This window comes from Pseudomonas kielensis (genome assembly GCF_030505375.1).
GTDB lineage: Bacteria > Pseudomonadota > Gammaproteobacteria > Pseudomonadales > Pseudomonadaceae > Aquipseudomonas > Aquipseudomonas kielensis.
In genome coordinates this window covers 2519301-2631108 of record NZ_CP130043.1, presented here as the reverse complement: position 1 = coordinate 2631108, position 111808 = coordinate 2519301, and the positions used below count along the sequence as shown (strand labels likewise).

Sequence of the window (111808 nt, the reverse complement as noted above, 5' to 3'; positions counted from 1 at the left end):
GAATTCTTCGATTGCCGCCAGGATCAGGTGCCGCAGGAATGGCGCGCCAGCGTATTTACGGGCGCCGGCCGAAGCCTGGACGATCACCGGGGAGTCAGTCTTGTCAGCGGCTTCCATGATGGCGCGCATCTGCTCAAGGTTGTTGACGTTGAAAGCTGGAACGCCGTAGCCGAATTCGGCCGCGTGGTCCAGCATCTGGCGCATGCTGATAAGTGCCATTGTGTGTGTCTCTCCCGGTTTAGGGTCGTTAATCGTGCAAGCCTGCCGTAGCGGCGGCTGCTATTCAAGTTATTGCAGATCGGGGGTCAAGCCGACCTGCGTGCATTCGCTGTGTATTACTTGGCCTTGCAGCCACGGCCGATCAAATCATTGGTAGCCACCCAGTACACCAGGCCTTCCTCACCCTTGAGGTGAAACGCCAGTTGGTCGTCGCTGTACAACGCACCACTGCCGGCTGGCTCGAGCTTCAAGCGATGCACCTGGTCATCCCCCAGCCGTACTTCCACGGATTCCTGCGTGGTGTCGGTGAAGCGCCAGTGCACCTGGGCCTGGCTATCACAGACCCAGTCGGTCCACGTGCCGGACGCTGCCGGCGCTGATGCAAACGGGTTCAAACTGACGCAACCGGCAAGTACTGCCAGGGACGCCACGGCGATCAAGCCTTTCATCCATCTTCCTCGGCGCTCGGCACATGCCAACCGCACTGGGCGTTAGTGAATCAGACCGGTCAGGGACAACCCTGTTCCTTGGCCGGAGTGTGCGTCTCGTACTTATCCAGACCCTCGGGCCCGGAACGCTTGTTGAGCACCGGGTTGGTTTCCGCCTGCCAGTCGGCCTGGTAACAGCCTTTATCGGGCGCGCCGGTATCCGGGTCCTTGGCGGCCTTGGGATGGCTCCCACAGCCGGCCAGCACCGCCGCGGCGATCAACGTCGCTAACGTCTTGACCATGTGAACACTCCTTTGCCTGGTCAACGGGCGGCCTTAGGCCTTGGCCCGGCTTTCCAGGACTTCTACGGCTGGCAGCACTTTGCCTTCGACGAATTCGAGGAACGCGCCGCCACCGGTAGAAATGTAGGAGATTTGCTCGGCAACGCCATATTTATCGATGGCCGCCAGGGTATCGCCACCGCCCGCGATGGAGAACGCCGAGCTGTCTGCGATGGCCTGGGCCAGCACTTTGGTGCCGTTGCCGAACTGATCGAACTCAAACACGCCGACTGGACCGTTCCACAGAATGGTCTTCGACGACTTCAACAGCTCGGCGAAATGCGCAGCTGTCTGTGGGCCGATGTCCAGGATCATGTCGTCTTCAGCCACATCAGCGATCAGCTTGACGGTGGCCGCGGCGCTTTCAGCGAATTCCTTGGCAACCACCACGTCGACCGGCAATGGCACGCTGACTTTGGCGGCGATGGCGCGCGCGGTGTCCAGCAGGTCCGGCTCGTACAGGGACTTGCCGACCGGGTGTCCGGCCGCGGCGAGGAAGGTGTTGGCGATGCCGCCGCCGACGATCAACTGGTCGCAGATCTGGCTCAGGCTGTTGAGCACGTCCAGCTTGGTCGACACCTTGGAGCCGGCCACGATGGCGGCCATTGGCTGGGCCGGGGCGCCCAGGGCCTTGCCCAGTGCATCCAGCTCGGCAGCCAGCAACGGGCCAGCAGCGGCCACCTTGGCGAACTTGGCCACGCCGTGGGTCGAACCCTCGGCACGGTGTGCGGTGCCGAAGGCGTCCATCACGAACACGTCGCACAGGGCCGCGTACTGCTGGGCCAGTTCGTCGGCGTTCTTTTTCTCGCCCTTGTTGAAGCGCACGTTTTCAAACAGCACGATGTCGCCGGCCTTGACGTCGACGCCACCCAGGTAGTCGGCCACCAGTGGCACTTCACGACCCAGCGCCTTGCTCAGGTACGCAGCAACCGGTGCCAGGCTGTTCTCGGCGGAGAATTCACCTTCGGTCGGACGACCCAGGTGCGAGCAGACCATCACGGCCGCGCCTTTTTCCAGGGCCAGCTTGATGGTCGGCAGCGAAGCCAGGATACGCGCATCGCTGGTGACTACACCGTCCTTGACTGGGACGTTGAGGTCTTCGCGGATCAATACGCGCTTACCTTGCAGATCGAGGTCGGACATCTTCAACACGGTCATGGGTCGCACTTCCTGTTAGCTCAGGTTAGAGAGCAGGTTTCTTGATAGCTGTTTGCAGATAATGTTCTGCAACATCCAGCATTCGGTTGGCAAAACCCCATTCGTTGTCGAACCAGGCCAGGACGTTCACCAGCCGGGGGCCGGAAACGCGAGTCTGACTGGCATCGACAATCGCCGAATGTGGGTCATGGTTAAAATCACAACTGGCGTGAGGCAATTCGGTGTAGGCCAGCAGCCCCTTGAGCGGGCCGCTGGTGGCGGCCTCGCGCAGGAGTCGATTGACCTCGGCCGCATCGGTGTCGGTCACCGTCTGCATGGTGATATCCAGACAGGACACATTCACCGTCGGCACCCGTACCGCTTTGGCCTGAATTCGCCCGGCAAGTTCCGGCAACAGGCGTTCGATGCCACGCGCCAGACCAGTGGACACCGGGATCACCGACTGGAACGCCGAGCGGGTGCGGCGCAGGTCCTCGTGGTGATAGGCATCAATCACTGGCTGGTCGTTCATCGCTGAGTGAATGGTGGTGATCGACACGTAGTCCAGGCCGAATGCCTGATCCAGCAGGCGCAGCAGCGGCACACCGCAGTTGGTGGTGCAGGAGGCGTTGGACACCAGCAGCTCAGCGCCGGTCAGGCAGTCCTGGTTGACGCCAAAGACGATGGTGGCGTCGACATCGGCCTCGCTGGCCATCGGCTGGGAAAACAACACCCGTGGCGCGCCGGCGTCGAGGAACCGCTGGCCGTCGGCGCGGGTGTTGTAGGCACCGGAACATTCGAGCACCAGATCGACGCCCAGGGACGCCCAATCGATGCCTTCGGGGGTGGCACTGCGCAGGACCTTCACGCAGTCGCCATTAATATGCAGACAATCGCCCTCAACCTTCACTTCGCCGGGAAACCGGCCGTGGGTGGAGTCGAAGCGTGTCAGGTATTCAATGCTGGCCATGTCAGCCAGATCGTTGATCGCGACAATTTCAAACCCGGCCGCCGAGCCTCGCTCGAACAACGCCCGCAAGACGCAACGACCAATGCGGCCGTAGCCGTTGAGTGCAACTTTGTAAGGACGCGGTTGAGGCATGGGGTTCTCGATTACCGTGGTGAATCCATTAATGCAGCGTCACCTGACCGACCGCTATCGCGGGCAAGCCCGCTCCCACATGGACGGTGTATATCCCTGTGGGAGCGGGCTTGCCCGCGATGGCGTCGGCTCAGGCAACACCTTTTCTGGATCAGTCTTCCAGCAACTCTTCAGCCTGGCCCAGGATGTTCTCCAGGGTAAAGCCGAACTCTTCGAACAAGGCTGGCGCAGGCGCCGACTCGCCGTAGGTGGTCATGCCGATGACGCGGCCTTCCAGGCCCACGTACTTGTACCAGTAGTCGGCGTGAGCCGCCTCGATGGCGATACGGGCGCTGACCTGCAACGGCAGGACCGATTGCTTGTAGCCGGCGTCCTGGGCTTCGAACACGCTGGTGCAGGGCATGGACACAACGCGCACGTTGCGGCCTTGCTCGGTCAGCTTGTCGTAGGCCTGAACGGTCAGGCCCACCTCGGAACCGGTGGAGATCAGGATCAACTCAGGCTCGCCGATGCAGTCCTTGAGCACGTAGCCGCCACGGCTGATGTCGGCGATCTGTGCGTCGGTGCGCACCTGATGCTGCAGGTTCTGGCGCGAGAAGATCAGCGCCGAAGGGCCGTCCTTGCGCTCGATGGCGTGCTTCCAGGCCACGGCGGATTCGACCGCGTCGGCTGGGCGCCAGCAGTCCAGGTTCGGCGTGGTACGCAGGCTGGTCAGTTGCTCGACCGGCTGGTGCGTCGGGCCGTCTTCGCCCAGACCGATGGAGTCGTGGGTGTAGACATGAATCACACGCTTCTTCATCAGCGCGGCCATGCGCACCGCGTTGCGGGCGTATTCCATGAACATCAGGAAGGTCGCGCCGTAAGGCACCAGGCCGCCGTGCAGGGCAACGCCGTTCATGATGGCGCTCATGCCGAACTCGCGCACGCCGTAGTACATGTAGTTGCCGCTGGCGTCTTCGGCCGAGACACCTTTGCAGCCTTTCCACAGGGTCAGGTTGGAACCGGCCAGGTCGGCCGAACCACCGAGCAGTTCAGGCAGCAGCGGGCCGTAGGCATTCAGAGCATTCTGGCTGGCTTTGCGGCTGGCAATGCTTTCACCCTTGGCGGCCACTTCGGCGATGTACGCGTCGGCCTTGGCCGAGAAGTCCAGCGGCAGGTCGCCGTTGAGGCGGCTCATCAGCTCAATGGCCAATGCCGGGAATTCGGCGGCGTAGGCTTCAAAACGCTGGTCCCACTCGGCTTCTGCGGCACGGCCGGCTTCCTTGGCGTCCCACTCGGCGTAGATATCAGCCGGGATTTCGAACGGGCCGTGGTTCCACTTCAGCGCTGCACGGGTCAGGGCGATTTCCGCGTCACCCAGCGGGGCACCGTGGCAATCTTCCTTGCCTTGCTTGTTTGGCGAACCGAAACCGATGGTGGTCTTGCAGCAGATCAGGGTCGGCTGCTCGCTTTTGCGGGCCGTCTCGATCGCGGTCTTGATCTCTTCTGGGTCGTGACCGTCAACGTTGCGGATCACCTGCCAGTTGTAGGCTTCGAAGCGCTTAGGTGTGTCATCGGTGAACCAGCCTTCGACTTCGCCGTCGATGGAGATGCCGTTGTCATCGTAGAAAGCGATCAGCTTGCCCAGGCCCAGGGTACCGGCCAGGGAAGCGACTTCGTGGGAAATGCCTTCCATCATGCAGCCATCACCCAGGAACACGTAGGTGTGGTGGTCGACAATGTTGTGCCCAGTGCGGTTGAACTGCGCTGCCAGGACTTTTTCCGCCAGGGCGAAGCCCACAGCGTTGGCCAGGCCCTGACCCAGTGGGCCGGTGGTGGTTTCAACGCCTGGGGTGTAACCGAATTCCGGGTGGCCCGGAGTACGGCTGTGCAGTTGACGGAAGCTTTTCAGGTCGTCGATCGACAGGTCGTAGCCAGTCAGGTGCAGCAGCGAGTAGATCAGCATCGAGCCATGGCCGTTGGACAGCACGAAGCGGTCACGGTCGGCGAACGATGGGTTGCTCGGGTTGTGCTTGAGGTAGTCACGCCAAAGCACTTCGGCGATATCCGCCATACCCATAGGGGCACCGGGATGGCCGCTGTTGGCTTTTTGCACGGCATCCATGCTGAGGGCACGAATGGCGTTGGCACGCTCACGACGGCTGGGCATCGCTGTTCTCCTGAGGATTTTGAATCGAGAGTGAATAAAACGGCACGGAAAAAAGGCGAGCATTTTCCCTCAGCGGACAGCCTCGGGGCAATGACAGATAGTCGATCAGGCACGTTTTTCCTGTGGATAAGTGTGCATTCGCCAGGTGAAACCTTTCCGCACTTGGTTTGTAGAGTAAGGTTCGGCGAAAGAAGTGCCATCCATCGAGCAATATCAAAACTTTTTGATATTGAACTTGCGGGGATTTCTAGGCGTGACTAGACTGCCGGCCTTATGAACTTACGCGCGCCTTCCATTCGCCCAGACGATTGTGATGAGCTGGCGGCCCTGTGCAAGGCCGGCGGCGATCCGTTGCGCCTGAATGTATTGCGCGCCCTGGCCAATGACTCGTTTGGTGTACTGGAGCTGGCGCAGATCTTTGCCACCGGCCAATCCGGCATGAGCCACCACCTCAAAGTGCTGGCCCAGGCCGACCTGGTGGCGACTCGCCGCGAAGGCAATGCGATTTTTTACCGGCGCGCCCTGCCCCACACCGAATTGCCAGGCGGCAAGCTGCATGCCGCCCTGCTCGAAGAAGTCGACAACCTGACCCTGCCCGGCGACGTGCAATCGCGTATCGCACAGGTCCACGGACAACGGGCTGCCGCCAGCCAGGACTTTTTCTCACGGGTTGCGGACAAATTTCGCGCCCAGCAAGACTTGATCGCCGGCCTGCCGCAGTACCGCGAAAGCGTGCTGGCGCTGCTCGACAAGCTGACTTTCAGTGAGACGGCCACAGCGATTGAAGTCGGCCCCGGGGATGGCAGTTTTCTCCCGGAACTGGCCCGGCGTTTCAGTCAGGTCACGGCGCTCGACAATAGCCCGGCGATGCTCGAACTGGCGCGCCAGGTGTGTGAACGGGAAATGCTGACTAACGTCAGCCTGCAGTTGGCCGATGCCCTGAATGGCGTGAGCCTGGCAGCCGACTGCGTGGTACTGAATATGGTCCTGCACCATTTCGCCGCCCCGGCCGATGCGCTCAAGCACATGGCCGGCTTGCTACAACCAGGCGGCAGCCTGCTCGTGACAGATTTATGCAGTCACAACCAAAGTTGGGCCAGGGAGGCCTGCGGTGATCTTTGGTTGGGGTTTGAACAGGACGATCTGGCCCGTTGGGCCACCGCTGCGGGACTCGTTCCCGGGGAAAGTCTCTATGTAGGCTTACGTAATGGTTTCCAGATCCAGGTCCGCCATTTTCAGCGACCGGCTGGCAACACTCACCATCGGTAAATTTCAGGAAAACATCGAGATGAGCGAATACTCCCTTTTCACCTCCGAGTCCGTGTCTGAAGGGCATCCGGACAAAATCGCCGACCAGATTTCTGATGCGGTGCTGGACGCAATCATTGCTGAAGACAAGTTCGCCCGCGTGGCGTGCGAGACGCTGGTGAAAACGGGCGTGGCGATCATCGCCGGCGAAGTCACTACTTCCGCCTGGGTTGACCTGGAGCAGATCGTTCGTGATGTCATCACCGACATCGGCTACAACAGCTCCGACGTTGGTTTTGACGGCGCAACCTGCGGCGTGATGAACATCATCGGCAAGCAGTCCCCGGACATCAACCAGGGTGTCGACCGTGCCAAGCCAGAAGACCAGGGCGCCGGCGACCAGGGCCTGATGTTCGGCTACGCCAGCAACGAGACCGACGTGCTGATGCCTGCGCCGATCACCTTCTCGCACCAACTGGTGCAGCGCCAGGCCGAAGCCCGTAAATCCGGCCTGCTGCCGTGGCTGCGCCCGGATGCCAAGTCCCAGGTTACCTGCCGCTACGAAGGCGGCAAGGTCGTCGGTATCGACGCCGTCGTCCTGTCGACCCAGCACAACCCGGACGTGTCGTACAAAGACCTGCGCGAAGGCGTGATGGAGCTGATCGTCAAGCACGTACTGCCGGCCGAACTGCTGAGCAAGGACACCCAGTTCCACATCAACCCGACTGGCCAGTTCATCATCGGTGGCCCGGTTGGCGACTGCGGCCTGACCGGTCGCAAGATCATCGTCGACAGCTATGGCGGCATGGCCCGTCACGGCGGCGGCGCGTTCTCCGGCAAGGATCCATCGAAGGTTGACCGTTCGGCCGCCTACGCCGGTCGCTACGTGGCCAAGAACATCGTGGCCGCCGGCCTGGCCGAGCGTTGCGAGATTCAGGTGTCCTACGCCATCGGCGTCGCTCAGCCTACCTCGATCTCGCTGAACACCTTCGGCACCGGCAAGATCAGCGATGACAAGATCGTCAAGCTGGTACGCGAAGTGTTCGACCTGCGTCCTTACGCCATCACCAAAATGCTCGACCTGCTGCACCCGATGTATCAGGAAACCGCAGCCTACGGCCATTTCGGTCGCACGCCGCAAACCAAGACCGTGGGCGACGACACCTTCACCACGTTCACCTGGGAAAAAACCGACCGCGCCGACGCCTTGCGCGCTGCCGCCGGCCTGTAAGCCCAACGGCCTGCAACACAAGCCCCGCCCGGTTCGCCGCGCGGGGCTTGTGCTTTTTCGGGGGCGCGACACACCCTGCAAAGCACTGTGCAACACCCGCTTCGGTCCTGATCTAGCCTTGAGTTTCTCCCCCTCGGGCAAGGACGCTCACGATGCCGGCTCACTTCCCTCTGTTGCTCGGCTTATGCCTGGGCAGCGCCTGCCTGCTGGCCAATGCCACCACCTGCCCCGATTGGCCCGCCGAGCGCGCGACTGCTGAAATCGAGGCCCTGCAGCAACAGATCCAGCGCTGGGACGAGCGCTATCACCGCCAAGGCCAGTCTCCGGTGGCAGATGAGCTCTATGACCAGTCTCGCGCCCGGCTCAGCACCTGGCGTAGCTGCTTCAATGCGCACGCCAAAGCCGACAATCCGTTACTGACCGCTCGCGGCACCCTGGCCCACCCCACACCCCATACCGGCCTGGACAAGCTCAGCGACGGCCAGGCCGTCAACGACTGGCTCGCCTCGCGCCAGCAGGTCTGGGTGCAGCCCAAGGTCGACGGGGTGGCGGTGACCCTGGTTTACCAGCAGGGCCGACTGGCCCAGGCCATCAGTCGTGGCGACGGCATCCTGGGACAGGACTGGACCGCCCAGGCCCGCAAGCTCAGCGCCGTCCCCCAGCAATTGCCGCAAGCCATTGACCTGCTGGTGCAGGGCGAACTCTATTGGCGCCTGACCGATCACGTACAGGCCACGGCGGGCAGCCGCAGTGCCCGCAGCAACGTGGCCGGGCTGATGGCCCGCAAGACCCTGCAACCCCAGGAGGCCGAGGGGATCGGTCTGTTTGTCTGGGACTGGCCCCGGGGTCCCGTCGAGTTGCCGGCCCGTGCCGCCGCCCTGGCTGCCCTGGGGTTCGGCGACACGCAGCCCTTCAGCCAACCGGTGGAAACCTTTGCCGACGCCGAGCACTGGCGCGAGCACTGGTATCGCACGCCCCTGCCGTTCGCCACGGACGGCATTGTCCTGCGCCAGCAACAACGGCCGCCTGCCGCCCGCTGGCAAGCCCGGTCGCCGTATTGGGCCATCGCCTGGAAATACCCCTTCGCCCAGGCCTTGGCCGAGGTGCGCAAGGTGCACTTCAAGATCGGCCGCACCGGACGCATCACCCCGGTGCTGGAGCTTGCCCCCTTCACCCTCGATGACCGACAGATCAGGCGAGTCAGCGTCAGTTCACTGGAGCGTTGGCAACGCCTGGACATCCGCCCCGGCGATCATGTCGCAATCAGCCTGGCCGGCCTGACGATCCCGCGGCTCGACAGCGTGGTACTGCGCAGCACCGAACGCGCCCAGGTCCTGGTGCCGCGCGCTGAAGACTTCCATCCCCTGAGTTGCTGGCAACCGACCCCCGGCTGTGAAAGCCAGTTCCTGGCCCGCCTGACCTGGCTCAGTGGCAAGCAGGGCCTGGCCTTGGCCCAGGTAGGACCCGGCACCTGGGAGAAGCTGGTCAAGGCCGGCCGTATCAAAGGGTTACTGGATTGGTTGACCCTCGATGCCCAAGAGCTTGCTACCATTGACGGTTTCGGCGAACGCAACAGCGCACGCCTGATGGAGAGTCTGCAGCGTGCCCGCCAGCAACCATTCGCCCGCTGGCTAAAGGCCTTGGGTGTTCCGCCCACGGGCGCGGCAAGGCTGGTAGGCCCATGGCCATTGCTGGCACAGCGAGACACCGCTCAATGGTTAGCCGAAGGTGCCATCGGCCCGGGCCGCGCGGCGCAGTTAAGCGCCTTTTTTCGCGACCCGCACGTGCTGGCCTTGAGCGAACAATTACGGGCTGCCGGTATCGACGGATTTCAGTGACCGGGATACCTGCACCCTTGAACCGAATGAGTATCGATGCGCTCAAACAGACCATCTGCTCGCCGACTTGATTACCTGTTGAACGGAGCTTTCATGAAACGTCTTTCACCGCTCGCCCTGTTAACCCTGTGCAGCGTCCTGGCTGCCCCACTGATGGCGGCCGAACAAGCCCCGGAACTCACCGGCTGCGCCGCCAAGCGCCAGTCCATCAGCACCCAGATCGAGCAGGCCAAGGCCCACGGCAATGCCGAGCAACAGGCTGGCCTGGAAAAAGCCCTGAGCGAAGTCACCGCCCACTGCACCGATGCTTCCCTGAAGAAAGAGCGCGAAAGCAAGGTGCTCGATGCCAAGCACGAAGTCAGCAAGCGTCAGGCCGACCTCGACAAGGCGATGAAAAAGGGCGATCCGGAGAAGATCAACAAACGTAAAGACAAACTCGCCGAGTCCCGCAAGGAATTGCAGGAAGCGCTGGACGAGCTGGACAAGTAAGCACTACACCGAACCCAGGTTGTGCAGGAGCTGGCGGCTAGCCAGCTCCTGCAACAGCCAGTGCACTCAGTGATCGCGAAACTCTTTATGACAGGCACTGCACGCGTCTTCGACTTTCTGCACCGCAGGGCCGAGGTTGCTCGCCTTGTAGGGCTGGACCTGGCTGGCAACCACCAGTTCAGCGGTGGCCGCTTCCAGCGTGCGGGCCATTTCCTGGAAACGAGCCTGCTTCTGCCAGACCTCATCCTTGGCGCTGCTGTGATCCTCCTCGCGAACCTGGGGAAAATGCTTCCACGGCTCCCGGGACAGGGCGTCGAGCTTGACGGCGCCCTCGGCAAAACGCGGACCGTCGAACGGTATGCGCCCACGCAACATGCCGCCCAGGTCTTCGCCGGTCTTGAGCATTTGCTTGAAGATCGCCTTGCGCTGACCCAGCGGCGAGTTCGGATCGACACCGCCGCAGGCAGACAGCGTCAGGCAGGCCAGCAATACAACAGAAATTCTTTTAAGAGTCATGGTGGCTCAAGGTCACGGAAATCGGCGGCCAGTATCCTCGCCTGATCCACAAAGACCAATAGCCCTATTAACAATAAGGGTTGCCAGAGTGCCTGACGGCCTCCGGCAGCCGGTCACAGGAAGTACCGCATGAACAGTCGTTTCAAGGCCTGGCGCAAGCATCTGGGCTGGACCTTTCCGATGATCGCCCTCCTCGCCGGTTGCAACGGTGGCGATAGCACCAAACCGCAAACCCACGCACTCGCCACCTATTCCAGCGCGACCTGGGACGCCTTGCCGGCGGTGTCCGATAGCGACCTACTGGCCGGGTTCGGTTCCTGGCGCAGCGCCTGCACCCGCCTCAAGGCCGATCCCGTCTGGGGCGCGCCCTGCGCCGCGGCGGCCAACGTGCCACAAGACGCCACGGCGATTCGCGCCTTCCTCCAGGAACAGCTTCAGGTCTACGGCCTGCGCTCCTCCGGCGGCAATGCCAACGGCTTGATCACCGGTTACTACGAACCGGTGTACCCCGGCAGCCTGACGCAGACCCCGGCAGCCAACGTGCCGATCTACGGCGTGCCGGAAGACATGATCATCGTCTCCCTGGACAGTCTTTACCCCGAGCTCAAGGGCAAGCGCCTGCGCGGCCGCCTCGAAGGGCGAGTGCTCAAGCCTTACGATGACGCCGCCACCATCGGAACCCAAGGGGTCAAGGCTCCGGTAGTGGCCTGGTTGACAGACCCGATGGACCTGCAATTCCTGCAGATCCAGGGCTCGGGCCGGGTCCAGCTGGCCGATGGCCGGCAACTGCGCATCGCCTATGCCGACCAGAACGGCCACCCGTATCGGCCCATTGGCCGCTGGCTGGTGGAACAGGGCGAACTGAAGAAAGAAGAAGTGACCATGGGCGCCATCAGCGCCTGGGCCAAGGCCAATCCGACCCGCATTCCCGAACTGTTGGCCAGCAACCCGAGCTATGTGTTCTTCACCCGAAACCCCGACAGCAACGAAGGCCCGCGCGGCTCGCTGAACGTGCCGCTGACCTCGGGTTACAGCGTGGCGGTGGACCGCAAGGTGATTCCGCTGGGCAGCTTGCTGTGGCTATCGACCACTCGCCCCGATGGCACCCCACTGGTTCGCCCGGTGGCCGCACAGGACACCGGCGGCGCGATCACGGGCGAAGTGCGCGCCGACCTGTTCTGGGGAACCGGCGATGCCGCCGGGCACTTGGCCGGCGACATGAAGCAGCAGGGGCAGATCTGGATGTTGTGGCCGAAAGGCGCGCCGCTGCCTGAACTGCCACAGGTGCCTGACACCAAGTGACTGGCCGTATCAGATCGAGACGAAAAAGAAGCTGATGATCAGGCCGACGCCGACAAACCACACCAGCGACCGCAGGATCGCCCAGTCGGCCAGGTAGCAGATGATGTACAGCAGCCGGCTGGTGATGAACAACACCGACAACACGTTGATCGTCACCAGCTCGGCGTTGCCGGCCAAATGCGCAACGATGACCGCCGCGGCGAATGCCGGGGTGATCTCGAAACTGTTGAGTTGGGCCGCATGCGCGCGCTTGGCGAAGCCGTCCAGGGTCAACGCAAACGAACGCGGGTCATGGTTGTCCCGCAGCCGGTAGCCGCCGCCGATCTTGGCGACGGCCGTGCACAGGTACGGCAGGAAAATTGCGATCAAGATGCACCACAGAGCCACAGTCATTACCGATTCCTTCTTTTTGGGGTTTTATGAGCCTTGGCTCAGAACTTCATCACGAGCATGCCAATCAGCACCAGCCCACAGGCTAAGAGCCGCGGTCTGCCGAAAGGTTCTTTGAGGTAACGCATACCAAAGAGCACCACCAGGATCACGCTGATCTCGCGCAACGCTGCCGCTTCGGCAATCGACCCCAACTGCATGGCCCAGAGCACCAAAGCGTAACTGAACAACACGCAGAATCCGACCGCCAGCCCCAGCCGCCACTGCTCTCGCCAGAACAGCATGAACGCCGGCCGCTTGCGCACCATGGCCAGCAATGGGAACGGCCAGGCACTGAGCAACGTGACCCAGACCAGGTAATCCAGCGGGTGCGACCAGCGACGAATCGCCTGGCCATCGATGAACGTGTAGCAACCGATGCACAGGCCGATCAACGCCACCACCGGCAGCATCGTCCACGGCAAGCGCTCGCCACCACCGCCCTGCCACAGCAGACAGAGCATGCCGAACGGGATCAGCAGGATGCCGAGGATCTGCTGGGTGCTCAGCACTTCGCCGGCGAAGATCAGGGTCAACACCAACACCACCAGCGGCGACAACCCGCGCATCAACGGATAGACCAGGCCCAGGTCACCCACCCGGTAAGCCTGGATCAGCAGGTAGCGATAGAGCAGCTCAAAGGCCGCCGACGCGAGGATCCACGGCCAGATGTCCAGCGGCGGCAAGCTCACGAACGGCAGCGCCAACGCCACGAACAACAGCGCCACGCTGTCCATGCAGGCCACCACCAGCAAACGTTCGGCGCTGAACTTGATCAGGGTATTCCAGGCCGCATGCAACAGCGCCGCCACCAAAACCAGAACTGTCGCGAGCACGTAGCCTCCTTGCCCTAGTGAATTGATTCGCCATATGTCAGTAGCTGTTTATACTGCAAGCGACCACGCCGCACTCACTTGCGCACATACTTATTCCAATAAATTTCTGCTGCAACCTGACTCTTCAACGACTCGGGAGCCGGCAGGCGTTCGCCTGATCAAAGCGTCAAGACTACCCATAGAGACCTTGCGCATGCCACTGGCCTTGCTTGCTTTGGCCGTTGCCGCTTTTGGCATCGGCACCACCGAATTCGTCATCATGGGCCTGCTGCCCGATGTCGCCCGCGACCTCGCGGTGAGCATCCCCGACGCCGGCCTGCTGATTACCGGCTATGCCCTGGGCGTGGTGTTCGGCGCCCCGATCCTCGCGATCGGCACCGCCAACATGCCCCGCAAGGCCACATTGCTGGGCATGACGCTGATGTTCATCCTCGGCAACATCCTCTGCGCCCTGGCGCCAAACTACGCCACGCTGATGGCGGCCCGGGTGATCACCGCGCTGTGCCATGGTGCCTTTTTTGGCATCGGCTCGGTGGTCGCCGCCGGCCTGGTGGCACCGAACAAACGGGCCCAGGCGATTGCGCTGATGTTCACCGGCCTGACCCTGGCCAATGTGCTGGGCGTGCCCCTGGGCACGGCCTTGGGTCAATACGCCGGCTGGCGCTCGACGTTCTGGGCGGTGTCGGTCATCGGGGTGATTGCGGCCCTCGCCCAATGGCTGTGGCTGCCCAAGGACATCGCCATGGACAAGGCCAACCTGGCCAGTGAGTTCAAGGTGCTGGGCAAGCCCAGTGTCCTGCTGGCACTGGGCATGAGCGTGCTGGCATCCACCAGTCTGTTCAGCGTGTTTACCTACATCGCGCCGATCCTGCAGGACATCACCGGCGTCAGCCCCCACGGCGTGACCCTCATGCTGCTGCTCTTCGGCGTGGGCCTGACGGCGGGCAGCATGCTTGGCGGCAAGCTGGCCGACAGCCGGTTGCTTCCATCACTGGTGGGCATGGCACTGGCGGTCATGGTGGTATTGGCGGCATTCAGCCAGACCAGCCACTCGGTGATCCCGGCAGCCATTACCCTGGTGCTCTGGGGGATATTTGCCTTTGCCCTGTGCCCGATCCTGCAACTGCTGATCATCGACCAGGCCCATGAAGCGCCCAACCTGGGCTCGACCCTGAACCAGAGCGCCTTCAACCTGGGTAACGCTGCCGGCGCCTGGATCGGCGGCCTGGTGGTGGCCAGCGGCGCCGACCTCGCAGACCTGCCCTGGACCGGCGCGCTGGTCAGCGGCCTGACCGTGCTGACCGCGCTGTACTTCATCTACCGGCAACGCCGGGCGAGCGCCCTGGCGCTTAAAGCGACTGCACAATGATCTGGCTTTTCAGGTCATTGGCCGCGGCCTCAGCCATGGCTTTCATCGACTTGAAGTCATCCGGGGTGCACACCGCGCCCGGCTGCTTGAAGTCGAAGCGGCGCTTGACCAACACCGCGTTGCCCTCGCGGGCATAGGTCGAACTGTAGTCAAACCGCTCGTGGTTCAGTGTCACGTTCTTCGGTGCCGCGAGAATGCTGACATCCTGCGGGAACTCAAAACGCGCCTGCTCCTCGGTCACCCCGGAAATACAGGTGAACGCCTGAGTCCGCTCCGGCTCCATGAGCAGGCTGAAGACACTTTGCGCAATCCCGCCGGCAAGGCTGCTCATGGTCAGCACGCCAATCGGACCCGGAAGATTGACCAGGTTTTCCACGCGCCCGGCCATGCTCATTTCATAACCCTGGCCGCTCCCCTCGAACTTCCCGGCATCAAACGTGCCGCTGCCGTTGAGCCCGTAGGACGCGAGGACCTGCTGGATCAGCAGGTCGCGGTCGGCGGGTTTCATCGACTTGACGCCATAGCGATTCACCTCGGCGGCCCAGCCGATCACAGTGGAGGTATGGCTGAAGTCGGCAGCGCCTTTTGACGAAACCTTGAACAGCAAGCTGTTTTCCACCAGGCCCTCTTGTGAGGTCGGCGTGTGCCCAACATCACCGGACTTGCTCAGCACCACCGGCTTGTCCAGCACCGGCACCGGCAGGTAACCCGCGGCAATGCCTTCGGCGGTGGAATCGAGATACAGGTTCAGGCTCGGCACATAGGTGATGGCGTGGTTGAGCAGCCCCAGCGTCGGCACCTTGGGCAACACATAGGCATTGCCCAGGTTGACCAGGGCCGGTGAACTCTCGATCCCCACGGCCGCCAGCATGGCTTCCAGCAGTGCAACGTGGTCCTTACAGTCGCCATAGCGGTTGGCCAGAATCGTGTCCACCGGATGGGGCACCACACCGCCTGGGCCGACGTAGACCGCAACATAACGAATGTGCTTGCGCACCCAGTCGCTCAGCGCAATCGCCTTGGCCCGGGGCGTGTCGAGCCCGGCCGTGAGGCTGTTGGCGAGGTCCTGGATCTGCGGTGTCAGGGTACTGTGGGCTCGTGCATCGTAGGCCTTGGCGAATGTGGCGAAATCGCCGAATGTCGACACGGCCAGGTATTGGCCGTAGTCCAGGTAAGACACCGCCCCCTGCTCGATTCGCGCCTTTTGCGCAGGCACATAGTCCCAGCGATAGACTTTACGTCCCGGCCCGGCGGCCGGTGTGCTCGCGGTAAAGCCCTTGGCATCGGCGTGCAGCGGCATGTCGGCCGGCAAGTCATAGATCAGGGTGAATTGCCGGGTCGGGAAAAACGCCGGGTAGGACAGGTCTTCGAAATGGCCAGGAAACAGCGCCGTGCTGCGCTTTTTCTTGAACTGAACCACCAGCCGGTCGCCCACGGCCACCTCAGGGAAGATCACCACCTTGAGCAGTGTGTCCTGGAACATCGGGGCATCCGCAGACGCTCGCTCCTGCTGCTCCTTGATCTGGTCGGCCTTGACCTGCACTTTGCGTCCGTCAGGCTTTTGCGTATACGCCTGGACCACCTCCAGGGTTTCCAGGGTCCGGTTGTAACTCATCGAACGTTGCGCCCAGGCCTTGATCGCCCGTTCTTCGTTGATCAGGTGCACCGTTTCCAAGGTCGCCACAAAACTGCCGTCGGCATTGACCACATGGGTCTGGATTTCTTTCTCGATGGTGATCGAAAGGTCAGTGCCATCGTCCTTGGCCTGGGCGGTGCCCACAACCAGGACAGACACCAGCAGCGCACTCAGAAGGCGCGCAGGGGAGAAGCCTGAGAACTGCATAAAGATCCGTCTTTTTCATGAATGGGAAGCGTTCGCAATATACAGCAAGCGCTGCCCCATCATTTCGGCATCTTTGAATAATTGTTCAAATTCAGGCTCTTACCCGCGCAGCAGGGTGAACCTGGGGCTCATTTGTCCGGCGTGTGCGGACCGGCCACAGGCGCTTCTGTGTTCTTCGGCGGTCCACTCTCGCTGCGAATTTGCGCATGACTGAGCAGGGCAAAGATGAAGCTGCCGCCAATGATGTTCCCCGCCAGCGTAGGACCTGCAAACACCAGCCAGAAGTCCGCCCACGACAATTGGCCCGCGAACACCAGGTAGGAGACCTCAGCCGAACCGACCACGATGTGGGTGAAGTCCCCCAGTGCCATCAGGTAAGTGATGAGGATGATGATCCACATCTTGGCGCTTTCCATGGAAGGGATCATCCAGACCATGGTGGCGATCATCCAGCCCGAGACGATGCCCTTGGCGAACATCTTGCTGGCGTCGTTCTCCATGACCTTGCGCCCGATATCGAGGAAGGCCAGGTCGGTCCGGGTGTCGAAAATCGGCAGGTGCAACATCACGTAGGCCACCAGCAAGGTCCCACACAGATTGCCAAACAAGACCACCGTCCACAGGCGCAACAGCCGGCCGAAATTGTTCAACGTGGGTTTGGTCATGACCGGCAGCACGGCGGTCAGGGTGTTTTCCGTGAATAACTGCTGGCGGGCGAGGATCACCGCCAGGAACCCGGCGCAGTAGCCAAAACTGGCGATCACCTTGAAGGCTTCGCCCTCCGGCAGTCGCGAGTTCAGCAGCCCCATGGCCATCAGCGACAGGCCCATGGTCAAGCCGGCGGCCAAGGCAGACCACCAGAGCGCGGCGACACTGCGCTCCAGCTCCTGGTCACCCTGGGTGCGGATAATTTCATGCAGCACCGCCGCGCGCGGTGGCTGGTTCTTGTCGACGTCGTGCTGTTCCTGCGCCGAAAGGTTCGGGGTCTTGCCGTCTTTTTCAGTGTTCATGGAGTCCGCAACCTGTGGCGTGTCGTTTAAGTACGACACGCGAGGTGCGGCATACGTTCTGTGTTTTATTCGACGCCGGCGCCATCCTGGAACTGGTCCTTGACGTATCTGATCTCGGTCCGCCCGTGCGCGGCCGGCAGGCCGTCCTCGCCGAGGTTCACAAAGACCATCTTCTCCACCGTGAGGATGCTCTTGCGAGTGATCTTGTTGCGCACTTCGCAGGTCAGGGTGATCGAGGTACGACCGAATTCGGTGGCGGTGATGCCCAGTTCGATGATGTCGCCCTGGCGCGAGGCGCTGACAAAGTTGATTTCGGAAATGTACTTGGTGACTACGCGCTGGTTGCCCAGCTGGACAATGGCATAGATCGCCGCTTCTTCGTCGATCCAGCGCAACAGGCTACCGCCGAACAGCGTGCCGTTGGGGTTGAGGTCTTCGGGTTTTACCCATTTGCGGGTGTGGAAATTCATGCTCACTCCTGACCGTCTTGCCGATTGATGCCGACCATCATGGCAGAGCCCGACGCAGAGCTCTACGCAGCATCGACTATGGTCTCGATCAAGATTATCAACCAGCCGACAGAAACCCTTTGGAAGATCCGCCCGGCCCGCTATAATCGCCCCCGTTTCAAAACGGTCATCTTCAATTGCTACCGTTTTCCCGCCACCTGTCCGAGGGGCGCTGCAGCAGGTTCGACCTGTCAGGCTCGGATGGGGCGTTGCCTGGCCTTGAACCGCCAGACTCTAAACGCACAACGGCGCCCATTCGCCTACTTACGAATGGAGGCTCTTCATGAGCGCTGTCAACACGCCTGCAGATTTCAACGACTACAAAGTCGCCGACATGTCCCTGGCTGCCTGGGGCCGTCGCGAAACCATCATCGCCGAATCGGAAATGCCGGCCCTGATGGGTCTGCGCCGCAAGTACGCCGAAGAGCAACCGCTCAAAGGCGCGAAGATCCTCGGCTGCATCCACATGACCATTCAGACTGCCGTGCTGATCGAAACCCTGGTTGCCCTGGGTGCCGAAGTGCGCTGGTCGTCCTGCAACATTTTCTCGACTCAAGACCAGGCTGCCGCGTCCATCGCCGCTGCCGGCATTCCGGTTTTCGCCTGGAAAGGCGAGACCGAAGAAGAGTACGAGTGGTGCCTGGAGCAAACCATCCTGAAAGATGGCGCGCCTTGGGATGCCAACATGATCCTCGACGACGGCGGCGACCTGACTCAGTTGCTGCACGACAAGTACCCACAGGTTCTGGATCGCGTCCACGGCGTGACCGAAGAAACCACCACCGGCGTGCATCGCCTGCTGGACATGCTGGCCAAGGGCGAGCTGAAAATCCCGGCCATCAACGTCAACGACTCGGTGACCAAGAGCAAGAACGACAACAAGTACGGCTGCCGTCACAGCCTCAACGATGCGATCAAGCGTGGTACCGACCACCTGCTGTCCGGCAAACAAGCGCTGGTCATCGGCTACGGTGACGTGGGCAAGGGTTCGGCCCAGTCCCTGCGTCAGGAAGGCATGATCGTCAAGGTTTCCGAAGTTGACCCGATCTGCGCCATGCAAGCCTGCATGGACGGTTTTGAACTGGTATCGCCGTTCATCGACGGGATCAACACCGGCACCGAAGCAAGCATCGACAAAGCGCTGCTGGGCAAGATCGACCTGATCGTGACCACCACCGGTAACGTCAACGTTTGCGACTCGAACATGCTCAAGGCCCTGAAGAAGCGCGCTGTTGTCTGCAACATCGGCCACTTCGACAACGAAATCGACACCGCTTTCATGCGCAAGAACTGGGCATGGGAAGAAGTGAAGCCACAGGTGCACAAGATCCACCGCACCGGCCCTGGCGATTTCGACGCACAAAACGACGACTACCTGATCCTGCTGGCCGAAGGTCGCCTGGTGAACCTGGGTAACGCCACCGGTCACCCAAGCCGCATCATGGACGGTTCGTTCGCCAACCAGGTCCTGGCACAGATCTTCCTGTTCGGCCAGAAGTACGCCGACCTGTCGCCAGCCCAGAAAGCCGAGCGCCTGACCGTTGAAGTACTGCCGAAGAAACTCGACGAAGAAGTGGCCCTGGAAATGGTCCGCGGTTTCGGCGGCGTTGTGACTCAACTGACCAAGACCCAGGCCGACTACATCGGCGTGACCGTCGAAGGCCCGTTCAAGCCGCACGCTTACCGTTACTAACAGACGCTGACCGTTCGCTCTCCCTGTGAGAGCGAGCTTTTGTGGGAGCCGGGCTTGCCCGCGATGGCATCGCAGGCAAGCCAGCCCCCACAAAAGCCCGCTCCCACCTGGGCAGTGCAGCTTCGAAGGTTCTCGTGTTTCCAAGGATATGACCATGTCCCAAGATCGTCGCTACAGCTTCGAGTTCTTCCCGACCAAGACCGATGCTGGGCATGAAAAGCTGCTCGCCACTGCCCGTCAGCTGGCCACCTACAACCCCGATTTCTTCTCCTGCACCTATGGCGCTGGCGGTTCGACCCGTGATCGCACCATCAACACCGTGTTGCAGCTGGAAAGCGAAGTCAAAGTCCCTGCCGCCCCGCACCTGTCCTGCGTCGGCGACAGCAAGGCCGACCTGCGCGCCCTGCTGAGCCAGTACCAGGCGGCAGGCATCACCCGGATCGTTGCCTTGCGTGGCGACTTGCCGTCGGGCATGGGCATGGCCAGCGGTGAACTGCGCCACGCCAATGACCTGGTGCAATTCATTCGTGAAGAAACCGGTGATCATTTCCACATCGAAGTCGCCGCCTACCCGGAAATGCATCCGCAAGCGCGCAATTTCGAAGACGATCTCACCAACTTCGTGCGCAAGGCCAATGCTGGCGCCGACAGTGCGATCACCCAGTACTTCTTCAACGCCGACAGCTACTTCTACTTCGTCGAGCGTGTACGGGCGATGGGCGTGAACATCCCGATCGTGCCGGGTATCATGCCGATCACCAACTACAGCAAGCTGGCGCGCTTCTCTGATGCCTGCGGTGCGGAAATCCCGCGCTGGATCCGCAAGCAGCTGGAAGCCTACGGCGACGACACCCAGAGCATTCAGGGTTTCGGCGAGCAGGTGATCACACAGATGTGTGAGCGTTTGTTACAAGGCGGCGCACCAGGGCTGCATTTCTATACCCTGAACCAGGCGGATCCTAGCCTCGCTGTCTGGAACAATCTGAAACTGCCACGCTAATCACGGCAGTGCATTCAGAAAAAAGGCCCTGGCGAACCCCAGGGTCTTTTTTTTACTTGTCACTCAACCGGGAAAACTGCAGTAGATGTCGACACCCAGCTCAACGCCAACCCCACAACTGATCTACCTGGTCTACGGTACCTGCACTTACCACCAGGAAGCACTCTTCAGTATTGCCAGTGCGTTGGCGGGCCTGCGCAAAACGCCGGGGGAAGCGCTCGACATCCAGGTCTTCACCGACAACCCGGCGCCCTACCGCGACCTGCCGGTACGGATTCGCCAGTTCGACGAAGCCACCCGCCAGGGCTGGATCGCGCCCCACGGCTACCACTTCCGTGCCAAACACGCGGTCATGCAACAGGTCCTGGCCGAGTCGGAACTGGCCCTGCTGATCGACACCGACACCTTCTTCCACTGCTCGCCCCTGGAGCTGTTCCGGCGCATCCAGCCCGGCACCCTGCTGTGCAACACCCTCGGCATGTCCTACGGCAGCAACAAGCAGACCCGCCTCTACCAGACCCTGGCCGAGGTGCTGCAACAGCGACAACTGGCAGACGACCAGATGCCCCTGCTGAACTCCGGGGTCATCGGCCTGTACCGCGAAGATGCCGACATCCTCGCCCACTCCCTGGCCCTGATGGACGAGTTTTATCCCCTGGCCCAGGGCGCCTACACCCTTGAGGAGTTCTGCCTGTCGGTGGCCGCCTACCGTCAGCGTGAGGTGCGCGATTGCCCGGACCTGATCCATCACTATTGGAGCCGCAAGGAGCTGTTTCGCGCCAAGACCAATGCCTGGCTTGAAAAACACCGCTCCAACCTCACCAGCACCCTGGCCCTGGACGAAACGTCACTGGTAACGGCGACTCTGCCGCGCCCACCGACCCTGCAGCGCCTGGCCTATAAGATCGTGACCCTGGCCTTGCCCCGCCAGCAGCGCCAGTTCATGCGCGAAATCCTCTACGGCTGCTACCGCCATGCCAATCCGTTTGATCAGGCCTGTACGCCGGTCTGGTGGGAAAAAGCCCATGCCAATGTGGAAAAACGCCTGAAACGACCGCTGGAAAACGATCAACTGGAGCGCTGGTTCAACCACCCGATCAACCGCCTGGTTCTGGGCCGGCGACGCCAGGCCATCTACCTACACCTGATGCAGGCAAAAGGCGACTAAGCCTCAGGCTAGACAGCCTCTAGCTATTTCACTGCCTATCGTCGTAATCTCCAGCGATGCCCGTCATTGCCCAATTGCTGACAGCCGCGCTTCTTGTTTGCCTGAGCTTTGCTGCCCGGGCGGAAAAGTTGCGCATCGTCACCGAGCCCTGGGCACCTTACGTGTACGAGGAAAACGGCCAGCCCCGGGGGCTGGACTACGAGACCACGGCCATTGTCTTCCAGCGCCTGGGTATCGAAGTGCAATGGCAGTTCCTGCCGTGGAAGCGCTGCCTGGCCATGCTCGATCAAGGGCTGGCCGACGGCGCACTCGACATCTTCCACAGCGACGAACGCGACGCCACCCTGCTCTACCCCAGCGAACCGCTGTCGCAAGTCGAGTTCGTGATGTTCTACGCCAACGCCCGCCCCCACCCGTTCAACACCCTCGAAGATCTGCGCGGCCTGACCATCGGCACCTCCCCCGGCTACCTGTACAGCCAGGACTTTCGCGAGTCCACGCTGTTTACCCGGGAGCCGGCGCCGACCCATGAAGCCAACTTCGGCAAGCTGGCACGCGGGCGCATCGACCTGTTGATCACCGACCGCCGGGTCGGGCAAACCCTGCTCGACAGCCTGAACCTGCGTGACCAGATCAGCGAAAGCCCGACCGTCATCAGCCGCGAGAGCCAGTTCCTGGCCGTGCGCCGCAATGCCGGCATGGACCTGCTGGTGCAGCGTTTCGGCGCCGAACTCAAGCGCTTCAAGCGTGAGCCGGCCTACGCCCAACTCAGCGCGCGCTATGGCGCGGCGCCGGCCAAGGACCAGACACTTGTGCCGGCGCAAGCCCGTGAAGAAAAAACCGTTGAGCAGCAGGAAAGCAGCGCACAGTGATTGCTCTGTTATACTCCGGCCTTCCCGCCAGGCTTACGCCCGGACGCTCGGCACTGTTTCAGGCCTCTCGACATCGCTACAGCGCAGCTTTTCAGCCCGCGCGAGCACTCGCAGATGAGCCATCAGGGCCCAGCAGGACCGGACGCGATTGCGCTTCTCTCAAACGCCACTCGCGCCAGGCAAGACTATCCCATTGGGCCAAGCCCTAACTAAAACAGGATTACTCATGTCCTTTGCTTCCCTCGGTCTCTCCGAGGCTTTAGTCGGCGCCATCGAAGCCGCCGGCTATACCCAGCCTACTCCGGTGCAACAGCGGGCCATTCCCGCCGTGTTGCAAGGTCGCGACTTGATGGTTGCGGCACAGACAGGCACTGGCAAAACCGGCGGCTTTGCCCTGCCGATTCTGGAACGCCTGTTCCCCAACGGTCACCCGGACAAGTCCCAGCGTCACGGCCCACGCCAACCGCGCGTACTGGTCCTGACCCCGACCCGCGAACTGGCCGCCCAGGTGCACGAGAGCTTCAAGCTCTATGCCCGCGACCTCAAGTTCGTCAGTGCCTGCATCTTCGGCGGCGTTGGCATGAACCCTCAGGTTCAGGCCATGGCCCGCGGTGTTGACGTGCTGGTAGCCTGCCCGGGTCGTTTGCTCGACCTGGCCGGCCAAGGCAGTGTCGACCTGTCCCACGTGGAAATCCTCGTGCTCGACGAAGCCGACCGCATGCTCGACATGGGTTTTGTCCATGACGTGAAGAAGGTCCTGGCCCGTCTGCCGGCCAAACGTCAGAACCTGCTGTTCTCGGCGACGTTCTCCAAGGACATCACCGACCTCGCCGGCAAGCTGCTGCACAACCCCGAGCGCATCGAAGTCACGCCGCCCAACACCACGGTCGAGCGGATCGAGCAACGTGTGTTCCGCCTGCCGGCGAGCCACAAGCGTTCGCTGCTGGCGCACCTGATCACCGCCGGCGCCTGGGAACAGGTACTGGTCTTCACCCGTACCAAGCACGGCGCCAACCGCCTGGCCGAGTACCTGGACAAACACGGCCTGAGCGCCGTGGCCATCCACGGTAACAAGAGCCAGAACGCCCGCACCAAAGCCCTGGCCGACTTCAAGGCCGGTGAAGTGCGGATCCTGGTTGCCACCGACATCGCGGCGCGCGGCCTGGACATCGACCAACTGCCACACGTGGTCAACTTCGAACTGCCGAACGTCGACGAAGACTACGTGCACCGCATTGGCCGTACGGGCCGTGCCGGTCGTTCGGGCGAGGCGATCTCGCTGGTCGCTCCGGACGAAGAAAAACTGCTGAAAAGCATCGAGCGCATGACCAAACAGAAGATCGCCGATGGCGACCTGATGGGGTTTGATGCCAGCAGCGTCGAGGCCGAGAAGCCAGAAGTGCGCGAGCGTCCGGATGTGCGTAACCCGCGCAACCCACGTGGCCCGCGCGGCGACGGTCCGAACGGCGGTGGCGGTGGCGGCGGTCGCAAGGACAAAGGCAAGGACAAGGGCGGCAAGGAAAAGCCGGCAGCCAACCGTGGCGAACGCCCGGCGCAAAAGCCGCGTGAAGGCACCCCTGCCCGCGAACAACAGCGCCCTGCCCCGCGTGCGGCCGCTGACCGGGCACCGGACGAGTTCCTCGACGACGATGTGGATAACTTCGGTAACCGCGTCGACTACGTGCCACAGCAGAAACCGGCCCAGGGCCGTGGTCGCCGTCCAGGTGCCCCGGCACAAGGCGCAGGCACCGGCGCTCCACGCACTGGCCAGCCACAGGGCCGGCAGAACGGTCCACGCAACAGCAGCGGCGCCAGCACTGGCACCCCGCCCGCCAAGCGCAGCGGCCCACGCAGTGGCGCACCCCGTGACGGCCAGGCCCGTCGCGAGGAGTCCCGCAACCGTCGCCCGGCCCGTGATGATCAACCACGCCAGGAGCCAGCGGTACAAAACCCGCGCGGTGGCCCGGCACCGAAGATCATTCACAAGGAGTCCAAGACCGACCGGTTCCCGACTCCTGAGCAGTCTCGATCAACTGCCAAGCCGTCCACGTGGCGAAAAACCAGCGCTGCTGACCCGCAACCGCTGATTTTCAACGCGCCATAAAAAATGCCCCACATCCAAGGATGCGGGGCATTTTTGTTTGCGTGGCGAAAATTACTTCGCTTTCACGCCTTCAAACGAAACGTACAACTCGACTGCGTCGGACGCTGGGCCCAGGTCTTTCTGCTTGCCGAAGTCGGAACGCTTGATGCTGGTAGTGCCTTCGAAGCCGGCACGGTAGCCGCCCCATGGATCCTTGCCTTCGCCGAGGAAAGTGGCCTTGACCACGACCGGCTTGGTCACGCCTGCGATGGTCAGGTCGCCGGTCACGTCAGCGGTTTTTTCGCCAGTGGATTTGACGCTGGTGGAAACAAACGTCGCCTTGGCGAATTTGCTCGCATTCAGGAAGTCAGCGCTGGCGATGTGCTTGTCGCGCTCAGCGTGGTTGGTGAACACGCTGGCGGTGTTGACGTTGAACTCGATTTTGCTGTCTTCAGGCTTGGCAGCGTCAAAGCTGAACTTGCCGTCGATATCCTTGAAAGTACCGGTGATGTAGCTGTAGCCCAGGTGGCTGATCTTGAAGTCAACGAAGGCGTGCTGGCCTTCCTTGTCGACAACGTAGTCGGCTGCCATCACGTTGGCCGACAGCAGAGCCGCACCGATTGCCAGAGCGGCGAGAGACTTTTTCAACATGCTTTCTATTCCTTGGAGTCGAGGTTGAACATCAGGCTTTGCGACCCAGCATGCGTGCCAGGGTCACATCACGATCGATAAAGTGGTGCTTCAATGCTGCCAACGCATGGAGGCCGGAGACAATCACCAGCGCCCATGCCAGGTAGAAATGAATCTCACCGGCCAGGTCTGCCTGGTCCGGTAAACCGGAAATCAGGGCAGGGACTTCAAACAAGCCAAACACCGGTATCCCGACGCCGTCTGCGGTGGAAATCAGGTAACCGGCAATCATGACGGCAAACAGGCTGACATACAGAAACCCGTGACCGACCTTGGCGCCAATGCGGGTCAGGCGATCGTAGCTGGCCAGGGTCGGCGGTGGTGGGCTGATCAGACGCCAGAGCACCCGCAGCAGCATGACCGCGAAGAGCACCAGACCCACGCTTTTATGCAGGTCCGGGGCGTCCTTGCGCCAGGTGCTGTAGTAATCCAGCCCGACCATCCACAAGCCCAGGGCGAACAGACCCACCACAGCCAGGGCTACACCCCAGTGCATGAAAATACTGACCCAACCGTAGCGGGAGGAAGAATTACGTAGCTGCATTTCCTAAATCCTGTAAGAACTGCGATCAAGACTATCGAGTTATCTATCGAATTAAAGCGGAAAAATTCGCTTTGAAATATCGAGAAATACGATCTTGAGTCTGGTGCCGGTTGGTTAAGGAAAGATTAACCACGTCAGAGACTTGTCCTCCCGGCCCCACAAACGTGGCCTCCAGAACGGGTTTATCGTCAGCCCAGGCAACTGAAAAAAACCACAATAGGTTGTCCGCATGCCCGGCATTGCATAGGCTTGCGCGATTGTTTGCCCGCGAAACCAGCGCGCCGTCTCGAGGAGAATTTACATGGGCTTGAATAATCAGTGGATGCAGCGCGATCTCGCGGTGTTGTGGCATCCCTGCACCCAGATGAAAGACCACGAACAACTGCCGTTGATCCCGATCAAACGGGGTGAAGGCGTGTGGCTGGAGGACTTCGAAGGCAAGCGTTACCTCGACGCCGTCAGTTCCTGGTGGGTCAACGTGTTCGGCCACGCCAATCCGCGGATCAACCAGCGGATCAAGGATCAGGTCGACCAACTCGAACACGTGATCCTCGCCGGCTTCAGCCACCAGCCAGTGATCGAACTGTCCGAGCGCCTGGTGAAGATGACACCCGAGGGGCTGACACGGTGCTTCTACGCCGATAACGGCTCATCGTGCATCGAAGTCGCACTGAAAATGAGCTTTCACTACTGGCTCAACCGCGGCCAGCCGAACAAGAAGCGCTTTGTCACCCTGACCAACAGCTACCACGGCGAAACCATGGCCGCGATGTCGGTCGGTGACGTGCCCTTGTTCACGGAGACCTACAAGGCCCTGCTGCTGGACACCATCAAGGTGCCGAGTCCCGATTGCTACCTGCGCCCCGACGGCATGAGCTGGGAGGAGCACTCGCGGAACATGTTCACGGCGATGGAGCACACCCTGGCCGAGCACCACGACAGCGTTGCGGCGGTGATCGTCGAGCCGTTGATCCAGGGCGCCGGCGGCATGCGCATGTACCACCCGGTGTACCTCAAGCTGCTGCGCGAAGCCTGTGACCGCTACGGTGTGCACCTGATCCACGACGAAATCGCCGTCGGTTTCGGCCGCACCGGAACCATGTTTGCCTGTGAACAGGCCGGCATCCGCCCGGACTTCCTGTGCCTGTCCAAGGCCCTGACCGGCGGCTACCTGCCACTGGCGGCCTGCGTCACCACCGAGGAGGTCTACAGCGCCTTCTACGACGACTACCCGACCCTGCGCGCGTTCCTCCACTCCCACAGCTACACCGGCAACCCGCTGGCCTGTGCCGCCGCGTTGGCGACCCTGGATATTTTCGAACAAGACAACGTCATCGAGAACAACAAGGCCCTGGCCCAGCGCATGGCGACCTCGACCGCACACCTGACCGATCACCCGAACGTGTCGGAGGTGCGTCAGACCGGCATGGTGCTGGCCATCGAGATGGTCAAGGACAAGGCCAGCAAAGAGGCCTATCCGTGGCAAGAGCGTCGCGGCCTGAAAGTGTTCCAGCACGCCCTGGAGCGCGGCGCGCTGTTGCGCCCGCTGGGCAGCGTGGTGTATTTCCTGCCGCCCTACGTGATCACCCCCGAGCAGATCGACTTCCTCGCCGAAGTGGCCAGCGAAGGCATCGACATCGCCACCCGCGACTCGGTCAGTGTCGCCGTGCCGAAGGACTTCCACCCGGGGTTCCGTGATCCGGGCTAGCAGCCGCTAAATCCCACTCAGATGAATGACACCTTTTACAGAGACCCCGCATGAGACTGTCGCGCTTTTTTATCGATGCCCCCTTGAGCCTTGGCGAGCATGAATTGCCGGAGGCCCAGGCCCATTACATCAGCCGCGTGCTGCGCATGGCCGAGGGTGATGCGCTGCAAGTGTTCGACGGCTCAGGCCAGGAATACCTCGGCACACTGGCGGAAGTCGGCAAGAAGCGCGTGCGCGTGGCGTTGACCGAACGCTTTGCCGGGCAAATCGAGTCGCCACTGCAGATTCACCTGGGCCAGGGCTTGTCCCGGGGTGAACGCATGGATTGGGCGATTCAGAAAGCCACGGAGACTGGGGGTGAGTGAAATCACGCCGATCTTCAGTGACCGCTGCGAAGTGCGGCTCAAGGACGAACGCGCCGACAAACGCCTGCAGCACTGGCGCCAGGTGGCGATCAGCGCCTGCGAGCAATGTGGGCGCTCGCGGGTGCCGGTGATCCATCCGCCGATGCTGCTGGCAGACTGGATCAAGCAGGTCCCGGCCGAGCTGAAACTGGTGCTGCACCCGGTGGCAGAGCCATGGGCCAGCCACGCCAGGCCCGCGACCCTGGCATTCTTGATCGGCCCTGAAGGTGGCTTGTCGGACGCCGAAGTGGAGCAGGCCAAGGCTGGCGGTTTTCACGCCGCACGCCTGGGCCCTCGGGTGCTACGCACCGAAACAGCGCCGGTCGTGGCGCTGGCGGTAGCACAACAGCTATGGGGCGATTTCTAAGCCCGCAGGCTGCAATCGCCTGATCTGAAAATCACTGCACCGGATCACTCGTCGGCTTGGCAATGATCGCCTTGAGTTCGCTGGTCATCGGGAACTCAAGGTTCAGGCCTTTTGGCGGGATCGGCTGTTCAAACCAGCGCTGGTAGATCCCGTTGATTTCCCCTGAGCTGTACAACTCACCCAGTGTCGAATTCACCAGGGCGAGGAACTGCGGATCGTCCTTGCGCACCATGCAGCTGTAGATTTCCCGCGACTGCTCTTCCCCGACCACGACCCACTTGTGCGGATCGCGAGCCTTGGCGCGTTCGCCGTAGAGCAACGCATCGTCCATGTAGAACGCCGCCGCCCGACCGGACTGCAACATCTGGAAGGCTTCGCCGTGATCCTTGGCGCTGATCACGAACATGTCGATCTTGTTGTCGACGTTGTAGCTCTTCAGATAGCGCTCGTTGGTGGTACCGGCGGTGGTCACTACGTTCTTGCCACGCAAGTCGGCGAAGCTCTTGATCCCGCTGTCGTTGGCGGTCAGCAACTGGCCTTTGACATAGATAAAGCCGTAGGAAAACGCCACCTGCTTTTGCCGCTCAGCCGTCACGCCGGTCGACCCACACTCCAGATCGACCGTGCCGTTCTGCACCAGCGGGATGCGGGTTTGCGAGGTCACCAGGTTGTATTTCACCTGGAGCTTGGGCACCGCGAGCTTCTGCTGCACACGCTCGACAATCTTGCTTGCCAGGTCTACCGAGTACCCCATCGGTTGACCCGAGTGATCACCCACGTAGGAAAACGGTACTGACGCATCGCGATAACCCAGGGTAATGCTCTGGGTGCTGGCAATCTTGCTCAGGGTGGGGCCCAGCGGGGCTTCTTCAGCCTGCACTTGAGTGCCAAGCAACACGCCCAGGGTGCAGCCGAGCAACGTGATTTTTTGCATTGTTATTCTCCGTTGTGGGTGATGGATGACTTAGCGGCGTGCCGCGATAACGCTGATTTCGACTCGCACCTGCGGGCGGGCCAGCTCGGCCTGCAAGGTGGTGCGACTCGGTGCCTGGCCAGGCGACAACCAGGCCGACCAGACATCATTCATCGCCGCGAAATCCTCACCGATATCCTTCAGGTAAATGGTCGCGCTGAGCAGATGATCCTTGTCGCTGCCCGCTTCGGCCAGCAGCGCGTCGATTTTTTCCAGCACCTGGCGAGTCTGACCACTGGCATCGGTGGCATCACCCGGCACCTGGCCGGAGAGAAACACCAGGTCGCCAAAGGTCACGGCAGCGGACAAACGTGGATTGGTCTGGATACGGCTGATGGTCATCGGATAATCCTTTTCTTGGGTAATGGTTTCAGGCCGCACGGGGCGTAAAGCCTTGCAGGTCAATGGAGGGGCGGCGCTGGCCGATCAGTTCACTGAGCAACTGCGCGCTGCCGCAGGCCAGGGTGAAACCCAGGGCGCCATGGCCAAGGTTCAGCCACAGGTTGCAATACCCCGTAGCGCCCAGCAGCGGCACGCCGCTGGGGGTCGCCGGGCGCATGCCGGCCCATTCGATGGCCTGCTCGTAGTCGCCGGCGTTGGCAAAGGTGTCACGCGCCTGACGCTTGATCAGGGCCAGGCGCTTGGGGTCCAGCGCCGGGTCAAAACCGACGATGTCGACCATGGCCGCCACCCGCAATTGCTCGCCAATGCGGGCGTAGACGATCTTGCGGTCATAGTCGGTGATGCTCAGGTCCGGGGCCCGGTGTTGGGCGCCGATTGGCACGGTCAGGCTATAACCCTTGAGCGGATACAGGGGCAGGTGCACGCCGGGCAACGCCAGCAGTGGGCTGCGATGGCCGGCGGCAATCACCAGGTGTTCCACTGGCAGCACTTCATCCCCCAGTTCGATTGCACTCACCACGCCATTGGCCTGGCGAATACCGGTCACGGCCTGGCCCAGGCGGAACTCGCAACGGCCCGAGGCCCGCAAACGCGCCGCCAGTTGCTGGCAAAAACCGTGGCAGTCACCGACTTCCTCATCCGGGGTGTAGATCGCGCCAACAAAGGGCGCATCGGCCAGTGCCGGATCCAGGCGGGCACAGTCGGCGGACGACAGCACCTGCTGTTGCTGGGGGTCGGTCAGTTTGTGGCGGGCATGCTCGAAGCTGGCGGCGTTTCGAAAGGTCACCAGCTTGCCGTTGCGCCGCCAGTGGAATCCATCCAGGGCATCGGCTTCGCGCCAGGTCTGCAGGGTGGACTGGCTGAACAACGCCAGGCGCAATAAATGGGCTGCGTTGGCGCGGTTGACCGAGGAGCGGCAGGCCCCCAGGAAGGACGCCATCCAGCGCCACTGCGCTGGGTCGAAACGTGGGCGCAGCTTCAACGGTGAGTCACCGCGCAGCATCCAGCCAATGGCTTGCAACGGCACGCCGGCATCGGCCAGGGGCGCCACGTAGCGATAGGACAACTGGCCGCCATTGGCAAAGCTGGTTTCGCTGCCCAACGAATCCCGCGCCTCGACCAGGGTCACCTCAACGCCATCGCGCACCAGCGCGTAGGCCGTTGCCAGGCCAATGACGCCGCCGCCGATGATGCATACACGCTGAGCCATGTCAGTCCTTAATCGTGGTTGAGACGAGCCCGAGGTTAGAGCCAGGTGACAGGCGCCGAACAATGAATAAAGATGGTCACCCCATAAACAAAGGTTATGGACTCGCCATGCGCCTTCGCCACATCGAGATTTTCCAGGCCATCCGCCAGACCGGTTCGGTCAGCGCCGCAGCGCAATTGCTGCACGTCTCCCAACCCGCCGTGACCAAAGTGCTGCAACACGCCGAGCAGCACCTGGGCTTCCCGCTGTTTCTGCGGGTGCGCGGCAAACTCCAGGCCACCCCGGAGGCGCTGGAACTGGAGCGTGAAGTCGACAAGGTCACCGAGAGCCTGCAAGGGGTGCGACGCCTGGCCCAGAGCCTGCGTCGCGAGCCGGGCCAGAGCCTGCGGATCGGCGCGACCCCGGCCCTGGCCCTGTCGTTGTTGCCCCCGGCCATCCATGAGTGGACGCAACGTTATCCGGAGATCGCCTGCGAGCTGTCCAGTGCCCACAGCCGCGAGCTGGTGCAAAACCTGCTGATGCGCGAAATCGATGTCGCCCTGACCCTGCAACGCCCCGATCACCCGGGACTCAAGGCCCAGGCGCTGGCCAGCGGGGTGCTGGTGGCGCTGGCGCCGGCCGGTTACTGGCCCTCGGGAGAGGAAGGCCTGCCGTTGCCGCTGCAGGCCCTGGCCGATGCACCGCTGATCGGGCTATCCAGTGCCGATCCACTGTCGGCGCGGCTCGACAGTTATCTCAAGGCCGTCGAGCCACCACCCCGGGTCAGCATCGCGGTGCAGACGTATTCACTGGCCAGGGCGATGGTCGAATCCGGGGCCGGACTGACCGTGATCGACCCCTTCACCGCCCTCGGTGCCTCGCCCACAACCACCGCCATCCGCCCCCTGGCGCCAGCGCTGCCAATCACCCTCTACGCGGTGACCCGCGCAACCGAACCGCCACCGCACACCCTGAACGAGCTGCTGAGCATCTTCAGCCACCGCGCGCAGGAGCAATTGGACAGGTTGGTCGGGCGGACGTAGTGACGCCGCGAAAGCGCGGTCCCTGCCCCCAGCAATCAGATCACATAAAACAGAATGGCCACGAAGTGCAGCAGACTGCCGGTGATCACAAACAAGTGCCAGATCCCGTGGGCATGGCGCAGCCGGCTGTCGAGGGCGAAAAAAATGATGCCCACGGTATAAAACACTCCGCCGGCCGCCAGCCAGGCGAACCCCGTGGTGCCCAGCGCAGCGATCAGCGGCTTGACCGCCACCAGCACGATCCAGCCCATCACCGCGTAGATCACCAGCGACAGAATCCGCGCCTCGGAGCGCGGCTTGATCTCTTGCAGCATGCCGATCACCGCCAGCGTCCAGACAATCCCGAACAGCGACCAGCCCCATGGGCCACGCAGGGTCACCAGGCAAAAAGGCGTGTAGCTGCCGGCAATCAGCAGGTAGATCGACAGGTGATCGACCTTCTGCATGATCACCTTCGCCCGTCCGCGCACGCTGTGGTAGACCGTCGACACGCTGTACAGCACCAGCAAGGTCACCCCGTAGATCGCCACGCTGACAATCTTCCAGGGACTGCCATCGAGACTGGCCACCACCAGCAACCAAACCGCCCCGACAAACGCCGCAACCGCGCCGAACAAATGGCTCCAGGCGTTGAATCTTTCTCCGTGGTACATGGGCCTCCCAATGCATAAGCCAGACAACGACACATGAATACTTTCATACGCCTATATGGGAACACTCATTCAACAACCAACCCCGCCCCCAGCAACAACGCCTCCAACGCGAGCAAGTCGGGGATTTTTGCCACTTGGTCGACGACTTGCACCGCGGCCTGTTCCAGCGCACACAGCGGCACGTCGACGTAGCTCAACTGGCTGTCGAGCTTGCAGGAGCGCGGGATGCCCTGGACCAGCAGGGCAATGAACCTGAGGTTGGCCCGCCCGCTGAGGGTATTGAGGATGACGATGCGTGCGCGTTCGCCGATCACGGTTTTACCGCCGCAGGCCGACTCGAAACTCAGCAGCGGGATCTGTCGGTCGCGCCAGTTGACCTGGCCCAGGTACCAGGGCGGTGAGTCGAGGTCGAAGGTCCCGGGCTGGTAGTCGATCAGCTCGGCAACGGCGACGTTGGGCAGGATCAGGGTGCGGTCGGCCAGGGGCAACAACAGCCCGGTGAGGTGGCTGCTACGGTGCTCAAGCATGGGCCTTGCTCCACAGGGCGATACTGTCGAGCAACACCGATTCCTGGTACGGCTTGCCCAGGTAGTCGTTGACACCGATGGCCATTGCCCGGTCGCGGTGTTTTTGCCCGGTACGCGAAGTAATCATGATGATCGGCAGGTGCTGCAGGCGGGGATCGTTGCGCACCTGGGTGGCGACTTCGAAGCCGTCCATGCGCGGCATTTCGATGTCCAGCAGCATCAGGTCGGGCATGTGTTCTTCCAGCAACTGCATGGCGTCCACCCCATCCTTGGCCGTGAGCACGCTCATGCCGTGGCGCTCCAGCAGCCGACTGGTGACTTTGCGCACGGTGACCGAATCGTCCACCACCAGCACCAGCATCGAGCGCTGCGGCTCTGCTTCCGGGCTGGTCGCGGCCTGCGCCGGCAAACGTACCTGCATCGCCCGCAAGGGCGCCAGCAGGTCGAGAATCAGCACCACCCGGCCATCGCCGAGAATCGTCGCGCCGGACAGGCCCTGAACCGCCGCAAACTGCGGGCCGAGGCTCTTGACCACAATTTCCCGGGTGCCGGCCATGGCGTCGACCTGCACCGCGATATGCCGCTCGTTGCACTGCACCAGCAGCACCGGCAGCGGCAAGTTCTGCCCCAGCAAACGGGGCCGCACGCTGGTCTTGAGCACCTCGCCCAGGTAGCACAACTCATAACGTTGCCCGGCGTACTCGTACCGAGGCGGGTCCAGCTGGTAGCGGGCCTCCAGTTCGCTGGGCAGGACGCGCACCATGCCTTCGATGGTGTTCAGGGGAATCGCGTACTGATCCTCACCACACTGCACCATCAACGCCCGGTTGACCGACACCGTGAACGGCAGGCGAATGCGAAAATGCACGCCCTTGCCCGGGACCGAGTCGATGCTCATCAGGCCGCCGAGTTGGCGCACCTCTTCATGCACCACGTCCATGCCCACCCCACGTCCGGAGATCTGGGTGATCTTCTCGGCGGTGGAGAAGCCAGGCTGCAGGATGAACTGCAGCACGTCGCGGTCACTCAGGGGGCTCTCGGGGGCCAGCAGCCCACGCTTGATCGCCTTGCGCCGCACGGCGTCGAGGGGCACGCCGGCGCCGTCGTCGCGGATGTCAAAAATGATGTCGCCGCCCTCGCGGGACAGGTCCAGGCTGATCCGCCCCTGCTCGGGCTTGCCGGCGGCGCGGCGCACTTGCGGGGACTCCAGGCCATGGTCGATGGCGTTGCGCAGCATGTGCTCCAGCGGAGCGGCCATGCGCTCCAGGACATTGCGGTCCATCTCGCCCTCGGCGTTGCCGACGATGAACTCGACGTCCTTGCCCAACTCGCTGGAGACCTGGCGGACGATGCGCTTGAGGCGCGGCAGCATCCGCTCGAACGGCACCATGCGCGTGCGCATCAGGCCTTCTTGCAGCTCGGTGTTGATCCGTCCCTGTTGCTGCAACAGGTTCTCGGCGTCGTGGTTGCGCCGCTCGAGGGTTTCCTTTAGGTCGAGCAAGTCGGAGGCGGACTCGAACATCGCCCGCGACAACTGCTGCAGCTGCGAATGACGGTCCATTTCCAGGGGGTCGAACTCTTCGTAGCCCTGGCGCTCGGCGTCGACTTGCTGGCGACTGAGGATGCGTCCCTGGGTTTCGGTGTCGAGGCGGCGCAGTTGATCGCGCATGCGCTCGATGGTGGTTTCCATCTCGCTCAAGGTCACCCGGGCATCGTTGACCTGTTGCTCGATACGCCCACGAAAGATCGAAGTCTCGGCGGCCAGGTTGACCAGGTCGTCAAGCAGTTCGGCGGACACCTTGACCATGTCGGCGCCCGCTTCGGCGGGCAACGCCGGCGGCTCCGGCTTGTTCTGCGCCAGGCTGTCGAGCGCTACCGGGGCAACCGCCCGCTCGACCGCCGACGGGTGACTGAAGGCCTGGATAGCCTCGATCAGGCGCTCGGCCGGCGCTACCGGCTGACCGGCGCGGGTGGCGTCGAGCATCTGCGCCAACCGGTCATGGCTGCGTTGCAACAGCCCGAACAGCGCCGGTGTGGCCTGCAGCAAGCCGGTCGACAGGCCTTCGTAGAGAAATTCCAGTTCATGGGCCAGGTCGCCAATGGGCGCTATCTCGACCATTCGCGCGCCGCCCTTGAGGGTGTGCAGATCGCGCAGCAGGGTTTCCATTTCCTGGCGGTTTTGCGGGTCGGCCTGCCAGCGCACCAAGGCCGCGCCGGAACTGTCGATGATGTCGAAGCCTTCCTCGAGGAAGATTTCCAGCAGCTCCGGGTCATTGCCCGGCCCATCGTCGGCCGGTGCCTCTGCTCCGACTTCGGCGTGGCTGACGCTACTCTGGCGCCACTGCGCGATGGCCGCGATCAAGGCCGTGCAATCGCCCAGCGGTTGTTGGCGTTGCAGTTGTTCGAGCAGTTGGGCGAGGCGGTCGTGGCTCTGCTGCAACAGCTGGCCCAACTCGGCGCTGTAGCTCAAGCGCCGGTCCACCAACCCCTCGTAAAGGCTTTCCAGCTCATGGGCCAGGTCACCTACCGGTCCGATCTCGGCCATCCGCGCCCCACCCTTGAGGGTGTGCAAGTCCCGTTGCAGCGACAACAACGGCGCCGGGTTCTGCGGCTCAGAGAGCCAACGCTGCAGGGCCTGCCCAGCGCTCTCCAGGATGTCGACGGCCTCTTCGAGAAAGATCGCCGCCATTTCATCGTCCGCCGCCAACGGCGTCAGTGAGGACTGCCCGAGTTCGGCGGTGACGCTGCCCAGCTCGGTGATGCTCAGGGTGCGACTGCCGTCGCTGCGGATCAGGCCCATCGCGGACGGATCCAGGCCTTCATTGAGCAGATCGCGCAGGGCCTGCACACGGGCCGGTTGGTGACTGACTTCCTGGCCTGCCGCCAGTTCGTCGAGCATGTTGATCAAGGCTTCATGGGCACTTTGGGCCTCGTGAAAGAACCGTTCGCTGACCGCCAGGCTGCTTTCCTCCACCGCGCCGTACAGGTCGAGCAAGGCCTCGCACAACTCATCCATCGGGTGCAGGTCGGCCAGGTGCGCGCCTTCGCCCAGGGTCGTCAGCTCATCCAGCAAGGCACTCAGTTCCTGACGCTCGCCGGGGTGTTGCTGCCAACGGCGCAACAGGTTTTCGGCGTCTAGCAGGATGTCCATGCCCTGTGCCAGGAAACTGTTGATCAACTGCGGGGCACGCTTGATCCGCGCACCGCTGTCGGACGCGCTGTGCAGGGCCTCCAGGCGCTCGGTCAGCAGCGCCTGGGTGCGCTGGATCAGTTCAGGGGCACCAGGGATTTCCACCAGCGGGTCGTCCTGCAACTGCGCCAGGCCTCGGCGCAGCAAGCCTTCGGCCTCCAGCAGCAGGTCGACTTCATCCAGGTCCAGGGCCAGCAGGTGGGCCTTGTATTCGCGGGCCAGTTGATCGAAGGGGGCCGCCAGTTCGGCGATCGGCACCACACCGGCCACCGAAGCACTGCCCTTGAGGGTGTGCAGCGCACGCTGCAACTCGTCAGTGGCCTGCAACGGCAGGTGTTCGGCGGCCTGCTCGAGAAAACGCTTGAGGCTGTTGAGGTGGGTGTCGGCTTCGTTGCGGAAAATGTCCAGCAACTGCGGGTCGGCGGCGCTGGCGTGCGCCCCGCCCGCCGGCTCGGGCAGCGCAGCGCCCCGGGCCAACGCGTGGGCACGGGCCGCCAGGCGGTCGACATCATCGCGTTGGCGCTGGTGGTTGGCGGCGAATTCCGCCACCAGTTCCGGCAGCAGTTGCAGCGTATCGCGCAGCAGCTCATCGACCTGCGGCCCAGGCTCGACACTGTGTTCGAGCACTCGGTTGAGCAGGTTCTCCACGGCCCAGGCGAGCTCGCCGAGCACCAGCGCACGGACCATGCGCCCACTGCCTTTCAACGTATGAAAGGCCCGGCGCAGTTCGCCCAGGACCGCTGCACTGCCTGGGCTGGCCGACCAGCGCGGCAAGTACTCGCGCAGGATATCCAGGACTTCGGCGGTCTCCTCGAGGAACACCTCGCGCAGCTCGTCATCCACCGGATCTTCATCGGCCGGCGGTGGTAGCAGGCTGTCGGGGGGACTCATGGCCGGCGGGTTGACGGCCGAAACCGGGCGGGCCAGGACATCCACCAGCGACGGCTGGCCACCCAGGTCCGCTTCGGCGAACCGACCGTCCTCGGCACTCGACGACGGATTGAACGACGGCAGATGAACCGCGCTGGGCAGGTAGCCCAGTGTCGCCAGACTCTGTTCGGCCACATCCAGCACTTGCTCGCCAAGGGCCTGTGGGTCCTCGCTCAAGCGCTCCAGGTAATACTCGATGCTGGTGATGGCATCGGCCAGGTTGTCCAGGTGCTGCCAATCCGGCGGTGTGCGGTCCGCCAGCAGGTGTTCGCGAATATAGCTATTGCAGGCCTCCAGCAGGCTCGCCGCACGGTGCAGGGGAATCATCGCCAGCGCCCCGCGCACCTGGGTCAGCAAGTCCGGCAGCAACTGCAATGGCTGGCGATCCCAGTGGGCATCGATGTATTCGACGATCATGTCCTTGGCCTGTTGCAGGCACAGCCGGGCTTCCTTGATGACGATCTGGTGGATCTGCGTCAGGTCCGTGGTCGGCAGCCGGCTTTCTTCACGGCGCTCCTCGACGATGCCGACCATGCCCGCCAGGGTCGCCTCGACGTAGAGCAAGGCGCCGGCGACGTCCATCAGGATCGCATCGTTCGGTTCGCGCTGACCCTGGGCCAGGCTCATGACCACGCCCAGCTGGTCGATGATGACCTTGCGTGGCTGGCCAAAACCGAGCACCGCCAGGGTGTCGGCGATTTGTCGCAACGGCGCCAGCAGGCTGTCGAGGTCCGAGGCATGCTGGCGGTCGCTGCGCACGAACAGGTCCAGGCGCTCCTTGACCCGCACCAGCTCCTCGCACAAGGCGGCCAGCACCGAGCGCATGGCGTCACGGTCAGGTCCGGCCAGGCGCGCGCGCTCCGCGTCGAGCAGGGCATTGTCAGGCAAGGCGTCATCCAGCCCGTAGCGATCTTTCATGATTAACATCCGGGCACTGGGGGATTGCGCCTTGGCGATATAAAACAGCAGGCTTTTCAGCAGTTCGGGCGGCGGCGCCTGGTTGATGGCCGGCATGCCGTGCTCAAGCAGGCGCTTGAGCTCCTTGTCGGTTTCCTTGAACAAGCTGCGCAGCGCCGGACTGTTGTCGATACGGCCACCGAGCATGCCCTCGACCAGCGCTGAAGCCACCTGCCACAGCGGGCTCAGGGGCGCGTCGGCACACAGCGTTTCCAGGCGTGCAAAGACCTTGGCCAGGTACCCGAGGTTGGTGCTGTCGTCCTGTTCGCGCAGCAGGCCGACCAGGCCCATCTGCAGCATCTGCCGCAGTTTGCGCAACACATTGGGCAAGTCTGCCGGCTCCAGCAGCGCCAGTTGCGCATCCGTCAGGGGCGGCAGTTCTTGCAGTTGTGGGCTGAACAGGCTGGTTTCCGCGAGCAGGCCCTCGCCTCGGGCGCTGCGCAGGTCATTGATCAGCGGCAGCACCACCAGAGGCAGGTCGCGTCGGGCGCTGAGCACGCGATCGAGGTAAATCGGCAACTGGCCGAGGGCCTGTTGCAGCAGGCGGATGGCTTCGTCACGATGGGCCACCATGCCGCGCTGCAAGGCCGCCGCCAGTTGCTCCATCTCTTCGGCAAGCAGGGCCGCACCGTAGAACTCGACCATCTGCAGACTGCCATGGACCTGATGGATGCCCGCCAGGCATTGCTCGAGCGCGTGCAGCGCCTGCGGGTCCTCGATCAGGCGATCGAGAGCAAAGTAGGCCTGCTTCAGCGTTTCGGCAATTTCGCCCTTGACCCACTCGAGGGCCACATAGTCGTGCCGATCACCCATAACCACTCCAGTCAAAATTCGTTTGCAGCGTGCCGGGTTCAGTGCTTGTCGGTTCCGCGCTCCGGTACCGCCGGCAAGGTGAAGCCGGACACCGAGCGCCGCAGCTGACTGGCCATTTTCGCCAGGTTGCCAATGCTCTCGGCGGTGGCCGTGGAGCCCGACGAGGTTTGCGTGGTGATCTGCTGGATCACGTTCATGGTCAAGGAAATCTGCCCCGCCGACGACGTCTGTTGCTGCGCCGCATTGGAAATACTCTGGATCAGCGCGGCGAGGGTTTTCGAAACGCCTTCGATTTCTTCCAGGGCGACTCCAGCATCCTGCGCCAGCCGCGCGCCGCGCACCACCTCGGTGGTGGTCTGCTCCATGGAGATGACCGCCTCATTGGTATCGGTCTGGATCGCCCGCACCAGGGTTTCGATCTGCCGGGTGGCGGCGGACGAACGTTCAGCCAGGCGCTGCACCTCGTCGGCCACCACGGCAAACCCGCGCCCGGCGTCGCCGGCCATGGAGGCCTGGATCGCCGCGTTGAGGGCCAGGATATTGGTCTGGTCGGCGATGTCGTCGATCAGGCTGACGATATCGCCGATTTCCTGGGACGACTCGCCCAGCCGCTTGATGCGCTTGGCGGTGTCCTGGATCTGTTCACGAATGTTGTCCATGCCGTGAATGGTGTTGTGCACCACCTCGTTGCCCTTGTTGGCGATTTCCACCGAGCGCTCGGCCACGGCCGATGACTCGGCGGCGTTCGCCGACACCTGGTCGATGGACTGGGCCATGTCGTTGATCGAGGCCGATGCTTCGCTGATCTGCTGGGCCTGATGCTCCGAGGCCTGGGCCAGGTGCATCGCGGTGGCCTGGGTTTCCTGCACGGCGGCGGCGACCTGGCCGGCGGTGAGGTTGATGGTGGCCACCAGGTCGCGCAGTTGGTCGACCGAGTAGTTGATGGAGTCGGCAATGGTCCCGGTGAAGTCTTCCGTCACCGAGGCCGTCACGGTCAGGTCGCCGTCTGCCAGGTCTTCGATTTCGTCGAGCAGGCGCATGATCGCGTTCTGGTTGCGTTCGTTCTTCTCGGCGGTTTCGCGCAACTGGCGGTTGGTTTCACGCACCATCACCAGGCCGATCAGGATGATCGAGGCCAGCGCGAGCAGGCCCAGCACGTAACCGCCGATGGTATCGGTGGAACGCCCGCCCACCAGGTTTTCGAAGCCGTTGGCCAGGTGCGAGGCCTCCTCCAGCAGGGTCTGCGACAGGTTGAAGATATTGCCCGCCGACTCGCGGACCTTGAACAGTTGGGGCGAGGTTTCGAGGATTTCGTCCACCGACCCCGAGACGAACTGGAACAGCTCGGCGATCTCGGTCAAACGGGCGCGGGCATCGCGGTCCTCGACCTGGCTGATCTTGAGCGCCGGATTGCCCTGCAGCATGCCGTTGAGCACCTGGCCGAAGCGCGCAGCGTCCCGGCCAAACACGTCGGCGGCCTGCTGGGCGTTTTCATCGCCGGCCAGCACGGTGTTGACCGCCCCAAGGATGCGCTCGGCCAGCAGCGACTGGCGCTGGGCCATGGCCACCTGAGTGGCTGGCGCGCCGCGCTGCAGCAGGATTTCGACGACTTTTTCGTACTCGACCTGCAACTGCGGCACGGTCTCGGCCAGTGTCGCGGCCACCTGGTGCAGCGACAGCACGGTCTGCTCACTGGAGAGGATCGCGTCAGTGTTTTTCAGCAAGCGCTCCCAATCCAGTTGCACGGCGCGCATTTGCGGACGCACCGCCGCCGGAGCTGGCGGCAGGCCGGTGACGGGGTCGCCTTTCTTCAGGTAGCTCCAGCGCTGCGCAAAGTCATTGCGCGCATCGCTGAGCAGCTTGAACGCCGCGGCTTTGCCGGCAGCCGCTTCGGTGGCGTTCTTGGCAATACGCTGGGACAACACGCGCAATTCACCGGCATGGCCGATGTACTGCTTGTCGTAGGAGGCCTGGGTGTTGAGGTAGGCAAAGTTGGCGAACAACAACACGATGAACACGATCAGCGCGATGAACAGCGCAATGATCTGCGAACGACTGCGCGTTCCATCGCTTGAGGTGCCCGTGTTGACTTTAATCATCGCTCTTCGCCTGTTGACCCACATTGTGAAACCCGTCCGGCGTCCTTGCGCGTGCTGCGCACTCGAACGCAGCCTTCGGCAGCTGCTACAGGTACCCGCCTACACCGCTACATCCATGAAGCGTGGAGACTGCGCCACGGCAAACGGACTGAACACCTGCCAGCGTTGTTCGCGCTCGAACCGGCCCTTGATGAACGTCGCTGCCGGGTCGTCCTGGCTACCCAGCGCTCCCGGTTCGAACCGGGCCTGATCGAAGTGCTGCATGCCCAGCACCTCATCGACCATCAGCCCGACGAACACCTCCTTGTACTCGACCACCAGGACCCGGCGCTGCTTGCGCTGAGCCGACAACTCGGCGCCCAGAAAGCCGCACAGGTCCATCACCGGCAGCAAGCGGCCACGCAGGTTGGCCACCCCCCTGACCCACGGCTTGACCCCCGGCAACTGGGTCAGGCGCGGCTCATGCAGGACTTCGCTGACCTCGCCCATGGGCGCCACGTACCAGTGTTCGCCCAGGCGAAAGCCAATGCCGCTCCAGCCGTGATTGCGGGTGGGCTGGGACGGCAAGTCAGCGGCCAGCAAGCGGCAACGCTGGTCAATCTGCAGCAGCAGTTCAAAGGCGCTCAGCGACTCGGCCATGGCGCGGCCGTCAGCCTGCCAGCACGGCGTTCAGGGTCTTGATCAGGGTGTCTTCGTCCACCGGCTTGGTCAGGTAGTCCTTGGCGCCCTGGCGAGTGCCCCAGACCTTGTCGGTCTCCTGGTCCTTGGTGGTGATGATGATCACCGGAATATGGCCGGTCTCCGGGTCCTTGGTCAGTTGACGGGTCGCCTGGAAGCCGTTGAGGCCGGGCATGACGATGTCCATCAAGACCGCGTCGGGCTTTTCCTGACGGGCCAGCGCCACGCCATCGGCACCGTTCTGCGCCTTCAACACTTCATGGCCGTGCTTTTCCAGCATGCCGGTGAGTTTGTACATTTCGGTCGGCGAGTCATCGACGATCAGAATACGTGCCATGGTCTTCCCCATTCTTGTAGACACCAGGCCGGTTGGCCGGGCATCACTGTGCGTGTCTTACAGCGGCGCATCGGCAGCGAAGCCCGGTACATGAGCGCGAATCGCGTTCAACAGTTCTTCCTTGCTGAATGGCTTGGTCAAAAACTGATCGGAACCGACAATCCGCCCCTTGGCCTTGTCGAACAGCCCGTCCTTGGACGACAGCATGATCACGGGCGTGGCTTTGAACGCGCTGTTGTTCTTGATTAAAGCGCAGGTCTGATAACCATCCAGACGCGGCATCATGATGTCGACAAAGATGATCCCCGGATGATTGTCGGCAATCTTGGCCAGCGCATCAAAACCATCGATGGCGGTGATCACCTCGCAACCCGCATTGCGCAACAAGGTTTCAGCGGTGCGGCGAATGGTCTTCGAATCGTCGATCACCATGACCTTCAGGGCGTTGGAATGCTGTTCCATATCTGCTCTACCATCGCCTGGGCGAATCAGTTTGTCCGTTTGCGGCTGCCCGTTGGCTCGAAACCCTTGATGATCAAGGGCCAGCGCGACATGCCAGCCTTTTTAGCACAGTCTCCATGTCCAATCTATCGGCCGACCCGCGAGGCGGTTTTTCCTTGACCGGGAACCCACCGGGCGCCACTCTGACGCCACTTTTTCTGGCCTTCGGCTGGTCTTCTGCAGGCGCGGGCTTGCTCGTTCCTAAACCAGACATCCAGCCCTTCAAACTCGAGGAAACACCCATGAGCGTTCGCGTCGGGATTGTCATGGACCCTATCGCCAGCATTTCCTATAAAAAGGATAGTTCGCTGGCCATGCTGCTGGCCGCCCAGGCGCGCGGCTGGGAACTGTTCTATATGGAGCAGAGCGACCTGTACCAGGGCGAAGGTGAGGCGCGCGCGCGCATGCGACCGTTGAAAGTCTTCGCCGACCCGCAGAAATGGTTCGAGCTGCAAGCCGAGACCGACGCGCTGCTGAGCGACCTGGATGTGATCCTGATGCGCAAGGATCCGCCTTTCGACATGGAGTTCGTCTACTCCACCTACCTGCTCGAGCAAGCGGAGCGCGCCGGTGTTCTGGTGGTCAACAAGCCCCAGAGCCTGCGCGACTGCAATGAAAAGCTGTTCGCCACCCTGTTCCCCCAGTGCACCCCGCCGACCGTGGTCAGCCGCCGCGCCGACGTGTTGCGCGAGTTCGCCGCCAAACACGGCGATGTGATCCTCAAGCCGCTGGACGGCATGGGCGGCACCTCGATCTTCCGTCATCGCGCGGGCGATCCGAACCTGTCGGTGATCCTCGAGACCCTGACCGCCCTGGGCACCCAGCAGATCATGGGCCAGGCCTACCTGCCGGCAATCAAGGACGGCGACAAGCGCATCCTGATGATCGACGGTGAGCCGGTGGACTACTGCCTGGCGCGCATACCGGCCCAGGGCGAAACCCGCGGCAACCTGGCCGCCGGCGGCCGTGGTGAAGCGCGTCCACTGAGCGACAAGGACCGCTGGATCGCCGCCCAGGTTGGCCCGACCCTGCGGGAAAAAGGCCTGCTGTTCGTCGGCCTCGACGTGATTGGTGAGCACCTGACCGAAATCAACGTCACCAGCCCGACCTGCATTCGCGAGATCGACAATGCCTTTGGCACGAACATCGGCGAAATGCTGATGGCGGCCATCGATCAGAAGCTCAAGGCGCGTTGATATAGAACCCCCAAGGGCAGACCAACATTGCGTTATCATGCGCGGCCTGTGCAAAACGCGATGTTGGTTTCCTTGTCATGACCCTGCCGTCCGATCTGCCCCCTGAACTCGCCCACCGCGGCGTGCGCCCGGCCGATCGCCTGGGATTTACCCTGTTCCTGGCGGCGCTGATCCACCTGGCGCTGATCCTCGGCCTGGGTTTTACCTTTGCCGAACCCAAGCAGATCAGTAGGACCCTGGAAATCACCCTCGCCACCTTCAAAAGCGAGACCCAGCCGAAAAAAGCCGATTTCCTGGCCCAGGAAAATCAGCAAGGCAGCGGCACCCTGGATAAAAAGGCGATCCCCAAGACCACCGAGATCGCGCCGTTCCAGGACAACAAGGTGCAAAAGGTCACGCCACCGCCCACGGTCAAGCCCCAGGTACCGGTCGCCGCCCCCAAGGCCGCCGTGACCACCGTGGCGCCAGCACCGAAGAAAGCCGCGACCAAGAAAGAAGAAGTGAAGTCGGCGCCGACCCCCAAGCCGGTGACGCCGACTTTCGACAGCGCCCAGCTGTCCAGCGACATCGCCAGCCTCGAGGCGGAACTGGCCAACGAACAACAGTTGTACGCCAAGCGCCCGCGCATCCACCGCCTGAGCGCGGCCTCGACCATGCGCGACAAGGGGGCCTGGTACAAGGATGCATGGCGCAAGAAGGTCGAGCGCATCGGCAACCTGAACTATCCCGACGAAGCGCGGCGTCAACAGATCTACGGCAATTTGCGCCTGATGGTCTCGATCAACCGCGACGGCTCGCTGTATGAAGTGCTGGTCCTGGAGTCTTCCGGGCAGCCGCTGCTGGACCAGGCCGCCCAACGCATCGTGCGCCTGGCAGCGCCCTTTGCGCCTTTTACTGGCGACCTGGCGGACATCGACCGGCTGGAGATCATCCGCACCTGGAGGTTTGCCCGCGGGGATCGGTTGTCCAGCAATTGAACAGCACCAAACCCTGTGGGAGCGGGCGCCCACAGGGGTCTGAGTTAATCGCGGATATTCAGGGCATTTCCTGCGCATCCCCAGCTTGTCAGTTTGCCCCTCCAACGCCACACTAGCGCACATGAAAAACGTCATCCCCAGCTACCTCAAGCATCACTTCCTGATCGCCATGCCTCATATGGCCGACCCGAACTTTGCGCACACCTTGACCTACATCGTCGAGCACACGGCCAATGGTGCCATGGGGCTGGTGATCAACCGCCCGCAAGACCTGAGCCTGGCGGATATTCTTGAGCAATTGCGCCCCGACGTCGAACCTCCGGTGTTGTGCCAGCACGTGCCGATTTTCACCGGTGGCCCGGTGCAGACCGACCGTGGTTTTGTGCTGCACCCCTCGGGCATGACATTCCAGGCGACCGTTGATCTGGAAGGTGGATTGTCTCTGTCTACCTCCCAGGACGTGCTGTTTGCCATCGCCGACGGCGTGGGCCCGGCCAAGAGCCTGATTGCCCTCGGTTATGCCGGCTGGGAAGCCGGGCAACTGGAAGCCGAACTGGCCGACAACGCCTGGCTGACCTGCCCGTTCGACACCGACATCCTGTTCAACACCAGCAGCGAACTGCGCCTGGACGCGGCGGCCAAGCACCTGGGCGTCAACCTCAGCCTGCTCACCAGCCAGGCGGGGCACGCCTGATGGCCCTGCGTCTGATCCTCGGTTTTGACTACGGCACCAAACAGATCGGCGTGGCCGTTGGCCAGGTGATTACCGGCCAGGCCCGCGAGCTGTGCACCCTCAAGGCGCAAAATGGCATCCCCGACTGGAATCAGGTCGAAGCCCTGATCAAGGAGTGGAAGCCCGACGCGGTGGTGGTTGGCTTGCCGCTGAACATGGACGGCACGCCCAGCGACATGTGCCTGCGCGCGGAGAAATTCGCCCGACGCCTCAATGGCCGCTACAACCTGCCGTTCTATACCCACGATGAGCGCCTGACCACCTTCGAGGCCAAAGGCGAACGCCTGGTCCGTGGCGGGCAGAAAGGCAGCTACCGCGACAACCCGGTCGACGCCATCGCCGCCGCCCTGCTGCTGCAAGGCTGGCTCGATGAAAACAGCGCACTGTTCGAATCCTGAAGAGCCGCAGCAAGCGTCTCTCTTAGCTACAACCCGAGCCTCTCCCTGCAAGTCCCGGCTCGGGCCCAAGAAGGAGCAACCATGAGCCTGCCCAATCCCGCCGAACTGATCAGCCAGATGGCGACCCAGCTTGACGCCTACCTGGCCAAACGCGGCATCAGCGAACCGCGCTACATCGGCATTCGCACCGGCGGCGTGTGGGTCGCTCAGGCCCTGCTCGAAGCATTGGGCAGCGACGCGCCACTGGGTACCCTGGACGTTTCCTTCTACCGCGACGACTTCAGCCAGAATGGCCTGCACCCGCAAGTGCGCCCTTCAGCCCTGCCCTTCGAGATCGAAGGCCAGCACCTGGTGCTGATTGACGACGTGCTGATGAGCGGGCGGACCATCCGCGCCGCCATGAACGAACTCTTCGACTATGGCCGCCCCGCCAGCGTGACCCTGGTCTGCCTGCTGGACCTGGACGCCGGCGAGCTGCCGATCCGCCCGAACGTGGTCGGTGCAACCCTGTCCCTGGCCGCCCACGAACGGGTCAAGCTGTCCGGTCCGGAACTTGCGCTCGAACTGCAAGACCTCGCCCTTTAATCCGCCCTATTGAGAGTCCCCCTCGCGATGACGCCTCTAGATACCAAGCGCCCGCTGCAGCTCAATGATCAGGGCCAGCTGCGCCACTTCCTCTCCCTCGACGGCCTGCGCCGCGAGCTGTTGACGGAAATCCTCGACACCGCCGACTCGTTCCTCGAAGTCGGCGCCCGGGCGGTGAAAAAAGTCCCGTTGCTGCGCGGCAAGACCGTGTGCAACGTGTTCTTCGAGAACTCCACCCGTACCCGCACCACCTTCGAACTGGCGGCCCAGCGGCTGTCGGCGGACGTCATCACCCTCAATGTGTCCACGTCGTCGGCGAGCAAGGGCGAAACCCTGCTCGACACCCTGCGCAACCTTGAGGCCATGGCGGCCGACATGTTCGTCGTGCGCCACGGCGACTCCGGCGCCGCGCACTTCATTGCCGAGCATGTCTGCCCGCAAGTGGCGATCATCAACGGCGGTGACGGCCGGCATGCCCACCCGACCCAGGGCATGCTCGACATGCTCACCATCCGTCGGCACAAGGGCAGCTTCGAGAACCTTTCGGTGGCCATTGTCGGCGACATCCTGCACTCGCGGGTCGCACGCTCGAACATGCTGGCGCTGAAAACCCTCGGCTGCCCGGACATCCGCGTGATCGCGCCGAAAACCCTGCTGCCGATCGGCATCGAGCAATACGGCGTGAAGGTCTACACCGACATGACTGAAGGCCTGAAGGATGTCGACGTAGTGATCATGCTGCGCCTGCAACGTGAACGCATGACCGGTGGCCTGCTGCCGAGCGAAGGTGAGTTCTATCGCTTGTTCGGCCTGACCACCGCACGCCTGGCCGGCGCCAAGCCGGACTGCATCGTCATGCACCCGGGGCCGATCAACCGCGGGGTGGAGATCGAGTCGGCGGTGGCCGACGGTCCGCACTCGGTGATTCTCAACCAGGTGACCTACGGGATCGCCATTCGTATGGCCGTGTTGTCCATGGCCATGAGCGGGCAGACTGCCCAGCGCCAATTCGAGCAGGAGAACGCCCAGTGAAGCTCAGCATTCTCGGCGCCCGCGTCATCGATCCAAGCAGCGGCCTGGATCAAGTCACCGATATCCACATCGAAGCCTGCAAGATCGTCGCCCTGGGCGCCGCTCCCGCCGGTTTCGTCGCCGCTCAGACCATCGAGGCCCAGGGCCTGGTTGTCGCGCCCGGGCTGGTCGACCTCAACGTCGCGCTGCGCGAACCGGGTTACAGCCGCAAAGGCACGATTGCCAGCGAAACCCGCGCCGCCGCGGCCGGTGGCGTCACCAGCCTGTGCTGTCCGCCCCGTACCAAACCGGTGCTGGACACCTCGGCCGTGGCCGAACTGATCCTCGACCGCGCCCGCGAAGCCGGCAATGCCAAGGTGTTCCCGATCGGCGCCCTGAGCAAGGGCCTGGAGGGCGAGCAACTGGCCGAGCTGATTGCCCTGCGCGACACCGGTTGCGTGGCCTTCGGCAACGGCCTGGACAGCTTCCGCAACACCCGCACCCTGTGCCGGGCCCTGGAATATGCCGCCACCTTTGACCTGACGGTGATCTTCCACTCCCAGGACCATGACCTGGCCGAAGGTGGCCTGGCCCACGAAGGCCCGACCGCCAGCTTCCTCGGCCTGCCGGGGATTCCCGAAACCGCGGAAACCGTGGCCCTGGCCCGAGACCTGCTGCTGGTGGAGCAAACCGGGGTGCGTGCGCACTTCAGCCAGCTCACCAGTGCCCGCGGCGTGGCCCTGATCGCTCAGGCCCAGGCGCGTGGATTGCCGGTGACTGCCGATGTGGCGCTGTATCAGTTGATCCTCACCGACGAGGCGCTGATCGACTTCAACAGCCTGTACCACGTGCAACCGCCACTGCGCACCCGCGCCGACCGCGATGGCCTGCGCGAGGCGGTGAAGTCCGGGGTGGTGCAAGCCATCTCCAGCCATCACCAGCCCCACGAGCGCGACGCCAAGCTGGCACCGTTCGGCGCTACCGAACCCGGCATCAGCAGCGTTGAACTGTTGCTGCCGTTGGCCATGACCCTGGTCGAAGACGGCCTGCTCGACCTGCCGACCCTGCTGGCACGCCTCAGCGCCGGCCCGGCCGAGGCCCTGCGCCTGCCGGCGGGCAAGCTGGCGGTGGGTGCTGCGGCTGACCTGGTGGTGTTCGACCCGGCCGCCTCGACCGTGGCCGGCGAGACCTGGCTGTCGAAGGGCGAAAACTGCCCGTTCCTCGGCCATAGCCTGCCGGGCGTGGTGCGCTACACCCTGGTGGATGGACGGATCAGCCACCAGGCCTGAACCGTGTCGCTCCAATCGCGGGCAGGCGCAGCGCCGCCTGCCCGCGATGCTTTACTGGAAAGCGCCGCGATTCTGCGCGTTGCGCACAGAAACCTGATCGTTCAGGGTCCAGAAGTCATACAACACCCCCAGAAAGAACAACCCGCCCGTCACCAGGTACAGCAAACCGCTGATCCACTTCCCCTGATACATGCGGTGTATACCGAACACGCCAAGGAACGTCAGCAGAATCCAGGCCACGTTGTATTCGATCGGCCCTGCGGTAAAACGTAGATCCGCTTCACGGTCCATGGCCGGGATCAGGAACAGGTCGATCAGCCAGCCGATGCCCAGCAAACCAAACGTGAAAAACCAGATCGTGCCGGTCACCGGCTTGCCGTAATAGAAGCGGTGTGCCCCGGTAAAACCGAAAATCCACAACAGATAACCGATCACCTTGCTGTGGGTGTCCTGGGGTGAAACATCCTGACGATAGGTGTTCATGTAGTCCCTCATATGCCGCGATAGAAAAATAATTTTGTGACTTGTGTGACTTTTTTATGTCGTGCCGACAAGTGGTTTGTCTGTCCGGCACTTCCCGCAAAGCCTTGTACCACCTGACTTGTGTCCGACAATCAAGCCAATTTGCCGCCGCTTCGCCGGTTTTGAGCCCCGGTTTGAATCGACCAACGGCCCCGAAAAGGACAAAAAAGCTGTTATAAAGTTGCGCGTTCCCAATATAGAGCCTTGCCTAATGCGTCCATTTTTCAAGACATGGCTAACCATTTGCCTATTATTGCCACTGGCCGCCCACGCCACCAATCGTGAGCAACGTCTTCCAAACGTTAATGGTTACACCCCTAAATCTCATGTTTCTGCCGTTACCAGCAAAAACAAACACAGCGTAAAAAGCCCACAACTGAGCAAGGCCAACAGCTCGCTGGTGCCGCCGATGGCCACCAAGCAGAGCAGCGATGTCCTGAGTCGCGCGGTCAATGTGCTCGGTACCCCGTATCGTTGGGGTGGCAGCAGCCCAAGTAAAGGCTTTGATTGCAGCGGCCTGGTGAAATACGCCTTCAATGACGTAGCCGCCGTCGATCTGCCGCGTACCTCCAATGCCATGGCCTCCGGCCACGGGCTGAAAGTCGATCGCAAGGATCTGAAACCCGGCGACCTGATTTTCTTCAAACTCAAGAGCCGCAGGGTCAATCATGTTGCCATCTACCTGGGCAACGACCGCTTCATCCACGCACCACGCCGTGGCAAGTCGGTTTCCATCGACACCCTGAAGAAGCCGTACTGGGATAACCACTACGTGGTTGCCAAGCGGGTTCTGCCAAAAGAGCCGAACACCATGCGGATTGTTCAGCGCTGAGTTGAGCTGAGTCAAAGCAAGATCAACAGATCGCAGCCGGTGGCATTCCCGCCGGCTGCGATTTTTTGCATTTACAGGCCTTCGGCCGAGCGCGCCCGCTCTCGCGCATGCTCACGACTGATCAACCCCCTGCCCAGCAACGACCTCAGGCTCATGTCCAGGGTCTGCATGCCCAGCGCGCCCCCCGTCTGGATCGCCGAATACATCTGCGCCACCTTGTCCTCGCGGATCAGGTTACGGATTGCCGGGGTACCCAGCATGATCTCGTGGGCCGCCACCCGGCCGCCTCCGACCTTCTTCACCAGCGCCTGGGACACCACCGCCTGCAGCGACTCCGAGAGCATCGAGCGGACCATGGCCTTCTCGTCACCGGGAAACACATCCACCACCCGGTCGACGGTTTTCGCCGCCGAACTGGTGTGCAACGTGCCGAACACCAGGTGCCCGGTCTCGGCCGCGGTGAGGGCCAGGCGAATGGTTTCCAGGTCCCGCATCTCCCCCACCAGGATCACGTCCGGGTCCTCGCGCAGGGCCGAACGCAGCGCAGCCGCGAAGCTGTGGCTATCGCGGTGCACTTCGCGCTGATTGATCAGGCATTTGCGCGGCTCGTGGACAAACTCGATCGGGTCTTCAATGGTCAGGATGTGCTGATGCCGGTGGCTGTTGAGGTGATCGATCATGGCCGCCAGAGTGGTCGACTTGCCGGAGCCCGTCGGCCCCGTGACCAGCACCAGGCCCCGTGGCATCTCGGCAATACGACGAAACACATCCCCCAGGCCCAGCGCGTCCAGGCTCGGCACCTTCGACGGGATGATGCGCAATACCGCGCCCGGCCCCCGGTGCTGATGGAAGACATTGACCCGAAAGCGCGCCACGCCCGGCGCCGAGTAGCAGAAGTCGAGTTCCAGCGCCTGCGCGAACGCGGCTTGCTGTGATTCGCTCATGAGCCCGTTGATCAGCGCCGTCACCTGCCGGGCGTCCTGTGGCGGCAGGTTGATCCGCCGCACATCACCATCGACCCGGATCATCGGTGGCAGGCCGGTGGACAAGTGCAAGTCGCAGGCGCCCTGTTTGACGCTGAAGGCCAGCAGCTCAGTGATATCCATAGCACCCCTCAATTCCAGTAGAATGCCGCGAACCTCAGACTGCCGGCGTCCCTTGAATGTCCACGATAGCAGACAACATCTCCCAGGTAGCGGCACGCATCCGCCGTGCTGAACAGGCCGCGCAACGTGTCGCAGACAGCGTCCAGACTGCTGGCCGTGAGCAAGACCAAACCCGCCGCCGCCGTGCGCGAAGCGTACGCTGCCGGGGTCCGCGACTTTGGCGAAAACTACCTGCAGGAAGCCTTGGGCAAGCAACGGGAATTGACCGACCTGCCCTTGTGTTGGCACTTCATCGGCCCCATTCAATCGAACAAGACGCGAGATATCGCGCAAAACTTCGCTTGGGTGCACTCCGTGGATCGCTTGAAAATCGCACAACGCCTGTCCGAACAACGCCCCGCCGAGCTGCCGCCCCTGAACATCTGCATCCAGGTCAACGTCAGCGGTGAAGCCAGCAAGTCCGGTTGCACCCCGGCCGACCTGCCGGCCCTGGCGGCGGCGATCAGCGCCCTGCCGCACCTGACCTTGCGCGGATTGATGGCGATTCCCGAGCCCACCGACGATCGCGCCGAGCAGGATGCCGCCTTTGCTGCCGTACGCGAGCTGAACAAAAGCCTGCAAGACAGCCTCAACCTGCCGCTCGACACACTGTCCATGGGCATGAGCCACGACCTCGAGTCGGCCATTGCCCAAGGCGCCACCTGGGTCCGGATCGGTACAGCCCTGTTTGGTGCGCGCGACTATCCGTAAAAACATGGCCAGCCAAGAACCCTGGCTGGCACTCCACTTTAAAAAGGACCTGACATGAGCAAGACGCGTATTGCCTTTATCGGTGCCGGAAACATGGCCGCCAGCCTGATCGGCGGCCTGCGGGCCAAGGGCCTGGATGCCGCACAGATTCGCGCCAGCGATCCAGGCGCCGAGACCCGTGCGCGGGTGGCCGCAGAGCACGGCATTGAAGTATTCGCCGACAACGCAGACGCCATCGCCGGCGCCGATGTGGTGGTGCTGGCAGTCAAGCCGCAGGCAATGAAAGCCGTCTGCGAGGCGCTGCGCCCGAGCCTGCAACCGCAGCAACTGGTGGTTTCGATTGCCGCTGGCATCACCTGCGCCAGCATGAACAACTGGCTCGGCGCCCAGCCGATCGTGCGCTGCATGCCCAACACGCCGGCCCTGCTGCGCCAGGGCGTGAGCGGCCTGTTCGCGACCGCCCAGGTCACGGCCGAGCAACGCCAGCAAGCACAAGACCTGTTGTCGGCCGTGGGCATCGCTCTGTGGCTGGATCAAGAGCAGCAACTGGATGCCGTCACCGCCGTGTCTGGCAGTGGCCCGGCGTATTTCTTCCTGCTGATCGAAGCCATGACCGCCGCGGGCGAGAAGCTCGGCCTGCCACGGGAAACCGCAGCCCAACTGACCTTGCAAACCGCACTCGGCGCCGCGCACATGGCGGTTGCCAGTGACGTCGACGCCGCTGAACTGCGCCGCCGCGTCACTTCACCTGCCGGCACCACCGAAGCGGCGATCAAGGCCTTCCAGGCCGGCGGTTTCGAAGCCCTGGTGGAACACGCACTGGGTGCCGCTGCACACCGTTCAGCCGAGATGGCTGAGCAACTGGGTCAATAAGGAGCCATACATGATTGGATTGAACACTGCAGCGGTGTACGTGCTGCAAACCCTCGGCAGCCTGTACCTGCTGATCGTACTGCTGCGCTTTGTGCTGCAACTGGTGCGGGCCAACTTCTACAACCCGCTGTGCCAGTTCGCCGTGAAGGCCACCCAACCCCTGCTCAAGCCACTGCGCCGGATCATTCCGAGCGTGTTCGGCCTCGACATGTCGTCGCTGGTCCTGGCAATCCTGGTGCAACTGGCGTTGATGGCCCTGACCCTGCTGCTGACTTACGGCACCACCGGCAACCCACTGCAGCTGCTGATCTGGTCGCTTATCGGGGTCACCGCGCTGTTCCTCAACATCTTCTTCTATGCCCTGATCATCAGTGTGATCCTTTCGTGGGTCGCGCCTGGCAGCCATAACCCGGGTGCCGAACTGGTCAATCAGATCTGCGAGCCGGCCCTGGCGCCATTCCGCAAGATCCTGCCTAACCTGGGCGGCCTGGACATTTCGCCAATCCTGGCGTTCATGGTGCTCAAGCTGATCGACATGCTGGTGATCAACAACCTTGCCGCCATGACCCAGATGCCGGAAATCCTGCGCCTGCTGATCTGATGAGCTATTACCGCTGGGACGGCGCGGACCTGATCCTCGAATGCCACCTGCAACCGGCGGCCCGCAGCGATGATTTCGCGGGCCTGCACGGTGATCGCCTGAAGATCCGCCTCACCGCCCCACCGGTCGAAGGCAAGGCCAACGCCTACCTGATGGCTTTCCTGGCCAAGGCCTTTGGCGTCTCCAAGAGCCAGGTGAGCCTGCTCAGCGGCGAGCTGAGCCGGCAGAAGCGGGTGCGGATCTGCTCACCACAGAAGCTCCCGGACTTGCCGGATCTGGTGCGACAGCCTGGGTGACCGCGTCATCGTTCATCGCGGGCAAGCCACGCTCCCACATGGGAATGCGCCCCTTGTGGGAGCGTGGCTTGCCCGCGATGGCCGCGCCCCGGTCTGACAGGAAAAATCATCCCCGCCCTTTGCTTGCCGCTGACCACAGCGGTCTTTAGACTTACGCCTCATTTCAACGAGAGCAGGGTCGATGCCAACTGCCTTTCCCGCCGATTCTGTTGGTCTGGTGACGCCCCAAGTGGCGCACTTCAACGAGCCCCTGGCCCTTGCCTGCGGCCGCTCCTTGTCAGCCTATGACCTGATCTACGAAACCTACGGCACGCTGAACGCCACGGCGAGCAACGCCGTGCTGATCTGCCATGCCTTGTCCGGGCACCATCACGCGGCCGGCTTCCACAGCCCCGACGACCGCAAACCCGGTTGGTGGGACAGCTGCATTGGCCCCGGCAAGCCGATCGACACCGACAAATTCTTCGTCGTCAGCCTGAACAACCTCGGCGGCTGCAACGGCTCCACCGGCCCCAGCAGCATTAACCCGGAGACCGGCAAACCATTCGGCGCCGAGTTCCCGGTGCTGACCGTCGAGGACTGGGTCCACAGCCAGGCCCGCCTGGCCGACCGTATCGGCATCGCGCAGTGGGCCGCCGTGATCGGTGGCAGCCTGGGCGGCATGCAGGCGATGCAATGGAGCATCACCTACCCTGACCGCATCCGCCACTGCCTGGCCATTGCCTCGGCCCCCAAGCTCTCGGCGCAGAACATCGCCTTCAACGAAGTCGCGCGCCAGGCCATCCTCACCGATCCGGAGTTCCATGGCGGTTCGTTCCAGGAAGCCGGGGTGATTCCCAAGCGCGGCCTGATGCTGGCGCGCATGGTCGGGCACATCACTTACCTGTCGGACGACTCGATGGGTGAGAAATTCGGCCGCGGCCTCAAGAGCGAAAAACTCAACTACGATTTCCACAGCGTCGAGTTCCAGGTCGAGAGCTACCTGCGTTATCAGGGTGAAGAGTTCTCCGGGCGGTTCGACGCCAACACCTACCTGCTGATGACCAAGGCACTGGACTACTTCGATCCGGCGGCGAACTTCGACGATAACCTGGCGAAAACCTTCGCCGGTGCCAAAGCCAAATTCTGTGTGATGTCCTTCACCACCGACTGGCGCTTCTCCCCGGCCCGCTCCCGCGAGCTGGTAGATGCCCTGATGGCCGCCAAGAAAGACGTTTGCTACCTGGAGATCGACGCTCCGCAAGGCCACGACGCCTTCCTGATTCCGATCCCGCGCTACCTGCAGGCGTTCAGCAATTACATGAAGCGAATTACGGTGTGAACAAGCCATGAGAGCTGATCTGGAAATCATCCAGGAATGGATCCCCGCCGGCAGCCGCGTGCTCGACCTGGGCTGCGGTGATGGCGAACTGCTGACCTGGCTGCGCGACAACAAGCAAGTCACCGGCTACGGCCTGGAAAACGACCCGGACAACATTGCCGAGTGCGTGGCCAAGGGCATCAACGTCATCGAGCAGGACCTGGACAAGGGCCTGGGCAACTTTGCCAGCAACAGCTTCGACATCGTGGTCATGACCCAGGCCCTGCAGGCCGTGCATTACCCCGACAAGATCCTCGACGAAATGCTGCGGGTCGGTCGCCAGTGCATCATCACCTTCCCCAACTTCGGGCACTGGCGCTGCCGCTGGTACCTGGCGAGCAAGGGCCGGATGCCGGTTTCCGAGTTTCTGCCGTACACCTGGTACAACACGCCGAACATTCACTTCTGCACTTTCGAGGACTTTGAAGCCTTGTGCCGTGAACGTGAAGCCAAGGTCATTGATCGGCTTGCCGTGGATCAACAGCATCGGCATGGGTGGGCCAGTAAGCTATGGCCTAATCTATTAGGTGAGATTGGCATTTACCGTGTCAGCAGTCCTGGCCTGCAGGATCACCAGGTAGCGGTCTAACCCGTTTTTCAAAGGAGTACGATCATGAGTCGTCTAGCTCTGCTTGCCTTAACCGCGTGCCTGAGCGTCAGCGCCATGGCGGCCGACGTCATCAAGGGCGAGCGCCAGGAAACCTTCGGCGATGTGACGGTGCACTACAACACCTTCAACTCGACCTTCATTCAGCCGGACATCGCCAAGGCCGCCGAACTGATCCGCAGCAAGAACCAGGGCGTGATCAACGTCTCGGTGATCAAGGCCGGCCAGCCCATGGTGGCCAGCGTCACCGGCACCGTGAAGGACCTGACCAGCAAGACCGTGCCACTGAACTTCAAGCAAGTCACCGAACAGGGGGCGATCTACTACCTCGCCCAGTACCCGGTGGACCAGCAGGAAGTCCGCACCTTTGAGATCAAGGTGCAGACCGGCGACAAGATCAACACCATCAATTTCAACCAAGAGCTTTTCCCCGGCGAATGATCACCTTCACCCAACTCGTACTGGCCAGCCATAACGCCGGCAAACTCAAGGAACTCCAGGCCATGCTCGGCGAATCGGTGCAACTGCGCTCGATTGGCGAGTTCAGCAGCGTGGAGCCGGAAGAAACCGGTCTGTCGTTCGTCGAAAACGCCATTCTCAAGGCCCGTAATGCCGCCCGTATCTCCGGCTTGCCGGCACTGGCCGACGACTCGGGGCTGGCAGTGGACTTTCTCGGGGGTGCGCCGGGCATTTACTCGGCGCGCTACGCCAACGGCCAGGGTGATGCGGCGAACAACGCCAAGCTGCTCGACGTGCTCAAGGACGTCCCGGCCGCCGAGCGCGGCGCCCAGTTCGTCTGTGTGCTGGCCCTGGTGCGCCACGCCGATGACCCGCTGCCGATTCTCTGCGAAGGGCTGTGGCACGGACGCATCCTGACCCAGGCCAGCGGCGAACACGGCTTTGGCTACGACCCGCTGTTCTGGGTACCGGAGCGTGACTGCTCAAGCGCCGAACTGAGCCCGGCCGACAAGAACCTCATCAGCCACCGCGCCCGCGCAATGGATCTGCTGCGCCAGCGTCTGGGCCTGAAATGACCCACGAACCCTGCGCGTTGCCGCTGATTGTCGGTGGCACCGCGCCATCGCCCCGGGCCGCCCTGCCTACGCTGCCGCCCCTGGCGCTGTACATCCACATTCCGTGGTGTGTGCGCAAATGCCCCTATTGCGACTTCAACTCGCACACCGCCAGCCCCGTGCTGCCGGAAGAAGAGTACGTCGACGCCCTGCTGGCGGACCTTGATCAGGACCTGCACGCGGTCTACGGCCGGGAGCTGAGTTCGATCTTTTTTGGCGGCGGCACCCCGAGCCTGTTCAGCGCCGCGGCCCTGGGCCGCTTGCTCAAGGGTGTGGAACAACGCATCCCGTTCGCCAGCGACATCGAAATCACCCTGGAAGCCAACCCGGGCACCTTCGAGCAGGAGAAGTTCGTCGCCTACCGGGCGCTGGGCATCAATCGCCTGTCGATCGGCATCCAGAGTTTCCAGCAGGAAAAACTCCAGGCCCTGGGCCGCATCCACAACGGCGACGAAGCCATTCGCGCCGCCGGCATGGCGCGCCAGGCCGGGTTCGACAACTTCAACCTGGACCTGATGCACGGCTTGCCCGATCAGTCCCTGGACGACGCCCTGGACGACCTGCGCCAGGCCATCGCCCTCAAGCCCACCCACCTGTCCTGGTATCAGCTGACACTGGAGCCCAATACGGTGTTCTGGAACCAGCCGCCGACGCTGCCGGAAGACGACACCCTGTGGGACATCCAGGAGGCCGGCCAGGCCCTGCTGGCCGAGCACGGCTACGCCCAGTACGAAGTCTCGGCGTACGCCCAGGCCGGCCGTGCGGCGCGGCACAACCTCAACTACTGGAGCTTCGGCGACTTCATCGGCATTGGCGCCGGCGCCCACGGCAAGCTGAGCCATCCGGACGGACGCATCGTGCGTACTTGGAAGACGCGCCTGCCCAAGGACTACCTCAACCCGGCCAAGAGCTTCAAGGCGGGCGAGAAAGCCCTGAGCAATGACGAGCTGCCGTTCGAGTTCCTGATGAATGCCTTGCGCCTGACCGAGGGTGTCGAGGCGCGCCTGTACCCCGAACGCACCGGGCTGAGCCTGGAAAGTCTTGCCGAAGGCCGGCGCGAAGCCGAACAAAGTGGTTTGTTGCAGGTCGAACCGTCACGCCTGGCAGCGACACTGCGTGGACAGCTGTTTCTCAATGACTTGCTGCAGAACTTTCTGAGCTGATTTTCAGAACTAAGGGAAAACGAATGGATTTGGTACTCGACCTGCTCGCCACTGTGTCTCGCTGGAGCCGCAGTAACCTGTCGGAAATTTCCCTGGCATTGGTGGGCTGTTTGCTGGTGCTGTTTGGCGCGGATTTCAAAGGCTGGGTCGAGCAGCGCCTGGGCAACATCGCCGGTGCATTGCGCGTGCCGATGATGGCCCTGCTGTGTGTGATCGGCAGCGGTGCGTCCCTGATCTACGCCACGCCCTGGATCGTCAAGGGCCTGAGCCAGTTCAACAACTACAGCCTGGCGCCGGTGTTGCTGGTGGTGCTGGTGCTGATTGGGGTCGTGGCTGATCGCCGCTAACCCTGCGCCCTATACAAATCCACTGTAGGAGCGAGCTTCCTCGCGATGGTCGCAAACGAAAACGCGGGGTATCTGAAGCCCCGCGTTGATGTGTAGTTTTTCGTCGGAACGCCGCCCGGAGCAGGCTCGCTCCTACAACAGCTTCTCGAACTTCAAGTCCCACACGCCATGCCCAAGACGTTCGCCGCGGCGTTCGAACTTGGTGATCGGGCGCTCGGCCGGGCGCGGCACGCACTTGCCGTCTTCGGCCAGGTTGCGGTAACCCGGCGCGACGTTCATCACTTCCAGCATGTATTCGGCGTACGGCTCCCAGTCGGTGGCCATGTGCAGCACACCACCGACCTTCAACTTGCTGCGTACCAGCTCAGCAAAGGATGCCTGGACGATCCGGCGCTTGTGGTGACGGCTCTTGTGCCAAGGGTCCGGAAAAAACAGCATCAGGCGATCCAGGCTGTTGTCCGCCACGCAGCGGTTGAGCACTTCGATCGCATCACAATCGTAGACCCGCAGGTTGGTCAGGCCCTGGGTGAGCACGCCATTGAGCAGCGCCCCCACACCTGGACGGTGCACTTCGACCCCGATGAAGTCCTGGTCCGGCGCAGCCGCGGCCATTTCCAGCAGCGAGTGGCCCATGCCGAAGCCGATTTCCAGCGAGCGCGGGGCCGAGCGGCCGAACACCTGGTCAAAGTCCACCGGCGCGTCGGCCAATGGCAGGACGAACAGCGGCGTGCCCTGCTCCAGGCCCTTTTGCTGGCCTTCGGTCATGCGCCCGGCGCGCATCACAAAACTCTTGATGCGGCGGTGTTGGCGCTCTTCGCCTTCTTCCGTCTGGATAGGCGTGTCGTTCGATTCAGTCATCAATGGCTCTTACTTGATCAGACCATCCAGCGGCGAGGAGGCGCTGGCATAGAGTTTTTTCGGCATACGGCCGGCGAGGTACGCCAGGCGACCTGCCACAATCGCGTGTTTCATGGCTTCAGCCATCATGATCGGTTGCTGGGCGTGGGCGATGGCCGAGTTCATCAGCACCGCCTCGCAGCCCAACTCCATGGCGATGGTGGCGTCTGACGCCGTGCCGACACCGGCATCCACCAGCACGGGCACCTTGGTTTCTTCGAGGATGATCTGCAGGTTGTACGGGTTGCAGATCCCCAGGCCCGAACCGATCAAGCCGGCCAGCGGCATGATCGCGATGCAGCCGATGTCCGCCAGTTGTCGGGCGATGATCGGGTCATCACTGGTGTAGACCATTACGTCGAAGCCTTCCTTGACCAGCGTTTCGGCGGCCTTGAGGGTTTCGATCACGTTGGGGAACAGGGTTTTCTGGTCGGCCAGTACTTCCAGCTTCACCAGGTTGTGCCCGCCGAGCAGCTCACGGGCCAGGCGACAGGTGCGCACGGCCTCGATCGCGTCGTAGCAACCGGCGGTGTTCGGCAGGAAGGTGTAGCGCTCTGGCGACAGCACATCGAGCAGGTTCGGCTCGCCCTCGTTCTGGCCCAGGTTGGTGCGGCGCACGGCGAAGGTGACGATCTCAGCACCCGAGGCTTCGATGGCCAGGCGGGTTTCTTCCATGTCACGGTACTTGCCGGTACCTACCAGCAAACGCGACTGGTAAGTACGACCGGCCAGGACGAAAGGCTTGTCGCTGCGAACGTTGCTCATCGGAAATCCTCTGGTGGGGTGAGGTTCTTGCACAATGCGGGTGGGCGCGGTTGTCGCGGTGGGCGACTAGCCGCCACCGATGGCGTGTACCACTTCCACCGAGTCGCCCTCGGTGAGGGTGGTGTCAGCGTGCTGGCTGCGCGGGACGATATCCAGGTTGAGCTCGACCGCCACCCGGCGACCGGTCAGGTCCAGTCGGGTCAGCAGGGCCGCAACGGTCTCACCGTCGGGCAGTTCAAAGGATTCGCCGTTCAACTGAATGCGCATGCCGGATGCCGCCATCATTTTTAGGGGCCAGCATTCTAGCCCGATCATGACCTAAAGGTCAGCTACAAGTGTCAGGCGGTTACCTGCAAGCGCCAGGCGGTAATGCCCAGTAGCAACCAGCCCGCGAGGAATGCCAGGCCGCCAAATGGGGTGACGATCCCCAGCTTGCTGATGCCCGTCAGCGTCAGCAGGTACAGGCTGCCGGAAAACAGCAGGATGCCCACGGCAAAACAGACGCCGGCCCAGGTCACCAGGCGACCGGGAATCTGTGTGGCCAGCAGCGCGATACCCAGCAGCGCCAGGGTATGCACCAGTTGGTAGGTGACGCCGGTATGAAAAATCGCCAGGTATTCGCTGCTCAAGCGGCCCTTGAGGCCATGGGCGGCAAATGCGCCCAGGGCGACGCCGGTAAAACCGAAAAAAGCGGCCAGCATCAAAAAGCCACGCAGCATGAGGAACTCCAGTCAGATTCATTGGGCAGGGTCTGTATAATGGCCCGCTCGACGGGTTCGGCCAAGCCATCTCTATGCTGCCAATATTTGTGCGCCGCTTCATGAAAGCCCTGCTCTGGTTTGCCGGCGGCAGCATCGTGCTGGTCCTGCTGTTGCGTTTTATCCCGCCACCGGGGACCGCACTGATGGTCGAGCGCAAGATCGAATCCTGGTTCGATGGCGAGCCCATCGACTTGCAGCGCGACTGGCAGTCCTGGGACAACATCAGCGACGACCTGAAAGTCGCGGTGATGGCCGGCGAAGACCAGAAATTCCCCGAACACTGGGGTTTTGACTTCGGCGCGATCCAGGCCGCGCTGGCCCACAACGAACGCGGCGGCTCGATCCGTGGCGCCAGTACGCTGAGCCAGCAAGTGGCGAAGAACCTGTTCCTCTGGTCCGGCCGCAGTTGGCTGCGCAAAGGCCTGGAAGCCTGGTTTACGGCACTGATCGAAGTGTTCTGGCCCAAGCAGCGGATTCTCGAGGTGTACCTCAACAGCGTGGAGTGGGATGCCGGCGTATTTGGCGCCGAGGCCGCGGCGCGCCATCACTTCGGCGTCAGCGCCCGCTCACTGAGCCGCCAGCAGGCCAGCCTGCTGGCGGCCGTGCTGCCGAATCCGCGGGTATATAGCGCCAGCCATCCGAGCGCCTACGTGGCCCGGCGTGCGGGTTGGATTCGCCAGCAGATGAGCCAGTTGGGCGGCGACAGCTACCTGATCGGTCTCAACGATTCGCGTCGGGCGCCTTGGGCGCAATAGCCGAACACATTCTTCCAGACACAGCCCCCCCACAAGGGCCAAGGTGAATCTGGAAAATGGGCACAAACAAAAAACCCCCGATCGATGATCGGGGGTTTTTGCATTGCGCCGCAGGTTAAGCGGCGATCGACAACTTGAGCTTGTTCATCGCGCTCTTCTCAAGCTGACGGATCCGCTCGGCCGACACGTTGTACTTCTGCGCCAGGTCGTGCAGCGTGGCTTTTTCTTCTGCCAGCCAACGCTGGTAGAGGATGTCACGGCTGCGGTCGTCCAGCACATCCAGCGCCTCGTGCAGGTTGCTGGTGGAGTTGTCGCTCCAGTCTGCATCCTCCAGTTGACGGGCCGGGTCGTACCGGTGGTCTTCCAGGTAGTTGGCTGGCGACTGGAAAGCGCTGTCGTCGTCCGCTTCGGCGGCCGGGTCGAAGGCCATGTCATGGCCGGTCAGGCGGCTTTCCATCTCGCGCACTTCCCGCGGCTCTACGCCGAGGCTTTCAGCCACGCGATGGACTTCTTCGTTGTTCAGCCACGCCAGGCGTTTTTTCTGGCTGCGCAGGTTGAAGAACAGCTTGCGCTGGGCCTTGGTGGTCGCCACTTTGACGATGCGCCAGTTGCGCAGGATGAATTCGTGGATTTCCGCCTTGATCCAGTGCACGGCAAAGGACACCAGGCGCACACCCATTTCCGGGTTGAAGCGCTTGACCGCTTTCATCAGGCCAACGTTGCCTTCCTGGATCAGGTCAGCCTGGGCCAGGCCGTAGCCGCTATAGCTACGGGCGATATGTACGACAAAACGCAGGTGGGCGAGCACCATCTGCCGAGCCGCCCCCAAATCCTGCTCATAGTAGAGACTCTCGGCCAGTTCACGCTCCTGCTCCGGCGTCAGCAATGGAATGCTGTTGACCGTGTGCACATAGGCCTCCAGGTTTGCGCCTGGGACTAGAGCATAAGCAGGTTGCAAAGAAGTGGTCATACGAAAAAACCTCCGACTCACATAACTCGTGCAGTTCAGCACTGCGAAAATTGACCGGGAACCGAAGGAAAAGTTCCCCTACACGCTGAAAGGATATACAAGCAAAAAGACACTATTTCGGTGCAAGCTCTCTCAAATGGCGCGCTACCGCAATCCACGCACCGATATAACCCAACAACACTGCACCAAGCAAGAGCGACAGACCATCGGCTACTGGCACACCCGCCAGGGCAAAATTACTGCCATACAAGCCGGCCAGCCCGGTGACCGCATCATTCAGCCAGTTCAGGCCAAATGCTAGGACACCCCAGGAAAGAACCCCAGCGCCAAAGCCATAAAGCGCACCCATATAGAGAAAAGGCCTACGCACATAGCTATCAGTGCCGCCGACCAGTTTAATCACTTCTATCTCGGTGCGGCGGTTTTCAATATGAAGACGAATGGTATTGCCTATCACCAAAAGTAATGCAGAAACCAGCAACACCGTCAGGCCGAAGACAAACCGCTCGCCCAGCTTGAGAATCGCCGCCAGGCGCTCGACCCACACCAGGTCAAGTTGCGCCTGCTGCACCTTCGGCAACTCGGCCAGGCGCTGACGCAAGCCTTCCAGGGCCGCTTTGTCGACCTCCTTGGGGGTCACCAGCACCACGCCCGGCAGCGGGTTCTCCGGCAACTCCTTGAGTGCTTCGCCCAGGCCGGACTGCTGCTGGAACTCCTGCAGCGCCTGCTCTGGACTGATGTACTCGGCCTCGGCCACGCCCGGCATGGCCTTGATCTGCTCACGCAGTTGCTCGCCTTCGCTGGCGCTGGCATCCAATTGCAGGTACAGGGAAATCTGCGCCGCACGCTGCCAGGAGCCGCCGAGGCGCTCGACGTTACTCAGCAAAAGTGACAGCCCCATCGGCAAGCTCAGGGCGACGGCCATTACCAGGCAGGTAAAGAAGCTGCCGATCGGCTGCTTGCCCAGGCGGCGCAGGCTGTCGAGCAGGCTGGCGCGATGGCTTTCGATCCAGGCACGCAACAGGGTGCGGAAGTCCGGGCCATCGTCTTCGTCGTGTTTTTTCTTCTGCGGTTGCGGGTCGGCGGCCTTGGGGGCCACGCGCTCGGAAACCTTCGGACTGCGCGTCGCACTCATACCCCGGCCTCCCCGTCGCCGATCAATCGGCCACGTTGCAGGGTCAGCATGCGGTGACGCATGCGGGCGATCAGCGCCAGGTCGTGACTGGCGATCAACACGCTGGTGCCCAGGCGGTTGATGTCTTCGAACACGCCCATGATTTCAGCCGCCAGGCGCGGGTCGAGGTTACCGGTCGGTTCGTCCGCCAGCAGCAAGGCCGGGCGATGGACGATGGCACGGGCAATGCCGACGCGCTGTTGCTGGCCGGTGGACAGATCGCCCGGGTACAGGTCGGTCTTGTCCGAGAGCGCCACGCGCTCCAGGGCCGAATCCACGCGCTTGACGATCTCGGCCTTGGACAGGCCAAGAATCTGCAGCGGCAGCGCGACGTTGTTGAACACCGTGCGATCGAACAGCAACTGGTGGTTCTGGAACACCACGCCGATCTGCCGGCGCAGGAAGGGAATCTGCGCGTTGCTGATGGTGGCCAGGTCCTGGCCGGCCAGCAGCAACTTGCCAGTGGTGGGACGTTCCATCGCCAGCAACAAGCGCAGCAGGGTACTTTTACCGGCACCCGAGTGCCCGGTGACAAACAAGAACTCGCCCCGACGGACTCGAAAGCTCAGCTCATGCAAGCCGACGTGACCGTTCGGATAGCGCTTACCGACCTGTTCGAAACGAATCATGAACGCTCCCGCTCGGCAAACAGTGCCTGGACAAAGGGTTCTGCTTCAAAGGTACGCAAGTCATCGATGCCTTCACCGACACCGATGTAGCGAATCGGCAAACCAAACTGCTTGGCCAGGGCGAAGATCACCCCACCTTTGGCCGTCCCATCGAGCTTGGTCAGGGCCAGGCCGGTCAGGGCGACCGTCTGGTTGAATTGCTTGGCCTGGTTGATGGCGTTCTGCCCGGTGCCCGCGTCGAGTACCAGCAGCACCTCGTGCGGGGCGTCGGCGTCGAGCTTGCCGATGACCCGGCGAACCTTCTTCAACTCTTCCATCAGGTTGTCTTTGGTATGCAGGCGACCGGCGGTATCGGCAATCAACACATCGATGTTGCGCGCCTTGGCCGCCTGCACCGCGTCGAAGATCACCGACGCCGAGTCGGCACCGGTGTGCTGGGCGATCACCGCAATGTTGTTGCGCTCGCCCCAGACCTGCAACTGCTCGACCGCCGCCGCGCGGAAGGTGTCACCCGCCGCCAGCATGACTTTCTTGCCTTCCAGCTGCAGCTTTTTGGCCAGCTTGCCGATGGTGGTGGTCTTGCCGGCGCCGTTGACGCCCACCACCAGGATCACGAATGGTTTGTTCTGCGAGGTGATTTTCAGCGGCTGCTCAACGGGCTTGAGCATCGCCGCCAGTTCCACCTGCAGGGATTTGTACAGGGCATCGGCGTCGGCCAGCTCCTTGCGCGCCACCTTCTGGGTCAGGCGCTGGATGATCACCGACGTGGCCTCGACACCCACATCGGCGGTCAGCAGACGGGTTTCGATGTCTTCGAGCAACTCGTCATCGATGATCTTCTTGCCCAGGAACAGGCTGGCCATGCCCTCGCCAATGCTGGCACTGGTTTTCGACAGGCCTTGCTTGAGGCGGGCGAAAAAGCCGGTCTTGGTTTCTTCGCTGCGCGCCGGCTCAGCGGCCACCGGCTCTGGCACAACGGGGGCAATGGGCGCAACCGGCGCGGGCGTGACCACCGCGGGAGCGACCACCGGTGCCGGCTGTGGCGCGACGAACGCGGCAATGACCGGCTGCGGCAGATCCGGCTCCTCAACCACCAACGGCTCGACCAACGGCTTGGCGTCGACCACCAGCAGCTCAACGGCTTGCTGGACCACGGTAGGGGCGGGAATCGGCGGGGTAATGTGCGGCGCCTGCTCGTCTGCAACCAAGGCCACCGGCTCTTCAGGAACCGGCAGGGTCAGCCACGGCGTGCGCACCGGCTCTGGAACGGGCTCTGGCGCAGGCGCGGGCTCGACCACCGGCTGCAACACCGGCTCGGCCAACGGCAATATGACAGGGGCTACGGTTTCGACCACCGGCGCGGCTTCTATTACCGGCTCTGGCGCCACCTCAGGCAGTGGCTGTGGCTGTTCGACGACGGGTTCCTGCGGTTTTTTGCGCAGCCACCCGAACAGGCTTTTTTTCTCGCCAGCCGCAGCTGGGTTCTTCTTGTCGTCGTTGGAACCAAACATGGAGGACGGCTATCTCACGGTAGCGACGCGCCAATGGCGCCTCGGCAATTGAATATTCGATGCAGAACAGACTGTGTTTCACTCAGCTTGTTCACGCGCAACATTTTGTCGAGGTGCTCAACAGCACCTCAAAGCTCGACTAATACCAAGGACTAAAACGGTATCTTCGGCGAAAACGCAGAGTTTAGCTGACAAACCCAAAGCTTCTTGCGCAAACCCATACAACCTACTGACCGATCAATGGCCTCATAGGCGTGGCCGCCAGTAAAACGGATCAGTATCCTAGCACCTCCTCGCCCGCCGACGCTAAGACCAAGCGGGCAGCCCAACAGGTTAAAAAACGAATGAATGCTCTAGCCCGCCGCGCTGCTGGCCTGCTGCTCAGCACAGTTTGTCTGCCCCTCGCAGCCCTGGCTGCCGCCCCTCAACCGACCCACGAATTCACCCTCGACAATGGCCTGAAGGTCATCGTGCGTGAAGACCACCGAGCGCCCGTGGTGGTTTCCCAGGTCTGGTACAAGGTGGGCTCCAGCTACGAAACCCCGGGCCAGACCGGCTTGTCCCACGCCCTGGAGCACATGATGTTCAAGGGCAGCGAGAAAGTCGGCCCTGGCGAGGCGTCGTTGATCCTGCGCGACCTGGGCGCCGAAGAGAACGCCTTCACCAGCGATGACTTCACCGCCTACTACCAGGTGCTGGCCCGTGATCGCCTGGCCGTGGCCTTCGAGCTTGAAGCCGACCGCATGGCCACCCTGCGCCTGCCGGCCGACGAGTTCAGCCGCGAGATCGAAGTGATCAAGGAAGAGCGCCGCCTGCGCACCGACGACAAGCCGATGTCCAAGGCCTACGAGCGTTTCAAGGCCATGGCCTACCCGGCCAGCGGCTACCACACGCCGACCATCGGCTGGATGGCTGACCTGGACCGCATGAAGGTCGAGGATCTGCGCCACTGGTACGAGTCCTGGTACGCGCCGAACAACGCAACCCTGGTGGTGGTCGGCGACGTGACCCCGGACGAAGTCAAGACCCTGGCCCAACGCTACTTCGGCCCAATCGCCAAGCGCGCCGTGCCACCGGCGAAGATTCCCCTGGAGCTGTCCGAGCCCGGCGAACGGCAGATCACCCTGCACGTGCAGACCCAACTGCCGGCCCTGATGCTGGCCTTCAACGTTCCCAGCATTGCCACCACCCAGGACAAACGCTCGGTCAACGCCTTGCGCCTGATCTCCGCGCTGCTCGATGGCGGCTACAGCGGGCGCATCCCGACGCAGTTGGAGCGCGGTGAAGAACTGGTCTCCGGCGGGTCGTCGAGTTACGACGCCTACACCCGTGGCGACAGCCTGTTCACCCTGTCGGCAACCCCCAACACCCAGAAGCACAAAACCATGGCCCAGGCGCAGGCCGGCCTGTGGAAACTGCTTGAGCAACTGAAGACCACCGCGCCATCCGCTGAAGAACTGGAGCGTGTACGGGCCCAGGTGATTGCCGGCCTGGTCTACGAGCGCGACTCGATCACCAGCCAGGCCACCGCCATCGGCCAGCTGGAAACCGTCGGCCTGTCCTGGAAACTGATGGACACCGAACTGGCCGAACTGGAAAGCGTGACCCCGCAAGACATCCAGAACGCCGCCCGTACCTATTTCACCCGCGAACGTCTGAGCGTTGCGCATGTACTGCCACTGCCCCAGGAGAACGCGCATGAGTGAGATCAACAAGTCACGGGTGGCCCTGGTCGCCCTGGCCGTCGTCGCGCTCGCCGCTGCGGCCGTGTTCTATGTCATCCGCCCCGGCGAGATCAACGCCAGCGAAGCCCTGGACAAGGCCAAGTCGAGCCAGAAGCTGCAATCGCTGGCCGAGCTCGACGGCAAGGCGCCGAGCCGGCGCACCCTGGACGTGCAGACCTGGAACACCGCCGAAGGGGCCAAGGTGCTGTTCGTCGCCGCGCCTGAGTTGCCGATGTTCGACCTGCGCCTGATTTTCGCCGCTGGCAGCAGCCAGGACGGCAACACACCGGGCCTGGCGATGCTGACCAACGCCATGCTCAACGAAGGTGTGGCCGGCCAGGACGTCAGCCAGATCGCCCAGGGCTTCGAAGGCCTGGGTGCCGACTTCGGCAATGGCGCCTACAAGGACATGGCCATTGCCTCGCTGCGCAGCCTGAGCGCCGTGGACAAACGCGAGCCGGCCCTCAAGCTGTTCGCCGAAGTGGTGGGCAAACCGACCTTCCCGGCCGACTCCCTGGCCCGGATCAAGAACCAGATGCTCGCCGGCTTCGAATACCAGAAGCAGAACTCGGCCAAGGTCGCCAGCCTGGAGCTGATGCGCCGCCTGTATGGCCAGCACCCCTATGCCCACGCCAGCGACGGTAACGCGCTGAGCATCCCGGACATCACCCAGGCGCAACTCAAGGCCTTCCACGCCAAGGCCTACGCGGCCGGCAACGTGGTGATCGCCCTGGTAGGCGACCTGTCGCGCAGTGAGGCCGAGGCGATTGCCGCCCAGGTGTCCGCTGCCCTGCCCAAGGGCCCGGCGCTGGCGAAAATCCCCCAGCCTGAAGAACCCAAGCCCGGCATCAGCCGCGTCGAGTTCCCGGCCAAGCAGACCAACCTGATGCTCGCGCAATTGGGCATCGACCGTGACGATCCGGATTACGCCGCCGTCTCCATGGGCAACCAGATTCTCGGTGGCGGCGGTTTCGGCACCCGGCTGATGAGCGAAGTGCGGGAGAAACGTGGCCTGACCTACGGCGTGTACTCGGGCTTTTCACCGATGCAGGCCCGCGGCCCCTTCATGATCAACCTGCAAACCCGCGCCGAAATGAGCGAAGGCACGCTCAAGCTGGTGCAGGACGTCATGGCCGACTACCTTAAAACCGGGCCGACCCAGAAAGAACTCGACGACGCCAAGCGCGAACTGGCGGGCAGCTTCCCGCTGTCGACAGCCAGCAATGCCGACATCGTCGGGCAACTGGGCGCCATGGGTTTCTACAACCTGCCGCTGAGCTACCTCGAAGACTTCATGCAGCAGTCGCAGAACCTGACCGTCGAGCAAGTGACCACGGCCATGAACAAACACTTGAGCATGGATAAAATGGTGATCGTCACCGTCGGTCCTACCGTGCCGCAAAAGCCGTTACCGGCCCCTACTGACAAACCTTCCGAGCAGCCGCTCGGGGTTCCGGAGCATTAATGGCCACTCGCCCTAAAAAACCCGTGCACAACGTCCACAACGGTGTGAACCAGCTACGCATTATCGGTGGCGAATGGCGCAGCCGCCGCCTGAGCTTCCCCGACGCCCCGGGCTTGCGCCCGACGCCGGACCGCGTGCGTGAAACCCTGTTCAACTGGCTCGCGCCCTATGTCGCCGGGGCCAAGGTGCTCGATCCGTTCGCCGGCAGCGGCGCGCTGTTCCTCGAAGCGCTGTCCCGTGGCGCCGCCATGGGCCAGGCGCTGGATGCCAGCAGCCTGGCGGTGTCGAGCCTGAAAGAACACCTGGGCACCCTGCGCTGCACCGTCGGCCAGGTGCAGACCGCCGACGCCCTGCGCTACCTGGAAACCCAGCCAGCCAGCGCCTACGACCTGGTCTTCCTTGACCCGCCGTTCAACCAGAACCTGCTGCCGGCGGTGTGCTCGCTGCTGGAAGAACGCCAGTGGCTGGCCGACGACGCCTGGATCTACACCGAAAGCGAAAACGCACCGTCGACCCTCGGCCTGCCGGGTGCCTGGCGCCTGCACCGGGAGCAGAAATCCGGACGGGTGTACTACGCGTTGTGGCATCGCCTGGTCGAACAAGCCGCTTGAAGCCCTGCCTGGGCAGTCTCCCTGACTGCCCAGGCGCCGGCCGCACTCCAGATACATAGTTAATACCCGCCCCCTCTGTGCATCACCGACATTGATTGAGCGTTTTTCACGTCAATCAACGAGGATGCACAACCAATGAACATCTACTGCAGCGCCCTGCTGCTACTGAGTGGGCTGATGCCCATGATGGCGCTCACGGCCAGCGCGTCGACCACCCACGAGTTCAGCCTGGAAAACGGCTTGAAGGTCGTGGTGCGCGAAGACCACCGCGCCCCCGTGACCACCTCCCAACTGTGGTTCAAGGTCGGTTCCAGCCAGGAGCCTCCAGGCCAGTCCGGGCTGTCCCACGCGCTTGAACACATGCTCTACCAGGGCAGCAGCAAAACCTGCGCCGGTGAAACCTCGGCCATCCTGGAACGACTCGGGGCCGCGGAAAACGCCTTCACCAGCAACGACTACACCACCTACCACCAAACCCTGGCACCCGATCACCTGGGCGTGTCGTTTGAACTGATGGCCGACCTGATGACCACCGCGCACCTGCGCACCGACGCGTTTGCCACTGAAATCGAAGTGATCAAGCAAGAGCGCCGCGAACGCACCGATGACGTGCCCCACGGCCTGGCCATGGAGCGGCTGCAGGCCATCGCCTTCCCCTCCAGCGCCCAGGCCACGCCGACCATCGGCTGGATGCACGACCTGCAACGGATGAGCGCGCCCCAGCTGCGTGAGTGGTACCAACGCTGGTACGCCCCCAACAACGCGACCCTGGTCATCGCCGGTGATGTCCGCCTTGACCAGATAAAACCCGTGGTCGAACGCTACTTCGGCGGCATTCCCCGCAAGACCCTGCCCGAGGTGTACGCCCCCCTGGAACTGGCCGAGCCGGGCGAGCGGACCATCACCCTGCACCAAGCCATTCATGCGCCGCAGTTGCTCATGAGCTTCAACCTGCCCAGCCTGACCACTGCGCCCGACCGGCGTACGGTGCAGGCCCTGCGGTTGCTCGACATACTGCTGGCCGGGTCCAACAGCGCTCGCCTGAAAAAGCACCTGCAATTCAATGAAGAACTGTTCTCCCAGATCTCCTCCGGGTACAACCCGTTCAACCGTGGCGACAGCCTGCTGTTACTCAGCGCTCAACTCAACACCCATCAGCAGATCACTCTGGACCAGGCTCAGGCGCGTATTTGGCAGGTGATTGAACACCTGAAAACCACCCCCCTGGACCCGGAAGAACTGGAGCGCGCGCGCACCGTGCTGATTGCCAACCAGGTGTATGAGCAGGACTCCATCGAATCGCAGGCCGTGCGCATGGGCACGCTGGAAAGCATTGGCCTGTCATGGCGCCTCATGGATGAAGACATCGAGGCACTGAACCAGGTGAGCGCCAAGGATATCCAGCAGGCGGCCGCGACCTACTTGACTCGACAACGCCTGAGCGTGGCGTATCTGCTGCCGGAGAAAAACCATGGGTAAGTGCAGATTCTCACGTTATGCGCAGCCGTTCCTCAGCCTGGCAGTTTTCTGCTGCCTGTCGGCTCAGGCCCAGACTCCGACCCCGCCGGTGGCAAAACTGCAATCACTGGCCGAATTGAAGGCGCCATCCTCCGCCCCCCGGGCGCTGAAGATCCAGGCCTGGAAAACCCTGGCAGGCACCAAGGTGCTGTTTATCCAGACGTCGGAGCTGCCGATGTTCGACGTGCTCGTCAGCTTTGCCGCAGGCAGTGCAAGGGATCCGCAACACCCGGCCCTGGCCGCTACCACGTTCAGCCTGTTGAACGAAGGCATCCAGGGCATGGGTCTGGCGCAGATCAATGAAACCTTCGACAGTCTTGGGGCCCGCTTGGACATGGGCATCAGCCAGGACCGCACCTCGTTCTCGATGCGCAGCCTCAGCGCACCGCAAAAGCGTGAACCGGCCCTGCAATTGTTCGCACAAATACTCGGCCAGCCGCTGCTGGCCGATGACGCCCTACAACGGGTCAAGAACGAGCTGCAGGAACGCCTTGCGTACCAGCAGCAAGACCCCGCGACCCAAGTTTTCCAGGGCATGAGGGAATTACTCTTCAACGGGCACCCCTATGCCCAGGCGACCTACGGAACGACACAGGACCTGGCAACCCTGACGCGCGAACAGGTCCAGGCCTTTCATAAGGCCCACTACCACGCCGACAACGCCCAGATCACGCTGGTCGGGGACCTGACCCTGGAGCAAGCGCAGGGTCTGAGCCTGCAGATCAGCAACAGCCTGCCGCCAAAACCCACCACGCTGACCGTGCCGGACGCCCCGGTCACGCCATCCACCGCCGCCTCGCGGCATATTGAACACGCCCTGAGCCAGACCCACCTGGTGCTGACGCAACCCGGCGTCAGCCGTCAGCACCCCGACTATGCTGCACTCAGGGTGGCCAACCTGATCTTCGCCGGTGGCAGCTTTGGATCGCGGCTGATGAAAGAACTGCGCGGGAAACGCGGTCTGACTTACAGCGTGTCCATGGACACTGCCGACAAGCAATGGGCCAATCCCACCGTTATCTATTTGCAAACCCAACCGCAATTCAGTGAAGGCACGCTGACCCTGATCAAACGCCTGTTCCGCGACTACCTGCACACCGGACCGACCCCGCAGGAACTGGACGACGCCAAGCGCCTGATCCTGGGCAGTACCGCACTGGCCAGTGCCAGCAATGCGCAGATCCTCTCCGGACTGTCTGAGATCAGCCGCCATGAGTTGCCCTTCGACCTGGATTTTTCCGCGCATCAGGCCCAATCGTTGACGGTCGAACAGATCAAGGCAGCACTCAAGCGGCACTACAACGCTGAGCGCTGGAGCGTGGTCACGCTGGGGCCGACCACGACTCAGCAAGCCTTGCCGGAACCCGTCGATCGACCCGGCCTGGGCATGTGTCGCGCTGAGGAGCAGATTGTGGCAAGTTAGTTTTCCAGTTGTACCGGCAGAACGGGCCCCTCGTTCTGCCACCTTGTCCATCCGCAGCAACGAGATCGTCGTGCCCCAACCCTCACCCGCACCGGCAAAACCCTTCACCCCGGCATTCGGCCTCGGCAACCCGCACCTGCAAACCCTGTGGGGGCCGCTGTGGCGCAAGACCACCCACCTGGAGCGGCCGCGCGAACGCCTATGGCTCGACGACGGCGACTTCCTCGATCTCGACTGGCACGGCCCACACAGCGTCGACGCGCCCCTGGTGCTGGTGCTGCACGGGCTGACCGGTTCCTCCAATTCGCCCTATGTCGCCGGCCTGCAACGCGCCCTCGCCGCGCAAGGCTGGGCCAGCGTCGCGCTGAACTGGCGCGGATGCTCGGGTGAACCGAATCTGCTGCCACGCAGTTACCACTCCGGTGCCAGCGAGGACCTCGCGGCGGCGATCAACCACCTGCGGGCAACGCGGCCACTGGCCCCGCTGTATGCGGTCGGCTACTCCCTGGGGGGCAACGTGCTGCTCAAGCACCTGGGGGAAACCGGCAGCGCCAGCCCGTTGCTGGGCGCGGTGGCGGTCTCGGTGCCCTTTCGCCTGGACCAGTGCGCGGACCGTATCGGGCAGGGTTTCTCCAAGGTCTACCAGGCGCACTTCATGCGCGAAATGCTGGCCTACATCAAGAACAAGCAGCGCCAGTTTCTCCAGGACGGGCGCCATGAAGGCCTCGCGACCCTCGCCAGCCTCGGCTCGCTGGACAAGATGCGCACCTTCTGGGACTTCGACGGTCGGGTCACCGCACCGCTGCACGGCTACGCCGATGCCCAGGACTACTACCGTCGCGCCTCCAGTCGCTACTTCCTCGGCGAGATCCGCACCCCGACCCTGATCATCCAGGCCGCCGACGACCCCTTCGTCTACCCCCACAGCCTGCCGGAAGCCAGTGAACTGTCGGCGTGCACCCGCTTCGAGCTACAGGCCAAGGGCGGGCACGTCGGTTTTGTCGACGGCAGCCTGCGCACTCCGGGTTATTACCTGGAGCGGCGCATCCCCCAGTGGCTCAGCCAGGCAAGTCGCGGGTAAGGCCATGGACAGCCACTCGGGCGAGTCGATCCGTTTTTGGCAAACCGACCCTTTGGCCGGGGTCGAACTGCTGTCGGCGCGCTACATCGAGCAACGCTTCGTACCCCATGTGCACGACGGTTTTGTGATCGGCATGATCATGGCGGGCGCCCAGCGCTACCGTTATCGCGGTGCCGAACACCTGGCCGGCAGCGGCACCCTGGTGGTCATCAACCCGGACGAACTGCACACCGGCCACAAGGGCACCGAGGATGGCTGGCTGTACCGCGCGTTCTACCCGGACAACGGGCAAATCCTCGGGCTGCTGGCCGAACTCGAATTACCCACCCACACCTTGCCGGCCTTCGGCGCCACGCTGTATCGCGACCCGGACCTGGTCAGCGGGTTCTGCCAGTTGCACCGCTTGCTGGAAAGCCCGGCCAGCGCCCTGCAACAGCAGACCTTGTGGCGGGAAATGATGCTTTCGCTGCTGCAGCGCCATGCCGCCGTGGCCATGCCTGGGCAGCCGGGCCGGGAGCACCGGGCCATTGCCCGGGCCAAGGAGTTGCTGCATGCGCAACTGGCGGCACCGCCGTCACTGGAAGCGCTCGCGGCGGCGGTCAACCTGTCACCCTTCCACTTCGCCCGAGTGTTCCGCCACGCCACCGGCATGCCGCCGCACACCTGGCTGATGCAACAGCGCATCGCCCAGGCCCGGGCGCTACTGCGCGAAGGCTGCCTGCCGCTGGCGGTCGCCACACAACTGGGGTTTGCCGACCAGAGCCATTTGACCCGACAATTCAAGAAGGTCTACGGCGTCGGCCCTGGCGCCTACCGCTCTGCCAGAATGGCCCCGTAGAAACCGAGGAAAATCTGCAAGATCGTTCAAGACAACTCTTTGTCAGGCCGCGCAAGATGCCGGCACAAGGAGAGTCTCCATGACCCGTCAGCAACTTTTTTCCCGTGGCATCCGCGACAGTTTCGCCATGGCGGTGGGCATCCTGCCGTTCGGCCTGATCTTCGGCACCCTGGCCGGCGCGGCAGGCCTGACCCTGTGGCAGGCGGTCGGTATGTCACTGCTGGTGTATGCCGGCTCTGCGCAACTGATCGCCCTCAGTCTGTTGGGCACCGGCGCCAGCGTGCTGGTGATCCTGTTGACCACCTTCATCGTCAACCTGCGTCACGTGCTCTACAGCGCCACCCTGCAACCCTATGTCGGCCGCCTGCCGCAGCACTGGCGCCTACTCCTGGCCTTCTGGCTGACCGACGAAACCTTTGCCGTGGTCCAGCGGTTCTACCTGCTGCACGGCGACAAGCCCCTGGCGCAGTGGTACTGGCTGGGCGTCGCCAGCTCGCTGTATGCCTGCTGGGTGGGCAGTTCGCTGGCCGGCGTGCTGTTTGGCCAGGCAGTGCCGGACCTGGCGAGCTGGGGCCTGGAGTTCGCGATGCTGGCGACCTTTATCGGGATTGTCGTGCCGCTGTTGCGCAACCGGCCGCAAATTGCCGCGGCCCTGGCCGCCGGCGCCGTGGCCCTGGCCACCCTGCACTGGCCCTACAAACTGGGCCTGATGGCCGCGGCTTTCAGCGGGATCGCCGTGGGCGTGCTGCTGGAGCGCCGCCAAACGCAGCAACACCCCGCCAGGGAGTTGCACTCATGAGTGACGGCTGGCTGATTCTGGGAATGATGGCGATCACCTTTGCGCTGCGCTACAGCCTGTTCGCCTGGCCCAACCTGAAGTTCCCGCCACTGGTGCGCCAGGGCCTGCACTACGTGCCGACGGCGGTCCTGACAGCCATCGTGGTGCCAGGCATGCTGTTACCCGATGGCCAGCACTGGGCGCTGACCCTGGACAATGCCTACCTGTTGGCGGGGTTGGCAGCCATTGCCATCGCAGCCACCACCCGCCACCTGCTGGCGACCATCGGTGGCGGCATGCTCGTGTTCTTTGGCTTGCGCTGGCTGCTGGGGCAGTTACCGCTCTAAGGCTTAATCGCCGGTGGCAATCGCGCGCTGCGGATCGGTGATCCATTCGCTCCACGAGCCGGCGTACAGTGCCCCCAACGGGTAGCCGGCGAGGCACAGGGCAAACAGGTTGTGGCAAGCCGTCACGCCCGAGCCGCAGTACGCCACCAGTTCGCTCGGCGAGCGCTGCGCCAATTTCTCGGCAAACCGCTGCTGGAGTTGCGCAGCCGGTAGAAAGCACCCGTCCGGCCCCAGGTTATCGGTGAAGGCCGCACATGACGCGCCCGGGATGTGCCCGGCCACCGGATCGATCGGCTCGACCTCGCCGCGAAAACGCGGCAGCCCCCGGGCATCGAGCAGGGTCAGCTCCGGCCGGGCGAGGCGTTGCTGCAGTTGGTCGGCGCTCAAGACCATCGCCGCGTCCGGGGCACCGCTGAACGTGCCGCGGTGATTGCCCGGCGCATCCAGGCTCAGCGGCAGGCCGGCGGCGTGCCAGGCCTTGAGGCCACCGTCGAGAATAAACACGCCATCACGCTTGCCCAGCCACGCCAGCAACCACCAGGCCCGGGCCGCATACGCACCGGGACCGTCGTCATACAGCACCACCTGGCTGTCGTTATCGATGCCCCAGGCTTGCAGGCGCTCGATCAGGGCCTGGGGGTCCGGCAGCGGGTGACGGCCAGTGACCCCCTTGATCACCGGCCCGCTGAGGTCACGCTCCAGATCGGCAAACGAGGCGCCGGCGATATGCCCGTCGGCATAGCTGCGCTGGCCATAATCCGGGTCTTCGAGGGCAAAACGACAATCCAGGATCACCAGAGCGGCCTGATCCTTTTTCTGGTCCAGGGCAAGGGGGCTGATCAGTTGCGCGATGGGCATAGCGGGCTCCTGTGAGGTAAGTCTTGGCGCGATCCTACTGCACTTCTTCGAGGGCCTGGCCCAGCGGCACGTAAAACTCCTCGAACAGGGCGTCGATTTCCTCGCGCGATTGTTCGGTGACAAACCCGGCTTCCAGTACCAGCACCTGGTACACGCCGCGTTTAATGGCCTGTTCACTGAGGTGGCTGGAGTTTTCCCGGGTGGTGCACAGAAAACGCACCCAGGACGTCAGGATGATCCAGGCGTTGAGCGTCAGGGATTCGATCTGCACCTTGTTCATGGCGAGAATGCCCGCCTCGACAAAACCGGCGTAGATCGCCGTGCCCTGGATCAGGCAGCGTTGGGAGAAACGTCGATAACGGGCCGCCAGCTCCGGATCATTGTCCAGCAGGTGCTCCAGGTCGCGGTGCAAAAACCGGTAGCGCCACATCGCATCCAGCAGTTCCTGCAGGTAGTAGCGCTTGTCTTCGACTGTGGCGGCGCGCCCTTGCGGCGGGCGCAGGAAGCTTTCCACCAGGGCCTCGTACTCGCTGAACAACACGGCGATGATCGCCTGCTTGTTAGGGAAGTGGTAGTACAGGTTGCCCGGGGATATCTCCATGTGCGCGGCGATATGGTTGGTGCTGATGCTGCGCTCACCCTGCTGGTTGAACAGCTCCAGGCTGTTCTGCACGATGCGCTCGCTGGTTTTTATTCGTGGGGCCATGGCTTGAGCTTTAATTCTGCTGTGCGTTGCGGGCATCTTACGACCTATCCGTCGGCGGATAAATCATCGCTTCCCGAGGAAGTCATTTGACTTTTTAGAGCATAGACTCTAAAAACTTCCCCATTACAAAAAAAACCTGGAGCTACCATGACCGCCGAAATTGCCTACCTGCAAGACTCCCAGCAGCCATTGAGTGAGCTTCACAACCTGTTTACCGCCCAGCGCCAGGCGTATGCGGCCAACCCGATGCCGCCCGCGGCCCAGCGCCAGATGTGGCTCAAGGTGTTGAGCGACGTCCTGAGTGACCAGCGCCAGAAGTTGATCGACGCGATCAGCGAAGACTTCAGCAACCGCAGCGCCGATGAAACCCTGCTCGCCGAACTGATGCCGAGCCTGCATTGCATCCATTACGCCAGCAAACACCTCAAGGGCTGGATGAAAGCCTCACCGCGCAAAGTGGGCGTGGCCTTCCAGCCGGCCAAGGCCAAGGTGGTCTACCAACCGGTGGGGGTGGTCGGAGTCATCGTGCCGTGGAACTACCCGTTGTACCTGGCGATCGGCCCGCTGGTCGGCGCCCTCTCGGCGGGCAACCGGGTGATGCTCAAACTCAGCGAATCCACCCCGGCCACCGGCAAGCTGCTTAAATTCCTGCTGGGCCAGATCTTTCCCGAGGACCTGGTGACCGTGGTGCTGGGCGAGGCCGACGTGGGCGTGGCGTTTTCCCAACTGCCGTTCGACCATCTGCTGTTCACCGGCGCCACCAGCATTGGCAAACACGTGATGCGCGCGGCGGCCGAAAACCTGACACCGGTGACCCTGGAACTGGGTGGCAAATCCCCGGCCATCGTCTCCCACGACGTGCCCCTCAAGGATGCCGCCGAACGCATCGCCTTCGGCAAGACCCTGAACGCCGGGCAGACCTGCGTCGCTCCGGACTATGTACTGGTGCCGCAGGACCGGGTCGAGTCTTTCGTCGAGGCCTATCGCCAGGCGGTGCGTGGCTTCTACCCGACCCTGGCGGACAACCCGGACTACACCGCCATCATCAACCCACGCCAATTGGCGCGGTTGCACAGTTACCTGAGTGACGCGAGCGCCAAGGGCGCGCAGGTGATCCCGCTGTTCGAGCAAGACCAGGATCGACGCATGGGCCACAGCGTGCTGTTGAACGTCAGCGACGAGATGATCGTGATGCAGGACGAAATCTTCGGCCCGCTGCTACCGGTGGTGCCCTACACGACCCTGGACCAGGCGTTTGCCTACATCAATCAACGGCCCCGTCCACTGGCGCTTTACTACTTTGGCTACAACAAGGCCGAACAGAATCGCGTACTCCAGGAAACCCACTCCGGCGGCGTCTGCCTCAACGACACCCTGCTGCACGTTGCCCAGGACGACATGCCGTTTGGTGGCATCGGCGCTTCCGGCATGGGCCATTACCACGGCCGGGAAGGTTTCCTGACGTTCAGCAAAGCCAAGGGCGTGCTGATCAAGCAGCGCTTCAACGCGGCCAAGTTGATCTACCCACCCTACGGCAAGTCGATCCAGAAACTGATCCAGAAACTGTTCATCCGCTGACTCTTCACTGCCGGGTAAAAACAATAATGAACCCACGCTTTTACGATGCCCCCGCGCTGTCCCGGCGCGGCCTGCTCAAATTCAGCCTCGGCGCCACCGCCTTCCTCGCCACCGCGGGCCTGGGCGCCAGCCTCAGCGGTTGCTCGGCCAGCAGCCCGGCCAACGGTTTTGCAATTATCCGCGACAGTGACCTGGGTTTTTTGCGGGCGCTGTTGCCGGTGATGCTCGAGGGCACCGTGGCGGCCGAAAAACTCCCCGCCGCCACTGAACAAACCTTGCGCAGCCTGGACCACGGCCTCGATCACCTGTCGCCACAAATGCTCAAGCTGACTCAGCAACTGTTCGACGTGCTGGGCATGTCGGTCACCCGTGGGCCACTGACCGGAATCTGGGGCAGTTGGGAAAATGCCAGCAGCGAGGCCATCCGCCACTTCCTGCAACGCTGGCAAAACAGCTCATTAAGCCTGCTGCGCATGGGCCACAGTTCGATCCTGCAACTGGTGATGATGGCCTGGTACAGCCGCGCCGAGTCGTGGGCCCATTGCGGCTATCCCGGACCACCGAAGGTCTGAGATCCACGCCCCTCACCACCTCATAAATATAAGAGAGCCCCAGATGCCCGTACCCGATCCGTTCCGCGAAGGCATGGCCCGCGGCTGGAAAACCTACAACGGCTCACAACTGGCCAATGACCTGACCCTGGAAGCCGACATCGCCATCATCGGCAGCGGCGCGGGCGGTGGCACCACGGCCGAGATCCTCAGTGCGGCCGGCTATAAGGTGCTGCTGATCGAAGAAGGCCAGCTCAAGACCAGCAGCGACTTCAAAATGCTCGAAGACCAGGCCTACGCCAACCTCTACCAGGAGGGCATCGGCCGCATGAGCAAGGACGGTGCGATCACCATCCTCCAGGGCCGCGCGGTGGGTGGCACGACACTGATCAACTGGACCTCGAGCTTTCGCACCCCCGAACAGACCCTCGAACACTGGGCCCGGGAGCATGCCGTCAAGGGCCACAGCCCGACGGACATGGCGCCCTGGTTCGAAAAAATGGAACAACGCCTGGGCGTCGCGCCCTGGCTGGTGCCGCCCAATGCCAACAACGAAGTGATCAAGAAAGGCTGCGAGCAACTCGGCTACAGCTGGCACGTGATTCCACGCAACGTGCGCGGGTGCTGGAACCTCGGCTATTGCGGCATGGGCTGCCCGACCAATGCCAAGCAGTCGATGATGGTCACTACCATTCCCGCGACGCTGGAAAAAGGCGGCGAGCTGCTGTACCTGGCTCGCGCCGAACAGCTGTTGATCAAGGACGACCAGGTCACCGGCCTGCTGTGCGTGGCCATGGATGAGCGCTGCGTGGCGCCCACTGGCCGCACCATTACCGTCAAGGCACGGCACTACGTATTGGCCGGAGGCGGGATCAACAGCCCGGCACTGTTGCTGCGTTCCAAGGCACCCGATCCCCACGAACGCCTCGGCAAACGCACTTTCCTGCACCTGGTGAACATGTCCGCCGGGCTGTTCGATGAAGTCATCAACCCGTTCTACGGTGCGCCGCAGTCGATTTACTCCGACCACTTTCAATGGCAGGACGGCACCACCGGCAAAATGTCCTACAAGCTCGAAGTGCCGCCGCTGCACCCGGCGCTGGCGGCGACCCTGCTCGGCGGTTTCGGCGCCGAGAGCGCGGCGCACATGCAGCAACTGCCCCATACCCACGCCATGCTGGCCCTGCTGCGTGACGGTTTCCACCCGGACAGCAGCGGCGGCAGTGTCGAGTTACGCAGCGATGGCACGCCGGTGCTCGACTACCAGGTCTCCGACTATGCCTGGGACGGCCTGCGCCGGGCGTTTCACAGCATGGCCGAGATCCAGTTCGCCGGGGGCGCCAAGGCCGTCATGCCAATGCACGCCGATGCGCGCTACGTGAACAGCCTCGCGCAAGCCCGCACCCTGATCGACGGCCTGAGCCTGGAGCTGTATCGCACCCGCCTGGGCAGTGCCCACGTCATGGGTGGTTGCGCCATGGGTGAAGACCCGGCCCACGCCGTGACCGACAGCCTCGGGCGGCATCATCAATTGCGCAATCTGTCGGTGCATGACGGCTCGCTGTTCCCCACCAGCATTGGCGCCAACCCACAACTATCGGTCTACGGGCTGACCGCGCAACTGGCGAGCGCACTGGCTGAACGCCTGCGAAACCCATGAAAAAACTGCTTATTCGCCGGATCTATAGTGCGTTCTTAGCCCAATGGCGACTTGGCCGACCGGGAAGGCTGCGATACCATCCGACTCCCCAACGGATTCCCGCCAGGACGACGCGATGAACCGAGTGTTGTACCCAGGTACCTTCGACCCTATTACCAAGGGCCATGGCGATCTGGTCGAACGCGCCGCGCGCCTGTTCGACCATGTGATCATTGCTGTCGCCGCCAGCCCCAAGAAAAACCCGCTATTCCCCCTGGAACAGCGTGTGGAGCTGGCCCGCGAGGTCACCAAACATCTGCCGAACGTCGAAGTCGTCGGCTTCTCGACGCTGCTGGCGCATTTCGCCAAAGAGCAGAATGCCAATGTATTCCTGCGTGGTTTGCGTGCGGTCTCGGATTTCGAGTACGAATTCCAGCTGGCCAACATGAACCGCCAGTTGGCCCCGGACGTGGAAAGCCTGTTCCTGACGCCGTCCGAGCGCTATTCGTTTATATCTTCGACGCTGGTCCGTGAAATTGCGGCCTTGGGCGGCGATATCACCAAATTCGTCCACCCGGCCGTGGCCGATGCTCTTACACTCCGGTTCAAGAAATAGACCCCGACTGTAGGAGCTGGCTTGCCAGCGAAAAACGTCAACGATTACGCAGCGCTATCAGAAAGTACACAGCGCCCTGACGTTTTTCGCGAGCAAGCTCGCTCCTACAGCGTCAATGCGGCACAATTGTGCGCATTAGTTTTCAGATGCCCGGGCCGACGACCCTGGCTGGAGTCCCCAATGTCCCTGATCATCACCGACGATTGCATCAACTGCGATGTCTGCGAACCCGAGTGCCCGAACGCCGCCATCTCCCAGGGCGAAGAGATCTACGTGATCGACCCGAACCTGTGCACCCAGTGCGTCGGTCACTACGACGAACCGCAATGCCAGCAGGTTTGCCCGGTCGATTGCATTCCGCTGGATGAAGCCCATCCGGAAACTGAAGAACAGTTGATGGAAAAGTACCGGATCATTACCGGCAAGGCCTAAGGCTTATCGCTGGCACCTGGGGCAAAACACACTCGCTCGCTGCCCCAGTTTCACCTCTCTAAGTTCTGTCCCGCAGACCTTGCAGCCCTCGCCGCCCCGGCCATAGACGAACAGTTCCTGCTGGAAATAGCCCGGCTGGCCGTCTCCGCCGATAAAGTCGCGCAAGGTGGTACCGCCGCGTTCGATGGCGGCGGCCAGGATGCGTTTGATCTCGATCGCCAACTTCAGGTAACGCGCCCGGGAGATGCCCTTGGCCTCGCGGCGCGGGTCGATCCCGGCGGCGAACAGCGCTTCGGTCGCATAAATATTGCCGACCCCCACCACCACCGCGTTGTCCATGATGAACGGCTTGACCGCCATCGAACGCCCACGTGACAGCTGAAACAGGCGCTCGCCGTCGAAAAGGTCAGTCAGCGGTTCCGGCCCCAGGCGCAGCAGCAGTTCGTGGTTGAGCGGGTCGAGGCTCCAGAGCATCGCCCCGAAACGGCGTGGGTCGGTGTAGCGCAGGGCCAGGCCGGACTCCAGCTCGATGTCCACATGCTCATGCTTGGCCGCCGGCAGGCCGATCTCCACCAGGCGCAGATTCCCCGACATGCCCAAGTGGCTGATCAAGGTGCCGACCTCGGCGTTGATCAGCAAATACTTGGCACGTCGCTCCACCAGCACAATGCGCTGCCCGGACAGGCGCACATCGAGGTCCTCGGGGATCGGCCAGCGCAGGCGTCGCTCACGCACCACGACCCGGCTGACGCGCTGGCCCTCCAGGTAGGGCGCAATGCCGCGGCGGGTGGTTTCGACTTCCGGCAATTCAGGCATGGCGTACTCGGCTCAGGAAAGGTCCGGCGCTCAATGGTGCGCGCCGAGCTCACGGATCGTCTGTTTGAGGTTCTCGAAGTCGTAGTCCGAGAGGCCGACATAATCGAGCACCAGGTGGCCGATGCTGTCCCACTCGTGGTCTTCGGTCTGGTTGCCCAGCACCCGGTAAGAGGCACAGATGTGTTCCGCCATCTTGAGGATCGCCAGCAGGTTCTTCAACTGGCTGTTGCGCGAGGACTCGTCGCTGAAGATCGCCAGGGCGTTGTGGTGATTGGCGATGGCGTGGCTCACATGTTCCGGCAAGCGCCAGGATTTGGCCGTGTAGTAGCCGACCACCGCGTGGTTGGTGTTGAAGGCATGGTTTTCCGTGTCCACTACCCGGCAATCGACGCCGGCGTTGGCATAGGCCTGCTCCACCACCGCCATATAGTTGGGGAAGCGCTTGAGCATCAGCGGCACGCCACAGTCATGGAACAGCCCCAGGGCATAGGCTTCGTCCACCGCTTGCGAGCCGATGCGCTTGGCCAGGCTGAGACTGGTCATGGCCACGTCCTGCGCCGTGTCCCAGAAACGGTTGAGGGTGACGATGGTGTCGTCATTCATCTCGCCCTTGATCGACTGCGCGTTGATCATGTTGATCACCGAGCGGCTGCCCAGCAGGTTCACCGCCCGCTGGATCGAGGCAATCTTGTTGCTCAGGCCGAAATACGGTGAGTTGACGATTTTCAACAGCGCGCCGGAGAGACCCGGGTCCTGGGAGATCAGCTTCGCGATCACTTCAAGGTCCGGGTCCGGCATGTACTGCTCCATCTGCAAATCCACCATGATTTGCGGTTGAGGCGGAACACTGATGCCTTGCAGGGCCTGCTGAATCTGTTCGGAAGATAGCTCTTGGGACATAAGTACTCACTCTGGGCAGGCGGCGATTCTAACCCTTAAGCGCAGGTGGCCGACACCTCAAACCGCTGCCGCAGTCCATCCGGTGAGCCCGCCAACGGCTGCACAACAGGGTATACTCCCGCTCTTTTTTCTGGAGCGACGTCATGTCCCTGCCAAGCTTGCGCCTCAAAGCCAATGCCGACCGTCGCCTGCGCGCCGGCCACCTGTGGGTCTACAGTAACGAGATCGACGTAGCCGCCACCCCGCTGCACGGCTTCAAGGCCGGCGATCAGGCGATCCTGGAAGCCGCCGGTGGCAAGCCGCTGGGCATCGTCGCCATGAGCCCGAACAACCTGATCTGCGCCCGCCTGCTGTCGCGCGACATCAAGCTGCCACTGGACAAGTCGCTGCTGGTGCACCGCCTGAACGTCGCCCTGTCGCTGCGCGAGCGTCTGTTCGACAAGCCGTTCTACCGCCTGGTCTACGGCGATTCCGACCTGCTGCCGGGCCTGGTCGTCGACCGTTTCGGCGACATCCTGGTGGTGCAGATCGCCTCGGCGACCATGGAAACCCATAAAGACGACGTGATCGCCGCGCTGACCCAAGTGCTCAAGCCGAGCGGCATTCTGTTCAAGAATGACTCCGCCGCGCGCGACGCCGAAGGCCTCGAGCGCTACGTCGACACCGTGTTCGGCCTGGTGCCGGAGTGGGTAGCCCTGGAAGAGAACGGCGTGAAGTTCGAAGCGCCGGTCATTCAAGGCCAGAAAACCGGCTGGTTCTACGACCACCGCATGAACCGCGCCCGCCTGGCCCCGTACGCCAAAGGCAAGCGCGTCCTCGACCTCTACAGCTACATCGGTGGCTGGGGCGTTCAGGCTGCGGCATTCGGCGCCAGCGAAGTGTTCTGCGTCGACGCCTCGGCCTTCGCCCTCGACGGTGTTGAGCGCAACGCTGCGTTGAACGGCTTCGCCGACAAGATGACCTGCATCGAAGGCGACGTGTTCGAAGCCCTGAAAGAATTGAAAGCCAGCGAAGAGCGTTTCGACGTGATCGTGGCCGACCCGCCGGCGTTCATCAAACGCAAGAAAGACATGAAGAACGGCGAAGGCGCCTACCGTCGCCTGAACGAGCAAGCCATGCGCCTGCTCAACAAGGACGGCATCCTGGTCAGCGCCTCGTGCTCGATGCACCTGCCCGAAGATGACCTGCAGAACATCCTGCTGACCAGCGCCCGCCACCTGGACCGCAACATCCAGCTGCTGGAACGCGGCGGCCAGGGCCCGGACCACCCAGTCCACCCGGCAATCGCCGAGACACGCTACATCAAGAGCATCACCTGCCGGCTGTTGCCCAACAGCTGATAACGCAAAACCTATGTAGGAGCGAGCGCCCGCTTGCTCCTACAGGTGCAGGACACATTCTGATCCACTGCCGAAGCGACAACCTCCCACCCCACGCCTACCGTTTTCTCTTCCCATCACCGAAGAGGACAACGGAATGTCCAACACGCCAAAAGCCCATCGATTACGCACAGGTCGGCACTCGCAATCCGGTCGTATCTATCACCTGAGCGCTGTCACCCATGAACGACAACCGATCTTCAATGATTTGTACGTTGGACGCTTGCTAGTGAGTGAACTCAGAAGAGCTCATGAAGCCGGCAATGCCACCTCAATAGCCTGGGTCGTCATGCCGGATCACTTTCATTGGCTGGTTGAATTGCACAACGGTGATTTGCCGAGACTGATGCAGGCGGCCAAATCCAGAAGTGCTCGCGCCATCAACCAGCAAAGAGGTCGCCACGAAACGCTATGGCAAAAGGGTTACTTCGATCGGGCCTTGCGTCGCGAGGAAGATCTGAAAGCCATCGCCCGATACATCATCGCCAACCCTTTGCGCGCCGGGCTTGTGACTCGAGTTGGAGACTATCCGCTGTGGGATGCCATGTGGATTTAATACTGTAGGAGCGAGCTCGCTCGCGATGGTGGTCAACGATAACGCGGGGAACCTGATGCCCCGCGGTGTTCTCGGGTTCATCGCGAGCGAGCTCGCTCCTACAGGATTGCGTCTTTCCAAACGTCTTGTGAATGCTTGCAGCCATTCCCTCCAGCCGCCAGCGGTGTAGAATCGAACGATTCATCGCCAGTCATCCCCCGGCGGGTTTATGAGCTCAAGCTGAAGCGCGCGGCGATCCCGCAAAGTTTTCGGCAACTTCCGGACACCCGGCTATTTCTGAGTGTTCCAGACGTCAATAGAAGCTCACTTCCCTTTTGATACCTGATTAGCCGCCCGGAGTGCTTCATGCCTGATTACCGCTCGAAAACATCCACCCACGGTCGCAACATGGCCGGTGCTCGCGCTCTGTGGCGCGCCACGGGGATGAAAGATGACGACTTCAAAAAGCCGATCATCGCCATTGCCAACTCCTTCACCCAATTCGTACCGGGCCACGTCCACCTCAAGGACCTGGGGCAACTGGTTGCCCGCGAGATCGAACGCGCTGGCGGCGTGGCCAAGGAATTCAACACCATCGCGGTCGATGACGGCATCGCCATGGGTCACGACGGCATGCTCTATTCGCTGCCGAGCCGCGAGATCATCGCCGACTCCGTCGAGTACATGGTCAACGCCCACTGCGCCGACGCGATCGTCTGCATCTCCAACTGCGACAAGATCACCCCCGGCATGCTGATGGCCGCCTTGCGCCTGAACATCCCTGTGATCTTCGTCTCCGGTGGTCCGATGGAAGCCGGCAAGACCAAGCTCGCCTCCCACGGCCTGGACCTGGTTGACGCCATGGTGATCGCCGCCGACTCCAGCGCATCTGACGAGAAAGTCGCTGAGTACGAGCGCAGCGCCTGCCCGACGTGCGGCTCGTGCTCCGGCATGTTCACCGCCAACTCGATGAACTGCCTGACCGAAGCCCTCGGCCTCGCGTTGCCGGGCAACGGCTCGACACTGGCCACCCACAGCGACCGCGAACAGCTGTTCCTGCAGGCCGGGCGCACCATCGTCGAACTGTGCAAACGTTACTACGGCGACAACGACGACTCGGTATTGCCGCGCAATATCGCCAACTTCAAGGCGTTCGAAAACGCCATGACGCTGGACATCGCCATGGGCGGTTCTACCAACACCATCCTGCACTTGCTGGCCGCCGCCCAGGAAGCCGAGATCGACTTCGACCTGAAGGACATCGACCGCCTTTCGCGCCACGTGCCGCAACTGTGCAAGGTCGCGCCGAACATCCAGAAGTACCACATGGAAGACGTGCACCGCGCAGGCGGGATCTTCTCGATCCTCGGTTCCCTGGCCCGTGGCGGCCTGCTGCACACCGACCTGCCGACCGTGCACAGCAAGACCATGGCCGAAGGTATCGCCAAGTGGGACATCACCCAGACCACCGACGAAGCCGTGCACCACTTCTTCAAGGCCGGCCCGGCGGGCATCCCGACCCAGACCGCGTTCAGCCAGTCGACCCGCTGGGACACCCTGGACGACGACCGTGAAAACGGCTGCATCCGCAGTGTCGAGCATGCCTATTCGCAAGAAGGCGGCCTGGCCGTGCTGTACGGCAACATCGCCCTGGACGGCTGCGTGGTGAAAACCGCCGGTGTCGACGAGTCGATCCACGTGTTCGAAGGCAACGCGAAGATCTTCGAAAGCCAGGACAGCGCCGTACGCGGCATCCTCGCCGACGAAGTGAAGGAAGGCGACATCGTCATCATTCGCTACGAAGGCCCGAAAGGCGGACCGGGCATGCAGGAAATGCTCTATCCGACCTCCTACCTGAAGTCCAAGGGCCTGGGCAAAGCCTGCGCCCTGCTCACCGACGGTCGTTTCTCCGGCGGCACCTCGGGCCTGTCCATCGGCCACGCTTCGCCAGAAGCGGCTGCCGGCGGCGCGATTGGCCTGGTGCAGGACGGCGACAAAGTGCTGATCGACATTCCCAACCGCTCGATCAACCTGTTGGTCAGCGACGAAGAACTGGCGGCACGCCGGGTCGAGCAGGACAAGAAAGGCTGGAAGCCGGTAGAAGTGCGTCCACGTAAAGTGACCACCGCACTGAAAGCCTACGCCCTGCTGGCCACCAGCGCCGACAAGGGCGCCGTGCGCAACAAGGCAATGCTCGACGGGCTGTAAGGCTTAACCGTCGAACAAAAAAATACCCCGCCAAGTGCGGGGTATTTTTTTGGGCAACATCCGGTCAACTGTAGGAGCGAGCCTGCTCGCGAAAAACCTGAGAGCACCGCGGGGTATCAGGCTTCCAGCGTTATCGTTGACGACCATCGCGAGCAGGCTCGCTCCTACAGTGAAGCAAATCCTTACTGAATCTCCTCCGGCTTGACGATCACCCAGTTCTTGTCCGCCGTCACTGGCAGCCCTTCCTTGGCCTGGGCCGCAGCGTGCTTGGCCATCATGCCGTTGATCTGGGCCATGTACTTATCCTTGCGGTTGACCCACAGGTGGATGCCGCCCTTGGCCACGTCGACGCTGTGGAACAGCATGTAGCCGTCGCTGGTCGGGGTATCGCCGCCCACCAGCACTGGTTTTTTCCACTCATCGATGTAGGTCAGGATCGCGGCCTGTTTGCCGGCCATCCAGGTCGCAGGGGTCCAGAGGTACGGGGTCAGCTCCAGGCCCAGGTTGGCTTTCTCGTCATACTTGCCGGCGCTGATCTGCTTGCGCGCGGTGGTCAGCTCGCCGCTTTTGCGGTCCTTGAGCAGCATCGTCACGCCGATCACGTTTTGCGGTTTGACGTTGTAGCCATACTTGGGATCGGAGGCGACCATGCGCACCAGCTCTTCCGAGGCGGCGGTCATCACATAGACCTCGATGCCGTTTTCCATCAGCTTGTTGTACAGCTCGGCTTGCCCGGTGAAGATCTTCGGTGGGTTGACCTCGATGGTCTTGACCACGTCGCCGTCGTAATAGGTGCTGGGCACTGGCTTGCCGGAGGCCATCAACTCGTCGACGTAGCCCTTGAGTTCCTTGAGGGTGAAGCCGGAAAAGACCTGGGCGACCCAGGGGTAGCAGACCATGTCATCGAGCTCGCACAGCCGGTAGTAGTAACTGAACAGGCTTTCCTGGTGCTCGGCGGTGTCCTTGAACGGGATCAGTTTCAGGGAGGGGTCCAGCTTCTCGCGGGTGATCAGGCCCTTGTTTTCCATGAACGGCAACAGCGACTCTTCCAGGTCGTAGCGGTAGCTGGTGTTGTCCATGTCGAACACCGCGTAGTTACCCTTGTTGGCGTTGGCCGCGATCATCGCGTCCAGTTGTTTGGCCTGATCCTGGGGCCAATGTTTGAGATCGGTGGCGAACACCTGGCCGGCAAGGCCCAGGCACATGGCGACGGCTAACACGTGCGTGGCGACTTTCATGTGCATTTCTCCCTGAATGAAAGTCATCGACGCTAACAAATCTGCATGACCGTCCCCGTCTGAGCGCGACCGCTTGCGTGCTGATTCCGTCACCGGCATAACCGACAGCGTCAGGCCCTTATTCCAAAAACGACAGTCACCATGCGTTTTTGATATTAATTCAATAGATTTCAAGCTGTTAGGCTTGCCGGTTCGCAATTGCCCCGCGAGGCAATTGGCACAAGTCTTTTTTGGAGTCTCGATGAATCTGCCGCTGATCCTCAATCTGCTGGTGTTCCTGGCCTTGCTGTTTGGCCTGGCACAAACCCGCCACACCACCTGGAGCCTGGCCAAGAAAGTGCTGCTGGCACTGGTCATGGGCGTGGCGTTTGGCGTGGCTTTGCACACGATTTACGGTGCTGGCAACCCCGTGCTCAAAGCCTCCATCGGCTGGTTCGACCTGGTGGGCAACGGTTACGTGCAACTGCTGCAAATGATCGTGATCCCCTTGGTATTTGCTTCGATCCTCAGTGCTGTTGCCAGGCTGCACAATGCCTCGTCCCTGGGCAAGATCAGCTTCCTGACCATCGGCACCCTGCTGTTCACCACCGCCATCGCGGCGCTGATCGGCATTGGCCTGACCAACCTGTTCGGCCTGACCGCCGAAGGCCTGGTGGCCGGCACCCAGGAAATGGCGCGCCTGCAAACCATCCAGAGCGACTACGCGGGCAAGGTCGCCGACCTCAATGTGCCGCAGTTGCTGCTGTCGTTCATCCCGCAGAACCCGTTCGCCGACCTGGCTCGGGCCAAGCCGACGTCGATCATCAGCGTGGTGATTTTTGCCGCCTTCCTCGGTATTGCAGCCCTGCAATTGCTCAAGGATGACGTGGAAAAAGGTCAGAAAGTGATCAACGCCATCGATACCCTGCAAGCCTGGGTGATGCGCCTGGTGCGCCTGGTGATGAAGTTGACCCCCTACGGCGTGCTGGCGCTGATGACCAAAGTGGTCGCCGGCTCCAACCTGCAGGACATCATCAAGCTCGGCAGTTTCGTGGTGGTGTCGTACCTGGGCCTGGGCCTGATGTTCGTGGTCCACGGCCTGCTGGTGGCGTTGGCCGGGATCAACCCGCTGCGCTTTTTCCGCAAGGTCTGGCCGGTACTGACCTTCGCCTTCACCAGCCGCTCCAGCGCCGCGAGCATTCCGCTGAGCATCGAAGCACAAACCCGCCGCCTGGGGATTCCGCAGTCGATCGCCAGCTTCGCCGCTTCGTTTGGCGCCACCATTGGCCAGAACGGCTGTGCCGGTCTCTATCCGGCGATGTTGGCGGTGATGGTCGCCCCGACCGTGGGCATCAACCCGCTCGACCCGCTGTGGATCGCAACATTGGTGGCGATTGTGACCTTGAGTTCGGCCGGGGTGGCCGGGGTCGGCGGTGGCGCTACCTTTGCCGCGCTGATCGTGCTGCCGGCCATGGGCTTGCCGGTGTCACTGGTGGCGCTGCTGATTTCGGTCGAGCCGCTGATCGACATGGGCCGCACGGCGCTGAACGTCAGTGGTTCGATGACGGCCGGGGCGATTACCAGCCAGATCATGCAGCAGACGGATAAAGAGCTGCTGCAGGCTGATGAGCACGAGGAGTTGGCGCACGCTTAAATTCTTTAGCGTCTGATCTGGCCTCATCGCCAGCAGGCTGGCTCCCACAGGGATTTTTGGTGTTCATACAATCTGTGTTTCACCTCAAACCCACTGTGGGAGCCAGCCTGCTGGCGATGCTTTCAGGCTTTTTCCCAGATTTCGAAGCTGTACGCCGGCTTGTCGCCTTCGGCCGGATTCGGCAGATTCGACACCCGCTTCCACTGGTTCAAATCAAACGCCGGAAACCACGCATCACCCTCGGGGCTCAGCGCCACGCGGGTCAGGTACAGCCGATCGGCCTGGGCCAATCCTTGCGCATATAGCTGCGCGCCGCCAATCAGCATCAACTCATCGACACCTTGTTCCAGCGCCCATTGCTGTGCTCGCTCGACGGCGGCGTCCAGCGACGGATAGACCTCGGCGCCTTCCAGCTGCAGGTCGGCCTGGCGGCTGACGACGATATTCAACCGCCCCGGCAACGGCCTGCCGAGGGAATCCCAGGTCTTGCGACCCATGATGATCGGCTTGCCCAGGGTGGTGGCCTTGAAGTATTTGAAATCCCCCGGCAGGTGCCAGGGCATGCTGTTGTCGACGCCGATCACGCGGTTTTCACCGAGGGCTGCGATCAGGCTCAAAGGGAGAGTTTTTTTCATGCCGGCGAGGATACCAGAGCCGGGCTTTCCCCGATAAGCGCCACAGCGGTTATGCTCACAGCTCATTTAAGCGACGGGATGCCGCGTGACTGAACTGAACAACCTCTGGCTGACAGAAACCATCCGCCTGCGCGAAGAGCACGCCGGCCCCCTGGAAGATCTGGAAGCCAACCGACTGGCCCGCAGCGCGGCCGGCGACTTGCCGACGCGTATTCAGCGCCGTGCCCTATGGCTGGCGGAACGCGATGGCTTGAGCGACGCACTCAAACACTGGCTGCAAGGTGCGCGACTGGCGCTGATCGTACTGACGGTGTTGGCCGTGGTCAGCGGCGCCGGCCTGGCGTTTGCCGCAATGGGCGACGGACTGCACCCGGTGAATGTGTTCTGGGCCTTGGGCAGCCTGCTCGGCCTTAATCTGATTCTATTGTTGAGTTGGGCGCTGGGCCTGGTGTTTGCCGGTGAACACGGCGCCAGCCTCGGGCGCCTGTGGCTGTGGCTCAGTGAAAAATTTGCCCGGGATGCCAAAGCCGCGCAACTGGCGCCGGCCCTGCTGCTGTTGCTGCAACGGCAGAAACTCAATCGCTGGGCCATCGGCGTGCTGGTCAACAGCCTGTGGTTGCTGGCGATGCTCAGTGCACTGGTGATCTTGCTGACGCTGATGGCGACCCGGCGCTATGGCTTCGTCTGGGAAACCACCATTCTCAGCGCCGACACCTTTATTGCCGTGACCCAGGCGCTCGGCGCACTGCCGGCCCTCCTCGGCTTCAGCGTGCCGACCGAAGAAATGATCCGCGCCAGTGGCGATGCCGCACTGAATATCGAAAGTGCCCGGCAGGCCTGGGCCGCATGGTTGGTCGGTGTGCTGCTGGTGTACGGCGTGGTGCCGCGCTTGTTGCTCGCGGTGTTGTGCCTGTGGCGCTGGAAATCCGGGAAAGCGGCCCTGTGCCTGGATTTAAACCTGCCCGGCTACGCCCAACTGCGCGAACGGTTGATGCCCACCAGCGAACGCCTGGGCGTCAGCGATGCCGCGCCGCAGCAACTTCATCGCGTGGAAAGCGGCGTCAGTGAACAGCAAAGCGAGGGCGCGTTACTGGTCGCCATCGAACTGGACGACGACCGCCCCTGGCCACCGCAACTGCCGAACAACGTCAGCAACGCCGGCATCCTCGACAGCCGTGAATCGCGGAACAAACTGCTCGAACAGTTGAGTCGTTTTCCCCCGGCACGCTTGGCCATCGCCTGCGATCCGCGGCGCTCACCGGATCGCGGCAGCCTCGCATTGATCGCCGAACTGGCCCGCAACGCCAGCGCCACCCGCGTGTGGTTGCTGCAGGCACCACCCGGCGAAGCGCTGGACGCCGATCGCCTCGGCGATTGGCATGTGGCGTTGGAACAACTGGAGCTGCCGTTTGCCGATTGTGCGCCGATGAACTGGCTGGAGACGGGTCATGACTGACACCAACAAGCAGCCTCTGAAACTCGCCGTCGTCGGCCACACCAACGTCGGCAAAACCTCGCTCTTGCGCACCCTGACCCGCGATGTCGGTTTCGGCGAAGTGTCCCACCGCCCCAGCACCACGCGGCATGTAGAAGGTGCGCGGCTGTCGGTGGACGGCGAGCCATTGCTCGACCTGTACGACACGCCCGGCCTGGAAGACGCCATCGCCCTGCTTGATTACCTCGAACGCCTGGAACGCCCCGGCGAGCGCCTCGATGGTCCAGCGCGACTGGCACGTTTCCTCGATGGCAGTGAAGCGCGGCAGCGTTTCGAACAGGAAGCCAAAGTCCTGCGTCAGTTACTGGCCTCGGACGCCGGTCTCTATGTGATCGACGCCCGGGAGCCGGTGCTGGCCAAGTACCGCGATGAGCTGGAAGTGTTGGCCAGTTGCGGTAAACCGCTGCTGCCGGTGCTGAATTTCGTCAGCAGCGCCAACCATCGCGAACCGGCATGGCGTGAAGCATTAGCGCGGCTGGGTCTGCATGCACTGGTGCGATTCGACAGCGTCGCGCCGCCGGAGGATGGCGAGCGCCGCCTCTATGAAAGCCTCGCCCTGCTGCTGGAAACTGCGCGACCGCAACTGGAGCGCCTGATCGCCGACCAGCAGGCGCAACGCCTGGCGCGCCAGCAAAGCGCTGCCCGCTTGATCGCCGAATTGCTGATCGACTGCGCCGCCTGCCGCCGCAGCGTGGCCAGCGACGCCGAGCAGGAGCAGCAGGCCATCGCCCAACTGCGCAAAGCCGTGCGCCAACGCGAACAGCGTTGCGTCGAAGCCCTGCTCAAGCTCTACGCCTTCCGCCCGCAGGACGCGGCCGCCAGCGATCTGCCGCTGCTGGACGGACGCTGGGGTGATGATTTGTTCAACCCCGAAACCCTCAAGCAACTGGGGGTTCGCGTCGGTGGTGGGATTGCCGCAGGAGCGGCGGCCGGGGCCGGCGTCGACCTGCTGGTGGGTGGCCTGACCCTCGGCGCGGCCGCACTGGCCGGCGCGATTGCCGGCGGCGCCCTGCAAACCGCGCGCAGTTACGGCAGCCGTTTGCTGGGCAAGATCAAGGGCCAGCGCGAGCTGACGGTCGACGACAGCGTGTTGCGTTTATTAGCACTGCGCCAGCGCCAACTGGTGCTCGCCCTCGACCAGCGCGGGCATGCCGCAATGGACAGCATCCAGCTGGCCACGCCCCAGGACAAGAGCTGGCGTGAAGGCAAGCTGCCCGAAGCCTTGAACAAGGCCCGGGCGCATCCACAATGGTCGTCGCTCAATCCCCAGGGCAAATTGAACCAGGCCGAGCGCCAGGAGCAGGTGGAGCTGTTGGCGCAGAAGGTGATCGGCGACTAACCCTGTAGCAGCTGCAACGCCTTGCCCTTCAAAACGGCCAGGTCGATCACCGGCACATTCATTTCCTTGGCCTGCTCATCCCACTGGCGCATGCGCAAGCTGACGGCGCACAGCGGGTCGCGGGCGAACACCCGGGCTTCGTCCTCGCTCATCACCCCACCCTGGTATTCCAGGGTGCGGCGACTGGCTTCACTCAGGCGCTGGTAGTAGCCGGGTTCGGTCAACGTCAGGTAACGCTTGGCTTGCACGTGATACTCCACCAACCGCGCCATGCGCTCGCTGAAACCCTGGCGCCGCAAGTAGTCGGCACCGAGGCGTTCGTGGCTGACCACGCCAAACCCACCCATGTTCTGTGTGCTCTCGCTGCACAGATGGCCGATGTCGTGGAAGAACGCCGCCAGCACCACCTCATCGTCGAAACCCTCGGCCATGGCCAGTTCGGCAGCCTGGGACATATGCTCGATCTGCGACACGGGTTCGCCGATGTAATCGCTGGCACCGAAGCGCTCATACCAGCCGAACACTTCGGCGATCACTTGCTCAGTGCGGTCCATCAGTGCGCTCCAAATAATGTGCTGATGTTGGATTCGGCCATCGCCGGGCCGATGCTCATGCCCACGCCCGTGTGCATCAGGGCGGTATGCACGCCTGGCGCGGCCTGCAGGAAGGAAAACGGCGCCGGCCCTTGAGCACCATAGACGCCCTGCCAGCGCTCGACCACCTGCACCTTGCAACCCAGGGTCTGCTCGGCCAGCTCGATCATCCAGTCATCCACCTGCTCGGCATTGAACGGCGATGGATCGCTGCCGTAGTGGTGAGAGTCGCCAATGATCAGCTCACCATGGGGTGTCGGGCTGATCAGCAAGTGAATGCCCTGCTCATGCAGGTGCGGGGTCTCTCGCAGAATCTGCGCCTGCACGGCCTGCGCTTGCGGCAGGTCGGCGAACGCACCGTAGTGCACGCAGCTCAACCCGGTGAGCAAGGCGTGTTGCAGATTGAGGTCGATCAGCGGCCGGGCGCGGAGCATTTGCAAGCGACAGACCTGCGGCTTGAGCGCGGCAATGGGCTCGGCCAACAGGGTTTGGTAATCGTGACCGGAACAGACAATGATCTGCTCGCCACTGAAGCTGCCCGCGGTGCTGTGCACACGCCCCGGCTCGACGTCGCGCACCAGGGTCGAGAAGTGAAACTCGACCGCCAGCTCCCGGCGCAGGTAGTCGATCAAGGCTGGGAGGGCCTCGCGGGAATACAGCTGCTGATCGTCCAGGCCATGCAACGCCGCGCGGTGATGGCTGAACTGGCCGCCATACAGATCACGCAACGCCGCGCCGCGCAGCAGTTCGACGCGGTAACCGTGCTCGATCGCGCGGCCTTCGCAGAAGGCTGACAACAGTTGCTCTTCCGCTTCGGTGCGGGCAAACAGATAGGAGCCGTTGCGTTTGAGTTGCAAGCCGGCGAGCTGCGCCCATTGGCCCCAGATATCCCGGCTGGCCCTGGCCAGTTCGAGCATCTGCCCGGGCGGTTGACCGGTGACCAGGGCCTGGCCGAAATTGCGCACCGAGGCCCCCAGGGGCGTGGCGCTGCGTTCGAAAACCCTGACCTTGAGCCCGCGCCTGGCAGCGGCATAGGCGTGGGACAGCCCGAGAATGCCGGCGCCGACGATCAGTAGGTCGTTGTGTTGTGTCATTAAGAGATGTCCTGAATTCAAAGCCGCCTTCGCGGGCAAGCGGAGCGCCGCCCGGCCCGCTCCCACAGAGGACGCATTCCACTGTGGGAGCGGGCTGCCCGCGATAGGGCCCCTCAGCCAATAGAGAGCTTACTTGGCCGCCACTTTCTCGGACTTGCCGTCATAACGCTTGCGCCACTCGGCCAGGATCTCGTCGCGGTTTTTCGAGGCCCAGGCGAAGTCGTTCTTGATCAGGCGCTGTTCGTAGTCGGCCGGCAGTTCGGTCTGCGGCTTGGCGATGCCGGGCTGGGCGAGCACGGCGAAGTTTTCCTTGTACAGCTCCATGGCCTCGGTGCTTGCGGAGAAGTCGGCGAGTTTCTTCGCGGCCTCTTCATGGGGCGTGCCCTTGATCACGGCGGTGGCTTCGATTTCCCAGCCCAGGCCCTCTTTCGGCAGGACGATGTCCAGCGGTGCGCCCTGGCGCTTCAACTGCACAGCCGGGTACTCGAAGGAAATGCCGATCGGGAATTCCCCGGCGGCCGCCAGCTTGCAGGGCTTTGAACCGGAGTGAACGTACTGGCCGATGTTCTGGTGCAGGTCGTCCATGTACTGCCAGCCCTGCTTCTCGCCAAAGGTCTGCAGCCAGGCGCTAACGTCAAGGAAACCGGTGCCCGAGGATGCCGGGTTGGGCATGACGATCTTGCCTTTGTACTCAGGCTTGGTCAGGTCCTGCCAGCTCACCGGCTTGCTCAGGCCCTGCTTCTCGGCTTCCACGGTGTTGAAGCAGATGGTCGCGGCCCACACGTCCATGCCCACCCAGGCCGGCGGGTTGGCGGCGTCGCGGTAGTTAGCGCCGATCTTGCCCAGCTCCTTCGGTGCGTAGCTTTGCAGCATGCCTTGCTGATCGAGGATCGCCAGGCTCGACGCCGCCAGGCCCCAGACCGCATCGGCCTGCGGGCGGGCTTTTTCCGCCAGCAGCTTGGCGGTGATGATGCCGGTGGAGTCACGTACCCACTTGATCTCGACATCCGGGTTGGCCGCTTCGAACGCCTGCTTGTAGGTTTTCAGCTGTTCGGCTTCCAGCGCGGTGTAGACGGTCAGTTCGGTTTTCGCCGCGAAGGCGTTCATGCTGAAAGCAGTGAGGACAGCAGCGGCTAGAGCCAAGGGCTTGAACATGGTGCGGTTCCTTTCAGGTGCGGATCAGAGGGTTGTGGGGTTGAGTCGATTCAGTTGCCGGGCGCGGTCTGGCGCCAGGCCTGGGAGCGCCGCAGCAAGCCGCGCGAGGCCCAGGCCAGGAGCAGGGACACGCCCGCCGAGGTGAACAGGATCAGGGTCGACATGGCGGCGGCACCGCCGACGTTGCCGGCGTCGTCCATGTTCAGGACCGCCACCGCCGCAAGGATGGTGTCGGGGCTGTAGAGGAAGATCGCCGCCGAGACGGTGGTCATGGCCGAGACGAACAGGTAGCGCACGATGTCCAGCAGCGCCGGCAGGCAGATCGGCACGGTGACGCGCAAATAGTGGCGGTACAGCGGCGCCTTGAGCGACAGCGCGGCGGCTTCGAACTCTGCGTCGAGTTGGCGCAGCGCGGTGGTGGCGGTCATTTGGGCGGTGGTCAGGTAGTGCGCAATGGTGCACACCACCAGCAGGGTCATGGTGCCGTAGAGCACATGCAGCGGGTTGCCGTTGAGGTTGAAGAAGAATACGTAGCCCAAGCCCAGGACCAGCCCCGGCACCGCCATCGGCACAAAGCTGAGCATGCGCAGCGCCAGGTTCAGGCCACGCTGGCCACGGGTCTTTTCCATCAGATAGGCCCCGGTGAAAATCAGCCCGCTGCCGATCAGCGCCGAGCACAGGGCCATCTTCACGCTGTTGCCATAGGCCAGCCAGCCACCGCCTGCGGTGTCGCCGAACTGATAGTGTTTGAGCGACAACGACAGGTTGTACGGCCAGAATTTCACCAGCGAGGAGTACACCGCCATGCCAAACACCAGTAACAGCACGGCGCAGATCACCAGCACGATGCCCAGGTAACAGCCATCACGCAGTCGCGACGGCGCCGGTTGGAAGACTTGCGCCCGGCCGCTCATGGAGTCGCCATGGCGACGACGCAACCAGGCATCGACCGCAAAGCTGAGCAGTGCCGGCACCAACAGGACCATGCCGATCAGCGCACCGCGACCGAATTGCTGCTGGCCGACCACCGCCTTGTAGGCTTCCAGCGCCAACACCTGATAGTCGCCACCGACCACCACCGGCACGCCGAAGTCGGTGATGGTCAGGGTGAACACCAGGCAGAACGCGGCGAACACCGCCTGGCGCGTCGCCGGCCAGGTGATGCTGCGAAAGGCCCTGGATGGGCTGGCGCCCATGCTCGACGCGGCGTCGAACAGCCGCGCATCCGCCAGGGACAGCGCCGACAGCAGGATCATCAAGGCGTGGGGAAAGGTGTAGATCACCTCGCCCAGCACGATGCCCCAGAAACCGTAGATGTTGTCCGACAGCAGCCCACGCAGCAGGCCCTGGTTACCGAACAGGTACACCAGCGCGATGCCCGGCAGCATCGATGGCGCCATCAACGGCAGCAGCGACAGGCCGCGCCAGATGGCCTTGCCGGGGATCAGCGTGCGCTGCAGGGCGTAGGCAAACAGGTAGGCCAGCGGGACCACAATGGCCGCGACGCTGAGGGACACTTTCAGGCTGTTGCCGAGCAACCAGTGAAAGTTGGCACTGGTCAGCAGCTCGCGGGCGGCGACCAGGCCACCCCCTTGGCCGGCATCATTGCTGAAGCCGCGCCAGAAGATCGCCAGCAGCGGCATCAGCACCGCGACGCTGAGCAGGCACAGGAGCAGGACCTTGCCGCCGAGGACAAAAATCCGGTCGCCGATCTGGGCTCGGGACGTCTGCCGAACCTGCTTGTGCGGTATCGGCAAGGCCATTTGCGTGCTCATCAGGCAAACACCTGCAGGCTGCGCGGTGGCAAGGCGACCATGATGTCCTGGGCACCGAGGCGCGGCATGGCTTCGGGCGCCAGTTCGGCGAGCAGCGCATGGCCTGGCAGGTGATTGAGCTCAAAGCTCATGCGGCAGCGATTGCCCAGGAAGGTGATCTCACGCACCTTGGCCGGGAACAGGTTTTCCTCATGCACCAGCGGGTTGACGCTGATGGCTTCCGGGCGACAGAACAGCCGGCCGGACGCCGCTTTGCCGCTGTTATCGGCCAGGCGCACGGGCATCCCGCCGACCTGGGCGTGGCTGTCACTGCTGCGCTGGAACGGCAACCAGTTGCCCTGGCCGACGAACTCGGCAACGAATGGGGTGGCCGGGCGGTTGTAGATTTCCTGCGGGGTGGCGTACTGCTCGACCTTGCCGTTGTTCATCACGGCAATGCGGTCGGCCATCAGCATGGCCTCGTCCTGGTTGTGGGTCACCATCAGGGTGGTGATGCCCAGGCTGCGCTGCAATTGGCGCAACTCGGTGCACAGATGCTCGCGAACCCGGGCATCGAGGGCCGACATCGGCTCGTCCAGCAGCAGCAGTGAAGGCGCCGGCGCCAAGGCCCGGGCCAGTGCCACGCGCTGTTGCTGGCCACCAGACAACTGGCCGGGGTATTTCTTTTCACTGCCGGTCAGGCCCACCAGCTCGAGCATCTGCGCCACGCGCTGGCGCACTTGCTCACGGCCACTGCCGGCCAGGCCGTAGGCAATGTTGGCTTCGACGCTGAGGTTGGGAAACAGGGCGTAGGACTGGAACAGAATCCCGTAGTCCCGGGCCTGTGGGGCCAGACGGGAAACGTCACGATCCCCCAGGTACAACTCGCCGCGATCCTGGCGCTCCAGGCCGGCAATGCACCGCAGCAAGGTGGTCTTGCCGCAGCCCGAGGGACCGAGCAGGCACACCAGTTCACCGGCCTGCACGTCCAGTGAAACGTTATCCAGCGCGGTGAAGGCGCCGAAGCGCTTCTCGATACCGCGCACCTTCATCGGGGTGCCGGGGAAAACCTGGGCAGTTGCATTCGAGTGGTTCATGGACGGACCTCATCAAGCAGATGTGGGCCATCCTAGGGAGCGAATGCGTAGTTCGTGTGGCAGTGAGGCAAAAACGGCTGATAGTGGTATTGGGGGATTTTGGTTCAGCACCTACAGCAGCGGCTGTCTGCGATGCGCCAGTGCTGGCACCGTAGATCTCAGGCCGGCGCCATTTCCTGCGCCAAACCCAGAAACGCCGCCGGCAACCGGGCGCTCTTGCGCTCCTTGAGGCAATACAGGTATTCCGGGATCTGCGGCGCGTTCTCGATGCTCAACACCCGCAGTTGCGGGTCATGGGGCACTTCCTGGCGGGCGATGATGCTGATGCCGATATTGCGCAGTACCGCTTCACGAATCGATTCGCGGCTGCCGATTTCCAGCAGCGGGCCAAACCCCACCCCGGCACTGGCGAGCAATTCTTCGGTCAGGCGGCGGGTGGTCGAGCCGCTCTCGCGCATCAACAGGGTATGCCCGGCCAAGGCGCTCAGCGGCACGTGGTCGTGTACCGCCAGCGGATGATTGCGGTGCACGGCCAGCACCAACGGATCGCTGCCCAGCACCCGGCGGATCAAACGGGTGTCTTCCAGCAGTTGCGAGGACGCGGCCAGGTCCACCCGGTAGTCCTCCAAGGCTTCGAGAACCTGCTGGGAGTTGCCGATTTCCACCGAGACCTCCACCTGGGGCAGCCGCTCGCGGAAAGCTTTCACCAGGTCGAGAATGTAATACGGCGCGGTCGCGGCGATGCGCAATGCCCCCTGGACCTGACCACTGTTGCGCAGGAAAAACTCGATGTCGGCTTCCTGCTGCAGCAGTGTCTTGACCATGGGCAGCAGGCGCGCGCCCTCCTCGCTGACAGTCAGGCGGCGCCCGCCGCGGTAGAACAGCTCGACCGAGTACTGACTCTCCAGGTGGCGAATCTGGGTCGTCACCGTGGGCTGGCTCAGGCCGAGCTTTTTCGCTGCCAGGGTAATACTGCCCAAACGCGCGACCATGTAAAAAGCCTTCAGCTCGGCACTCAGCACATCAGCCTCTCTTTGTTTATTTGCGCAGCAGGCGCAGACCGTTGAACACCACCAGCAGGGCCACGCCCATGTCGGCAAACACGGCCATCCACATGGTGGCCAGTCCGAAGAAGGTTACCCCAAGAAAGATCGCCTTGATGACCAGGGCCAGGGCGATATTTTGCGTGAGGATATGGGACGTCTGGCGTGACAGGCGAATAAACGCTGGAATCTTGCGCAGATCGTCGTCCATCAGGGCGACATCAGCGGTCTCGATGGCGGTATCGGTACCGGCCGCCGCCATGGCGAACCCGATCTCGGCCCGGGCCAGCGCCGGCGCGTCGTTGATCCCGTCGCCCACCATGCCGACTCGGTGCCCCTGGGCATACAAGTCCTCGATCGCCTTGAGCTTGTCGGTTGGCAGCAAGTCACCCTGGGCCTGGTCGATGCCCACCTGCGCGGCAATCGCCCGCGCCGTGTGCGGGTTGTCGCCGGTCAGCATCAGGGTTTTCACCCCCAGCGCATGCAACTGCTCAATGGCCTCGCGGCTGGATTCCTTGACCGTGTCGGCTACGGCAAACAGGGCCAGCGGGCCAGAGGCGTCGAGCAACAGGACCACGGTCTTGCCTTGTTCTTCCAGGGCGGAGAGTTTTTCTTCCAGCGCTGGCGAGCACAGGCCCAGCTCCTCCACCAGGCGATGGTTGCCCAGATGGTAGGCCTGGCCGTCGATCTCGCCGCGCACACCACGGCCGGCCAGGGCTGCGAAGTTATCCACAGCGAGCAGGCTCAGGTCTTTATCCACAGCCGCCTTGGCGATGGCCAGCGATACCGGGTGGTCGGAGCGTCCAGCGAGGCTGGCGGCAAGCACCTGAGCGCGGGTCTCGACCGTGGGGTCCAGCGCCAGGTAGTCGGTTTGCACCGGCTTGCCATGGGTAATGGTGCCGGTCTTGTCCAAGGCCAGGAAGTCAAGCTTGTAGCCGCCCTCCAGGTACACGCCCCCCTTGATCAGGATGCCTTTGCGCGCAGCCGCCGCCAGGCCGCTGACGATGGTTACCGGGGTGGAAATCACCAGCGCACAAGGGCACGCCACCACCAGCAGCACCAGCGCGCGGTAGATCCAGTCGAACCAGGCCGCGCCCATGAACAACGGTGGAATCAGCGCCACACCGAGGGCAAAGACGAACACCACCGGGGTGTAGATTTTCGAGAAGCTGTCGACAAAACGCTGGGTCGGCGCACGCGCGCCCTGGGCTTCTTCCACGGCGTGGATGATCCGCGCCAGGGTCGAGTGGTTGGCGGCCGCGGTCACCCGGTACTCCAGGGCGCCGGCCTGGTTGATGGTGCCGGCGAACACCTTGTCGCCCACTGTCTTCTCCACCGGCAGGCTTTCCCCGGTAATGGGCGCCTGGTCGATGGTCGAGTTGCCAGCGACCACTTCGCCGTCCAGGCCAATGCGTTCACCCGGGCGAACCCGTACTAACGCGCCCAGCTCAACACTTTTAGCCTCACGTTCGACCCATGAACCGTCGGCCTGCTGCACCGTGACCTGTTCCGGGGTCATCTGCATCAGGCCGCTGATGGCATTGCGCGCGCGGTCGAGGGATTTGGCTTCGATCAGCTCGGCCACGGTGAACAGGAACATCACCATCGCCGCTTCCGGCCATTGGCCGATCAGCACGGCGCCGGTCACCGCGATGCTCATCAGGGCATTGATGTTCAGGTTGAGGTTCTTCAGGGCAATCCAGCCCTTTTTATAGGTGCCCAGACCGCCGCTGAGAATCGAAACCAGCGCGACCAGCGCCACCACCCAGGTCGGTGCGGAGCTGGTGAAGTGGATCACTTCGGCGGCCAGTGCCGTGACCCCGGAAAGCGCCAGCGGCCACCAGGGCTTTTTCATCGGCGCCGCGCGACTGTCATCCGCCTGCGCGCCGTCTTCGATCGGCTCGGCCAGCATGCCGATGGATTTGATCGCGTCGATGATCGGCGCCGTGGTCGGCAGGTCGTGGGTCACGCCCAGCACCCGGTTGATCAGGTTGAACTCCAGTTGCTGCACGCCGGCCAACTTGCCGAGCTTGTTCTGGATCAGCGTCTGTTCCGTCGGGCAGTCCATGGCCTCGATGCGGAAACGACTCAGGCGAGCGCCCTCGGTGGGCGCGTCACTGATTTTGACCAGCGCAGGCGCTGCACTTGAGCAGCAGGAGCCGCCGTGGCTAGCGTGATCGTGTTTATCTACCGGTTGAAGTTTGTCCCCGTGACTGTGCTCATGCGCAGTACCGGGTTTGTGGGTGTGCTGGGAATCGCTCATCAGGTCGCGTCCGTGTAGGTGCCTGTTGCCAAGTAAAGACCCTGTAGCCACTATAGGGTCAAGCACCCATTTGGAGATTATCGCGATGAAGATCGGAGAACTGGCGAAACTGACCGATTGCGCCGTCGAAACCATCCGCTACTACGAGCGTGAAGGCCTGCTGCCGGAGCCGGCCCGCAGCGACGGCAACTACCGCGTCTACACCCAGGCCCATGCCGAGCGCCTGACCTTCATCCGCAACTGCCGCACCCTGGACATGACCCTCGAAGAAATCCGCAGCCTGCTGGGCCTGCGCGACAGTCCACAGGACCAGTGCGAAAGCGTGAACGCCCTGATCGACGAACACATCCACCACGTCAAGGCACGGATCGACGGCCTGCTCGCCCTGCAGGCGCAACTCATCGACCTGCGCCAACGCTGCAGCGAAGGGCCGGATATCGAACAGTGCGGGATCTTGCAGCGCCTGGAAGTCAGTGGCGGAGTGGTTGCAACGGAGGTCGAACATTCCCACGTAGGCCGCAGCCACGGCCACTAGGCACATCACAAAACACTGTGGGACCGGGCTTGCCCGGGATGGCGGTGGGTCAGGAGCCATAAATGTTGGCTGTACCGGCCCCATCGCGGGCAAGCCCGCTCCCACAGGGGTGTTGCGTATGGCTTGTCAGACCGCCATCGGCGCGGTCATGGGCGCGTGGTGCTCATAACCTTCGAGCGAAAAATCACCCGGCTCGATCAGCTCCAGCCACTCCGGCTGATACACCCCGGTCTTGGCAAACTCCGGCACACGATCCGAGATTTTCAGCTGCGGCATCGGGAACGGCTCGCGCTTGAGCTGTTCGTTGAGCATGTCCAGGTGGTTTTCGTAGACGTGGGCATCGCCGATGAAATAGGTGAACCAGCGCGGCGTGTAACCGGTCAGGCGACCGATCAGGCTCAGCAGCGCGGCACCCTCGGTGAGGTTGAACGGCGTGCCCAGGCCCAGGTCGTTGGAGCGGATGTAGAGGGTCAAAGAGATCTCTTTGGTCTCGACATTCGGGTGGAACTGGTACAGCAGGTGGCACGGCGGCAGGGCCATTTCATCGAGCTGGGCGACGTTCCAGCCGTGGAACAGGATACGCCGGCTGCCCGGGTCCTTGATGATGGTATCGACACACTGGCGAACCTGGTCGATGGCCTTGTACAGCACCACGTAGGCCTGACCGTCTTCCTCGCCTTCGGCAATCTGCCGGTAACCCTGGGCCAGGGTCTGCTCGATGGCGGCCGGGTTGCTCAGGGGGATCTGCTTGTACGCTGGCCACTTGCGCCATTGCACGCCGTAGATCTCGCCCAGGTCATCTGCGCCCTGGCGGAACGGGTTGGCCAGCCACTGCGCGTTTTCATTGGCATTCTGGTCCCAGACCTTGCAGCCCAAGGCGCGGAACTCGGCGGCGTTGTTGACCCCGCGCAGGAAACCGCACATCTCGCCGATGGCCGACTTGAAGGCCATCTTGCGGGTGGTGATCGCCGGGAAACCTTCTTGCAGGTCATAACGCAGCATCGCACCCGGGAAGCTGATGGTGTTGACGCCGGTACGGTTGGCTTGCTTGGTGCCGTTCTTGATGACGTGGGCGACCAGATCGAGATATTGCTTCATGTATTACCTGTGTCCTTGAAGGCAGGGCTCGCGGCCCTGCGCTTCGAATATAAAGCGTCAGGCGGCCGGGACAGCCGGTGCCTTGGGTGCGCGGTGATAGGCCAGCCAGATCAGGAACAGTCCACCAACGATCATCGGGATACACAATACTTGGCCCATGGTCAGCCAGTTCCACGCCAGGTAGCCCAACTGGGCGTCCGGCACGCGGTAGAACTCGACGACAAAGCGGAAGATTCCGTAGAACAGCGCGAACATCCCGGAGACCGCCATGGTCGGCCGCGGCTTGCGCGAGAACAGCCAGAGGATGGCGAACAGCGCCACACCTTCGAGGGCGAACTGATACAGCTGCGACGGGTGGCGCGCCAACTGGGCCGGGTCGCTGAACGACGGGAAGACCATGGCCCACGGCACGTCGGTCGGCTTGCCCCACAACTCGGCGTTGATGAAGTTACCGATCCGCCCGGCCCCCAGGCCGATCGGCACCATCGGTGCAACGAAGTCCATCAGCTGGAAGAACGACTTGCCGTTCTTTTTGCCGAACCACAGGGCTGCCAGCATCACGCCGATGAAACCACCGTGGAACGACATGCCGCCCTTCCACACCTCGAAAATCAAGGTCGGGTTGGCGAGGTAGGCGCTCAGGTCGTAAAACAGCACATACCCCAGGCGACCACCGACAATCACGCCCATCGACATCCAGAAGACCATGTCGGAGAGTTTTTCCTTGGTCCAGGTCGGGTCGAAGCGGTTCAACCTGCGCGACGCCAACAGCCAGGCACCGCCGATGCCGATCAGGTACATCAGGCCGTACCAGTGGATTTTCAGCGGGCCAATGGCCAGGGCCACCGGGTCAATCTGCGGGTAAGGCAGCATTGCGACTCCTCGTTAGAGTTGAAACTTAAAATTCCTGGCGCGACCCTGCCACGCCGGGATTAAGCCAGGATTGCGCCCTGCCTCAGAGCAGGAAACTGGTGCCCACGCACAACAGCAAAGCGGCAAACAGTCTTTTCAGCAATCGCGGCGACAACCGGTGGGCCAGTCGCGCGCCAAAACGGGCGAAGACCATGCTGGTCAGGGCAATGCCCAGCAGCGCCGGCAAATAAACGAAACCCAGACTATGAGCGGGCAACAAGGGATCATGCCAGCCCAGAATCATGAAACTTAATGCACTTGCCAACGCGATCGGCAACCCGCAGGCGGACGACGTCGCCACGGCCTGCTGCATTGGCACACTGCGCCAAGTCAGGAATGGCACGGTCAGCGAACCGCCGCCAATCCCGAAGATCGCCGAGGCCCAGCCAATCACGCTGCCGGCCACGGTCAGACCGAACTTGCCGGGAACCGTTCGACTGGCCTTGGGCTTGAGCTCCAGGGCCATCTGCACGGCGATCACCAGGGCAAACACACCAATGATCTTCTGCAGGTGCGGACCGGAAATCGCCTCGGCGGTCAACGCGCCGAAACCGGCCCCGAGCAGGATCCCCAAGGTCATCCAGGCAAAGATCGGCCAGCGCACCGCGCCTTTGCGCTGGTGCTCGCGCACCGCGTTGATCGAGGTGAAAATGATGGTGGCCAGCGAAGTGCCGACGGCCAGGTGGGTCAGCACCGACGCATCAAAACCCTGCAAGGTGAAGCTGAACACCAGCACCGGCACGATGATGATCCCGCCACCCACCCCAAACAGCCCGGCCAGCACGCCTGCACAGGCGCCCAGCAGCAGATAGAGCAAAAATTCCATGATCGTCCTTGTCCGCTTCGCAAAAAAGCAGCCGCATGGTAACGGATGCGGGGGCCCGGGCTCCACTGTGGATGACGATGGATCGATGAGCGATGTCTGCGTACAGTGGGCAGAAAAACACACAAGGACCACCTTATGTGCCTGATTATTTTTGCCTGGCGCCCGGATCACGCCACTCCCCTGATCGTCGCGGCCAACCGTGATGAGTTCTATGCCCGCCCCAGCCTGCCGCTGGCGGCATGGCCCGAAGCGCCACAGGTGCATGCCGGACGCGACCTGGAGGCCGGAGGCACTTGGCTGGGCGTCGGCGCGGACGGACGTTTTGCCGCCCTGACCAACATCCGCAATCCGCACCAGCCGCCGGCGCGCAAATCCCGCGGCGAACTGGTGGCGCGATTTCTCACCGGCGAAATGCCGATTGATCAGTATTTAGCCGATGTTGTCGGCAGATCGCTGGAATATGCCGGCTTTAACCTGCTGATCGGCAATCGCCAGGAGCTCTGGCACTACAACGCGCAAGAAACCGCGCCGAACCCGCTGGCGGCCGGGGTCTATGGATTGTCCAACGCCGGGCTCGATACCCCCTGGCCCAAGCTGGTCAAGGCCAAGGCGGCACTGACCGAAGTGCTCGATGATCCACAACCGCAGGCGTTGCTGGCATTGCTGGGCGATCCGCAGACGGCACCGTTCGGTGACTTGCCGGACACCGGAGTCGGGCTGGCGACTGAGAGTCTGCTGTCGAGCGTGTTTATCGCCAGCCCCACGTATGGCACCCGCGCCAGTACCGCGCTGATTGTCCAGGCCGATGGTTCACGGGTGATGGTGGAGCGCAGTTTCGGGCCCTATGGCGGGCATCTTGGGGAAGTGCAGATCAGGCTTTGAGGGGGGGTGTGGTGTTGCCTGGACTGGCCCCATCGCGGGCTTGCCCGCGATGAAACCGCCGCAGGTTCAGAGCGGCTTGATCGCCGCCGGGTTGGTCATCCGCGCCAGGCCGAGGTTTTTCAACGCCAGTTGCAGCGAGCTGTGGATAACTTGCGGGTTGTCGATGGTCATCAGCTCCGCCAGCAGGTCCTTGGCCCAGCTGAGGTTGATCTGGCGCAGCATCCATTTCACTTTCGGCAGGTTGGTGGCGTTCATCGACAGGCTGTCAAAACCCATCGCCATCAACAGCACGGCCGCTGCCGGGTCACCGGCCATTTCACCGCAGATGCTCACCGGCTTGCCTTCGGCATGGGCATCGCGCACCACGGTCTGCAGGGCCTGCAGCACCGCCGGGTGCATGTAGTCGTACAAGTCCGCCACCCGTGGGTTGTTGCGGTCCACGGCCAGCAGGTACTGGGTCAGGTCGTTGGAGCCGACCGACAGGAAGTCCACCTGCCGCGCCAGTTCCTTGGTCTGGTAGACCGCCGCCGGAATCTCGATCATCACGCCCACCGGCGGCATCGGCACGTCGGTGCCTTCGTCACGCACTTCGCCCCAGGCACGGTGAATCAGGTGCAGGGCTTCTTCGAGTTCGTGGGTGCCGGAGATCATCGGCAGGAGGATGCGCAGGTTGTTCAGGCCTTCGCTGGCCTTGAGCATGGCGCGGGTCTGGACCAGGAAGATTTCCGGGTGGTCGAGGGTGACGCGAATCCCGCGCCAGCCGAGGAACGGGTTGTCTTCCTTGATCGGGAAGTAGGACAGTGACTTGTCGCCGCCGATGTCCAGGCTGCGCATCGTCACCGGTTGCGGGTGGAAGGCGGCGAGTTGCTCGCGATAGATCGCCAGCTGCTCCTTTTCGCTCGGGAACCGTTGATTGATCATGAACGGTACTTCGGTGCGATACAGGCCCACCCCTTCGGCGCCGCGCTTCTGTGCCCGCGCCACGTCCGCCAGCAGGCCGGTGTTGACCCACAGCGGCATGCGGTGGCCGTCGAGGGTCACGCAGGGCAAGTCACGCAGGGAGTCGAGCCCCAGGGCCAGTTGCTTCTCTTCTTCGACCACCTCGGCGAATTGCTTGCGCAACACGTCGCTGGGGTTGGTGTAGACCTCACCCCGATTGCCGTCGACGATCAACTCGATGCCATCGACCTTGGCATACGGCAGGTCGACCAGGCCCATCACCGTCGGGATGCCCATGGCTCGTGCCAGGATCGCGACGTGGGAGTTGCCCGAACCCAGGACCGAGACCAGGCCGACCAGCGTACCTTCCGGCACCTCGCCGAGCATGGCCGGCGTCAGTTCTTCGCTGACCAGAATGGTCTTTTCCGGGTAGACCAGGTTTTGCTGGCGCTCTTCCTGCAAGTAGGCCAGCAGGCGGCGGCCGAGGTCCTTGACGTCCGACGCCCGCTCACGCAGGTAGGCGTCGTCCATCAGTTCAAAGCGGTTGACGTGATCGGTGACCACCTGGCGCAACGCACCCTGGGCCCATTGGCCGGTCTTGATCACAGTGGTGACTTCGCTGCCCAGCGCGGCATCGTCGAGCATCATCAGGTAGACGTCGAACAGCGCGCGCTCTTCCGGGCGCAACTGGGTTGCCAGCTTGGCGGACAAGGCCCGCATGTCGGCGCGCACGCCTTCGATGGCGGTCTTGAACAGGCCCAGTTCGGCGTCGATGTCGGTGATGGTCTTGTCCGGCACCACATCGAGATCCGCCGGTGGCAGCATGACCACCGCGGTACCGACCGCCGCACCCGGCGAACCCGGCACGCCGATGAATTTGGCTTCCTGGATGCCCTTGCCCTGGCGCCCCAGGCCGCGGATCGAACCGGTGGCCTCGGCATGGGCGATAACCCCGGCGAGCTGGGCGCTCATGGTCACGAGGAACGCTTCTTCGCCCTCATCGAACTGACGCCGCTCTTTTTGCTGGATGACCAATACGCCGACGACGCGACGGTGGTGAATGATCGGCGCGCCGAGGAACGAGGCATAACGCTCTTCACCGGTCTCGGCGAAGTAGCGATAACGCGGGTGGTCGGCGGCGTTTTCCAGGTTCAACGGTTCTTCACGCGTGCCCACCAGGCCCACCAGGCCTTCGTTGGGCGCCATGCTGACTTTGCCGATCGAGCGCTTGTTCAAGCCTTCGGTGGCCATCAGCACAAAACGGTTGGTCTCGGGGTCGAGCAGGTAGACCGAGCAGACCTGGCTGCCCATGGCCTCTTTGACGCGCAATACAATAATGCCCAACGCCGCCTTGAGATCCTTGGCGGAGTTAACTTCCTGGACGATCTTGCGCAGCGTATTGAGCATGGCTCGGGGTCGAACTCCGTCGTCAGTCGCGCGTTAGAAGGCGCGGGGCAAGCTCTTTGAGAGCGCGGCGATACACCTCGCGCTTGAATGTCACCACCTGGCCCAACGGATACCAATAGCTGACCCAACGCCAGCCATCGAACTCCGGTTTACCGGTCAAATCCATCCGCACCCGCTGCTCGTTGGAGACCAGGCGCAGGAGAAACCATTTCTGCTTCTGGCCGATGCACAGCGGTTGGCTGTGGGTACGGACCAGACGTTGCGGCAAACGATAGCGCAACCAGCCACGCGTGCAGGCGAGAATTTCAACATCTTCGCGCTCCAGGCCGACTTCTTCGTTCAACTCGCGATACAAGGCGTCTTCCGGCGTCTCCTGAGGGTTGATTCCACCTTGAGGAAACTGCCAGGCATCTTGATTGATACGGCGAGCCCATAGCACCTGGCCGGCATCATTCGTCAGAATGATCCCCACATTGGGGCGGAAACCATCGGGGTCGATCACGGCAACAACCTCGCAAACGCATGTCGCCGCATTGTTCCACAAAGGTTGGGAAGGCGGCAACGAAGCTTCCTACCTTATGTGCACTCTTGTGAAAAGACCGTATTCTTAACCCCTTTTTACTGACTTATCAGCGGGTAACTGCAATGCGCCTGGCTTTATTCGATCTGGACAACACACTTTTGGGCGGCGACAGCGATCACGCATGGGGCGATTACCTGTGTGAACGGGAGATCCTCGACCCTGTCGCGTACAAAGCGCGCAACGACGAGTTCTACCAGGATTACCTGGCCGGCAAGCTGGACAATGCCGCGTACCTGAACTTCTGCCTGGAAATCCTCGGCCGCACCGAGATGGCCCAACTCGATGAATGGCACCGCGACTTCATGCGCGACTGCATCGAACCGCTCATGCTGCCCAAGGCTGTGGAGCTGCTGGCCAAGCACCGCGCCGACGGTGACAAGCTGGTGATCATCACCGCCACCAACCGTTTCGTCACCGCACCGATTGCCGAACACCTGGGGGTGGAAACCCTGATCGCCACCGAATGTGAAATGCACGAGGGCCGCTACACCGGGCGCAGCACCGATGTACCGTGCTTTCGCGAAGGCAAGGTGACGCGCTTGAATCGTTGGCTGGAGGAGACCGGGCTGTCGCTGGAAGGCAGTTACTTCTATAGCGACTCGATGAATGATCTGGCGCTGCTGGAGCGGGTGGCGAACCCCGTGGCCGTGGACCCGGACCCGAACCTGCGGGCCGAGGCCGATAAGCGCGGCTGGCCGGTGATTTCTTTGCGCGACTGAGAATGCCATCGCGGGCAAGCCCGCTCCCACAAGGGGCTTGGGTGTGCATGCAATCTATGCCACCCGGCAAAACCTGTGGGAGCGGGCTTGCCCGCGATTAGGGTCACCTCGGTACCAAGCTGCTAAACCGGCTTGGCGCCCATCAAGCCGGCAATCGCGATCAAGCTGACCACGCTGACCAACGCCAGGGCAAAGGTGAACCTGCCGCTGCCACCCGGCGCCGTACGCTGGCGGTTGAGCCGTGCCAGCAGCCAGAAACCACTCAGCACCGTCACTGCATACAGCACGCTGGACGCCAGCAGCCAGGTCTGCCCCAGCGGCCAGCCAACCAGGTGCACCATCCACCAGCCAGTGAACGGCATGCTCAGCAACGCCAGGCCCATCAGCAGCCAGACGAACAGCCATGGCCGTTGCAACGTGCGCACCGGCGCCGTGGCATCCCCGTTGCGCCGGGTCCGCCAGACCCAGAGCGCCAGGCCCAGTGCACCGGCCAGCAGCAACACGGTCGCCACCCTGTGGACCATTTTCAGCGCGATCAAGGTATCCATACGTCTATTCCCTCAAGTC

General features: G+C 62.7%; 106 protein-coding genes, 3 pseudogenes and 1 riboswitch (1 of these 110 running past the window's edge). Of the genes and pseudogenes, 56 read left to right on the top strand and 53 right to left on the bottom strand.

The window, feature by feature from the left end; translation table 11 throughout:
* The 6 genes from fba to tkt form a co-directional block, all read right to left on the bottom strand.
* Positions 1 to 219 carry the 5' portion of a class II fructose-bisphosphate aldolase gene (gene fba, locus Q1W70_RS12200; RefSeq protein WP_027617054.1) on the bottom strand. It extends 846 nt beyond the left edge of the window, so the window shows 219 of its 1065 coding nt (coding positions 1-219); its start codon is at positions 217 to 219; its stop codon lies off the left edge, out of view.
* A 116-nt stretch (positions 220 to 335) separates the two neighbouring features.
* Positions 336 to 668 (bottom strand): MliC family protein, encoded by a 333-nt coding sequence (locus Q1W70_RS12195; protein ID WP_166592308.1) that lies wholly within the window; start codon positions 666 to 668, stop codon positions 336 to 338.
* A gap of 59 nt (positions 669 to 727) precedes the next feature.
* On the bottom strand, positions 728 to 949 hold the full coding sequence (locus Q1W70_RS12190; RefSeq protein ID WP_166592309.1) for a hypothetical protein: 222 nt from the start codon (positions 947 to 949) through the stop codon (positions 728 to 730).
* A gap of 33 nt (positions 950 to 982) precedes the next feature.
* Positions 983 to 2146 carry a phosphoglycerate kinase gene (locus Q1W70_RS12185; protein WP_166592310.1) on the bottom strand — a complete coding sequence of 388 codons (1164 nt, stop codon included), beginning with the start codon at positions 2144 to 2146 and terminating at the stop codon, positions 983 to 985.
* A 25-nt stretch (positions 2147 to 2171) separates the two neighbouring features.
* A complete protein-coding gene (gene epd / locus Q1W70_RS12180; protein ID WP_166592311.1) occupies positions 2172 to 3227 on the bottom strand; it encodes an erythrose-4-phosphate dehydrogenase in 1056 nt (351 codons plus the stop codon).
* A 151-nt stretch (positions 3228 to 3378) separates the two neighbouring features.
* Complete coding sequence (tkt, locus tag Q1W70_RS12175; RefSeq protein WP_166592312.1) at positions 3379 to 5376, bottom strand: transketolase; 1998 nt, start codon at positions 5374 to 5376, stop codon at positions 3379 to 3381.
* Between the two features lie 273 nt (positions 5377 to 5649).
* On the opposite strand from tkt, the gene Q1W70_RS12170 reads away from it, so the two are divergent.
* The 4 genes from Q1W70_RS12170 to Q1W70_RS12155 all read left to right on the top strand — a co-directional run bounded on the left by Q1W70_RS12170 (position 5650) and on the right by Q1W70_RS12155 (position 10182).
* A complete protein-coding gene (locus tag Q1W70_RS12170) occupies positions 5650 to 6645 on the top strand; it encodes an ArsR/SmtB family transcription factor (RefSeq protein WP_182342713.1) in 996 nt (331 codons plus the stop codon).
* 19 nt (positions 6646 to 6664) lie between these two features.
* Positions 6665 to 7855, top strand: a complete 1191-nt coding sequence (gene metK, locus Q1W70_RS12165) for a methionine adenosyltransferase (RefSeq protein ID WP_166592314.1) — start codon at positions 6665 to 6667, stop codon at positions 7853 to 7855.
* Positions 7856 to 8007: 152 nt separating this feature from the next.
* Entirely contained in the window at positions 8008 to 9693 is a 1686-nt protein-coding gene (gene ligB / locus Q1W70_RS12160) for an NAD-dependent DNA ligase LigB (protein WP_302098844.1), read from the top strand.
* A 93-nt stretch (positions 9694 to 9786) separates the two neighbouring features.
* Positions 9787 to 10182, top strand: a complete 396-nt coding sequence (locus Q1W70_RS12155; RefSeq protein ID WP_095164451.1) for a DUF1090 domain-containing protein — start codon at positions 9787 to 9789, stop codon at positions 10180 to 10182.
* A gap of 66 nt (positions 10183 to 10248) precedes the next feature.
* On the opposite strand, the gene Q1W70_RS12150 is transcribed toward Q1W70_RS12155, so the two are convergent.
* Complete coding sequence (locus tag Q1W70_RS12150; protein WP_166592316.1) at positions 10249 to 10698, bottom strand: c-type cytochrome; 450 nt, start codon at positions 10696 to 10698, stop codon at positions 10249 to 10251.
* A gap of 129 nt (positions 10699 to 10827) precedes the next feature.
* Between Q1W70_RS12150 and mltA the strand changes: the two genes are divergently transcribed.
* On the top strand, positions 10828 to 12000 hold the full coding sequence (gene mltA, locus Q1W70_RS12145) for a murein transglycosylase A (protein WP_166592317.1): 1173 nt from the start codon (positions 10828 to 10830) through the stop codon (positions 11998 to 12000).
* A gap of 9 nt (positions 12001 to 12009) precedes the next feature.
* Here mltA and Q1W70_RS12140 read toward each other — a convergent pair whose 3' ends face one another.
* The gene (locus tag Q1W70_RS12140) at positions 12010 to 12393 is read right to left on the bottom strand and encodes an MAPEG family protein (protein WP_166592318.1); all 384 of its coding nucleotides are present in this window, start codon (positions 12391 to 12393) and stop codon (positions 12010 to 12012) included.
* Positions 12394 to 12431: 38 nt separating this feature from the next.
* Positions 12432 to 13265, bottom strand: coding sequence for an EamA family transporter (locus Q1W70_RS12135; protein ID WP_182342719.1), 834 nt, complete (start codon positions 13263 to 13265; stop codon positions 12432 to 12434).
* A 193-nt stretch (positions 13266 to 13458) separates the two neighbouring features.
* Between Q1W70_RS12135 and Q1W70_RS12130 the strand changes: the two genes are divergently transcribed.
* On the top strand, positions 13459 to 14634 hold the full coding sequence (locus Q1W70_RS12130; protein ID WP_166592320.1) for an MFS transporter: 1176 nt from the start codon (positions 13459 to 13461) through the stop codon (positions 14632 to 14634).
* Here Q1W70_RS12130 and Q1W70_RS12125 read toward each other — a convergent pair.
* From Q1W70_RS12125 to Q1W70_RS12115, 3 genes are all read right to left on the bottom strand, one after another.
* Positions 14615 to 16477 (bottom strand): DUF3857 domain-containing transglutaminase family protein, encoded by a 1863-nt coding sequence (locus Q1W70_RS12125; protein ID WP_302098843.1) that lies wholly within the window; start codon positions 16475 to 16477, stop codon positions 14615 to 14617. The two genes, Q1W70_RS12130 and Q1W70_RS12125, sit on opposite strands and share 20 nt — an antisense overlap.
* A gap of 128 nt (positions 16478 to 16605) precedes the next feature.
* Positions 16606 to 17487: a formate/nitrite transporter family protein gene (locus tag Q1W70_RS12120; RefSeq protein ID WP_166592322.1), complete on the bottom strand. Its 882-nt coding sequence runs from the start codon at positions 17485 to 17487 to the stop codon at positions 16606 to 16608.
* Positions 17488 to 17552: 65 nt separating this feature from the next.
* Positions 17553 to 17957 carry an acyl-CoA thioesterase gene (locus Q1W70_RS12115; RefSeq protein ID WP_166592323.1) on the bottom strand — a complete coding sequence of 135 codons (405 nt, stop codon included), beginning with the start codon at positions 17955 to 17957 and terminating at the stop codon, positions 17553 to 17555.
* 197 nt (positions 17958 to 18154) lie between these two features.
* Positions 18155 to 18257, top strand: a riboswitch (S-adenosyl-L-homocysteine riboswitch).
* Positions 18258 to 18279: 22 nt separating this feature from the next.
* Here Q1W70_RS12115 and ahcY point away from each other — a divergent pair.
* The 5 genes and pseudogenes from ahcY (at position 18280) to rhlE2 (ending at position 24816) form a co-directional block, all read left to right on the top strand.
* Positions 18280 to 19689 carry an adenosylhomocysteinase gene (ahcY, locus tag Q1W70_RS12110; RefSeq protein WP_166592324.1) on the top strand — a complete coding sequence of 470 codons (1410 nt, stop codon included), beginning with the start codon at positions 18280 to 18282 and terminating at the stop codon, positions 19687 to 19689.
* 154 nt (positions 19690 to 19843) lie between these two features.
* Positions 19844 to 20689, top strand: coding sequence for a methylenetetrahydrofolate reductase [NAD(P)H] (gene metF, locus Q1W70_RS12105; protein ID WP_185818089.1), 846 nt, complete (start codon positions 19844 to 19846; stop codon positions 20687 to 20689).
* 85 nt (positions 20690 to 20774) lie between these two features.
* Positions 20775 to 21857 carry a hypothetical protein gene (locus Q1W70_RS12100; RefSeq protein WP_302098842.1) on the top strand — a complete coding sequence of 361 codons (1083 nt, stop codon included), beginning with the start codon at positions 20775 to 20777 and terminating at the stop codon, positions 21855 to 21857.
* Between the two features lie 56 nt (positions 21858 to 21913).
* The gene (locus tag Q1W70_RS12095; RefSeq protein ID WP_166592327.1) at positions 21914 to 22729 is read left to right on the top strand and encodes a substrate-binding periplasmic protein; all 816 of its coding nucleotides are present in this window, start codon (positions 21914 to 21916) and stop codon (positions 22727 to 22729) included.
* 226 nt (positions 22730 to 22955) lie between these two features.
* Positions 22956 to 24816 (top strand): annotated as a pseudogene (rhlE2, locus tag Q1W70_RS12090) (RNA helicase RhlE2).
* A 68-nt stretch (positions 24817 to 24884) separates the two neighbouring features.
* Here rhlE2 and Q1W70_RS12085 read toward each other — a convergent pair.
* Entirely contained in the window at positions 24885 to 25463 is a 579-nt protein-coding gene (locus Q1W70_RS12085; protein ID WP_166592600.1) for a YceI family protein, read from the bottom strand.
* 31 nt (positions 25464 to 25494) lie between these two features.
* A complete protein-coding gene (locus Q1W70_RS12080; RefSeq protein ID WP_166592599.1) occupies positions 25495 to 26046 on the bottom strand; it encodes a cytochrome b in 552 nt (183 codons plus the stop codon).
* A 301-nt stretch (positions 26047 to 26347) separates the two neighbouring features.
* Here Q1W70_RS12080 and Q1W70_RS12075 point away from each other — a divergent pair, with 301 nt between their 5' ends.
* Both Q1W70_RS12075 and Q1W70_RS12070 read left to right on the top strand, forming a co-directional pair.
* On the top strand, positions 26348 to 27754 hold the full coding sequence (locus Q1W70_RS12075) for an adenosylmethionine--8-amino-7-oxononanoate transaminase (RefSeq protein WP_185818086.1): 1407 nt from the start codon (positions 26348 to 26350) through the stop codon (positions 27752 to 27754).
* 50 nt (positions 27755 to 27804) lie between these two features.
* Positions 27805 to 28525: pseudogene (locus Q1W70_RS12070) on the top strand (16S rRNA (uracil(1498)-N(3))-methyltransferase).
* 31 nt (positions 28526 to 28556) lie between these two features.
* Here Q1W70_RS12070 and Q1W70_RS12065 read toward each other — a convergent pair.
* From Q1W70_RS12065 to Q1W70_RS12055, 3 genes are read right to left on the bottom strand one after another with little or no spacing between them, the layout of a single operon-like run.
* Positions 28557 to 29459 carry a transporter substrate-binding domain-containing protein gene (locus Q1W70_RS12065; protein ID WP_166592596.1) on the bottom strand — a complete coding sequence of 301 codons (903 nt, stop codon included), beginning with the start codon at positions 29457 to 29459 and terminating at the stop codon, positions 28557 to 28559.
* 30 nt (positions 29460 to 29489) lie between these two features.
* Positions 29490 to 29840 (bottom strand): RidA family protein, encoded by a 351-nt coding sequence (locus Q1W70_RS12060; protein ID WP_166592595.1) that lies wholly within the window; start codon positions 29838 to 29840, stop codon positions 29490 to 29492.
* A gap of 28 nt (positions 29841 to 29868) precedes the next feature.
* A complete protein-coding gene (locus Q1W70_RS12055) occupies positions 29869 to 31110 on the bottom strand; it encodes a D-amino acid dehydrogenase (protein ID WP_166592594.1) in 1242 nt (413 codons plus the stop codon).
* Positions 31111 to 31217: 107 nt separating this feature from the next.
* On the opposite strand from Q1W70_RS12055, the gene Q1W70_RS12050 reads away from it, so the two are divergent.
* Positions 31218 to 32132, top strand: coding sequence for a LysR family transcriptional regulator (locus Q1W70_RS12050; protein ID WP_166592593.1), 915 nt, complete (start codon positions 31218 to 31220; stop codon positions 32130 to 32132).
* A gap of 35 nt (positions 32133 to 32167) precedes the next feature.
* Here the strand turns inward: Q1W70_RS12050 and trhA are convergent, their stop codons facing one another.
* From trhA to pilG, 7 genes are all read right to left on the bottom strand, one after another.
* Positions 32168 to 32785 carry a PAQR family membrane homeostasis protein TrhA gene (gene trhA, locus Q1W70_RS12045; RefSeq protein ID WP_166592592.1) on the bottom strand — a complete coding sequence of 206 codons (618 nt, stop codon included), beginning with the start codon at positions 32783 to 32785 and terminating at the stop codon, positions 32168 to 32170.
* A gap of 65 nt (positions 32786 to 32850) precedes the next feature.
* Entirely contained in the window at positions 32851 to 33312 is a 462-nt protein-coding gene (locus Q1W70_RS12040) for a chemotaxis protein CheW (RefSeq protein ID WP_166592591.1), read from the bottom strand.
* Positions 33305 to 39202 (bottom strand): Hpt domain-containing protein, encoded by a 5898-nt coding sequence (locus tag Q1W70_RS12035; protein ID WP_302098841.1) that lies wholly within the window; start codon positions 39200 to 39202, stop codon positions 33305 to 33307. Before Q1W70_RS12035 ends, Q1W70_RS12040 begins: the two co-directional genes overlap by 8 nt.
* Before the next feature lie 38 nt (positions 39203 to 39240).
* On the bottom strand, positions 39241 to 41301 hold the full coding sequence (locus Q1W70_RS12030; protein ID WP_182342735.1) for a methyl-accepting chemotaxis protein: 2061 nt from the start codon (positions 41299 to 41301) through the stop codon (positions 39241 to 39243).
* Between the two features lie 99 nt (positions 41302 to 41400).
* Positions 41401 to 41940 (bottom strand): chemotaxis protein CheW, encoded by a 540-nt coding sequence (locus Q1W70_RS12025; protein WP_166592588.1) that lies wholly within the window; start codon positions 41938 to 41940, stop codon positions 41401 to 41403.
* Between the two features lie 10 nt (positions 41941 to 41950).
* The gene (gene pilH / locus Q1W70_RS12020) at positions 41951 to 42316 is read right to left on the bottom strand and encodes a twitching motility response regulator PilH (protein ID WP_166592587.1); all 366 of its coding nucleotides are present in this window, start codon (positions 42314 to 42316) and stop codon (positions 41951 to 41953) included.
* 57 nt (positions 42317 to 42373) lie between these two features.
* Entirely contained in the window at positions 42374 to 42778 is a 405-nt protein-coding gene (gene pilG / locus Q1W70_RS12015) for a twitching motility response regulator PilG (RefSeq protein ID WP_166592586.1), read from the bottom strand.
* A gap of 281 nt (positions 42779 to 43059) precedes the next feature.
* On the opposite strand from pilG, the gene gshB reads away from it, so the two are divergent.
* The 7 genes from gshB (at position 43060) to Q1W70_RS11980 (ending at position 49006) form a co-directional block, all read left to right on the top strand.
* Entirely contained in the window at positions 43060 to 44013 is a 954-nt protein-coding gene (gene gshB, locus Q1W70_RS12010; RefSeq protein ID WP_166592585.1) for a glutathione synthase, read from the top strand.
* Positions 44014 to 44090: 77 nt separating this feature from the next.
* Positions 44091 to 44990, top strand: a complete 900-nt coding sequence (locus Q1W70_RS12005) for an energy transducer TonB (protein WP_166592584.1) — start codon at positions 44091 to 44093, stop codon at positions 44988 to 44990.
* Between the two features lie 121 nt (positions 44991 to 45111).
* Entirely contained in the window at positions 45112 to 45684 is a 573-nt protein-coding gene (locus Q1W70_RS12000; protein WP_166592583.1) for a YqgE/AlgH family protein, read from the top strand.
* Positions 45684 to 46121, top strand: a complete 438-nt coding sequence (gene ruvX, locus Q1W70_RS11995) for a Holliday junction resolvase RuvX (protein WP_008007435.1) — start codon at positions 45684 to 45686, stop codon at positions 46119 to 46121. The genes Q1W70_RS12000 and ruvX overlap by 1 nt, the downstream gene beginning before the upstream one ends.
* Positions 46122 to 46202: 81 nt before the next feature.
* Positions 46203 to 46706, top strand: a complete 504-nt coding sequence (gene pyrR, locus Q1W70_RS11990) for a bifunctional pyr operon transcriptional regulator/uracil phosphoribosyltransferase PyrR (protein WP_166592582.1) — start codon at positions 46203 to 46205, stop codon at positions 46704 to 46706.
* A 27-nt stretch (positions 46707 to 46733) separates the two neighbouring features.
* Positions 46734 to 47738 (top strand): aspartate carbamoyltransferase catalytic subunit, encoded by a 1005-nt coding sequence (locus tag Q1W70_RS11985; protein WP_095164512.1) that lies wholly within the window; start codon positions 46734 to 46736, stop codon positions 47736 to 47738.
* Complete coding sequence (locus tag Q1W70_RS11980; RefSeq protein ID WP_166592581.1) at positions 47735 to 49006, top strand: dihydroorotase; 1272 nt, start codon at positions 47735 to 47737, stop codon at positions 49004 to 49006. The genes Q1W70_RS11985 and Q1W70_RS11980 overlap by 4 nt, the downstream gene beginning before the upstream one ends.
* A gap of 51 nt (positions 49007 to 49057) precedes the next feature.
* On the opposite strand, the gene Q1W70_RS11975 is transcribed toward Q1W70_RS11980, so the two are convergent.
* Complete coding sequence (locus Q1W70_RS11975) at positions 49058 to 49489, bottom strand: NINE protein (RefSeq protein ID WP_166592580.1); 432 nt, start codon at positions 49487 to 49489, stop codon at positions 49058 to 49060.
* Between the two features lie 250 nt (positions 49490 to 49739).
* On the opposite strand from Q1W70_RS11975, the gene Q1W70_RS11970 reads away from it, so the two are divergent.
* A complete protein-coding gene (locus Q1W70_RS11970; RefSeq protein ID WP_166592579.1) occupies positions 49740 to 50360 on the top strand; it encodes a C40 family peptidase in 621 nt (206 codons plus the stop codon).
* A gap of 71 nt (positions 50361 to 50431) precedes the next feature.
* Here the strand turns inward: Q1W70_RS11970 and Q1W70_RS11965 are convergent, their stop codons facing one another.
* Entirely contained in the window at positions 50432 to 51466 is a 1035-nt protein-coding gene (locus Q1W70_RS11965) for a type IV pilus twitching motility protein PilT (RefSeq protein ID WP_166592578.1), read from the bottom strand.
* A gap of 56 nt (positions 51467 to 51522) precedes the next feature.
* Here Q1W70_RS11965 and Q1W70_RS11960 point away from each other — a divergent pair.
* From Q1W70_RS11960 to Q1W70_RS11915, 10 genes and pseudogenes are all read left to right on the top strand, one after another.
* Positions 51523 to 52216 (top strand): annotated as a pseudogene (locus Q1W70_RS11960) (YggS family pyridoxal phosphate-dependent enzyme).
* A 54-nt stretch (positions 52217 to 52270) separates the two neighbouring features.
* The gene (gene proC, locus Q1W70_RS11955; RefSeq protein WP_166592576.1) at positions 52271 to 53089 is read left to right on the top strand and encodes a pyrroline-5-carboxylate reductase; all 819 of its coding nucleotides are present in this window, start codon (positions 52271 to 52273) and stop codon (positions 53087 to 53089) included.
* 10 nt (positions 53090 to 53099) lie between these two features.
* On the top strand, positions 53100 to 53690 hold the full coding sequence (locus tag Q1W70_RS11950) for a YggT family protein (RefSeq protein WP_166592575.1): 591 nt from the start codon (positions 53100 to 53102) through the stop codon (positions 53688 to 53690).
* Positions 53690 to 53986, top strand: a complete 297-nt coding sequence (locus Q1W70_RS11945) for a DUF167 domain-containing protein (protein WP_095164528.1) — start codon at positions 53690 to 53692, stop codon at positions 53984 to 53986. The genes Q1W70_RS11950 and Q1W70_RS11945 overlap by 1 nt, the downstream gene beginning before the upstream one ends.
* A gap of 181 nt (positions 53987 to 54167) precedes the next feature.
* Entirely contained in the window at positions 54168 to 55307 is a 1140-nt protein-coding gene (metX, locus tag Q1W70_RS11940) for a homoserine O-succinyltransferase MetX (RefSeq protein WP_166592574.1), read from the top strand.
* Positions 55308 to 55314: 7 nt separating this feature from the next.
* Positions 55315 to 55935 carry a methionine biosynthesis protein MetW gene (metW, locus tag Q1W70_RS11935; RefSeq protein WP_166592573.1) on the top strand — a complete coding sequence of 207 codons (621 nt, stop codon included), beginning with the start codon at positions 55315 to 55317 and terminating at the stop codon, positions 55933 to 55935.
* A 24-nt stretch (positions 55936 to 55959) separates the two neighbouring features.
* The gene (locus Q1W70_RS11930) at positions 55960 to 56394 is read left to right on the top strand and encodes a DUF4426 domain-containing protein (RefSeq protein WP_185818081.1); all 435 of its coding nucleotides are present in this window, start codon (positions 55960 to 55962) and stop codon (positions 56392 to 56394) included.
* Positions 56391 to 56987, top strand: a complete 597-nt coding sequence (rdgB, locus tag Q1W70_RS11925; protein WP_095164536.1) for an RdgB/HAM1 family non-canonical purine NTP pyrophosphatase — start codon at positions 56391 to 56393, stop codon at positions 56985 to 56987. The genes Q1W70_RS11930 and rdgB overlap by 4 nt, the downstream gene beginning before the upstream one ends.
* The gene (gene hemW, locus Q1W70_RS11920; protein ID WP_265536922.1) at positions 56984 to 58189 is read left to right on the top strand and encodes a radical SAM family heme chaperone HemW; all 1206 of its coding nucleotides are present in this window, start codon (positions 56984 to 56986) and stop codon (positions 58187 to 58189) included. The genes rdgB and hemW overlap by 4 nt, the downstream gene beginning before the upstream one ends.
* A 23-nt stretch (positions 58190 to 58212) precedes the next feature.
* A complete protein-coding gene (locus Q1W70_RS11915) occupies positions 58213 to 58536 on the top strand; it encodes a DUF3392 domain-containing protein (protein WP_166592518.1) in 324 nt (107 codons plus the stop codon).
* 132 nt (positions 58537 to 58668) lie between these two features.
* Here the strand turns inward: Q1W70_RS11915 and trmB are convergent, their stop codons facing one another.
* The 4 genes from trmB to Q1W70_RS11895 form a co-directional block, all read right to left on the bottom strand.
* A complete protein-coding gene (gene trmB / locus Q1W70_RS11910; RefSeq protein ID WP_166592519.1) occupies positions 58669 to 59394 on the bottom strand; it encodes a tRNA (guanosine(46)-N7)-methyltransferase TrmB in 726 nt (241 codons plus the stop codon).
* 9 nt (positions 59395 to 59403) lie between these two features.
* Positions 59404 to 60198 (bottom strand): thiazole synthase, encoded by a 795-nt coding sequence (locus tag Q1W70_RS11905; RefSeq protein WP_166592520.1) that lies wholly within the window; start codon positions 60196 to 60198, stop codon positions 59404 to 59406.
* A 66-nt stretch (positions 60199 to 60264) separates the two neighbouring features.
* The gene (thiS, locus tag Q1W70_RS11900) at positions 60265 to 60465 is read right to left on the bottom strand and encodes a sulfur carrier protein ThiS (RefSeq protein ID WP_166592521.1); all 201 of its coding nucleotides are present in this window, start codon (positions 60463 to 60465) and stop codon (positions 60265 to 60267) included.
* A gap of 71 nt (positions 60466 to 60536) precedes the next feature.
* Positions 60537 to 60917, bottom strand: coding sequence for a DUF423 domain-containing protein (locus Q1W70_RS11895; protein WP_166592522.1), 381 nt, complete (start codon positions 60915 to 60917; stop codon positions 60537 to 60539).
* A 74-nt stretch (positions 60918 to 60991) separates the two neighbouring features.
* Between Q1W70_RS11895 and mtgA the strand changes: the two genes are divergently transcribed.
* Positions 60992 to 61714: a monofunctional biosynthetic peptidoglycan transglycosylase gene (mtgA, locus tag Q1W70_RS11890; protein WP_166592523.1), complete on the top strand. Its 723-nt coding sequence runs from the start codon at positions 60992 to 60994 to the stop codon at positions 61712 to 61714.
* 115 nt (positions 61715 to 61829) lie between these two features.
* Here the strand turns inward: mtgA and rpoH are convergent, their stop codons facing one another.
* The 4 genes from rpoH to ftsY form a co-directional block, all read right to left on the bottom strand.
* The gene (rpoH, locus tag Q1W70_RS11885; protein ID WP_166592524.1) at positions 61830 to 62684 is read right to left on the bottom strand and encodes an RNA polymerase sigma factor RpoH; all 855 of its coding nucleotides are present in this window, start codon (positions 62682 to 62684) and stop codon (positions 61830 to 61832) included.
* 112 nt (positions 62685 to 62796) lie between these two features.
* A complete protein-coding gene (ftsX, locus tag Q1W70_RS11880) occupies positions 62797 to 63819 on the bottom strand; it encodes a permease-like cell division protein FtsX (protein WP_166592525.1) in 1023 nt (340 codons plus the stop codon).
* Entirely contained in the window at positions 63816 to 64487 is a 672-nt protein-coding gene (ftsE, locus tag Q1W70_RS11875) for a cell division ATP-binding protein FtsE (protein WP_095164552.1), read from the bottom strand. The genes ftsX and ftsE overlap by 4 nt, the downstream gene beginning before the upstream one ends.
* Positions 64484 to 65998, bottom strand: coding sequence for a signal recognition particle-docking protein FtsY (ftsY, locus tag Q1W70_RS11870; protein ID WP_302098840.1), 1515 nt, complete (start codon positions 65996 to 65998; stop codon positions 64484 to 64486). Before ftsY ends, ftsE begins: the two co-directional genes overlap by 4 nt.
* Before the next feature lie 344 nt (positions 65999 to 66342).
* On the opposite strand from ftsY, the gene Q1W70_RS11865 reads away from it, so the two are divergent.
* The 9 genes from Q1W70_RS11865 (at position 66343) to Q1W70_RS11825 (ending at position 75783) form a co-directional block, all read left to right on the top strand.
* Positions 66343 to 67704, top strand: coding sequence for a M16 family metallopeptidase (locus Q1W70_RS11865; RefSeq protein WP_182342745.1), 1362 nt, complete (start codon positions 66343 to 66345; stop codon positions 67702 to 67704).
* Positions 67697 to 69187 carry a M16 family metallopeptidase gene (locus tag Q1W70_RS11860; protein WP_166592528.1) on the top strand — a complete coding sequence of 497 codons (1491 nt, stop codon included), beginning with the start codon at positions 67697 to 67699 and terminating at the stop codon, positions 69185 to 69187. Before Q1W70_RS11865 ends, Q1W70_RS11860 begins: the two co-directional genes overlap by 8 nt.
* Positions 69187 to 69798, top strand: a complete 612-nt coding sequence (gene rsmD, locus Q1W70_RS11855; RefSeq protein WP_166592529.1) for a 16S rRNA (guanine(966)-N(2))-methyltransferase RsmD — start codon at positions 69187 to 69189, stop codon at positions 69796 to 69798. Before Q1W70_RS11860 ends, rsmD begins: the two co-directional genes overlap by 1 nt.
* A gap of 135 nt (positions 69799 to 69933) precedes the next feature.
* Positions 69934 to 71277: a M16 family metallopeptidase gene (locus Q1W70_RS11850; protein WP_166592530.1), complete on the top strand. Its 1344-nt coding sequence runs from the start codon at positions 69934 to 69936 to the stop codon at positions 71275 to 71277.
* Positions 71270 to 72739, top strand: coding sequence for a M16 family metallopeptidase (locus tag Q1W70_RS11845; protein ID WP_182342748.1), 1470 nt, complete (start codon positions 71270 to 71272; stop codon positions 72737 to 72739). Before Q1W70_RS11850 ends, Q1W70_RS11845 begins: the two co-directional genes overlap by 8 nt.
* Before the next feature lie 70 nt (positions 72740 to 72809).
* Positions 72810 to 73820 (top strand): hydrolase, encoded by a 1011-nt coding sequence (locus tag Q1W70_RS11840; protein WP_185818079.1) that lies wholly within the window; start codon positions 72810 to 72812, stop codon positions 73818 to 73820.
* A gap of 4 nt (positions 73821 to 73824) precedes the next feature.
* A complete protein-coding gene (locus Q1W70_RS11835) occupies positions 73825 to 74658 on the top strand; it encodes an AraC family transcriptional regulator (protein ID WP_166592533.1) in 834 nt (277 codons plus the stop codon).
* 79 nt (positions 74659 to 74737) lie between these two features.
* Positions 74738 to 75457, top strand: a complete 720-nt coding sequence (locus Q1W70_RS11830; RefSeq protein WP_302098839.1) for an AzlC family ABC transporter permease — start codon at positions 74738 to 74740, stop codon at positions 75455 to 75457.
* Complete coding sequence (locus Q1W70_RS11825; protein WP_166592535.1) at positions 75454 to 75783, top strand: AzlD domain-containing protein; 330 nt, start codon at positions 75454 to 75456, stop codon at positions 75781 to 75783. The genes Q1W70_RS11830 and Q1W70_RS11825 overlap by 4 nt, the downstream gene beginning before the upstream one ends.
* A 3-nt stretch (positions 75784 to 75786) precedes the next feature.
* Here the strand turns inward: Q1W70_RS11825 and Q1W70_RS11820 are convergent, their stop codons facing one another.
* A complete protein-coding gene (locus Q1W70_RS11820) occupies positions 75787 to 76641 on the bottom strand; it encodes a sulfurtransferase (protein WP_166592536.1) in 855 nt (284 codons plus the stop codon).
* 34 nt (positions 76642 to 76675) lie between these two features.
* Positions 76676 to 77347: a TetR/AcrR family transcriptional regulator gene (locus tag Q1W70_RS11815; protein ID WP_166592537.1), complete on the bottom strand. Its 672-nt coding sequence runs from the start codon at positions 77345 to 77347 to the stop codon at positions 76676 to 76678.
* A gap of 147 nt (positions 77348 to 77494) precedes the next feature.
* Between Q1W70_RS11815 and Q1W70_RS11810 the strand changes: the two genes are divergently transcribed.
* From Q1W70_RS11810 to Q1W70_RS11790, 5 genes are all read left to right on the top strand, one after another.
* On the top strand, positions 77495 to 78925 hold the full coding sequence (locus Q1W70_RS11810; RefSeq protein ID WP_302098838.1) for a coniferyl aldehyde dehydrogenase: 1431 nt from the start codon (positions 77495 to 77497) through the stop codon (positions 78923 to 78925).
* Positions 78926 to 78951: 26 nt separating this feature from the next.
* Positions 78952 to 79497: a twin-arginine translocation pathway signal protein gene (locus Q1W70_RS11805; RefSeq protein WP_182342757.1), complete on the top strand. Its 546-nt coding sequence runs from the start codon at positions 78952 to 78954 to the stop codon at positions 79495 to 79497.
* Between the two features lie 43 nt (positions 79498 to 79540).
* Complete coding sequence (locus Q1W70_RS11800; protein ID WP_182342759.1) at positions 79541 to 81136, top strand: GMC family oxidoreductase; 1596 nt, start codon at positions 79541 to 79543, stop codon at positions 81134 to 81136.
* Positions 81137 to 81251: 115 nt separating this feature from the next.
* Positions 81252 to 81731 (top strand): pantetheine-phosphate adenylyltransferase, encoded by a 480-nt coding sequence (gene coaD / locus Q1W70_RS11795; RefSeq protein ID WP_040071510.1) that lies wholly within the window; start codon positions 81252 to 81254, stop codon positions 81729 to 81731.
* A 180-nt stretch (positions 81732 to 81911) separates the two neighbouring features.
* Positions 81912 to 82163 carry a YfhL family 4Fe-4S dicluster ferredoxin gene (locus Q1W70_RS11790; RefSeq protein WP_038358877.1) on the top strand — a complete coding sequence of 84 codons (252 nt, stop codon included), beginning with the start codon at positions 81912 to 81914 and terminating at the stop codon, positions 82161 to 82163.
* 3 nt (positions 82164 to 82166) lie between these two features.
* On the opposite strand, the gene mutM is transcribed toward Q1W70_RS11790, so the two are convergent.
* Positions 82167 to 82979 (bottom strand): bifunctional DNA-formamidopyrimidine glycosylase/DNA-(apurinic or apyrimidinic site) lyase, encoded by an 813-nt coding sequence (gene mutM / locus Q1W70_RS11785; RefSeq protein ID WP_182342761.1) that lies wholly within the window; start codon positions 82977 to 82979, stop codon positions 82167 to 82169.
* A 30-nt stretch (positions 82980 to 83009) separates the two neighbouring features.
* Positions 83010 to 83879: an HDOD domain-containing protein gene (locus Q1W70_RS11780; RefSeq protein WP_166592542.1), complete on the bottom strand. Its 870-nt coding sequence runs from the start codon at positions 83877 to 83879 to the stop codon at positions 83010 to 83012.
* Between the two features lie 143 nt (positions 83880 to 84022).
* Here Q1W70_RS11780 and Q1W70_RS11775 point away from each other — a divergent pair, with 143 nt between their 5' ends.
* The 3 genes from Q1W70_RS11775 to ilvD all read left to right on the top strand — a co-directional run bounded on the left by Q1W70_RS11775 (position 84023) and on the right by ilvD (position 88001).
* Positions 84023 to 85219: a class I SAM-dependent rRNA methyltransferase gene (locus Q1W70_RS11775; RefSeq protein WP_095164601.1), complete on the top strand. Its 1197-nt coding sequence runs from the start codon at positions 84023 to 84025 to the stop codon at positions 85217 to 85219.
* Between the two features lie 136 nt (positions 85220 to 85355).
* Entirely contained in the window at positions 85356 to 85814 is a 459-nt protein-coding gene (locus tag Q1W70_RS11770; protein ID WP_185818077.1) for an REP-associated tyrosine transposase, read from the top strand.
* Positions 85815 to 86159: 345 nt separating this feature from the next.
* Positions 86160 to 88001, top strand: coding sequence for a dihydroxy-acid dehydratase (gene ilvD, locus Q1W70_RS11765; RefSeq protein WP_166592543.1), 1842 nt, complete (start codon positions 86160 to 86162; stop codon positions 87999 to 88001).
* 182 nt (positions 88002 to 88183) lie between these two features.
* On the opposite strand, the gene Q1W70_RS11760 is transcribed toward ilvD, so the two are convergent.
* A complete protein-coding gene (locus Q1W70_RS11760) occupies positions 88184 to 89239 on the bottom strand; it encodes an HAD family hydrolase (RefSeq protein ID WP_166592544.1) in 1056 nt (351 codons plus the stop codon).
* 241 nt (positions 89240 to 89480) lie between these two features.
* On the opposite strand from Q1W70_RS11760, the gene Q1W70_RS11755 reads away from it, so the two are divergent.
* Positions 89481 to 90872 (top strand): L-cystine transporter, encoded by a 1392-nt coding sequence (locus Q1W70_RS11755; protein ID WP_182342771.1) that lies wholly within the window; start codon positions 89481 to 89483, stop codon positions 90870 to 90872.
* A 122-nt stretch (positions 90873 to 90994) separates the two neighbouring features.
* Here Q1W70_RS11755 and Q1W70_RS11750 read toward each other — a convergent pair whose 3' ends face one another.
* A complete protein-coding gene (locus Q1W70_RS11750) occupies positions 90995 to 91507 on the bottom strand; it encodes a dihydrofolate reductase (protein WP_166592746.1) in 513 nt (170 codons plus the stop codon).
* An 85-nt stretch (positions 91508 to 91592) separates the two neighbouring features.
* Between Q1W70_RS11750 and Q1W70_RS11745 the strand changes: the two genes are divergently transcribed.
* Both Q1W70_RS11745 and Q1W70_RS11740 read left to right on the top strand, forming a co-directional pair.
* Positions 91593 to 92963, top strand: coding sequence for a DUF2868 domain-containing protein (locus Q1W70_RS11745; protein ID WP_166592745.1), 1371 nt, complete (start codon positions 91593 to 91595; stop codon positions 92961 to 92963).
* On the top strand, positions 92956 to 94341 hold the full coding sequence (locus Q1W70_RS11740; protein WP_166592744.1) for a GTPase/DUF3482 domain-containing protein: 1386 nt from the start codon (positions 92956 to 92958) through the stop codon (positions 94339 to 94341). The genes Q1W70_RS11745 and Q1W70_RS11740 overlap by 8 nt, the downstream gene beginning before the upstream one ends.
* Here Q1W70_RS11740 and Q1W70_RS11735 read toward each other — a convergent pair.
* The 7 genes from Q1W70_RS11735 to Q1W70_RS11705 all read right to left on the bottom strand — a co-directional run bounded on the left by Q1W70_RS11735 (position 94338) and on the right by Q1W70_RS11705 (position 103340).
* The gene (locus Q1W70_RS11735) at positions 94338 to 94895 is read right to left on the bottom strand and encodes a phosphonate degradation HD-domain oxygenase (protein WP_166592743.1); all 558 of its coding nucleotides are present in this window, start codon (positions 94893 to 94895) and stop codon (positions 94338 to 94340) included. The genes Q1W70_RS11740 and Q1W70_RS11735 overlap by 4 nt on opposite strands.
* Entirely contained in the window at positions 94895 to 96028 is a 1134-nt protein-coding gene (locus Q1W70_RS11730) for a TIGR03364 family FAD-dependent oxidoreductase (RefSeq protein ID WP_302098837.1), read from the bottom strand. Before Q1W70_RS11730 ends, Q1W70_RS11735 begins: the two co-directional genes overlap by 1 nt.
* Positions 96029 to 96157: 129 nt before the next feature.
* A complete protein-coding gene (locus tag Q1W70_RS11725; RefSeq protein ID WP_302098836.1) occupies positions 96158 to 97183 on the bottom strand; it encodes a putative 2-aminoethylphosphonate ABC transporter substrate-binding protein in 1026 nt (341 codons plus the stop codon).
* A gap of 50 nt (positions 97184 to 97233) precedes the next feature.
* A complete protein-coding gene (locus Q1W70_RS11720) occupies positions 97234 to 98958 on the bottom strand; it encodes a putative 2-aminoethylphosphonate ABC transporter permease subunit (RefSeq protein ID WP_166592740.1) in 1725 nt (574 codons plus the stop codon).
* The gene (locus Q1W70_RS11715) at positions 98958 to 100034 is read right to left on the bottom strand and encodes a putative 2-aminoethylphosphonate ABC transporter ATP-binding protein (RefSeq protein ID WP_182342779.1); all 1077 of its coding nucleotides are present in this window, start codon (positions 100032 to 100034) and stop codon (positions 98958 to 98960) included. Before Q1W70_RS11715 ends, Q1W70_RS11720 begins: the two co-directional genes overlap by 1 nt.
* Before the next feature lie 158 nt (positions 100035 to 100192).
* The gene (locus Q1W70_RS11710) at positions 100193 to 101056 is read right to left on the bottom strand and encodes a LysR family transcriptional regulator (RefSeq protein WP_166592738.1); all 864 of its coding nucleotides are present in this window, start codon (positions 101054 to 101056) and stop codon (positions 100193 to 100195) included.
* A 16-nt stretch (positions 101057 to 101072) separates the two neighbouring features.
* Positions 101073 to 103340, bottom strand: coding sequence for a heavy metal translocating P-type ATPase (locus tag Q1W70_RS11705; RefSeq protein WP_166592737.1), 2268 nt, complete (start codon positions 103338 to 103340; stop codon positions 101073 to 101075).
* 85 nt (positions 103341 to 103425) lie between these two features.
* On the opposite strand from Q1W70_RS11705, the gene cadR reads away from it, so the two are divergent.
* Positions 103426 to 103875, top strand: coding sequence for a Cd(II)/Pb(II)-responsive transcriptional regulator (gene cadR / locus Q1W70_RS11700; protein ID WP_095164637.1), 450 nt, complete (start codon positions 103426 to 103428; stop codon positions 103873 to 103875).
* 126 nt (positions 103876 to 104001) lie between these two features.
* On the opposite strand, the gene Q1W70_RS11695 is transcribed toward cadR, so the two are convergent.
* The 3 genes from Q1W70_RS11695 to Q1W70_RS11685 all read right to left on the bottom strand — a co-directional run bounded on the left by Q1W70_RS11695 (position 104002) and on the right by Q1W70_RS11685 (position 106711).
* Positions 104002 to 104973 (bottom strand): thymidylate synthase, encoded by a 972-nt coding sequence (locus Q1W70_RS11695; protein ID WP_166592736.1) that lies wholly within the window; start codon positions 104971 to 104973, stop codon positions 104002 to 104004.
* Positions 104974 to 105030: 57 nt separating this feature from the next.
* Positions 105031 to 105846, bottom strand: coding sequence for a prolipoprotein diacylglyceryl transferase (gene lgt, locus Q1W70_RS11690; RefSeq protein WP_166592735.1), 816 nt, complete (start codon positions 105844 to 105846; stop codon positions 105031 to 105033).
* A gap of 82 nt (positions 105847 to 105928) precedes the next feature.
* Positions 105929 to 106711, bottom strand: a complete 783-nt coding sequence (locus Q1W70_RS11685) for a sulfite exporter TauE/SafE family protein (RefSeq protein ID WP_095164642.1) — start codon at positions 106709 to 106711, stop codon at positions 105929 to 105931.
* Between the two features lie 135 nt (positions 106712 to 106846).
* Between Q1W70_RS11685 and Q1W70_RS11680 the strand changes: the two genes are divergently transcribed.
* Positions 106847 to 107593, top strand: a complete 747-nt coding sequence (locus tag Q1W70_RS11680; protein ID WP_182342783.1) for an NRDE family protein — start codon at positions 106847 to 106849, stop codon at positions 107591 to 107593.
* 66 nt (positions 107594 to 107659) lie between these two features.
* On the opposite strand, the gene ptsP is transcribed toward Q1W70_RS11680, so the two are convergent.
* Together ptsP and Q1W70_RS11670 are read right to left on the bottom strand one after the other, a co-directional pair.
* A complete protein-coding gene (gene ptsP, locus Q1W70_RS11675) occupies positions 107660 to 109939 on the bottom strand; it encodes a phosphoenolpyruvate--protein phosphotransferase (RefSeq protein ID WP_166592733.1) in 2280 nt (759 codons plus the stop codon).
* 22 nt (positions 109940 to 109961) lie between these two features.
* A complete protein-coding gene (locus tag Q1W70_RS11670) occupies positions 109962 to 110441 on the bottom strand; it encodes an RNA pyrophosphohydrolase (RefSeq protein ID WP_095083604.1) in 480 nt (159 codons plus the stop codon).
* 143 nt (positions 110442 to 110584) lie between these two features.
* Between Q1W70_RS11670 and Q1W70_RS11665 the strand changes: the two genes are divergently transcribed.
* Positions 110585 to 111241 carry a histidinol-phosphatase gene (locus Q1W70_RS11665; RefSeq protein WP_166592732.1) on the top strand — a complete coding sequence of 219 codons (657 nt, stop codon included), beginning with the start codon at positions 110585 to 110587 and terminating at the stop codon, positions 111239 to 111241.
* A 122-nt stretch (positions 111242 to 111363) separates the two neighbouring features.
* Here Q1W70_RS11665 and Q1W70_RS11660 read toward each other — a convergent pair whose 3' ends face one another.
* Positions 111364 to 111789, bottom strand: coding sequence for a DUF2269 family protein (locus Q1W70_RS11660; RefSeq protein ID WP_166592731.1), 426 nt, complete (start codon positions 111787 to 111789; stop codon positions 111364 to 111366).
* Positions 111790 to 111808: the final 19 nt, after the last annotated feature.

What these genes read in the sequence shown, in the direction of transcription:
- Q1W70_RS12195 (WP_166592308.1), bottom strand. Translation starts at nt 668, where the DNA reads ATGAAAGGCTTGATCGCCGTGGCGTCCCTGGCAGTACTTGCCGGTTGC.
- Q1W70_RS12190 (WP_166592309.1), bottom strand. Translation starts at nt 949, where the DNA reads ATGGTCAAGACGTTAGCGACGTTGATCGCCGCGGCGGTGCTGGCCGGC.
- Q1W70_RS12185 (WP_166592310.1), bottom strand. Translation starts at nt 2,146, where the DNA reads ATGACCGTGTTGAAGATGTCCGACCTCGATCTGCAAGGTAAGCGCGTA.
- epd (WP_166592311.1), bottom strand. Translation starts at nt 3,227, where the DNA reads ATGCCTCAACCGCGTCCTTACAAAGTTGCACTCAACGGCTACGGCCGC.
- tkt (WP_166592312.1), bottom strand. Translation starts at nt 5,376, where the DNA reads ATGCCCAGCCGTCGTGAGCGTGCCAACGCCATTCGTGCCCTCAGCATG.
- Q1W70_RS12170 (WP_182342713.1), top strand. Translation starts at nt 5,650, where the DNA reads ATGAACTTACGCGCGCCTTCCATTCGCCCAGACGATTGTGATGAGCTG.
- metK (WP_166592314.1), top strand. Translation starts at nt 6,665, where the DNA reads ATGAGCGAATACTCCCTTTTCACCTCCGAGTCCGTGTCTGAAGGGCAT.
- ligB (WP_302098844.1), top strand. Translation starts at nt 8,008, where the DNA reads ATGCCGGCTCACTTCCCTCTGTTGCTCGGCTTATGCCTGGGCAGCGCC.
- Q1W70_RS12155 (WP_095164451.1), top strand. Translation starts at nt 9,787, where the DNA reads ATGAAACGTCTTTCACCGCTCGCCCTGTTAACCCTGTGCAGCGTCCTG.
- Q1W70_RS12150 (WP_166592316.1), bottom strand. Translation starts at nt 10,698, where the DNA reads ATGACTCTTAAAAGAATTTCTGTTGTATTGCTGGCCTGCCTGACGCTG.
- mltA (WP_166592317.1), top strand. Translation starts at nt 10,828, where the DNA reads ATGAACAGTCGTTTCAAGGCCTGGCGCAAGCATCTGGGCTGGACCTTT.
- Q1W70_RS12140 (WP_166592318.1), bottom strand. Translation starts at nt 12,393, where the DNA reads ATGACTGTGGCTCTGTGGTGCATCTTGATCGCAATTTTCCTGCCGTAC.
- Q1W70_RS12130 (WP_166592320.1), top strand. Translation starts at nt 13,459, where the DNA reads ATGCCACTGGCCTTGCTTGCTTTGGCCGTTGCCGCTTTTGGCATCGGC.
- Q1W70_RS12125 (WP_302098843.1), bottom strand. Translation starts at nt 16,477, where the DNA reads ATGCAGTTCTCAGGCTTCTCCCCTGCGCGCCTTCTGAGTGCGCTGCTG.
- Q1W70_RS12120 (WP_166592322.1), bottom strand. Translation starts at nt 17,487, where the DNA reads ATGAACACTGAAAAAGACGGCAAGACCCCGAACCTTTCGGCGCAGGAA.
- Q1W70_RS12115 (WP_166592323.1), bottom strand. Translation starts at nt 17,957, where the DNA reads ATGAATTTCCACACCCGCAAATGGGTAAAACCCGAAGACCTCAACCCC.
- ahcY (WP_166592324.1), top strand. Translation starts at nt 18,280, where the DNA reads ATGAGCGCTGTCAACACGCCTGCAGATTTCAACGACTACAAAGTCGCC.
- metF (WP_185818089.1), top strand. Translation starts at nt 19,844, where the DNA reads ATGTCCCAAGATCGTCGCTACAGCTTCGAGTTCTTCCCGACCAAGACC.
- Q1W70_RS12100 (WP_302098842.1), top strand. Translation starts at nt 20,775, where the DNA reads ATGTCGACACCCAGCTCAACGCCAACCCCACAACTGATCTACCTGGTC.
- Q1W70_RS12095 (WP_166592327.1), top strand. Translation starts at nt 21,914, where the DNA reads ATGCCCGTCATTGCCCAATTGCTGACAGCCGCGCTTCTTGTTTGCCTG.
- Q1W70_RS12085 (WP_166592600.1), bottom strand. Translation starts at nt 25,463, where the DNA reads ATGTTGAAAAAGTCTCTCGCCGCTCTGGCAATCGGTGCGGCTCTGCTG.
- Q1W70_RS12080 (WP_166592599.1), bottom strand. Translation starts at nt 26,046, where the DNA reads ATGCAGCTACGTAATTCTTCCTCCCGCTACGGTTGGGTCAGTATTTTC.
- Q1W70_RS12075 (WP_185818086.1), top strand. Translation starts at nt 26,348, where the DNA reads ATGGGCTTGAATAATCAGTGGATGCAGCGCGATCTCGCGGTGTTGTGG.
- Q1W70_RS12065 (WP_166592596.1), bottom strand. Translation starts at nt 29,459, where the DNA reads ATGCAAAAAATCACGTTGCTCGGCTGCACCCTGGGCGTGTTGCTTGGC.
- Q1W70_RS12060 (WP_166592595.1), bottom strand. Translation starts at nt 29,840, where the DNA reads ATGACCATCAGCCGTATCCAGACCAATCCACGTTTGTCCGCTGCCGTG.
- Q1W70_RS12055 (WP_166592594.1), bottom strand. Translation starts at nt 31,110, where the DNA reads ATGGCTCAGCGTGTATGCATCATCGGCGGCGGCGTCATTGGCCTGGCA.
- Q1W70_RS12050 (WP_166592593.1), top strand. Translation starts at nt 31,218, where the DNA reads ATGCGCCTTCGCCACATCGAGATTTTCCAGGCCATCCGCCAGACCGGT.
- trhA (WP_166592592.1), bottom strand. Translation starts at nt 32,785, where the DNA reads ATGTACCACGGAGAAAGATTCAACGCCTGGAGCCATTTGTTCGGCGCG.
- Q1W70_RS12040 (WP_166592591.1), bottom strand. Translation starts at nt 33,312, where the DNA reads ATGCTTGAGCACCGTAGCAGCCACCTCACCGGGCTGTTGTTGCCCCTG.
- Q1W70_RS12035 (WP_302098841.1), bottom strand. Translation starts at nt 39,202, where the DNA reads ATGGGTGATCGGCACGACTATGTGGCCCTCGAGTGGGTCAAGGGCGAA.
- Q1W70_RS12030 (WP_182342735.1), bottom strand. Translation starts at nt 41,301, where the DNA reads ATGATTAAAGTCAACACGGGCACCTCAAGCGATGGAACGCGCAGTCGT.
- Q1W70_RS12025 (WP_166592588.1), bottom strand. Translation starts at nt 41,940, where the DNA reads ATGGCCGAGTCGCTGAGCGCCTTTGAACTGCTGCTGCAGATTGACCAG.
- pilH (WP_166592587.1), bottom strand. Translation starts at nt 42,316, where the DNA reads ATGGCACGTATTCTGATCGTCGATGACTCGCCGACCGAAATGTACAAA.
- pilG (WP_166592586.1), bottom strand. Translation starts at nt 42,778, where the DNA reads ATGGAACAGCATTCCAACGCCCTGAAGGTCATGGTGATCGACGATTCG.
- gshB (WP_166592585.1), top strand. Translation starts at nt 43,060, where the DNA reads ATGAGCGTTCGCGTCGGGATTGTCATGGACCCTATCGCCAGCATTTCC.
- Q1W70_RS12005 (WP_166592584.1), top strand. Translation starts at nt 44,091, where the DNA reads ATGACCCTGCCGTCCGATCTGCCCCCTGAACTCGCCCACCGCGGCGTG.
- Q1W70_RS12000 (WP_166592583.1), top strand. Translation starts at nt 45,112, where the DNA reads ATGAAAAACGTCATCCCCAGCTACCTCAAGCATCACTTCCTGATCGCC.
- ruvX (WP_008007435.1), top strand. Translation starts at nt 45,684, where the DNA reads ATGGCCCTGCGTCTGATCCTCGGTTTTGACTACGGCACCAAACAGATC.
- pyrR (WP_166592582.1), top strand. Translation starts at nt 46,203, where the DNA reads ATGAGCCTGCCCAATCCCGCCGAACTGATCAGCCAGATGGCGACCCAG.
- Q1W70_RS11985 (WP_095164512.1), top strand. Translation starts at nt 46,734, where the DNA reads ATGACGCCTCTAGATACCAAGCGCCCGCTGCAGCTCAATGATCAGGGC.
- Q1W70_RS11975 (WP_166592580.1), bottom strand. Translation starts at nt 49,489, where the DNA reads ATGAACACCTATCGTCAGGATGTTTCACCCCAGGACACCCACAGCAAG.
- Q1W70_RS11970 (WP_166592579.1), top strand. Translation starts at nt 49,740, where the DNA reads ATGCGTCCATTTTTCAAGACATGGCTAACCATTTGCCTATTATTGCCA.
- Q1W70_RS11965 (WP_166592578.1), bottom strand. Translation starts at nt 51,466, where the DNA reads ATGGATATCACTGAGCTGCTGGCCTTCAGCGTCAAACAGGGCGCCTGC.
- proC (WP_166592576.1), top strand. Translation starts at nt 52,271, where the DNA reads ATGAGCAAGACGCGTATTGCCTTTATCGGTGCCGGAAACATGGCCGCC.
- Q1W70_RS11950 (WP_166592575.1), top strand. Translation starts at nt 53,100, where the DNA reads ATGATTGGATTGAACACTGCAGCGGTGTACGTGCTGCAAACCCTCGGC.
- Q1W70_RS11945 (WP_095164528.1), top strand. Translation starts at nt 53,690, where the DNA reads ATGAGCTATTACCGCTGGGACGGCGCGGACCTGATCCTCGAATGCCAC.
- metX (WP_166592574.1), top strand. Translation starts at nt 54,168, where the DNA reads ATGCCAACTGCCTTTCCCGCCGATTCTGTTGGTCTGGTGACGCCCCAA.
- metW (WP_166592573.1), top strand. Translation starts at nt 55,315, where the DNA reads ATGAGAGCTGATCTGGAAATCATCCAGGAATGGATCCCCGCCGGCAGC.
- Q1W70_RS11930 (WP_185818081.1), top strand. Translation starts at nt 55,960, where the DNA reads ATGAGTCGTCTAGCTCTGCTTGCCTTAACCGCGTGCCTGAGCGTCAGC.
- rdgB (WP_095164536.1), top strand. Translation starts at nt 56,391, where the DNA reads ATGATCACCTTCACCCAACTCGTACTGGCCAGCCATAACGCCGGCAAA.
- hemW (WP_265536922.1), top strand. Translation starts at nt 56,984, where the DNA reads ATGACCCACGAACCCTGCGCGTTGCCGCTGATTGTCGGTGGCACCGCG.
- Q1W70_RS11915 (WP_166592518.1), top strand. Translation starts at nt 58,213, where the DNA reads ATGGATTTGGTACTCGACCTGCTCGCCACTGTGTCTCGCTGGAGCCGC.
- trmB (WP_166592519.1), bottom strand. Translation starts at nt 59,394, where the DNA reads ATGACTGAATCGAACGACACGCCTATCCAGACGGAAGAAGGCGAAGAG.
- Q1W70_RS11905 (WP_166592520.1), bottom strand. Translation starts at nt 60,198, where the DNA reads ATGAGCAACGTTCGCAGCGACAAGCCTTTCGTCCTGGCCGGTCGTACT.
- thiS (WP_166592521.1), bottom strand. Translation starts at nt 60,465, where the DNA reads ATGCGCATTCAGTTGAACGGCGAATCCTTTGAACTGCCCGACGGTGAG.
- Q1W70_RS11895 (WP_166592522.1), bottom strand. Translation starts at nt 60,917, where the DNA reads ATGCTGCGTGGCTTTTTGATGCTGGCCGCTTTTTTCGGTTTTACCGGC.
- mtgA (WP_166592523.1), top strand. Translation starts at nt 60,992, where the DNA reads ATGCTGCCAATATTTGTGCGCCGCTTCATGAAAGCCCTGCTCTGGTTT.
- rpoH (WP_166592524.1), bottom strand. Translation starts at nt 62,684, where the DNA reads ATGACCACTTCTTTGCAACCTGCTTATGCTCTAGTCCCAGGCGCAAAC.
- ftsX (WP_166592525.1), bottom strand. Translation starts at nt 63,819, where the DNA reads ATGAGTGCGACGCGCAGTCCGAAGGTTTCCGAGCGCGTGGCCCCCAAG.
- ftsE (WP_095164552.1), bottom strand. Translation starts at nt 64,487, where the DNA reads ATGATTCGTTTCGAACAGGTCGGTAAGCGCTATCCGAACGGTCACGTC.
- ftsY (WP_302098840.1), bottom strand. Translation starts at nt 65,998, where the DNA reads ATGTTTGGTTCCAACGACGACAAGAAGAACCCAGCTGCGGCTGGCGAG.
- Q1W70_RS11865 (WP_182342745.1), top strand. Translation starts at nt 66,343, where the DNA reads ATGAATGCTCTAGCCCGCCGCGCTGCTGGCCTGCTGCTCAGCACAGTT.
- Q1W70_RS11860 (WP_166592528.1), top strand. Translation starts at nt 67,697, where the DNA reads ATGAGTGAGATCAACAAGTCACGGGTGGCCCTGGTCGCCCTGGCCGTC.
- rsmD (WP_166592529.1), top strand. Translation starts at nt 69,187, where the DNA reads ATGGCCACTCGCCCTAAAAAACCCGTGCACAACGTCCACAACGGTGTG.
- Q1W70_RS11850 (WP_166592530.1), top strand. Translation starts at nt 69,934, where the DNA reads ATGAACATCTACTGCAGCGCCCTGCTGCTACTGAGTGGGCTGATGCCC.
- Q1W70_RS11845 (WP_182342748.1), top strand. Translation starts at nt 71,270, where the DNA reads ATGGGTAAGTGCAGATTCTCACGTTATGCGCAGCCGTTCCTCAGCCTG.
- Q1W70_RS11835 (WP_166592533.1), top strand. Translation starts at nt 73,825, where the DNA reads ATGGACAGCCACTCGGGCGAGTCGATCCGTTTTTGGCAAACCGACCCT.
- Q1W70_RS11830 (WP_302098839.1), top strand. Translation starts at nt 74,738, where the DNA reads ATGACCCGTCAGCAACTTTTTTCCCGTGGCATCCGCGACAGTTTCGCC.
- Q1W70_RS11825 (WP_166592535.1), top strand. Translation starts at nt 75,454, where the DNA reads ATGAGTGACGGCTGGCTGATTCTGGGAATGATGGCGATCACCTTTGCG.
- Q1W70_RS11820 (WP_166592536.1), bottom strand. Translation starts at nt 76,641, where the DNA reads ATGCCCATCGCGCAACTGATCAGCCCCCTTGCCCTGGACCAGAAAAAG.
- Q1W70_RS11815 (WP_166592537.1), bottom strand. Translation starts at nt 77,347, where the DNA reads ATGGCCCCACGAATAAAAACCAGCGAGCGCATCGTGCAGAACAGCCTG.
- Q1W70_RS11810 (WP_302098838.1), top strand. Translation starts at nt 77,495, where the DNA reads ATGACCGCCGAAATTGCCTACCTGCAAGACTCCCAGCAGCCATTGAGT.
- Q1W70_RS11805 (WP_182342757.1), top strand. Translation starts at nt 78,952, where the DNA reads ATGAACCCACGCTTTTACGATGCCCCCGCGCTGTCCCGGCGCGGCCTG.
- Q1W70_RS11800 (WP_182342759.1), top strand. Translation starts at nt 79,541, where the DNA reads ATGCCCGTACCCGATCCGTTCCGCGAAGGCATGGCCCGCGGCTGGAAA.
- coaD (WP_040071510.1), top strand. Translation starts at nt 81,252, where the DNA reads ATGAACCGAGTGTTGTACCCAGGTACCTTCGACCCTATTACCAAGGGC.
- Q1W70_RS11790 (WP_038358877.1), top strand. Translation starts at nt 81,912, where the DNA reads ATGTCCCTGATCATCACCGACGATTGCATCAACTGCGATGTCTGCGAA.
- mutM (WP_182342761.1), bottom strand. Translation starts at nt 82,979, where the DNA reads ATGCCTGAATTGCCGGAAGTCGAAACCACCCGCCGCGGCATTGCGCCC.
- Q1W70_RS11780 (WP_166592542.1), bottom strand. Translation starts at nt 83,879, where the DNA reads ATGTCCCAAGAGCTATCTTCCGAACAGATTCAGCAGGCCCTGCAAGGC.
- Q1W70_RS11775 (WP_095164601.1), top strand. Translation starts at nt 84,023, where the DNA reads ATGTCCCTGCCAAGCTTGCGCCTCAAAGCCAATGCCGACCGTCGCCTG.
- Q1W70_RS11770 (WP_185818077.1), top strand. Translation starts at nt 85,356, where the DNA reads ATGTCCAACACGCCAAAAGCCCATCGATTACGCACAGGTCGGCACTCG.
- ilvD (WP_166592543.1), top strand. Translation starts at nt 86,160, where the DNA reads ATGCCTGATTACCGCTCGAAAACATCCACCCACGGTCGCAACATGGCC.
- Q1W70_RS11760 (WP_166592544.1), bottom strand. Translation starts at nt 89,239, where the DNA reads ATGAAAGTCGCCACGCACGTGTTAGCCGTCGCCATGTGCCTGGGCCTT.
- Q1W70_RS11755 (WP_182342771.1), top strand. Translation starts at nt 89,481, where the DNA reads ATGAATCTGCCGCTGATCCTCAATCTGCTGGTGTTCCTGGCCTTGCTG.
- Q1W70_RS11750 (WP_166592746.1), bottom strand. Translation starts at nt 91,507, where the DNA reads ATGAAAAAAACTCTCCCTTTGAGCCTGATCGCAGCCCTCGGTGAAAAC.
- Q1W70_RS11740 (WP_166592744.1), top strand. Translation starts at nt 92,956, where the DNA reads ATGACTGACACCAACAAGCAGCCTCTGAAACTCGCCGTCGTCGGCCAC.
- Q1W70_RS11735 (WP_166592743.1), bottom strand. Translation starts at nt 94,895, where the DNA reads ATGGACCGCACTGAGCAAGTGATCGCCGAAGTGTTCGGCTGGTATGAG.
- Q1W70_RS11730 (WP_302098837.1), bottom strand. Translation starts at nt 96,028, where the DNA reads ATGACACAACACAACGACCTACTGATCGTCGGCGCCGGCATTCTCGGG.
- Q1W70_RS11725 (WP_302098836.1), bottom strand. Translation starts at nt 97,183, where the DNA reads ATGTTCAAGCCCTTGGCTCTAGCCGCTGCTGTCCTCACTGCTTTCAGC.
- Q1W70_RS11720 (WP_166592740.1), bottom strand. Translation starts at nt 98,958, where the DNA reads ATGAGCACGCAAATGGCCTTGCCGATACCGCACAAGCAGGTTCGGCAG.
- Q1W70_RS11715 (WP_182342779.1), bottom strand. Translation starts at nt 100,034, where the DNA reads ATGAACCACTCGAATGCAACTGCCCAGGTTTTCCCCGGCACCCCGATG.
- Q1W70_RS11705 (WP_166592737.1), bottom strand. Translation starts at nt 103,340, where the DNA reads ATGAGCGATTCCCAGCACACCCACAAACCCGGTACTGCGCATGAGCAC.
- cadR (WP_095164637.1), top strand. Translation starts at nt 103,426, where the DNA reads ATGAAGATCGGAGAACTGGCGAAACTGACCGATTGCGCCGTCGAAACC.
- Q1W70_RS11695 (WP_166592736.1), bottom strand. Translation starts at nt 104,973, where the DNA reads ATGAAGCAATATCTCGATCTGGTCGCCCACGTCATCAAGAACGGCACC.
- lgt (WP_166592735.1), bottom strand. Translation starts at nt 105,846, where the DNA reads ATGCTGCCTTACCCGCAGATTGACCCGGTGGCCCTGGCCATTGGCCCG.
- Q1W70_RS11685 (WP_095164642.1), bottom strand. Translation starts at nt 106,711, where the DNA reads ATGGAATTTTTGCTCTATCTGCTGCTGGGCGCCTGTGCAGGCGTGCTG.
- Q1W70_RS11680 (WP_182342783.1), top strand. Translation starts at nt 106,847, where the DNA reads ATGTGCCTGATTATTTTTGCCTGGCGCCCGGATCACGCCACTCCCCTG.
- ptsP (WP_166592733.1), bottom strand. Translation starts at nt 109,939, where the DNA reads ATGCTCAATACGCTGCGCAAGATCGTCCAGGAAGTTAACTCCGCCAAG.
- Q1W70_RS11665 (WP_166592732.1), top strand. Translation starts at nt 110,585, where the DNA reads ATGCGCCTGGCTTTATTCGATCTGGACAACACACTTTTGGGCGGCGAC.
- Q1W70_RS11660 (WP_166592731.1), bottom strand. Translation starts at nt 111,789, where the DNA reads ATGGATACCTTGATCGCGCTGAAAATGGTCCACAGGGTGGCGACCGTG.